The sequence below is a fragment of the Sphingosinicella terrae genome (genome assembly GCF_003347635.1).
GTDB lineage: Bacteria > Pseudomonadota > Alphaproteobacteria > Sphingomonadales > Sphingomonadaceae > Allosphingosinicella > Allosphingosinicella terrae.
The window spans coordinates 111,214-223,665 of the sequence record NZ_QDFY01000001.1 but is presented as its reverse complement, the minus strand read 5'-3'; the positions used below and the strand labels follow the sequence as shown (position 1 = coordinate 223,665).

Annotated in this window: 108 protein-coding genes, 2 tRNA genes and 1 other RNA gene (2 of these 111 cut by a window edge); 33 read left to right on the top strand and 78 right to left on the bottom strand. The window is 68.5% G+C overall.

The window, feature by feature from the left end:
* A protein-coding gene (locus tag DDE10_RS01075) for a S9 family peptidase (protein WP_114950880.1) crosses the window boundary here: on the bottom strand, positions 1-851 show its start. Its footprint begins 1,120 nt before the window's first position; the window shows 851 of its 1,971 coding nt (coding positions 1-851); it begins with the start codon at positions 849-851; its stop codon lies off the left edge, out of view.
* Between the two features lie 154 nt (positions 852-1,005).
* Between DDE10_RS01075 and DDE10_RS01070 the strand changes: the two genes are divergently transcribed.
* Positions 1,006-1,332 (top strand): hypothetical protein, encoded by a 327-nt coding sequence (locus DDE10_RS01070; protein WP_114950879.1) that lies wholly within the window; start codon positions 1,006-1,008, stop codon positions 1,330-1,332.
* A 109-nt stretch (positions 1,333-1,441) separates the two neighbouring features.
* Positions 1,442-2,437, top strand: a complete 996-nt coding sequence (locus DDE10_RS01065) for a DUF1176 domain-containing protein (protein WP_114950878.1) — start codon at positions 1,442-1,444, stop codon at positions 2,435-2,437.
* A gap of 54 nt (positions 2,438-2,491) precedes the next feature.
* On the opposite strand, the gene DDE10_RS01060 is transcribed toward DDE10_RS01065, so the two are convergent.
* Positions 2,492-2,815 (bottom strand): hypothetical protein, encoded by a 324-nt coding sequence (locus DDE10_RS01060; RefSeq protein ID WP_114950877.1) that lies wholly within the window; start codon positions 2,813-2,815, stop codon positions 2,492-2,494.
* 278 nt (positions 2,816-3,093) lie between these two features.
* Positions 3,094-3,309: a hypothetical protein gene (locus tag DDE10_RS23270; protein ID WP_162806152.1), complete on the bottom strand. Its 216-nt coding sequence runs from the start codon at positions 3,307-3,309 to the stop codon at positions 3,094-3,096.
* On the opposite strand from DDE10_RS23270, the gene DDE10_RS01055 reads away from it, so the two are divergent.
* Positions 3,220-3,732 carry a DUF3995 domain-containing protein gene (locus tag DDE10_RS01055; protein ID WP_114950876.1) on the top strand — a complete coding sequence of 171 codons (513 nt, stop codon included), beginning with the start codon at positions 3,220-3,222 and terminating at the stop codon, positions 3,730-3,732. The two genes, DDE10_RS23270 and DDE10_RS01055, sit on opposite strands and share 90 nt — an antisense overlap.
* Positions 3,733-3,914: 182 nt before the next feature.
* Here the strand turns inward: DDE10_RS01055 and DDE10_RS01050 are convergent, their stop codons facing one another.
* The 4 genes from DDE10_RS01050 to DDE10_RS01035 form a co-directional block, all read right to left on the bottom strand.
* Positions 3,915-4,328: a DUF1398 domain-containing protein gene (locus DDE10_RS01050; RefSeq protein ID WP_284734357.1), complete on the bottom strand. Its 414-nt coding sequence runs from the start codon at positions 4,326-4,328 to the stop codon at positions 3,915-3,917.
* Between the two features lie 41 nt (positions 4,329-4,369).
* Positions 4,370-4,828, bottom strand: a complete 459-nt coding sequence (locus DDE10_RS01045; RefSeq protein WP_114950875.1) for a MarR family winged helix-turn-helix transcriptional regulator — start codon at positions 4,826-4,828, stop codon at positions 4,370-4,372.
* A gap of 368 nt (positions 4,829-5,196) precedes the next feature.
* A complete protein-coding gene (locus tag DDE10_RS01040) occupies positions 5,197-5,778 on the bottom strand; it encodes a hypothetical protein (protein WP_162806187.1) in 582 nt (193 codons plus the stop codon).
* Positions 5,779-6,155: 377 nt separating this feature from the next.
* Entirely contained in the window at positions 6,156-9,323 is a 3,168-nt protein-coding gene (locus tag DDE10_RS01035) for a PAS domain S-box protein (protein ID WP_162806186.1), read from the bottom strand.
* A 164-nt stretch (positions 9,324-9,487) separates the two neighbouring features.
* On the opposite strand from DDE10_RS01035, the gene DDE10_RS01030 reads away from it, so the two are divergent.
* From DDE10_RS01030 to DDE10_RS01015, 4 genes are all read left to right on the top strand, one after another.
* The gene (locus DDE10_RS01030; protein ID WP_114950872.1) at positions 9,488-11,503 is read left to right on the top strand and encodes an adenylate/guanylate cyclase domain-containing protein; all 2,016 of its coding nucleotides are present in this window, start codon (positions 9,488-9,490) and stop codon (positions 11,501-11,503) included.
* Between the two features lie 22 nt (positions 11,504-11,525).
* On the top strand, positions 11,526-12,197 hold the full coding sequence (locus DDE10_RS01025) for a hypothetical protein (protein ID WP_114950871.1): 672 nt from the start codon (positions 11,526-11,528) through the stop codon (positions 12,195-12,197).
* Between the two features lie 60 nt (positions 12,198-12,257).
* Positions 12,258-12,968 carry a hypothetical protein gene (locus DDE10_RS01020; protein WP_162806184.1) on the top strand — a complete coding sequence of 237 codons (711 nt, stop codon included), beginning with the start codon at positions 12,258-12,260 and terminating at the stop codon, positions 12,966-12,968.
* 96 nt (positions 12,969-13,064) lie between these two features.
* Positions 13,065-13,775, top strand: coding sequence for a hypothetical protein (locus tag DDE10_RS01015; RefSeq protein ID WP_162806182.1), 711 nt, complete (start codon positions 13,065-13,067; stop codon positions 13,773-13,775).
* Positions 13,776-14,044: 269 nt separating this feature from the next.
* On the opposite strand, the gene DDE10_RS01010 is transcribed toward DDE10_RS01015, so the two are convergent.
* A complete protein-coding gene (locus tag DDE10_RS01010; protein WP_284734356.1) occupies positions 14,045-16,207 on the bottom strand; it encodes a M3 family metallopeptidase in 2,163 nt (720 codons plus the stop codon).
* Between the two features lie 184 nt (positions 16,208-16,391).
* Here DDE10_RS01010 and DDE10_RS01005 point away from each other — a divergent pair, with 184 nt between their 5' ends.
* Positions 16,392-17,078, top strand: a complete 687-nt coding sequence (locus tag DDE10_RS01005) for a cyclic nucleotide-binding domain-containing protein (RefSeq protein ID WP_114950868.1) — start codon at positions 16,392-16,394, stop codon at positions 17,076-17,078.
* A gap of 5 nt (positions 17,079-17,083) precedes the next feature.
* Here DDE10_RS01005 and DDE10_RS01000 read toward each other — a convergent pair whose 3' ends face one another.
* The 5 genes from DDE10_RS01000 to DDE10_RS00980 form a co-directional block, all read right to left on the bottom strand.
* Positions 17,084-17,326 carry a hypothetical protein gene (locus DDE10_RS01000; RefSeq protein WP_114950867.1) on the bottom strand — a complete coding sequence of 81 codons (243 nt, stop codon included), beginning with the start codon at positions 17,324-17,326 and terminating at the stop codon, positions 17,084-17,086.
* Complete coding sequence (locus DDE10_RS00995) at positions 17,326-18,144, bottom strand: hypothetical protein (protein WP_114950866.1); 819 nt, start codon at positions 18,142-18,144, stop codon at positions 17,326-17,328. The genes DDE10_RS01000 and DDE10_RS00995 overlap by 1 nt, the downstream gene beginning before the upstream one ends.
* Complete coding sequence (locus tag DDE10_RS00990; RefSeq protein WP_114950865.1) at positions 18,144-18,521, bottom strand: hypothetical protein; 378 nt, start codon at positions 18,519-18,521, stop codon at positions 18,144-18,146. Before DDE10_RS00990 ends, DDE10_RS00995 begins: the two co-directional genes overlap by 1 nt.
* Positions 18,522-18,646: 125 nt before the next feature.
* A complete protein-coding gene (locus DDE10_RS00985; protein WP_114950864.1) occupies positions 18,647-20,110 on the bottom strand; it encodes an aldehyde dehydrogenase family protein in 1,464 nt (487 codons plus the stop codon).
* 151 nt (positions 20,111-20,261) lie between these two features.
* A complete protein-coding gene (locus DDE10_RS00980; RefSeq protein WP_114950863.1) occupies positions 20,262-21,983 on the bottom strand; it encodes an acetolactate synthase large subunit in 1,722 nt (573 codons plus the stop codon).
* A 151-nt stretch (positions 21,984-22,134) separates the two neighbouring features.
* Here DDE10_RS00980 and DDE10_RS00975 point away from each other — a divergent pair, with 151 nt between their 5' ends.
* The 6 genes from DDE10_RS00975 (at position 22,135) to DDE10_RS00950 (ending at position 33,862) form a co-directional block, all read left to right on the top strand.
* Positions 22,135-22,428: a DUF2934 domain-containing protein gene (locus DDE10_RS00975; protein ID WP_162806180.1), complete on the top strand. Its 294-nt coding sequence runs from the start codon at positions 22,135-22,137 to the stop codon at positions 22,426-22,428.
* A 137-nt stretch (positions 22,429-22,565) separates the two neighbouring features.
* Entirely contained in the window at positions 22,566-24,023 is a 1,458-nt protein-coding gene (locus tag DDE10_RS00970) for a radical SAM/SPASM domain-containing protein (protein ID WP_114950861.1), read from the top strand.
* A gap of 268 nt (positions 24,024-24,291) precedes the next feature.
* Positions 24,292-25,677, top strand: a complete 1,386-nt coding sequence (locus DDE10_RS00965) for a multiheme c-type cytochrome (RefSeq protein ID WP_114950860.1) — start codon at positions 24,292-24,294, stop codon at positions 25,675-25,677.
* Positions 25,674-27,632 carry a heme-binding protein gene (locus tag DDE10_RS00960; protein WP_284734355.1) on the top strand — a complete coding sequence of 653 codons (1,959 nt, stop codon included), beginning with the start codon at positions 25,674-25,676 and terminating at the stop codon, positions 27,630-27,632. Before DDE10_RS00965 ends, DDE10_RS00960 begins: the two co-directional genes overlap by 4 nt.
* Positions 27,629-29,614 (top strand): hypothetical protein, encoded by a 1,986-nt coding sequence (locus tag DDE10_RS00955; protein ID WP_114950859.1) that lies wholly within the window; start codon positions 27,629-27,631, stop codon positions 29,612-29,614. The genes DDE10_RS00960 and DDE10_RS00955 overlap by 4 nt, the downstream gene beginning before the upstream one ends.
* A gap of 9 nt (positions 29,615-29,623) precedes the next feature.
* Entirely contained in the window at positions 29,624-33,862 is a 4,239-nt protein-coding gene (locus DDE10_RS00950) for an LVIVD repeat-containing protein (RefSeq protein ID WP_284734354.1), read from the top strand.
* Between the two features lie 419 nt (positions 33,863-34,281).
* On the opposite strand, the gene DDE10_RS00945 is transcribed toward DDE10_RS00950, so the two are convergent.
* The 5 genes from DDE10_RS00945 to DDE10_RS00925 form a co-directional block, all read right to left on the bottom strand.
* Complete coding sequence (locus DDE10_RS00945; RefSeq protein WP_284734454.1) at positions 34,282-34,563, bottom strand: endonuclease domain-containing protein; 282 nt, start codon at positions 34,561-34,563, stop codon at positions 34,282-34,284.
* 65 nt (positions 34,564-34,628) lie between these two features.
* Entirely contained in the window at positions 34,629-35,483 is an 855-nt protein-coding gene (locus DDE10_RS00940; protein ID WP_114950858.1) for a phosphodiesterase, read from the bottom strand.
* A 168-nt stretch (positions 35,484-35,651) separates the two neighbouring features.
* On the bottom strand, positions 35,652-37,517 hold the full coding sequence (locus tag DDE10_RS00935; RefSeq protein WP_114950857.1) for a cytochrome c3 family protein: 1,866 nt from the start codon (positions 37,515-37,517) through the stop codon (positions 35,652-35,654).
* 13 nt (positions 37,518-37,530) lie between these two features.
* Positions 37,531-38,406 (bottom strand): hypothetical protein, encoded by an 876-nt coding sequence (locus DDE10_RS00930; protein ID WP_114950856.1) that lies wholly within the window; start codon positions 38,404-38,406, stop codon positions 37,531-37,533.
* Positions 38,407-38,456: 50 nt separating this feature from the next.
* Positions 38,457-40,934, bottom strand: a complete 2,478-nt coding sequence (locus DDE10_RS00925) for a cyclic nucleotide-binding domain-containing protein (protein ID WP_114950855.1) — start codon at positions 40,932-40,934, stop codon at positions 38,457-38,459.
* Positions 40,935-41,043: 109 nt separating this feature from the next.
* Between DDE10_RS00925 and DDE10_RS00920 the strand changes: the two genes are divergently transcribed.
* Together DDE10_RS00920 and DDE10_RS00915 are read left to right on the top strand one after the other, a co-directional pair.
* Positions 41,044-41,994, top strand: coding sequence for a tetratricopeptide repeat protein (locus tag DDE10_RS00920; RefSeq protein ID WP_114950854.1), 951 nt, complete (start codon positions 41,044-41,046; stop codon positions 41,992-41,994).
* Positions 41,995-42,028: 34 nt separating this feature from the next.
* Positions 42,029-42,244 carry a PF20097 family protein gene (locus tag DDE10_RS00915; protein ID WP_114950853.1) on the top strand — a complete coding sequence of 72 codons (216 nt, stop codon included), beginning with the start codon at positions 42,029-42,031 and terminating at the stop codon, positions 42,242-42,244.
* Between the two features lie 289 nt (positions 42,245-42,533).
* Here the strand turns inward: DDE10_RS00915 and DDE10_RS00910 are convergent, their stop codons facing one another.
* Positions 42,534-43,202 (bottom strand): OmpA family protein, encoded by a 669-nt coding sequence (locus DDE10_RS00910; protein WP_114950852.1) that lies wholly within the window; start codon positions 43,200-43,202, stop codon positions 42,534-42,536.
* A 278-nt stretch (positions 43,203-43,480) separates the two neighbouring features.
* Here DDE10_RS00910 and tagH point away from each other — a divergent pair, with 278 nt between their 5' ends.
* Positions 43,481-44,650 carry a type VI secretion system-associated FHA domain protein TagH gene (gene tagH, locus DDE10_RS00905; protein WP_114950851.1) on the top strand — a complete coding sequence of 390 codons (1,170 nt, stop codon included), beginning with the start codon at positions 43,481-43,483 and terminating at the stop codon, positions 44,648-44,650.
* 14 nt (positions 44,651-44,664) lie between these two features.
* Complete coding sequence (locus DDE10_RS00900; protein WP_162806178.1) at positions 44,665-45,165, top strand: HEAT repeat domain-containing protein; 501 nt, start codon at positions 44,665-44,667, stop codon at positions 45,163-45,165.
* Positions 45,166-45,189: 24 nt separating this feature from the next.
* Here the strand turns inward: DDE10_RS00900 and DDE10_RS00895 are convergent, their stop codons facing one another.
* The 27 genes from DDE10_RS00895 to DDE10_RS00770 all read right to left on the bottom strand — a co-directional run bounded on the left by DDE10_RS00895 (position 45,190) and on the right by DDE10_RS00770 (position 70,607).
* Positions 45,190-45,900, bottom strand: coding sequence for a hypothetical protein (locus DDE10_RS00895; RefSeq protein WP_162806176.1), 711 nt, complete (start codon positions 45,898-45,900; stop codon positions 45,190-45,192).
* A 97-nt stretch (positions 45,901-45,997) separates the two neighbouring features.
* Positions 45,998-46,705 carry a biotin--[acetyl-CoA-carboxylase] ligase gene (locus DDE10_RS00890; RefSeq protein WP_114950848.1) on the bottom strand — a complete coding sequence of 236 codons (708 nt, stop codon included), beginning with the start codon at positions 46,703-46,705 and terminating at the stop codon, positions 45,998-46,000.
* 6 nt (positions 46,706-46,711) lie between these two features.
* Entirely contained in the window at positions 46,712-48,148 is a 1,437-nt protein-coding gene (gene nuoN / locus DDE10_RS00885; RefSeq protein WP_114950847.1) for an NADH-quinone oxidoreductase subunit NuoN, read from the bottom strand.
* A gap of 124 nt (positions 48,149-48,272) precedes the next feature.
* Positions 48,273-49,841, bottom strand: coding sequence for an NADH-quinone oxidoreductase subunit M (locus tag DDE10_RS00880; RefSeq protein WP_114950846.1), 1,569 nt, complete (start codon positions 49,839-49,841; stop codon positions 48,273-48,275).
* A 2-nt stretch (positions 49,842-49,843) separates the two neighbouring features.
* A complete protein-coding gene (gene nuoL / locus DDE10_RS00875) occupies positions 49,844-51,910 on the bottom strand; it encodes an NADH-quinone oxidoreductase subunit L (RefSeq protein WP_114950845.1) in 2,067 nt (688 codons plus the stop codon).
* A gap of 127 nt (positions 51,911-52,037) precedes the next feature.
* Entirely contained in the window at positions 52,038-52,343 is a 306-nt protein-coding gene (gene nuoK, locus DDE10_RS00870; protein WP_114950844.1) for an NADH-quinone oxidoreductase subunit NuoK, read from the bottom strand.
* The gene (locus DDE10_RS00865) at positions 52,340-52,951 is read right to left on the bottom strand and encodes an NADH-quinone oxidoreductase subunit J (RefSeq protein ID WP_114950843.1); all 612 of its coding nucleotides are present in this window, start codon (positions 52,949-52,951) and stop codon (positions 52,340-52,342) included. Before DDE10_RS00865 ends, nuoK begins: the two co-directional genes overlap by 4 nt.
* Before the next feature lie 147 nt (positions 52,952-53,098).
* Complete coding sequence (gene nuoI / locus DDE10_RS00860; RefSeq protein ID WP_114950842.1) at positions 53,099-53,584, bottom strand: NADH-quinone oxidoreductase subunit NuoI; 486 nt, start codon at positions 53,582-53,584, stop codon at positions 53,099-53,101.
* Positions 53,585-54,095: 511 nt separating this feature from the next.
* Positions 54,096-55,163: an NADH-quinone oxidoreductase subunit NuoH gene (gene nuoH / locus DDE10_RS00855; protein ID WP_114950841.1), complete on the bottom strand. Its 1,068-nt coding sequence runs from the start codon at positions 55,161-55,163 to the stop codon at positions 54,096-54,098.
* Between the two features lie 166 nt (positions 55,164-55,329).
* Entirely contained in the window at positions 55,330-57,375 is a 2,046-nt protein-coding gene (nuoG, locus tag DDE10_RS00850) for an NADH-quinone oxidoreductase subunit NuoG (RefSeq protein ID WP_114950840.1), read from the bottom strand.
* Between the two features lie 126 nt (positions 57,376-57,501).
* Positions 57,502-58,242: a hypothetical protein gene (locus DDE10_RS00845; RefSeq protein WP_114950839.1), complete on the bottom strand. Its 741-nt coding sequence runs from the start codon at positions 58,240-58,242 to the stop codon at positions 57,502-57,504.
* Between the two features lie 37 nt (positions 58,243-58,279).
* On the bottom strand, positions 58,280-58,918 hold the full coding sequence (locus DDE10_RS00840; protein WP_114950838.1) for a hypothetical protein: 639 nt from the start codon (positions 58,916-58,918) through the stop codon (positions 58,280-58,282).
* Between the two features lie 159 nt (positions 58,919-59,077).
* Complete coding sequence (gene nuoF, locus DDE10_RS00835; protein ID WP_114950837.1) at positions 59,078-60,379, bottom strand: NADH-quinone oxidoreductase subunit NuoF; 1,302 nt, start codon at positions 60,377-60,379, stop codon at positions 59,078-59,080.
* Positions 60,380-60,547, bottom strand: coding sequence for a hypothetical protein (locus DDE10_RS23265; RefSeq protein ID WP_162806174.1), 168 nt, complete (start codon positions 60,545-60,547; stop codon positions 60,380-60,382).
* Between the two features lie 25 nt (positions 60,548-60,572).
* A complete protein-coding gene (nuoE, locus tag DDE10_RS00830) occupies positions 60,573-61,238 on the bottom strand; it encodes an NADH-quinone oxidoreductase subunit NuoE (protein ID WP_114950836.1) in 666 nt (221 codons plus the stop codon).
* A 96-nt stretch (positions 61,239-61,334) separates the two neighbouring features.
* The gene (locus DDE10_RS00825) at positions 61,335-62,255 is read right to left on the bottom strand and encodes a hypothetical protein (protein WP_162806172.1); all 921 of its coding nucleotides are present in this window, start codon (positions 62,253-62,255) and stop codon (positions 61,335-61,337) included.
* Positions 62,256-62,296: 41 nt separating this feature from the next.
* A complete protein-coding gene (locus DDE10_RS00820; RefSeq protein ID WP_114950834.1) occupies positions 62,297-62,674 on the bottom strand; it encodes a cupin domain-containing protein in 378 nt (125 codons plus the stop codon).
* A 194-nt stretch (positions 62,675-62,868) separates the two neighbouring features.
* Positions 62,869-64,122, bottom strand: a complete 1,254-nt coding sequence (locus DDE10_RS00815) for an NADH-quinone oxidoreductase subunit D (RefSeq protein WP_114950833.1) — start codon at positions 64,120-64,122, stop codon at positions 62,869-62,871.
* A complete protein-coding gene (locus DDE10_RS00810; RefSeq protein ID WP_114950832.1) occupies positions 64,119-64,781 on the bottom strand; it encodes an NADH-quinone oxidoreductase subunit C in 663 nt (220 codons plus the stop codon). The genes DDE10_RS00815 and DDE10_RS00810 overlap by 4 nt, the downstream gene beginning before the upstream one ends.
* A gap of 15 nt (positions 64,782-64,796) precedes the next feature.
* On the bottom strand, positions 64,797-65,351 hold the full coding sequence (locus tag DDE10_RS00805) for a NuoB/complex I 20 kDa subunit family protein (protein WP_114950831.1): 555 nt from the start codon (positions 65,349-65,351) through the stop codon (positions 64,797-64,799).
* Positions 65,342-65,719, bottom strand: coding sequence for an NADH-quinone oxidoreductase subunit A (gene ndhC, locus DDE10_RS00800; protein WP_114950830.1), 378 nt, complete (start codon positions 65,717-65,719; stop codon positions 65,342-65,344). Before ndhC ends, DDE10_RS00805 begins: the two co-directional genes overlap by 10 nt.
* A 119-nt stretch (positions 65,720-65,838) precedes the next feature.
* Positions 65,839-67,083, bottom strand: coding sequence for a hypothetical protein (locus tag DDE10_RS00795; RefSeq protein ID WP_114950829.1), 1,245 nt, complete (start codon positions 67,081-67,083; stop codon positions 65,839-65,841).
* A gap of 19 nt (positions 67,084-67,102) precedes the next feature.
* Positions 67,103-67,921 (bottom strand): inositol monophosphatase family protein, encoded by an 819-nt coding sequence (locus DDE10_RS00790; RefSeq protein WP_114950828.1) that lies wholly within the window; start codon positions 67,919-67,921, stop codon positions 67,103-67,105.
* A 140-nt stretch (positions 67,922-68,061) separates the two neighbouring features.
* Positions 68,062-68,625: an elongation factor P gene (gene efp / locus DDE10_RS00785; protein ID WP_114950827.1), complete on the bottom strand. Its 564-nt coding sequence runs from the start codon at positions 68,623-68,625 to the stop codon at positions 68,062-68,064.
* A 90-nt stretch (positions 68,626-68,715) separates the two neighbouring features.
* Complete coding sequence (locus DDE10_RS00780; RefSeq protein ID WP_114950826.1) at positions 68,716-69,477, bottom strand: Stf0 family sulfotransferase; 762 nt, start codon at positions 69,475-69,477, stop codon at positions 68,716-68,718.
* Between the two features lie 9 nt (positions 69,478-69,486).
* A complete protein-coding gene (locus DDE10_RS00775) occupies positions 69,487-69,885 on the bottom strand; it encodes a hypothetical protein (RefSeq protein ID WP_114950825.1) in 399 nt (132 codons plus the stop codon).
* An 80-nt stretch (positions 69,886-69,965) separates the two neighbouring features.
* On the bottom strand, positions 69,966-70,607 hold the full coding sequence (locus DDE10_RS00770; RefSeq protein ID WP_114950824.1) for a M23 family metallopeptidase: 642 nt from the start codon (positions 70,605-70,607) through the stop codon (positions 69,966-69,968).
* Positions 70,608-70,651: 44 nt separating this feature from the next.
* Between DDE10_RS00770 and DDE10_RS00765 the strand changes: the two genes are divergently transcribed.
* Positions 70,652-71,386 carry a DUF72 domain-containing protein gene (locus tag DDE10_RS00765; RefSeq protein ID WP_114950823.1) on the top strand — a complete coding sequence of 245 codons (735 nt, stop codon included), beginning with the start codon at positions 70,652-70,654 and terminating at the stop codon, positions 71,384-71,386.
* Positions 71,387-71,438: 52 nt separating this feature from the next.
* On the opposite strand, the gene thiE is transcribed toward DDE10_RS00765, so the two are convergent.
* The 6 genes from thiE to tkt all read right to left on the bottom strand — a co-directional run bounded on the left by thiE (position 71,439) and on the right by tkt (position 78,106).
* Positions 71,439-72,122 (bottom strand): thiamine phosphate synthase, encoded by a 684-nt coding sequence (gene thiE / locus DDE10_RS00760; protein WP_114950822.1) that lies wholly within the window; start codon positions 72,120-72,122, stop codon positions 71,439-71,441.
* Positions 72,119-72,655, bottom strand: a complete 537-nt coding sequence (locus DDE10_RS00755) for a class I SAM-dependent methyltransferase (RefSeq protein WP_114950821.1) — start codon at positions 72,653-72,655, stop codon at positions 72,119-72,121. Before DDE10_RS00755 ends, thiE begins: the two co-directional genes overlap by 4 nt.
* 139 nt (positions 72,656-72,794) lie before the next feature.
* Positions 72,795-73,694, bottom strand: a complete 900-nt coding sequence (locus tag DDE10_RS00750; protein WP_114950820.1) for a fructose bisphosphate aldolase — start codon at positions 73,692-73,694, stop codon at positions 72,795-72,797.
* A gap of 34 nt (positions 73,695-73,728) precedes the next feature.
* Positions 73,729-74,931 (bottom strand): phosphoglycerate kinase, encoded by a 1,203-nt coding sequence (locus tag DDE10_RS00745; RefSeq protein WP_114950819.1) that lies wholly within the window; start codon positions 74,929-74,931, stop codon positions 73,729-73,731.
* Between the two features lie 180 nt (positions 74,932-75,111).
* Positions 75,112-76,122, bottom strand: a complete 1,011-nt coding sequence (gap, locus tag DDE10_RS00740; protein WP_114950818.1) for a type I glyceraldehyde-3-phosphate dehydrogenase — start codon at positions 76,120-76,122, stop codon at positions 75,112-75,114.
* 13 nt (positions 76,123-76,135) lie between these two features.
* Entirely contained in the window at positions 76,136-78,106 is a 1,971-nt protein-coding gene (gene tkt / locus DDE10_RS00735; RefSeq protein ID WP_114950817.1) for a transketolase, read from the bottom strand.
* A gap of 121 nt (positions 78,107-78,227) precedes the next feature.
* Here tkt and DDE10_RS00730 point away from each other — a divergent pair, with 121 nt between their 5' ends.
* The 5 genes from DDE10_RS00730 to DDE10_RS00715 all read left to right on the top strand — a co-directional run bounded on the left by DDE10_RS00730 (position 78,228) and on the right by DDE10_RS00715 (position 79,717).
* The gene (locus DDE10_RS00730; RefSeq protein ID WP_162806170.1) at positions 78,228-78,443 is read left to right on the top strand and encodes a hypothetical protein; all 216 of its coding nucleotides are present in this window, start codon (positions 78,228-78,230) and stop codon (positions 78,441-78,443) included.
* A complete protein-coding gene (locus tag DDE10_RS00725) occupies positions 78,443-78,772 on the top strand; it encodes a cell division protein ZapA (protein WP_114950815.1) in 330 nt (109 codons plus the stop codon). The genes DDE10_RS00730 and DDE10_RS00725 overlap by 1 nt, the downstream gene beginning before the upstream one ends.
* Before the next feature lie 12 nt (positions 78,773-78,784).
* Positions 78,785-78,940, top strand: a non-coding RNA gene (ssrS, locus tag DDE10_RS24025) — 6S RNA.
* On the top strand, positions 78,927-79,514 hold the full coding sequence (locus tag DDE10_RS00720; RefSeq protein WP_114950814.1) for a 5-formyltetrahydrofolate cyclo-ligase: 588 nt from the start codon (positions 78,927-78,929) through the stop codon (positions 79,512-79,514). The genes ssrS and DDE10_RS00720 overlap by 14 nt, the downstream gene beginning before the upstream one ends.
* A complete protein-coding gene (locus DDE10_RS00715) occupies positions 79,505-79,717 on the top strand; it encodes a DUF2842 domain-containing protein (protein ID WP_349356525.1) in 213 nt (70 codons plus the stop codon). The genes DDE10_RS00720 and DDE10_RS00715 overlap by 10 nt, the downstream gene beginning before the upstream one ends.
* A 7-nt stretch (positions 79,718-79,724) precedes the next feature.
* Here the strand turns inward: DDE10_RS00715 and DDE10_RS00710 are convergent, their stop codons facing one another.
* The 16 genes from DDE10_RS00710 to DDE10_RS00630 all read right to left on the bottom strand — a co-directional run bounded on the left by DDE10_RS00710 (position 79,725) and on the right by DDE10_RS00630 (position 92,321).
* Entirely contained in the window at positions 79,725-80,219 is a 495-nt protein-coding gene (locus tag DDE10_RS00710) for a DUF2062 domain-containing protein (RefSeq protein WP_114950813.1), read from the bottom strand.
* A 108-nt stretch (positions 80,220-80,327) separates the two neighbouring features.
* Positions 80,328-80,404, bottom strand: a tRNA-Asp gene (locus DDE10_RS00705).
* Between the two features lie 356 nt (positions 80,405-80,760).
* Positions 80,761-81,939 (bottom strand): AI-2E family transporter, encoded by a 1,179-nt coding sequence (locus tag DDE10_RS00700; RefSeq protein ID WP_432653703.1) that lies wholly within the window; start codon positions 81,937-81,939, stop codon positions 80,761-80,763.
* A gap of 85 nt (positions 81,940-82,024) precedes the next feature.
* A complete protein-coding gene (locus DDE10_RS00695) occupies positions 82,025-82,576 on the bottom strand; it encodes an NADPH-dependent FMN reductase (protein WP_114950812.1) in 552 nt (183 codons plus the stop codon).
* Positions 82,577-82,680: 104 nt separating this feature from the next.
* Positions 82,681-83,271, bottom strand: coding sequence for a hypothetical protein (locus tag DDE10_RS00690; RefSeq protein WP_114950811.1), 591 nt, complete (start codon positions 83,269-83,271; stop codon positions 82,681-82,683).
* A gap of 96 nt (positions 83,272-83,367) precedes the next feature.
* Positions 83,368-84,102 (bottom strand): hypothetical protein, encoded by a 735-nt coding sequence (locus DDE10_RS00685; protein ID WP_114950810.1) that lies wholly within the window; start codon positions 84,100-84,102, stop codon positions 83,368-83,370.
* Positions 84,099-84,329 carry a hypothetical protein gene (locus tag DDE10_RS00680; RefSeq protein WP_114950809.1) on the bottom strand — a complete coding sequence of 77 codons (231 nt, stop codon included), beginning with the start codon at positions 84,327-84,329 and terminating at the stop codon, positions 84,099-84,101. The genes DDE10_RS00685 and DDE10_RS00680 overlap by 4 nt, the downstream gene beginning before the upstream one ends.
* Positions 84,330-84,746: 417 nt before the next feature.
* A complete protein-coding gene (locus tag DDE10_RS00670) occupies positions 84,747-85,127 on the bottom strand; it encodes a VOC family protein (RefSeq protein WP_114950807.1) in 381 nt (126 codons plus the stop codon).
* A gap of 198 nt (positions 85,128-85,325) precedes the next feature.
* Positions 85,326-87,674: a TonB-dependent receptor gene (locus tag DDE10_RS00665; protein ID WP_114950806.1), complete on the bottom strand. Its 2,349-nt coding sequence runs from the start codon at positions 87,672-87,674 to the stop codon at positions 85,326-85,328.
* Between the two features lie 25 nt (positions 87,675-87,699).
* On the bottom strand, positions 87,700-88,203 hold the full coding sequence (locus DDE10_RS00660) for a MarR family winged helix-turn-helix transcriptional regulator (protein ID WP_114950805.1): 504 nt from the start codon (positions 88,201-88,203) through the stop codon (positions 87,700-87,702).
* 101 nt (positions 88,204-88,304) lie between these two features.
* Positions 88,305-88,910: a DNA-3-methyladenine glycosylase I gene (locus tag DDE10_RS00655; protein WP_114950804.1), complete on the bottom strand. Its 606-nt coding sequence runs from the start codon at positions 88,908-88,910 to the stop codon at positions 88,305-88,307.
* A gap of 79 nt (positions 88,911-88,989) precedes the next feature.
* A complete protein-coding gene (locus tag DDE10_RS00650) occupies positions 88,990-89,208 on the bottom strand; it encodes a hypothetical protein (RefSeq protein ID WP_114950803.1) in 219 nt (72 codons plus the stop codon).
* A gap of 45 nt (positions 89,209-89,253) precedes the next feature.
* Positions 89,254-89,667: a VOC family protein gene (locus DDE10_RS00645; protein WP_114950802.1), complete on the bottom strand. Its 414-nt coding sequence runs from the start codon at positions 89,665-89,667 to the stop codon at positions 89,254-89,256.
* Complete coding sequence (locus DDE10_RS00640; RefSeq protein ID WP_284734352.1) at positions 89,664-90,041, bottom strand: helix-turn-helix transcriptional regulator; 378 nt, start codon at positions 90,039-90,041, stop codon at positions 89,664-89,666. Before DDE10_RS00640 ends, DDE10_RS00645 begins: the two co-directional genes overlap by 4 nt.
* Positions 90,042-90,250: 209 nt before the next feature.
* Positions 90,251-91,642 carry a sensor histidine kinase gene (locus DDE10_RS00635; RefSeq protein ID WP_114950801.1) on the bottom strand — a complete coding sequence of 464 codons (1,392 nt, stop codon included), beginning with the start codon at positions 91,640-91,642 and terminating at the stop codon, positions 90,251-90,253.
* Positions 91,643-91,646: 4 nt separating this feature from the next.
* The gene (locus tag DDE10_RS00630) at positions 91,647-92,321 is read right to left on the bottom strand and encodes a response regulator transcription factor (protein ID WP_114951653.1); all 675 of its coding nucleotides are present in this window, start codon (positions 92,319-92,321) and stop codon (positions 91,647-91,649) included.
* 574 nt (positions 92,322-92,895) lie between these two features.
* On the opposite strand from DDE10_RS00630, the gene DDE10_RS00625 reads away from it, so the two are divergent.
* From DDE10_RS00625 to DDE10_RS00615, 3 genes are all read left to right on the top strand, one after another.
* Positions 92,896-93,426 (top strand): dihydrofolate reductase family protein, encoded by a 531-nt coding sequence (locus DDE10_RS00625; protein WP_114950800.1) that lies wholly within the window; start codon positions 92,896-92,898, stop codon positions 93,424-93,426.
* 250 nt (positions 93,427-93,676) lie between these two features.
* The gene (locus tag DDE10_RS00620) at positions 93,677-94,807 is read left to right on the top strand and encodes a Kelch repeat-containing protein (protein ID WP_162806168.1); all 1,131 of its coding nucleotides are present in this window, start codon (positions 93,677-93,679) and stop codon (positions 94,805-94,807) included.
* A gap of 126 nt (positions 94,808-94,933) precedes the next feature.
* Entirely contained in the window at positions 94,934-96,157 is a 1,224-nt protein-coding gene (locus DDE10_RS00615; protein ID WP_114950798.1) for a Gfo/Idh/MocA family protein, read from the top strand.
* Positions 96,158-96,265: 108 nt separating this feature from the next.
* Here the strand turns inward: DDE10_RS00615 and DDE10_RS00610 are convergent.
* The 6 genes from DDE10_RS00610 to DDE10_RS00585 form a co-directional block, all read right to left on the bottom strand.
* Positions 96,266-96,350 (bottom strand) — tRNA-Leu (locus DDE10_RS00610).
* Positions 96,351-96,424: 74 nt separating this feature from the next.
* Positions 96,425-96,970: a DUF805 domain-containing protein gene (locus DDE10_RS00605; protein WP_114950797.1), complete on the bottom strand. Its 546-nt coding sequence runs from the start codon at positions 96,968-96,970 to the stop codon at positions 96,425-96,427.
* 58 nt (positions 96,971-97,028) lie between these two features.
* A complete protein-coding gene (locus DDE10_RS00600; protein WP_114950796.1) occupies positions 97,029-97,433 on the bottom strand; it encodes a DUF805 domain-containing protein in 405 nt (134 codons plus the stop codon).
* Positions 97,434-97,623: 190 nt separating this feature from the next.
* Positions 97,624-98,043 carry a DUF805 domain-containing protein gene (locus DDE10_RS00595; RefSeq protein ID WP_114950795.1) on the bottom strand — a complete coding sequence of 140 codons (420 nt, stop codon included), beginning with the start codon at positions 98,041-98,043 and terminating at the stop codon, positions 97,624-97,626.
* Positions 98,044-98,162: 119 nt separating this feature from the next.
* Complete coding sequence (locus DDE10_RS00590; RefSeq protein ID WP_114950794.1) at positions 98,163-98,927, bottom strand: crotonase/enoyl-CoA hydratase family protein; 765 nt, start codon at positions 98,925-98,927, stop codon at positions 98,163-98,165.
* Complete coding sequence (locus DDE10_RS00585) at positions 98,924-100,456, bottom strand: AMP-binding protein (protein WP_114950793.1); 1,533 nt, start codon at positions 100,454-100,456, stop codon at positions 98,924-98,926. The genes DDE10_RS00590 and DDE10_RS00585 overlap by 4 nt, the downstream gene beginning before the upstream one ends.
* Positions 100,457-100,602: 146 nt before the next feature.
* Here DDE10_RS00585 and DDE10_RS00580 point away from each other — a divergent pair, with 146 nt between their 5' ends.
* From DDE10_RS00580 to DDE10_RS00560, 5 genes are all read left to right on the top strand, one after another.
* The gene (locus DDE10_RS00580; protein ID WP_114950792.1) at positions 100,603-101,274 is read left to right on the top strand and encodes a protein-L-isoaspartate(D-aspartate) O-methyltransferase; all 672 of its coding nucleotides are present in this window, start codon (positions 100,603-100,605) and stop codon (positions 101,272-101,274) included.
* A 115-nt stretch (positions 101,275-101,389) separates the two neighbouring features.
* Positions 101,390-104,407 (top strand): response regulator, encoded by a 3,018-nt coding sequence (locus tag DDE10_RS00575; RefSeq protein WP_114950791.1) that lies wholly within the window; start codon positions 101,390-101,392, stop codon positions 104,405-104,407.
* Positions 104,408-104,426: 19 nt separating this feature from the next.
* Positions 104,427-104,903, top strand: coding sequence for an NUDIX hydrolase (locus DDE10_RS00570; RefSeq protein ID WP_114950790.1), 477 nt, complete (start codon positions 104,427-104,429; stop codon positions 104,901-104,903).
* 56 nt (positions 104,904-104,959) lie between these two features.
* Positions 104,960-107,341, top strand: a complete 2,382-nt coding sequence (locus DDE10_RS00565; RefSeq protein WP_114950789.1) for a bifunctional diguanylate cyclase/phosphodiesterase — start codon at positions 104,960-104,962, stop codon at positions 107,339-107,341.
* A gap of 273 nt (positions 107,342-107,614) precedes the next feature.
* Positions 107,615-108,187 carry a hypothetical protein gene (locus DDE10_RS00560; protein ID WP_114950788.1) on the top strand — a complete coding sequence of 191 codons (573 nt, stop codon included), beginning with the start codon at positions 107,615-107,617 and terminating at the stop codon, positions 108,185-108,187.
* Here the strand turns inward: DDE10_RS00560 and DDE10_RS00555 are convergent.
* The 4 genes from DDE10_RS00555 to DDE10_RS00540 form a co-directional block, all read right to left on the bottom strand.
* Positions 108,184-109,977 (bottom strand): acyl-CoA dehydrogenase C-terminal domain-containing protein, encoded by a 1,794-nt coding sequence (locus DDE10_RS00555; RefSeq protein WP_114950787.1) that lies wholly within the window; start codon positions 109,975-109,977, stop codon positions 108,184-108,186. The genes DDE10_RS00560 and DDE10_RS00555 overlap by 4 nt on opposite strands.
* 16 nt (positions 109,978-109,993) lie before the next feature.
* The gene (locus DDE10_RS00550; protein WP_114950786.1) at positions 109,994-110,425 is read right to left on the bottom strand and encodes a MerR family transcriptional regulator; all 432 of its coding nucleotides are present in this window, start codon (positions 110,423-110,425) and stop codon (positions 109,994-109,996) included.
* 44 nt (positions 110,426-110,469) lie between these two features.
* The gene (locus DDE10_RS00545) at positions 110,470-110,979 is read right to left on the bottom strand and encodes a DUF3592 domain-containing protein (RefSeq protein WP_114950785.1); all 510 of its coding nucleotides are present in this window, start codon (positions 110,977-110,979) and stop codon (positions 110,470-110,472) included.
* Between the two features lie 181 nt (positions 110,980-111,160).
* Complete coding sequence (locus DDE10_RS00540; protein ID WP_114950784.1) at positions 111,161-111,796, bottom strand: hypothetical protein; 636 nt, start codon at positions 111,794-111,796, stop codon at positions 111,161-111,163.
* Between the two features lie 197 nt (positions 111,797-111,993).
* On the opposite strand from DDE10_RS00540, the gene purF reads away from it, so the two are divergent.
* On the top strand, positions 111,994-112,452 hold the start of the coding sequence (gene purF / locus DDE10_RS00535) for an amidophosphoribosyltransferase (protein WP_114951652.1). It continues 996 nt past the right edge of the window; 459 of the gene's 1,455 nt are visible here — the first part of the coding sequence; the start codon lies at positions 111,994-111,996; the stop codon falls past the right edge of the window.

Below are 112,452 nucleotides of genomic sequence, written 5' to 3'. Positions count from 1 at the left end.
CCGCTCGCCACGTCGAGACGGCCGAGCCGCTGGAATTCCGAGCCCTCGTCGGAGGTGACCCAGAGCGTGCCGTCGCGGGCGAAGAGGGCGCCGCCAAAAGCGACGTCGCGATCATGGTCGCCGACCGGGGTCATCGCGCCGGTGGCGAGATCGAGCAGATGCAGGTTCGACTTGGTCACCGAGATATATTCGACGACGATGGCGCGGGCATTGTCCGGCGAGAAATCGAGGATCGCCCAGCCGCCGCCCTCGACCTCAGCCACCCTCCGATCGGTCGAGGGATCGCGCGGATCCATGACGTAGAGGTCGCTGTCGGTGCCGTTGCGGCGGGTCGAGCTGTAGGCGATCAGGCGGCCGTCCTGGCTCCAGGCGGAGAGATTGTTGCGGCTGCGACCGTCGGTGAGCAGATGGAAGCGGCCATCGTCGAGCCGGTAGAGCTGGTAGAATTCGTTGCCGCCGGTGTCGCGGCGGGCGACCAGCACGTCGCCGGCCGGGGACCAGCTGCCCGAGACCGGCTCCTCCTCGAAGCTGATCTGGGTGCGCGCGCCCATCGGCATGGCGACGCGGTGGAGCTGGCTGGTATTGGCGAAGCGGGTGGCGATCAGCATCGAGCGGTCGCGCGGGTGCCAGCCGGCGAAGCCGGCCGTGCGATATTCCATGTAGGGCCGGGTGGCGCGGGCGAGCTCGGCGGGGACCGGCGGAATGCCGTCGGCGACGAGGGCGGCGGGTTTCGGGACGGCGGCGGTCTCGGCGGGCGGCGCGGGCGTCTGGGGCGCCGTCCGGGCGGCGGGCTGGGCGAAAGCGAGAGTGGCGGGAAAGGCGGCGGCAAGGGCGAGATATTTCAGGCGCATAGGTCTGGGGTCTCCTGTCGGGGAGAGGCTAGAACGGCGGTAGCGGGTGCGCAATCGGGAAGGGCATGGCGCCGACGCGGCTGAGGCGGACGCAAGGCGCCTGCCTTGCATCGTTAGCGAAATTCGAAGAAATCGGTCCGATGGATACGAAGCCATGAGGGCGCCAGCGACGGACGCACTGCAAGCGCGGCTTGCAGGCGCGGAACGGGACCTTCGGCAGGCGCTGCAGATCCTCGCCGGACGGGGCGGCCGTCAAGGCGAGGAATGGATGCTGCTGTCGACGCTGGTCGGCGAGGCCGATCTCTTGGCGGCCGAGGCGAAGCGCCGCGATCCCGATTACCGAATGCCGATGCTCGAGGAGGCGGTCGAGGCGCTCTACCAGGAGACGAAGGGGTTCACCGATCCGGAGTTCCTGCGAAGCTCGGGCGCCGCAAGGAGGCACAACAAGCCGCTGTTCGAGATCGGGCGCCAAGGAAGGTAGAGAGACCCCGGGATGGTGACTTGACCGGCCGGTCCGGCATGCCCCAGCCAATCCTCAAGCGATCGCGACGCAAAAAGGCGGCCGACAGCGCGTTGACGGGAGCAGCAGCATGCCGGCCTTCCCACTTCTGGCGCTAGCCGCGACGATCACGGCGGCGGCGCCTGACGAGACGCAGCGGAACTTTGGACACTGGGTGTCCGTGTGCGACAACGGCCTTCGCTTCCAGGTGAGCTCGGCGATGGGCCAGCCGGCGAACATCAATGTCCATCTGCATGTGCGGCGCGAGGCGGGGCCGGAGGCGGCGGTCGAGATCGCCGCCGATACGGACGGCGTCTGGGGACCCGGGCCTCACTCCCTATTGATCGACGGGCAGCTCTTCGCCCTCGTCCAGCGGGAGATCCTCCTGGTCGTCCCCGCGGGATCGGCCATGGCGGCGGCGCGAGCGCTGGCGCAGGCGCGCAGCGTCCAAGTCGTCGCCGGCGGAGAACGCCACCCCATTTCGGCGCAAGGCAGCGCCGCGGCGTTGCGCGACATGGACGCGCGCCAAGGGCGTACGGGAACGGTCACTGCGATCGTCGCGACCGGCACGAGGGCGGCCTCGACCATGCCCGCGCCCCCGCCCCCTCCGGTGCGGACGGAGCGGATCGCGCCGCGCGATGGCCCGGTGATCCGGCCGTCGGCGCGGCGGGTCGCGGAGTGGCGCGGGGCAGAAGACTGCGACCCGAGGCTGGATCCCGCCGACTATCCGACGCAATCGTGGCCGCTCGATGCGCGCCAGGCCGTCATCCTGGTGCCGTGTCACGCCGGCCCTCATTACGGCCATGCCCTCGTCATGGTCGGGAGGCGGGCCGACGGCAGCGACGCGCGTCCCGCCTCGTTCGATGTCGAGCTCTCGATGAGTGAGAGGAGCGGTCCGGCCGTACCGACCGACAATGCCGACCGCAGCGAAACCAGCGGGCGGCTGATCTCCGGGCAGCGGGGGGCGATCGCCTATCCGAGCACTTATGAGGAATGGGTGTGGGACGGGCAGCGGTTCCGGCTGATCGAGCGGATCGGTTCGTATGGCAGCTATTTCCGGGCGCGGGTCAGGCGGCGACGGGACTGAAGCTCTCGGTCCGCGCGCGCCGGACCAGAGGGAGCGGGGCAGAAAGAGGGATGTTCAGCCGAAACGGCTCATCTTCAGGGTAACGAATCCCACGACCAGGATGGTCGTGACCGCGAAGCCGCTGATGGCCGCGACACGATGCCGACCGATCAGCGAATAGACCAGCAGCCCCGCTCCAGCCGCCGCGTAAGCGAGGATGGTCACGAAGGCTATCGCATCCCACGTCTGCTGTTGCGTCGTGCGAGGCTCGTAATGGAGGCCGAGCGCGGCCGCAGCCGGGAGAGCAGCGAGCAGCAGAAGGACGACCAGCATGATGGTGAGCACCCGGCCCGCCACGTCCAGGGCTGCCTTCCTCCAGGCGAGGTCGATCCGCGTCATTGCGCGGAATCGTTAATCGGGCCCGAATAAGAGCGGGTTAACGGCGGTTGGGCATGGACGAGGCGAAGCGCGGTGGAGAGGATGCGGAAGGCGAAAGCATCTCTCGACGGCGTCGCCCCTGCGCAGGAGGATGTGAAGAAATCTCCCAGCTCGTCATACTGGAGCAAGCCAGGATCTCATTCTCCTCAAGCGCCGCGGGCCCAAGGCAGTGAGATCCCGGCTTTCGCCGGGATGACGATGTGGGGGCGAAACGCGAGACGGCGCCGACGCGGCCGGGCTCAGCCGTCAAGCCGCACGTCCATCATCGCCGGATCCATCGGCGCATCGGGGCGGGCCGACACCCGAATGCCATGGCCCGACTGCCCTGGTTTCCACGGAATTGAGTATTGCGTCCCCGAAATGGTATGCGTCGGCCAGTCGTAGGTCGGCTGGACGGCCTGACGAACGCCACCGGCGCCTTGATGGCAGCCGGAACCGAAGGCAAGGAACGGCATGCGGCTGCTCCTCGCTCTCGGCATCATCGCCTTCGCCGCGGCTTTCCATCTGCACTGGGCGGTCGGCGGCCGGCTCGGCCTTTCGGTTTCGCTGCCGCAGCGGCCCGACGGCATCCCGTGATGTCGCATCGCTTGTCCTGGTGGCCTCCGGCCGCGGGGGGCGTCGCGCTGGCCCTGGCATGCCTTGCCTGGCTGCTGCTCGCCCACGCCGGTCATGCACGGCTGCCGTTGGCGGACGCGACGTTATGCCTTGCCTTGCTGTTCGTGGGCGCGGCGTTCGTGTGTCGGACGCTGGTCCCCAATCCCTATGTCGGCTTCCTCAAATCGATCCGGAACACGCGATGGGCCAAATACGACACGTGGCTCTACAGCCCGCTGTTCCTCGTGCTGGGACTGCTTATCGTCGTCCAAGCGCTAAGTTAGGCGGGCGGCGCGCGCGTTTGGGGCGCCGTCGCGGCGGTGGGCTGGGCGAAAGCGAGGGTGGCGGGAAAGTCGGCAGCGAGAGCGCATTATTTCAGGCGCATGGGGCTGAAGACCGGGCTGCAGCCCCGCTGGCGGGGCGCGACCGAATCGTCACCATCGTCGGCGAATTCGGACCGGCGCGTTCACGGCCCGATCGCGGGGAAGTGCTCTACATGGATTTCCCCGGTGCGTCCGAAATAGACCACCCGGCGGCCGGACAAGGAAACGAAGTAGCCGGCGCAGCCGGCGGCGGTCACCACGCGATTGAAGCCGGCATAACTGTAGTCGGGCGGCTGGAGCTGCGCCCAGCGTATCGCCGCGGCGATGGCGGGCTGGTCGAAATCCGCGTCGACCGCTGCGGATCGGTGGGGATTGTCCAGCACCAGGGTCTCGCCGTCGGGGCGATAGTGCGCGCGGGTGTTCGTCCGGTAGTCGACGAGATAGGCCTCGAAGCCCGCCTCGCCCAGCGCCTGCACGCCCTGCGGGAAGCTCAGGCTGTCGTCATAGGCACCGTCCAGGCACGCACGGGCCACTTCCTCCTGTCGCGCGTCGATCATCGCGTCCTCCCTTCCGACAATGCCGGCGGCGCCGGCCTCCGCTAATCGATCGGCGCCGCATCGAGCCCGCGGCCGCCGGCGATCCGGTGCAGCAGCTGCCGCAGCCGATCCCGCTCCTCCGCATCGAGGCCGCCGAAAAAGTCGGCATCGTTGGCATCGGCGAGCGCGGCCAGCGCCGGCACCTTGCGACGCCCCTCCGGCGCCAGAGTAAGGCTGTGGCCGCGTCGATCCCCGGCGCTTGCCGACCTCAGCACCAGGCCCTTGTCGACCAGCCGGTCGGCGAGCTTGCTGATGGCCCCCTTGGTCATCCCCATCGCCTCGGCGAGCTGGGTCGGCGAGGCCGGCGACCGGTCGTAGAGCGAGCGCAGGAACACCCATTCGGCGACGGTGACCCCCTGCGATTCCACTTTGCGAGCGAAGGCGTGGGAGACGGCATTGGAGACGATGCGCAGCCAGTAGCCGAGATGGTCCTCAAGTTCCGAAACCTGCTCCGCGTCCATGTCGCCGCTCCATTTGGTTGACTAGGAAACTAGATCATTCTCGTTTCCTAGTCAACCATCGACGTGGCGCGGCGGAAGCGGCGTCGTATCAGCGCCGACCGCGGTGCGCCGGCGCCCCTTCCGTAGGAGCTTCGCTTCGCCGGGTTGCGCCGCCGCAGGCTCCGCGACCACGCGGTGGTCCGACGCGCGTGGAGAGAGCTCGCGCGCCTGCGTCCAAGCTGACAGACGACCGGCGTCGCCGGAGAGAGAGCCAGGCGGCATGCCGACGATCGCGGGCGCAAAAGCCCGATGCGGAGGCCGGGTCGCCGGCCGATGAGCGGCCCGGCCGACCCGCCTGGGACGGGTCGGACCGGGCTCGACTTAGTCCATCATTGCGCGCTGCGGCCGCGCTCGTAGGTCTGCAGGCAGTTGTCGGTCACGCTGGCCGTGCAGGGCGGATAGCCGTCCTGCGCCGGCTCGCCGGTAGCGGGATCGAGCAGCGGGCCGCCGGCGGCGGTGGCGGCGATGCCGTTATAGCCCGCCGGCACGGTCGCCGCATCGGACATCACCGCGATCCCGCGCGCGTCGCGCTCGGGGTCGGCGTTGCTCGGCTGGACGATCGCGCCGCCGGCCGGGGCGGTGTTGGCGGCGAGCGTGGTCGTGCCGGTCTGGGCGGTGTCGCTCCAGCGCGTCGAGCTCTGAACGGTGGTGTCCTGCGTGGTCGTGCCCTGGGTGGTCATGTCCTGTGTCGTCATGTCCTGGGCGGTGGTGCCCTGAGTGGCCATGTCCTGGGCGCTGGTGCCCTGGATGGTCATGTCGTGGCCGGACATGTCGTGGGTGGCGTCGGTCGCCGGATCGGTGCTCATCCCGGCCTGCGCGGCGACGTCGGGCTGCGCGTCGGTCGGGCCATAGGTCTGGGCGAAGGCTGCGCCGCTCATCAGAAGCGCTATCGCGAATGTCGCTGTCTTCATCATGTCACTCCTCTCGTCTGGCGGATCGAGGGCGCCGGCCGCTCGGGCGCTCCGGCGCGGATCGATCCGCGGGCATGGCAAGAACGGGTGGGACGGCGCCATTCTCCGCCTCGTGCCGGGCCGCCGCCGGAGACGGGCCGAGCCGTGGCGCAGGCGGGCCGTCTCGTGGCATTCTCGAACGAGCGGGAGGAATGAAGGCGGGCCGCGGGATCGGCGGCGCGGCCACAGGGGCGGACAGGAGGAGCCGGACAGGATTACCCCTCCCCCGTCCTTCGGGTCCCCCCGCCAGGCTGCGCCTGGGGAGGAATGGACGCCCCCCGTTTGCACTGCGGCGCGATCGCCCGGTCTCGCGGCGGGAGCGAGGGGGACGCCCCGCTTCAGCGTCTCCGCACGATCGCGCTTCTCAGCACCCGGGTGAGATCCTCGACCGAATAAGGCTTGTGGATGAGATCGAAGCCGTGGCGGGCTTCCTGGGCGAGGATGTGGGAATAGCCGCTGGTCAGGACGACCGGGAGGCCGGGATGGCGGCGGGAGACCTCGCGGGCGAGATCGACGCCGCTCATCCCCGGCATCACCACGTCGGAAAAGACCGCGGCGAAATCGCCCGACGCCTCGTCGAGGCGCTTCAGCGCCTCGACGGCATTGCCGGCCCAGACGGTCTCGTAGCCGAGCTCCGCCAGCAACTGGGTGGAGAAGGCGCCGACCTGCTCATTGTCCTCGACGACGAGAATCCGGCCGCCGGGTTCGGGATCGGGCGCCGCCGCCGGGGCGGCCGCGTCGCGGGCGTCGGGAGCCGGCACCCGCGGCAGATAGAGAGTGAAAGCGGTGCCTTCGCCGAGGCTGCTGGCGACGTCGATCTCGCCGCCCGACTGCTTGGCGAAGCCGTAGACCTGGCTGAGGCCGAGGCCGGTGCCCTTGCCGACTTCCTTGGTGGTGAAGAAGGGCTCGAAGATGTGCTCCAGTCTCTCCGGCGGGATGCCGTGGCCGGTGTCGGCGATGCAGACCGAGACGAAGGCGCCGCTCGCCTCGCCATGGCCGCGGACCCGCGGCAGATGCTCGCTCGGCCGGACCTTGAGGGTCAGAACGCCCTCCCCGTCCATCGCGTCGCGGGCGTTGACCGCCATGTTGACCAAGGCGGTCTCGAACTGGATCGAATCGGCCTCGACGAAGCAGGGCTCGCAGTCGGTGTCGCTGACCAGCTCGATGCGGCCGCCGACGACGGTGCGCAGCATGTCCGAGATCGCCGAGATCTGATCGCCGACGTTGAAGATCTCGGGCTTGAGCGCCTGGCGCCGGGCGAAGGCGAGCAGCTGGCCGGTGAGCTTGGCGGCGCGATCGGCGGTGTCGGAGATCGCCTCGACGTAGCGGCGGCGCTTCTCGGGGCTGAGCTCGTCGCGGCGGAGCAGATCGGCGGAGCCGCGGATCACGGTCAGCAGATTGTTGAAATCATGGGCGACGCCGCCGGTAAGCTGGCCGATCGCCTCCATCTTCTGGCTCTGCCTGAGCGCCTCCTCGGTCTTCAGGCGCGAGGCGACCTCGTCGAGAACGCGCTGCTCGAGCGTCTCGTTCAGCCGGCGGAGCTCCGCCTCGGCCCGCTTGCGCTCGGTGAGGTCGTGCATCGCGCCGACCATGCGATGGGCGTTGCCGCCGTCGCTGCGCAGCACGGCGCCGCGATCGAGGACGTGGGCGTAGGAGCCGTCGGCGCGGCGGAAGCGATATTCCGCGCTCCAGTGATCGCCGGCGCCCTCGGCGGTGGCGTGGATCGCGTCCACCACCCGGTCCCGGTCCTCGGGATGGATATTCGCCTTCCACCAGTCGGCGGAGCCGCCGACCGCGTCCGCCGCATAACCGAAGCGGGTCCGCAGCGCGTCGTTCCAGGCGACCTCGCCGGTCTCCAGGTCCCAGTCCCAGACGACGTCGTTGGTGGCGCGGGCGGCGAGCCGGTAGCGCTCTTCGGTCTCGCGAAGCGCCTCGTCGATGCGCAGGCGCTCGGTCTCGTCACGGGCGATCTTGAAGAAGCCGATATGGCGGCCCTCGCCGCTCCTCAGCGGATGGGTCACGCCGTTGACGAAGACGCGGCTGCCGTCCTTGCGCCGGTGCCAGCGTATGTCGGGCGCGCGGCCCTGCGCGAGCGCGGTAGCGGTTTCCCGGGCCGGTTCGCCCGCCGCCCGGTCCGCCTCGGTGAACAGGAGATCGCCGAGCGCGCCGACGATCTCGGCGCGTTCATAGCCGAAGGCACGCGCCGCGCCGGGCGACCAGCCCGTCACCCGCCGATCGGGATCGAGGGTGATCACGGCATAATCGTCGGCGGCATCGACGACGAGGCGGAAGCGCTCCTCATTCTCGCGAAGCCGGGCCTCCGCCTCGCGCCGTTCGGTGACGTCGAGGACGAACTCGACGACCTCGTCGCCAATCTTGCGAGCGGCGAACAGCCCCCACCAGCGCGAGCCGTCCTTGCGGAAATACTGCTTCTCGTAGGGCGTGGATTCGCCGCGCGTCGTCACCTCCTCGATCGCCTTCAGGGAGACCGGATGGAATTCCTCCGGGGTCAGCTCCGCCCAGCTCATGCCGAGCGCCTCCTCGCGGGTGAAACCGGTCATGCGGAGGAAGGCGGCATTCATGTCGGCAAGGCCGAAGCCCTCGCTCCAGTACATCACCCCGACCGTCTGGATGGCGAGCGTCTCGCGCAGCCGGCTGTCGGCGCGCTTGCGATCGGTGACGTCGTTGCCCTCGACGAAGATCCCGGTCACCCGCCCGTCGGCGTCGGTCACCGGCTGATAGATGAAATCGATGTACCTCTCCTCGGCCCTCTCCTCGGCGGCGTCGCCGGCTCCGCGGTCGAGCAGGAGCCGGACCGCCTCGCCGCGGAAGGGCCGGCCGCTGCGGAAGACCTGGTCGAGGATATGGACGAAGCCCTGGCCCTGGACCTCGGGAAGCGCCTCGCTCACGGTCCTGCCGATGAGGTCGCGGCCGCCGACCAGGCGCCGGTAGGTAGCATTGGCGAGGGCGAAGACGTGGTCCGGGCCGTCGAGGAGCGCGATCAGCCCCGGCGCCTGCTCGAACATCTGCTCGAGCCGCCGGCGCTCGGCGAGGCGGCGGCGGCCGGCCAGCACCGCCTCGGTCGTCTCGACGCAGGCGCAGAAGAAGCCGGCGACGGCGCCATCGTCGCGGCGAACCGGCGTGTAGGAGAAGGCGAAATGCGCCTCCTCCGGATAGCCGCGCCGATTCATGGTGAGGGCGATGTCGTCCATCTGCACCGGCCGGCCCGCATAGGCCTCGGTGACGATCGGCCGCAGATCGTCCCGTATCTCGTGCCAGACCTCGAGGAACGGACGACCGTAGGCGGCGGGATGCTTGGCGGCGAGGATCTGCGCATAGGCGTCATTGTAGAGCAGGATCTGCTCGGGGCCCCAGACCACGAACATCGGCTGCGCCGAGCCTCGCATCACGTCGACCAGGGTCCTCAGCGCCGGCGGCCACGCGTCGCGCGGGCCGAGGCCGGCGACCGAGTCGCGTGGATCCTCGATCAGTCCTTCTGTCGTCATGGTCGAGGAATTTCCGTTCGAATCAGGTCCATGCATGGCCGCTCAACGCGCCATCGGCGCGAGAAGTGGCAATCATGGGGGACGGAAAATTGCGCCACGGCCTCCCCCTTTGCACCCGCGCGGCGATCCCCTAGGCTGGGATCGCGGGTCATGGGGGGGAATGGATGGCGCTCGAGAGCTGGCGCGAAGCGGTGCGGAGCAATTTCAAGCAGGTGGGCCTGGTCCGCCTGCTCGGCACCCTCTTGTTCCTGCTGCTCGGCCTCTATCTGGCGCGCTTCGCCTGGGACGTGCCGCTGGCCAGCGACGCCGAGCGGGCGCTCTACGACCTCCGGTCCGTCAACACCGCGCCGCGGACGACCGAGCCGGACCAGCGGATCGTGCTGGTCACCTACAATGACGACACGCTGGCGATGCTCGGCAAGAGGTCGCCGCTCGACCGGGCGATGCTCGCCGACGCGCTGCGCGCGATCGACGGGATGAACCCGCAATCGATCGGCATCGACATCCTCATCGACCAGGCGCAGGACGAGGACCCACAGCTCGTCGAGACGATGCGCGCGATGCGCACGCCGACCTTCCTCGCCTTCGCCTCGGCCGCCCACAATCCCGAGCAGATCTTGCCGTGGCAGGAAGAGTTCCTGACCGCGTTCATCGCCCAGGGCCGGCCCGGCCCGGTGCGGCCGGCGAGCATCCGGCTCGCCTCGGACGGCGCCGACGGGGTGATCCGGCGCTGGGCCGCTCAACCGCCCGGCCTGCCGCCGCCGCTCGTCCTCGCCATGGCCGGCGGCGCCCGCGGCTTCGCCGACCATCGCGGCGCCATCGCCTTCCGCTATCCGGCGGCCGGCGGGCAGGACGAGGTGCCGGTCTTCACCAACCTGCCGATCGAATTCGTCGCCCAGTTCCCGGACGCGGTGCGCAGCCAGATCGAGGGCCGCCACGTGCTGATCGGCGGCGACATCCAGGACCTGGACGATTTCGAGACGCCGATGACCCGGTTCACCGGCAACTGGACCAAGGGCATCGAGGTCCATGCCAGCCTGCTCGCCCAGGTGCTGGACGGCCGCCGCCCCGCCGCCATCCCGGGCTGGATGCTGTGGATCGCGGCGATCGGCGCGGTCGCCGCCGGCGGCTTGAGCGCGCTGCTCGAATGGCGCGGCTGGAAGCTGGCGCTCGCTTTGATCTTCCAGGCGGGCTTCTTCGGCTACCTCCCCTTCCTGTTCCAGGGGATGGACATCGACACGATCAACCTGCCGGCCTTCGGCTGGGGCGCGGGCTGGCTGTTCGCCTTCGTCGGCGTCGGCACCGCGGCGCGCGCGGTCGGATCGGAGCAGAGGCGCTTCGCCCAGTCGGCGCTCGGCAAATATCTGCCGCCCGACATCGCCAACCAGATCATGCGCGATCCCTCGCAGCTGTCGTTGCACGGCGAGAAGAAGCAGATCTACGCCTTGTTCACCGATCTCGAGGGCTTCACCAAGCTGAGCCACGCGATCACGCCGGAGCAATTGTCGGCCCTGCTCAACCGCTATCTCGACGTGATGAGCGACGTCGTGCTCGAGCATGGCGGCACGATCGACAAGTTCGTCGGCGACGCCGTGGTCGCCTTCTGGGGGGCGCCGATCGCCCGGCCCGACGATGCCGACCGCGCGGTGCGCGCCGCCATCGGCATGTACGAGGCCGGCCAGGAATTCGCGGCCAATGCGGGCGCGGCGATCGGCGCGGACATCCCGCCGATCGGCCGCACCCGGGTCGGCCTCCACCGCGGCGACGCGGTGGTCGGCAATTTCGGCGGCGAGGGGCGGATGCAATATACCGCGCTGGGCGACGGCATGAACTGCGCCGCCCGGCTCGAATCGGCCAACAAGGCGCTCAAGACGACGATCCTGGTGAGCAGCGAGACCAAGCGGGAATCGACGTTCGACCTGTTCCGGCCGATGGGCCGGATCGTGCTGTCCGGCCGCGCCACGCCGGTCGAGGTGTGGGAGCCGGCGCCGCACATGGACGCGGCCCTGCGCGAGCGGCTATGCACATTGTGGCAATCCTACGATGGCGGCGATCGCGAGGCGCTCGTTCATCTCGAGGAAATCGCGAGGGCGCATAAGGACGATGCGGCCCTATCGGAATTCGTCTATAGGATCCGCGAAGCAGGTTCGGGAGGTCACTTTGTCCTCGGTTCGAAATAGATTTTCAATCGGCCGCATCACCTTGGCGGCCATCCTTGCCACCGGCGCGGCCTCCGCCGCCGCCAACGTGCTCGTCGTGCGATCTTCGGGTCCGTCGGCCCAGGCCTATCCGCCGGGCAAGTCGCTGCCCGACAATGCGGCGCTGGCCCTGCGGGCCGGCGACACCCTGGTCGTGCTCGACGGCCGAGGCACCCGCACCTTCCGCGGGCCCGGCAATTTCAATCCCAGCGTCGCCGCCCAGACGAGCGCGCGCACCGTCGTCGCCAATAACGGCCGGCGGGCGCGAATCGGCGCGGTGCGCAGCGCGCCCTACGTCCCCAACAACCGCACCAATATCTGGCATCTCGACGTCGCCCAGAGCGGCAATCTCTGCCTCGCCGAGGCGGGGCCGCCAACCCTGTGGCGCGCCGATGCCGAGCGCAGCGCGACGGTGAGCATCGCCGGGCCCGACGGCGCCGCGCGCCAGCTGTCCTGGCCGGCGGGCGCGGCGACCGCGACCTGGCCGGCGGACCTGCCGATCGCGGAAGGGACCGACTATCGGCTGCAGCTGTCGGATTCGCCGGCGCCGGCAACGGTCCGGTTCAAGCGCCTGCAGTCGCAGCCCGGTGACGTTCCGGCCGTCGCCGCGGCCCTGATCGAGGCCGGGTGCCAGGAGCAGCTCGACCTGCTGGTCGACAGCGTTGCTCAGAATTAGGCACAGCCCGCCTGCCCCGCGCCCTCTCGGCGGGGGAAGGCGAGAATGGGGAGGTCCGACATGCGTCACGCTCGACTGAGGCGGCCGGCGATGCGCGCCGCGCTGGCGGCCTTGCTGGTCACCGCCGCGGCCTCGGCGGCGGCCAACGTGCTCGTCGTCCGGTCGTCGGGCCCGTCCGCGCGGACCTATCCGCCGGGCAAGTCGCTGCCCGACAATGCGGCGATCGCGCTGCAGGGCGGCGACACCCTGGTGGTGCTCGACGCGCGCGGCACCCGCACCTTCCGCGGGCCCGGCCGGTTCAATCCGAGCGTCGCCGCCCAGGCGAGCGCGCGCGGCGCCGTCCAGAACAATGCCCGGCCGCAGATCGGCGCGGTCCGCTCCGCCGCCTTCGTGCCCGGCAACGACGCCAATATCTGGCAGCTCGACGTCGACCAGAGCGGCACCCACTGCCTCGCCGACCAGGCGCCGCCGACCCTGTGGCGGGCCGACGGCAGCAGCGCCGGCGGCGTCACCATCGCCGCCGCCGACGGCACCCGCCGCGAGATCGCCTGGCCGGCCGGAGAGCAGACGCTGGCGTGGCCGGCGGGCCTGCCGGTGACCGAGGGCGCCGAGTACAGCCTGAGCCGGCCGGGAGTCGCGGTGCCGTCGCGGATCAGCTTCCGCCGGATCGACTCGGCGCCGAGCGAGGTGTCGGGCGTGGCCGCGGCGCTGATCGAGGCGGAATGCCAGGCCCAGCTCGACCTGCTCGTCGACAGCCTGGCCCAGAATTAGAGACTATAGAGCGGAGTCCGTCGATACGCGGCTTCGACAAGCTCAGCCGCTACTCGGGATGAGCGGGTTCTTGACCGTGCCAGCAAGGTGGAGGCCATGACGATGGCGAAGGGGGAGTTGGGCCGGTCGCTCGGGCGTGTCGCTATGGCGGCCGCCTTGCTGGCCGCCGCGGCGTCGGCGACGGCAAACGTGCTGGTGGTGCGATCGTCCGGGCCGTCGGCTGCGGCCTATCCGGCCGGAAAGTCGCTTCCCGACAATCGCCGCATCGCGCTGCGCCAGGGCGACAGCGTCACCGTGCTCGATGCGCGCGGCACCCGCATCTTCCGCGGACCCGGCCGGTTCAACCCCAGCGCGCCAGCGCCGATCGCGTCGATCCCGGCCGCGCCTGGCGAGGTGCGGCCCCGGGTGGCGGCGGTGCGGGCAGCGCCGTTCGTGCCCGGAAGCGATGCCAGCATCTGGCAGATCGACGCCGCGCAAAGCGGAACCCACTGCCTGGCCGGCGACGGGGCGCCGAGCCTGTGGCGTGCCGACGCGTCCGCCGCGGCACAGGCGACCCTTGAGGCGCCGGACGGCAGCCGCCGCGAAATCGCCTGGGCGGCGGGCGAGGAAAGCGCCCTGTGGCCGGCCGACCTGCCGGCCGGCGACGGGGCCGATTATGAGCTGCGCCAGCCGGACGTCGCCGTCCCGGCACGCATCCGCCTGCGCCGCATCGCCCCGCCGCCCAGCGACATTCCGGCGATCGCCGCCGCGCTCATCGAGGCAGGGTGCCAGGCCCAGCTCGACCTGCTGGTCGACAGCCTGGGATAGGGTTGCCGCGGGCAGAAGGCCGCTCTGACCGACGCCTTCTGCATCCTCACCCGCCTTTGGAGCGATTTGCAGTCAGACGTTATCGTCTGACGACTCGAAAATCGCGGTAATCCAATAACCTGAAGCCTCCCCCTTGATGGGGGAGGTTTGGAGGGGGTGGCGCTCCCGCTTGCGGCGTGCTGGTGGAGGCACCACCCCACCCAACCCTCCCCATCAAGGGGAGGGCTTGGCAGCCAAAGGGGCCGAGACCTGGAGGGGCTTCCCCTCCCCTACTCCGCCGTGCCGGTGGGAAAGCCGCGCTTGCGCAGGAGGGCGTCGACGTCGGGATCGCGGCCGCGGAACTGGCGATAGGCCTCGGCGCGGTCGGTCTCGTTCCCCGTCGACAGGAGGTAGCGGGCGAAGCGCTCCGCCGTCGCCGGATCCCAGACATTGCCGGCTTCCTCGAACGCGCCCCAGGTGTCGGCGTCCATCGTCTCCGACCACAGGTAGGAATAATAGCCGGCCGAATAGGCATCGGAGGAGAAGAGGTGATTGAAGTGCGGCAGGCGGTGCCGCATCACGATCTCCCGCGGCATGCCGATCCGCTCCAGCGTCTCGCGCTCGAACGCATCGGGATCCTCGACGCCCTCGGGGCGGACGTGCATCGCCATGTCGACCAGCGCCGAGGACAGATATTCGACGGTGGCGAAGCCCTGGTTGAAGGTCGAGGCCGCCTCGATCCGCTCGACCAGAGCCTGCGGCATCGGCTCGTTGGTCCGGTAGTGGCGGGCGAAGCGGTTCAATATCTCCGGCGTCAACAGCCAGTTCTCGTGCACCTGGCTCGGATATTCGACGAAGTCGCGCGGCGTCCCGATCAGGCCGGGATAGTGCACGTCGGACAGGAAATAATGGATGGCGTGGCCGAATTCGTGGAACAGGGTCTCGGCATCGTCGAGGCTGATCAGCACCGGCTCGCCCTCGCCCGGCTTGGCGAAATTGTTGTTGTTCGAGCCCAGGACGATGCGGTCGCCGAGCAGGCCCGAGCGGCTGCGATAGGTGGTCGCCCAGGCGCCGGAGCGCTTGCCGGTGCGGGCGAACATGTCGCCGTAGAACACACCGACGTCGCGGCCCTGGCGATCGGTGACGTGCCAGGTGCGGATGTCCGGATGCCAGACCGGGACCTGGCCACTATTCTCGCGGAACTGGAGGCCGTAGAGCTGGCCGGCCATGTGGAACATGCCCTGGATCATGTTGTCGAGCTGGAAATAAGGCTTGATCTCGTCCTGGGAGAGATCGAACCGCTCCTGCCGGACCTTCTCCATGTAATAGCGATAGTCCCAGGGATCGATGGTCGCGTCCTGGCCGAGCCGGCGCGCCGCCGCCTGCTGCTCGGCGACCTCCTCGCGGACCCGGGCGACGGCGGCGGGCCAGACCCGCATCATCAGTTCCTGGGCGCGATCGGGGGTGCGCGCCATCGTGTCCTGCATCCGCCAATGGGCGTGGCTCGGATAGCCGAGCAGGCGCGCCCGATCGGCGCGGACGCGGACGATGTCGCGGATCGTCTGGTTGGTGTCGTTGGCGTCGCCATTGTCGCCGCGATTGACGAAGGCCCGCCACACCCGCTCGCGCAGGCGCTCGTCGTCGGCGAAGGTCAGCACCGGATCGACCGCCGAGCGGGTGTTGACGATGGCGAACTGGCCGGCCGGGAGGTTGCGCTCGCGCGCCGCCGCGGCGGCGGTCGCCCTGACGTCGGCGGGGACGCCGGCGAGCTCGGCCTCGGTGGCGACGATCCAGGTGCCTTCGTCGGCGAGCACCTTCTCGCTGAATTGCGCAAACAGCCCCGCCAGCTCCTGATTGTAAGCGGAGAGCTGCTGCTTCTGAGCCGCGTCGAGATTGGCGCCGCGGCGGACGAAGCCCTCGTAGAGGCGGGTGACGAGGCGCTGCTGGGTGGCGTCGAGCCCGGAGCGCTCGCGCGCCTCGTAGACGGCGCGGATCCGCTGGAACAGGGCCGGATCGAGATAGATGGCATCGGAGGCGGCGGCGAGGCGCGGGCCCCATTCGCGCTGCAGCGCCTGATAGTCGGGATTGGTCATGTTGCTGGACATGACGCCGAAGACCGCGCCGACCCGGCCGAGCCGAGCGCCGGCGCGCTCGAGCGCCTCGACGGTATTGGCGAAGGTGGCGGGATCGGGATCGGCGGCGATCGCCCGGACCTCGCGCGCCTGCTCGTCGATCGCGAACTGGAAGGCCTCGGGGAAGAGATCGGGGCGGACGCGGTCGAAGGGCGGGACGCCGTCATAGGGGCCGCCCCAGTCGGCGAGCAGCACATTGTCCGGCACGGCGGCCGGGGCGGGCGCCGCGGCGGCGGCGGGAGCGGTTTCGGTCTGGTCGGTCATGGTCGTGCAGGCGCCGAGCGCCAGGGCTGCAACGCCGGCGAGGAGGAAAGGCTTCAAGATCGGTCTCCGGTTTCGGATCGGCGCGCGCGGGCGGCGCCGGATTGGATGCGGCCTGTATAGGAACGGGGCTGAACGCTGTGCAACCGGCGGGGCAGTTTGCCTTTGCTCCCCGCGATTTCGCGGGGAAGGGGGACGATGCGGAGCTTCCCCGCTTCGCCGGAATGCCGCATGATGGGGCGCCATGACGATGACGCCCGAAAGCCTGCTTCTCCATCTCGGCTACGCCCTGCTGGTCGCGGCGGTGCTGGCGGGGCAGCTGTCGACGCTGCGGCTGCTGGTCGCGCTGGCGGCCCTGGCCTGGCTGGTGCGGGCGCTGGCATGGACGGGCGACTATGCCGTCGCGGTCTGGGCCGGGCTGCTGCTCGGCCTGTCGGCCGCGCTCATCGGCCGCAATTTCTACGAGCAGCGCAATGTCCGCTTCAGTCCCGAGGAGAAGAGGATGCTCGACAGCCTCGTCGCCGGGGTGTCGCAGAGCCGCGCCCGCCACCTCATCGACCAGGGCATGTGGCTGACCGGAAAGGCCGGCGACGTCCTCACCCGCGAAGGCGAGCCGGTCGAGCATCTCTATTTCCTCGAGGAGGGCGATGCGCGGGTGATGAGCGGCGGCCGCCAGGTCGGCAGCTGCCATTCCGGCGACCTGATCGGCGAATTGAGCGTGCTCACCGGCGAGACGGCGAGCGCCACCGTCATCCTCGAGGGACCGGCGCGATTCTGGTGCGCGTCGGCGGCGAACCTGCGGCCCTATGTCGACGCCCATGACGACATACGCCGCGCGATCGAGCACGGCTTCGCCGCCGCGCTCAAGGCGAAGCTGCGCGCGAGCAACCGGGCGATCGCGGAATCGGGCGGGGTAAGCGAGGCGAGGTAGAGGCCTCAGGACGATGGCTGCGGCGGCGTCTCCACCTGCGAATCGGTGCCGATGACCAGCCAGCCTTCAGCCTCGCCCGCCGGCCAGCTCAACGCCTCGCCCGAAGGCCCGACGATGAAGCCCGATTTCACCGGACCGAAGACCCGCGCCTGCATACCGCTCTCCACCAGCACGCGCGCATGCGCCCGCGCCTCGTTCATGGTCGCGAAGCTTCGCCCGATGACCTGCTTGGGTGCTCCCGTCGCCATCAATTTCCTCCCGACACCACCTGGTTGACCGCCGCCGGCCATGGATAGTTGAACAACCCCACCGTGGCCCGGCCGGCGTCGGTGGCGAGGTGAGCCAGGCAGAGCTCCCGGCCCTGGCCGCGGCAGACGCCGATCGTCAGCGTCCCGACCGGAGCCGCGGCCGCCTGCTCAATCGCGCCCATACGCTGCGAAAAATCGTCGGCCGTCGTATGGGACCGGATAAAGGCGATCAGCGAATCGCGCGCCGTGAGCGCCTGCTGGGCCACCCCCGTGGCGATCGTCGTGACTTCCGGCGCATTATAGAGGGCGGCGATCCCGGTGGCATTGGGCGTGGCCCCGGTGAGCGCCGCCGCGTTGCCGACCGCGACCAGGGCCGGACCGCCTTCGATCGCCAGCGCCTGGGCCGCCAGCCCCGTCGCGAAGAACTGGGCCAGACCGCCGCCGGCCGTCCCGCCGACCGCATCGGCCTCGAACTGAGCGCCGAAACTGGCGAGCACCGAGTAGGAATCGATGGCGCCGCCATTCTGGCCGACCAGATAGCAGGCCGGAATGGTGCCCGCAGGCGGCGGCTGCGGGACGCCTGCGACGATGCGCGGCTGGATATAGCATGGCGTCGGCGTGCCGTTCTGGTCGTATAGCACGTTCGCGACCAGCGGCATGAACACCGCTTCCTGCCGGCGATAGCCGACGAGGATCGTCGGCGTTCCGGTCGGCGATTGACCGACGTCGATGCCGAAGCTGGTATTGGTTCCGAAAATGAGGGCGTTGCTGTGATGCGGGGTGGTGCACCCCGACATCCACAACCCGGCCAAGGTCATCAACCCGACGGCAGACTTCCTGCAAAATCCACCACGCATAGCTGTCCCCCTTCTATGGCCTGCAAGATACGGGTTGCGTGTTCCGCCTCGACCGAAGAGCGGATGATGATGAGAAGCTGACACTCGTCCGGGCGAACATAGACGAACTGGCCCCTTCGCCATCCCAGGAAGACCGATTCGTCGGCGCCGACCCCCAATGTGCTGACGTCGATGGCACGCAATTCACCATAGGTCCGCGGGATGGTGACGGAAACGGCACCGGCATAGACATGGGACCGGCCAGATGCCGGTTCGGCAAGATCCACCCGAGTACAAGCCGCAAGCCACAAGGACGCGGCGAGCGCGAACACAAGACCGCCGGGAGCCGCGATCGCCATCCCATGAAGCTAGCTCAATCGTGGAGGCGCGCAAGGCGAATCGCGTCTCCGGGCGAGGGCCCCGGAGATGGGCGCGGAGGCGCCGGCCGGAACCTCGTCTCCCCCTCACCGAGGAGGAAGATCACTCATTCGCCCATCTGCTTGGGCGGCGTGGCGGGGCCGCGGCGAATGACGAGATTGCGGATCTCGGTCATGTCCTCCATCGCGAAGCGCACGCCCTCGCGGCCGAGGCCTGAATCCTTGACGCCGCCATAAGGCATGTTGTCGACCCGGTAGGAGGGCACGTCGTTGATGACGATTCCGCCGACGTCGAGCCGGTCCCAGGCGTCGAGCGCCTTGAACAGGTCGCGGGTGAAGATCCCCGCCTGCAGGCCGAACTTGGAATCGTTGACCTCCGCGAGCGCCTCCCCGAAGTCGGTGAAGCGCGACAGGATGGCGACCGGGCCGAACGCCTCCTCGCGATAGAGGCTGCAGCCGCGGTCGACCTCCTCGAGCAGGGTGGCCTCGAGCATCGCCCCGTCCCTCTTGCCGCCGCAGAGCAGCCGGGCGCCGCCGTCGACGGCTTCGCGGATCCAGTTGTCGAGACGGCGCGCCTCGCTCTCGCTGATCATCGGGCCGACGAAAGTGTCGCGGTCCTTGGGATCGCCGACGACGAGCTTGCTCGCGCGGGCACACAGGCGGTCCCTGAGCTCGTCATAGATGTCGGCGTGGATGATGATGCGCTGGACGCCGATGCAGGACTGGCCGGACTGGTAGAAGGCACCGAAGATGATCCGCTCGACCGCGTCGTCGAGATCGGCGTCGGCATCGACGATGACCGCGGCGTTGCCGCCGAGCTCGAGCACGACCTTCTTCTTGCCGGCGCGCGCCTTCAGGTCCCAGCCGACGCCGGGCGAGCCGGTGAAGGAGAGCAGTTTGAGCCGATCGTCGGTGGTGAACAGATCGGCGCCGTCGCGATGGGCGGGGAGGACCGAGAAGGCGCCCTTGGGCAGATCGGTCTCGGCGAGGATCTCGCCGATGATGATCGTGCCCAAAGGCGTGCGGCTCGCCGGCTTGACGACGAACGGGCAGCCGACGGCGAGTGCCGGAGCGATCTTGTGGGCGGCGAGATTGAGCGGGAAGTTGAACGGCGAGATGAAGCTGCACGGGCCGATCGGCACGCGCTTCCACATCCCCTGATAGCCGCGGGCGCGCGGCGAGATGTCGAGCGGCTGGACCTCGCCGGTCATCCGTACCGATTCCTCGGCGGCGATCCGGAAGGTGTCGATCAGCCGGGTGACCTCGCCCTCGCTGTCCTTGATCGGCTTTCCCGCCTCGACGCAGAGCGCGTAAGCGAGCTCGTCGAAGCGTTCCTTGAAGCGGTCGACGCAATGCTGGAGCACGTTCTGGCGCTCGTAGCTCGCCATGCGCGCCATCGGCTCGGCCGCCTCGACCGCGGCGGCGATGCCGGCGTCGATCGTCGCCGCATCGGCCTGCGCCACGCGGAAGGCGACCGCGCCGGTATATTTGTCGGTGACCTCGAGGTCGGCATTGGGCTGCTTCGCCTCGTTGGCGAGGTAGAGCGGGTAGACGTCCTTCAGCTGCACCATGGGTCGCATGAGCCCCTTCTTGAGCGCTCGTCGGATCCTTCGATACGCGGCTTCGACAAGCTCAGCCGCTACTCAGGACGAGCGGAATTCCCAACATTTCCGCTCATGCTGAGTAGGCATTGAGCGAAGTCGAAATGCCGTATCGAAGCACTCAGGCCGGCATCGGCCCTGCCCCGGCCGGCGCCGGCTCCGCCGTCTCGAATTCCAGGCCGACCGGCCCGCCGCTGTCGAGGGCGGCGCTCAGCTCCTTGATGTCCTTGTTGAGGATCCGGTCATTCTCCGAATAGTCGATCGGACAGTCGATCAGGTGGACGCCCGGCGTCTCGAGGCAGGAGCGGAGCAGGTCCGGCAGCGAGGCCGCGCTGTCGACGCGGTGGCCGCGGGCGCCATAGGCCTCGGCATATTTGACGAAGTCGGGATTGCCGTAGGTGAGGCCGAAATCCTCGAAGCCCATATTGGCCTGCTTCCAGCGGATCATGCCATAGGCGTCGTCGCGCAGGATCAAGACGGTGAGGTTGAGGCCGAGGCGGACCGCGGTCTCCATCTCCTGGCTGTTCATCATGAAGCCGCCGTCGCCGCAGATCGCCATCACCTTGCGGTCCGGATAGAGCATCGCCGACGCCATGGCCGACGGGAGGCCGGCGCCCATCGTCGCCAGCGCATTGTCGAGCAGGACGGTGTTGGGCTGGCGCGCCGGATAGTTGCGGGCGAACCAGATCTTGTAGACGCCGTTGTCGAGGCAGATGATGCCGTCGGCGGGCATCGCCTCGCGGATCTTCTTGACCAGGCAGGGCGGGAAGATCGGGAAGCGGATGTCGTCGCCCAGGCCGGCGCTATGCTCGAGCTCGGCGGCGCGGGCGCGCAGCAGCCGGTCGAAATTCCAGGTCGGCTGCGGGACGATGTCCTCCTTGATCTGCCACATCGCGTTGGCGATGTCGCCGGTCACTTCGATCTGCGGGAAGTAGACCGGATCGACCTCGGCGGTCTTGGTGCTGATGTGGATGACCTCGGTGCCGCCGTTGATCATGAAGAAAGGCGGCTTTTCGATCACGTCGTGGCCGACATTGATGATGAGGTCGGCCGCCTCGATCGCCTTGTGGACGAAATCGCCCGCCGACAGCGCGGCGCAGCCGAGGAACAGGGGGTGCATCTCGTCGATGACGCCCTTGCCGAGCTGGGTGGTGATGAACGGGATGCCGGTCTTCTCGATGAAGGCGAGCAGGGTCCGGCTGGTCATCTTGCGGTTGGCGCCGGCGCCGAGGACGAGGACGGGCGCGCGCGCCGCCTCGATCTTCTTCACCGCCGCGCGCACCGCCTTCTCGTCCGCGAGCGGCCGGCGGACGAGGCTGCGCTTCAGCGGCTTCGAGCTCGTCTGCTCGTCGGCAATGTCCTCGGGCAGCTCGAGATGGACGGCGCCGGGCTTCTCCTCCTCGGCGAGGCGGATCGCCTCGCGCACCCGGCTCGGAATGTTGTCCGCCGAGGCGAGCTGGTGGGTATATTTGGTGATCGGGCCCATCATGTCGACGACGTCGAGGATCTGGAAGCGGCCCTGCTTCGACTTCTTGATCGGCTTCTGGCCGGTGATCATCATCATCGGCATGCCGCCCAATTGGGCATAGGCCGCGGCGGTGACGAAATTGGTCGCGCCGGGCCCGAGCGTCGCCAGGCAGACGCCGGTGCGGCCGGTATGGCGGCCATAGGTCGCGGCCATGAAGCCGGCGCCCTGCTCGTGGCGGGTGAGGATCAGCCGGATCTTCGTCGAGCGGGACAGACTGTCGAGGAAATCGAGATTCTCCTCGCCGGGGACGCCGAAAATATATTCGACCCCTTCCTCCTCGAGGCACTGGACGAAAAGGTCTGAGGCTTTGGTCATGTTCGGATGCTCCCCGCTTTATCGTCCTTCGATAGCCCCCCGCGCCGGGCCGGTCGAGGGGCTGGACGACCGAAGCGACCGGCGGCGCGACCAATGCAGCTTATTCGCGCCCGCCGCGTTGACGGCCGGGATCAAGGCGAAGGGAGCGAATATGGCGGACGAGCGCGAGCATCGGATCAGGGAGCGCGCCTATCAGCATTGGGAGAGCGAGCAGCGGCCGCACGGCCGGCACGATGACCACTGGCACCGCGCCCAGAGCGAGATAGACGAGATCGTTCGCAGCCAGGCGGCGCCCGCCGAGGCCGCCGTCGCCGCCGGCGCGGCCGACCTTGCCGAAGCGCCGAAGCCCAAGCGCACGGCGCGGCGCACCAACGGCGCCGGCGGCGGCGAGGTGGCACCGCCCAAGCGCCGGCGGACGACGAAGGCGGCGCCAAAGGAGGGCTGAGCCGAGGGCACCGCCCCTCGGTTCCAGGCCGCAGGATCGCGACCAGCGGCTCAGGCCCGCGCCGGAATATGGCCCGGTTCATCGTTAAGATCGAATTTACCCTGCCTGCCTAATCCTCGGAGGGCATTGACAGGGGAATGCAGGTGAACATCGGGCAAGCAGACTTCGAAGAACCGACGACAGAAATCGAGAGCCAGGACGAGCTCGAATCAGGCGAGGCGATCGACCTGATGCTCAGCATCCTGTCAGACCAGCTCGATCATCCGGAACTTTGGGCGGCGATCCCGCAGTTCGTCGACGGCCTGCCCGACCTCATGTCGGCGCTCGAGGCCCGCCTCGCCGCCGAAAGCAACGAGCGCGACCGAATCTTCATTCTGCTGCTCGTCGCGATGGTCGGCGCCAGCCTCGGCCATGCGCCGCTGATGCTCGAGCAGATCCGTCCCCTGTCGGCACGCTTCAGCCAGTCGCCGCTCGTGCAGGGCGCCATATTCCACCTCGAGAGTCTCTGCGATCCGGACGATCCGAAATATCACCTGGCGGAGCGATTCTGCCCGAATCCCTTCATGCAGTTCGACGTCCTGGAGAATTCCACGCATCTTTGCTGCGCCAGCTATCTCCTGACTTCGGCCGGCAACCTCAAGGAGGCGGATTGGGAGCAGGTCTGGAACAGCGACAGGGCACAACAGATTCGCGAGAGCATTCACGACGGTTCCTATCGCTACTGCAACAAGACCGCCTGCCCCCGCATCCAATCCGGCAACGTCCCGACCCACGCCGAGCAGGCAAGTCAGTCCGACTTCTGGCGCGAAACCATCGAGAACCGGGCGACATCGCTGCCGGTCGGCCCGCAGCGCGTCAACCTCGCCTATGACCGCACGTGCAACCTTTCCTGCCCAAGCTGCCGCGTCGAACGCTATGCGGCGGACGAGGCGACGCGATCTGCGTACGACCAGCTTCAGAAGCGGGCGATCCTCCCCCTCCTCAAGCAGGCGCAGGTCGTCTTCATCACCGGTTCGGGGGATCCGTTCGCCAGCAAGAATTTCCGGCGCCTGATGGAGTCGCTCACCCCCGACGAATATCCGGACCTGCGCTTCCAGGTGATGACGAACGGGATGCTGCTCACCCCGGCGCAATGGGCTCAGTTCCCGACGCTTCACGGCCGGACCAAGATCCTCAAGATCAGCATCGACGCCGCCACCGGACCGACCCACGAACGCCTGAGGCGTGGCGCGCGCTGGCCCGTCATGCTCGAGAACATGGCCTTCGCGGGCCGGCTCGCCGCCGAAGGGCTGATCGAGAATTACGAGCTGGTCTTCACCGTACAGACCGACAATTACCGAGAGATGGGCGATGCGGTCGATCTCGCCCATCGAATGGGCGCCAATTCGGTCTTCTTCGCGCGGCTGACCAACTGGGGCACTTTCGGCGTCGAGGAGTATCGGGAGAAGGCCGTCTTCCTTCCCGAGCATCCCGACCACCAGGATTTTCTCCAGCAGATGCGTGACCCGCGGCTGCGCGATCCGATCGTTCTTCCGGGCGACCTGAAGGCGTTCATCTGGTCCGAGGGCCGCGAGAAAGAGGCGGCCGCGGCCTGACCTTTTGAGGGTCGGGTTCGCGCCTCGACCGTGGTGGCCGAACAAATCGACGAAAATGTCATTTGGCACGACGAAGCGGGTTTCGCCTTCGGGGCGACCGAGACGCTGATAGTCGGCTCGCCGAGAACCCAGCTCTTCCGCGGATCGTTTCGGCCGCCGACAAGGGCTTGCCCGCCGTGCTTTGCAGTTGCAACGGGGCGCGGATTCGGTCCATAGCGGGGGGGGAGTTCTTTGGCCGACCCGTCAGGGCGGGCGGCATGGAGGGCAAATGGGGGGTAGCGGCAAGTATTACGTGTTCGGGGGCGCGATAGCGCTCGCGCTGGTCTGCGTCCTCATGTTCGTGCTGCGGCCGGTCGGCGCGCAGGCGACAGCCCAGGCCGCGACAGGACCCGGCGCGACCTTTCTCGGCGTCGCCAGCTGCGGAGGCACGACGTGCCATGGCCGCAGCGAAGGCGACGGCCCGGTCGTGCGCCAGGACGAGATCATGCTGTGGCAGGATCCGTCGACCGCCGCCGGCGCCCACAGCCGCGCTTATGCGGTGCTTCGCGAGCCGCGCAGCCAGGAGATCGCCCGCCGTCTCGGCATCGGCGAGGCCCATAACGCCCCGATGTGCCTTGGCTGCCACGCCACCCCGGCCGGCGAGCGCGGCCAGCGCTTCCAGATCACCGACGGCGTCGGCTGCGAATCGTGCCACGGCCCGGCGTCGGGCTGGCTGTCGAGCCATTATGCGGTCGGCGGCACCCACGCCAACAACGTCTCGCGCGGGCTGATCCCGCTCGAAGATCCGCGCGCCCGCGCCGGCGTGTGCCTCGACTGCCACTTCGGCAGCGCCGACGAGGGCCAGTTCGTCACCCACCGCATCATGGCGGCGGGCCATCCGCGAATCTCCTTCGAGCTCGACCTGTTCACTACCCTCCAGCAGCACCACCAGGAGGATGAGGATTATGGCGAGCGCAAGGGCAGCGTCGATTCGGTGCGGATGTGGGCGATCGGCCAGGCGATGGCGCTCGAGCGCTCGCTGACCCTCTATGCAAGCTCGCGTCGCGGCACCGAGGGAGCGTGGCCCGAATTCTACTTCTTCGACTGCCACTCCTGCCACCGGCGGATCTCCGACGAGCCCAATTTCCGGCCGACGGCAGTGGCCAATCCCGGCCGTCCGATCCCGGTCGGTATGCCGCCCTACAATGACGAGAACATCATCATGCTCGCGGCCGCGGCGCGGGTGGTGGCGCCGGCCATGGCGCAGCGGTTCGAGCGCGACAGCCGCGCCTTCCACCAGGCGCTCGGCCGCGACCGCCAGGCGGCGGTGAACGCCGCGGCGGCGCTGCGGGAGAGCGCACGGGCGCTGGCCACGGCCTTTGCCGGGGCCGAGATGAGCCGCGCCCAGACCTTCGCGATCATCGACACGATCACCAGCGAGGCGATCAGCCCGCGCTTCACCGACTATGCCGGGAGCGTGCAGGCGGTGATGGCGACCGATACCCTGCTGTCGGCGCTGGTCGACGGCGGACAGGTTTCGGAAGCGGCGGCGAACAATATCCGCGTCGACATCAACAGTGCGTATCGCGCCGTCCGCGATCCCAATGCCTACAGCCCGGGAGATTTCCGGGCGGGGCTCGGCCGGGCCGCCGCGGCGATCCGGAGGCTCAGGTGAAGCGTAGCGTATCGATTATTGCCATTGCCGCTCTTCTCGTCGCTTCCTGCGGAGGCGGCGGTGGCGGCGGCTCCGGCAACCCCGTCCCTCCCCCGCCCGCGCCCCCGCCGCCGCCGGCCCCGCAGGCGCTGTTCCAGACGCCGAGTCCGGAGCGGCTCGAAGTCGCCGACATCCAGCGGATCATCTCGCAGGGCGTCGCCGAGGCGCAGGCGCAGAACCAGCCGTCGGGCTTCGTCGTCATCGACCGCGTAGGCAATGTCCTCGCCGTCTTCGTGATGAACGGCGCCAACCTCACCTTGCGGACGCCGCCCGCGCCGAACGGCCAGAATGCGGACCTCCAGAATCTGAACCTGCCGGCGCCGGCCGCGCTCGCCGGCGGCATCTCGAAGGCGCTCACCTCCTCCTATTTCTCGTCGATGGGCGCGGCCTTCTCGAGCCGAACCGCGAACGACATCGTCCAGGAGACCTTCCCGCCGTCGGTCGGCACGCGCGGACTGGAAAGCGGCCCGCTGTTCAGCGTCCAGTTCAGCCAGCTGCCCTGCTCCGACGTCTCCGCCCGCTTCCCGAACCGCGCCGGCAGCCATCGCGGCCCGCTCGGCGTCGGCGCCGATCCGGGCGCCTTCCCGCTCTACAAGAACGGCGTGGTGGTGGGTTCGGTCGCGGTCGTCGGCGACGGCGTCTACGGCTTCGACACCGAATTCCTGAACAAGGACGGCGACATCGAGGAAGTGATCGCGCTCGCCGCGACCACCGGCTTCGAACCGCGCGCCGAGATCCGCGCCAACCGAATCGCCGTCGACGGCACGTTGCTGCGCTATTCCGACGCGACGCCGGCGGATTTCCGCAGCACGCCCGGCAGCGCGCCGGCCTTCGGGACGATCAACGGCAGCGTCGGCAACCTCGTCTCGGTCAACGGCTATTACGATGCCGGCGGCGGCATCCTTGCCGGCACCCGCTACGGCACCGAGGAATCGGGCGTCCGCCCGGCCGCGGCGAACGAATATGACGTGCCCGAGGTGTGGGTGGTCAGCGACGGCGCCGGCAATAACCGCTATCCGGTCCGGCCCGGCACCGACGGCGCCCAGGCGCTGACCCGGAACGAGGTCCAGGCGCTGCTCGAGGAAGCGTTCAAGGTGCAGCGCGCCGCGCGTGCCCAGCTTCGCTATCCGCTCGACAACCGCGCCCAGAACACGATGGTCGTGGTCGACACCAACGGCGAGATACTCGGGCTGGTGCGCGGGCCGGACGCGCTCGTCGACGCCATCGACGCGGTGCCGCAGAAGGCGCGCACCACCGCCTTCTTCTCGAGCACCATCGCCGCGGCCGACCTGCTCGCCACGCCGACGCCGGGAGTCGCCGGCTATGTCGCGGCGGTCCGCACCTTCCTCGGCGATCCGAGCGCACTGACCGGCGGCACCGCCTTCTCGCTGCGCGCGATCGGCAACATCGCCCGACCCTGGTTCCCGGACGGCGAGCTCGGCCGCCCGCCGGGGCCGCTTTCGGTTCCGATCGAGCGCTTCAACATCTTCTCGACCGGCCTGCAGTCGCGGCTGATCACCGACGACATCCTCACCCATGTCGGCTTCATCTTCGGCGCCAATCCCGACGTGCCGCAAAGCTGCACCCAGGCGCCGGACGTCCGCCCCGGCTTCAACCGGATCAACAACGGCATCACCCTGTTCGCCGGCGGCGTGCCCATCTATCGCGGCAACCAGCTGGTCGGCGCGATCGCCTCGTCGGGCGACGGCAACGACCAGAGCGACATGATCGCCTTCCTCGGCCTGCACAATGCCGGCCTGAGGCTCGGCGGATCGATCGGCAATGCCGATCCGGCGCGCCGCTCCGACCGGATCGAGATCCCGACCGGCAACACCACCACCCGCCTGCGCTACGTGCTCTGCCCGTTCAACCCGTTCGTCGGCACGAACGAACAGAATGTCTGCCAGGGCAAATGACCCTCGCCGGCGCCTTCCTTTCGCTGCTGACCACGGTTGCGCCCGCCGGGCTCGCCGCGCCGCCGGCCGCGGACGCCTCCGGCGAGGCGCCGGTCCAGCTCGCGCTGGCGGCGCAGGAGGAGCCGACGGCCGCCGAAACGCCGGCCACGGAGGTCCAGCCGGAGCCGCCGCGCAACGAGCGCGGCGAGCCGCCGGTTGAGCCGCGCGAGGAGGAACTGATCGACGGGCGCCGCCGCCCGGACATCGAGCGCGAGCTTCCCGACGCCGTCGAGCAGTTCAACCCGGGCGCGATCCGATCGCCCCCGCCCGAGGCCTTCCCGGCCGACCATATCCCGATCCCCGACCGCTGGCGGCTGATCCAGAGCCTCGGCCTCGTCACCGAGCGCTGGTGGGATCCCTACAACCAGAACACGCTGAAGGGCGACCGCCCGCTCTGCATCCCGACGCCCGAGGAGCAGGAGCGCCGCCGCGCCTCCGGTCAGCGCCCGTGCGGCACGCCGCGCTGGCTCGGCCTAGAAGGCGACGACTGGTTCTTCGTCGCCAGCGCCGTGTCGGACACGGTGTTCGAGCCGCGCAGCTTCCCGATCCCGGTCGGCGTCCAGTCGACCCAGAATCCCGACAGCAACGACGTGTTCGGCCGCAACAACAGCATCGTCGCGGCGCAGACCTTCCTGTTCGGCGTCGCCCTGATCAAGGGGTCGACCGCCTACAAGCCGCCCGACGTCGAGTGGCGGGTGACCCTCGCCGCCCAGGCCAATTATGTGGACGTGCCCGAGCGGCGCATCCTCGACGTGCGTCCGTCGGTCGGCAGCAACCGCTTCGACTATGCGCTCGGCGTCCAGGAAGCGTTCGTCGACTATCACCTGACGAACACCTCCTACCGCTACGACTTCTACAGCCTGAGGCTCGGCATCCAGCCGTTCAACCTCGATTTCCGCGGCTTCCTGTTCCAGGACCAGCAGCTCGGATTCCGGCTGTTCGGCAATCGCGACAACAACCGCTTCCAGTTCAACTTCGCCGCGATCTGGCGGCTGGAGAAGGACACCAATTCGGGGCTGAACAACCTGTTCCAGCGCCCGCGCGACGACTGGATCCTGCACGCCAACCTGTATCGGCAGGATTTCCCGATCATCAACATGACCAGCGAGGTCAGCGTCACCTGGAACATCAACCGGGAGGCGGACGAGATCGAGGTCGACGACAACGGCTTCCCGGTGCGGCCGGCGCTGATCGGCGACCTGCAGGCGCGCAACTACGACGCCTGGTATTTCGGCTACAATGCCGACGGCCATATCGGCCGATTGAACCTGTCGGCCTCCTTCTACGGCGTGTTCGGATCCGACCGCGACAACATCTTCACGGGCGAGGAGGCCCGGATCGCCGGCTATTTCGCGGCGGTGGAGCCGTCGGTCGACTTCGACTGGGTCCGGGTGCGCGGCGCCGTCTTGTTCGCCAGCGGCGACGGCGATCCCTATGACGACGTCCAGCGCGGCTTCGACGCGATCTTCGAAAATCCGATCTTCGCCGGCGCCGACACCAGCTACTGGGTGCGCCAGGGCATTCCGTTCATCGGCGGCGGCCGCGCGGTCAACATCAACGGCCGCAACGGTATCCTCGCCGACCTGCGCTCGTCGAAGGAGCAGGGCCAGTCCAACTTCGTCAATCCGGGCACGATGCTGCTCGGCGTCGGCGCCGATTTCGACATCTCGCCGCGGCTGCGTGTGTCCACGAACGTCAACCATCTCTGGTTCCACCAGACCGAGGTGCTCGAGGCGCTGCGCATGCAGGGCACGATCCGCCGCGACATCGGCTGGGACCTGTCGGCGGCGATCATCTACCGGCCCGAGGCGATCCAGAACGTGGTCTTCCGGCTGTCGGGCGCGCTGCTCCAGCCGGGCACCGGTTTCCAGGACCTGTTCGAGAACGAGACTCGCGACGACCGCTATTACTCGATCCTGCTCAACGCCATTCTGACCTACTGAGACCAAGGCATGCGCTTCAATTCCATGGCCAGGAAATTGCTGATCGGCGCGGCGCTCGCGGCGTCTGCGATGGTCGGCGGATCGCAACTGGGCGCGGCCGAGAAGGAAGCGGCGGTGGTCCGCGACTACAGCCTGGTGCGGGCGGCGCCGGCGCCGCGCACGCAGGATTGGGCGGAGGCGGAGGCGAAGAGCGCCGGCTGCCAGTCCTGCCACACCGAGAGCGACGCCCACACCATGCACCGGTCGCCGGCCGTGGTGCTCGGCTGCACCGACTGCCATGGCGGCAACCCGACGGTCCGCGGCGACGCGTCCCTGCCCCACGACAACCCCGCCTACGTCGCCGCACGCGACCAGGCCCATGTTCTGCCGCGCTATCCGGAGGCCTGGCACTGGCCGGTCAGCGCCAATCCGCGGCGCTCCTACACCGTGCTCAATCGCGAGGCGCCGGAATTCGTCCGCTTCATCAACCCGTCCGACTATCGCGCGGTGCGCGATTCCTGCGGCGCCTGCCACATCGAGATCATCGAGGCGGCCGAGCGGTCGATCATGGCGACCGGCGCGATGCTGTGGGGCGGCGGCTCCTACAATAACGGGATTCTGCCGTTCAAGAACTACCTGCTCGGCGAGGCCTATACGCGCGAAGGCGAGCCGGCTCGGATCCAGTCGCCGATCAACGGCCAGATCACCGCCGAGCAGCGCGCCCGCGGCGTCATCGCCGAAATGTACCCGCTGCCCACCTGGCACGTCGTCCCCCCGGGCGACGTCTTCCGCGTGTTCGAGCGCGGCGGCCGCAACATCAACACCCAGTTCGCCGAAGTGGGCCTGCCCAACCCGACCGGATCGATCCAGCGCCTCGAGGAGCCGGGCCGCCCCGACCTCAGGCAGTCGAACCGCGGCCCCGGCACCGGCCTTCGCGTCTCGATCCCGGTGCTCAACATCCACAAGACGCGGCTCAACGACCCGTTCATGTGGTTCATGGGCACCAACGACCAGCCGGGCGACTATCGCCATTCCGGCTGCGCCGGCTGCCACGTCGTCTACGCCAACGACCGCGAGCCGCGCCACAGCCTGACCTATGCCCCGTTCGGCCGCGACGGCCAGACCCAGACGGTCGATCCGACCATCCGCGACCTCACCCAGCGCCTGCCCACCCAGGACGGTCATTCCGCCGAGGAAGGCCATGGCGAGGGCGAAGCGCATGGCGAGGAGCATACGGGCGACGAGGCACATGCCGAGGGCGGCGTCGGCGGCCCCGAGGCGAGCGACGCGCCGGCGGACAGCAATCACGGGACGATGCGCGAGCGCGGCCATCCGCTGCGCCACGTCTTCACCCGGGCGATCCCGACCGCCCAGTGCATGAGCTGCCACATGCACCAGCCCAACGTCTTCGTGAATCCCTATCTCGGCTACACGATGTGGGATTATGAATCCGACGCCGACCTGATGTGGCCGGGGCCGGAGAACCGCCTGCCGACGCGCAATGCCCACGAGGAGAGGCGCTTCCGCAACCAGATCTATCCGAGCCAGGACGAGGTTCATTACGTCCTCGAGCGCAATCCCGAGGCCGCCTCGGTGCGCGGCCTGTGGTCGGACGTCGAGTTCCTGCGCGAGGTCTACGACCGGGTGAACCCGCTCGCCCGCCACACCCAGTTCGCCGACTATCACGGCCACGGCTGGAACTTCCGCGCCATCTTCCGCCGCGACCGCGAGGGCAACCTGCTGGATGCCGAGGGCCAGCAGATTCCGTTCGGCGATCCCGACACCTTCCGCCGCGAAGGCGAAGGCCTGTTCACGCCGGTGGGCACCAATCCCGGCCGCGCCGTCCACATGATGGACATCCATGCCGAGCGCGGCCTGCAATGCGCCGACTGCCACTTCGCGCGCGACGCCCACGGCAGCGGCTTCCTCGTCGGCGAGGTCGCCAACGCGGTCGAGATCGGCTGCAAGGACTGCCACGGCACCGCCCGCGAATATGCGAACCTGCGCACCTCCGGCCCGGCGGCACCGCCCAACGGCACCAATCTCGAGCTCAACCGCAACGAGGACGGACGCCGGCGCTTCGAGTGGATCGAGCGCGACGGCCGCCGGGTGCTGATCCAGCGCTCGATCGTCGACCCGAACCTCGAATGGGAGGTCAGCCAGGTCCGCGACAGCGCCGACGCCAGCCTGCCGCCCTGCGAGGCCAGCGGCGACCAGCCGACGCCCGGACCCTGCTTCAACATGCGCTCGGCGCGCGCCAAGCTGATGTCGCGCTCGGCGGCGGACAGCGGCCGCTATCTCTTCGGCGAAGGCGTGCCCGACAGCGATCTCGCCCATCCGGTCGAGGAGATGGCCTGCTTCACCTGCCACCTGTCGTGGACGACGAGCTGCGCGGGGTGCCACCTGCCGATCGAGGCGAACAACCGCACCACGTCCCACCATTATGGCGGCGAGGAGACGCGCAACTTCGCGACCTACAATCCGCAGGTGGCGCGCGAGGAGATGTTCCAGCTCGGTCGCCACCAGACCACCAAGGGCAATATCATCGCCCCGATCCGGTCGAGCTCGGCGCTCGTCCTGTCCTCGACCAACGTCAATCGCGAGCGCATCTACGTGCAGCAGCCGCCGGTCTCTGCCGCCGGCTTCTCGTCCCAGGCCTTCGCGCCTCACTTCCCGCACACCGTTCGGCGGGTGGAGACCAAGACCTGCACCGACTGTCACGTCAGCGAGGCGAACGACAACAATGCGTGGATGGCGCAGCTGCTGCTGCACGGCACCAACTTCGTCAACTTCGTCGGCCTCAACGCCTGGAGCGGGCTCGAGGGCGGCATCCAGGCGACGCGCGTCACCGAATGGGAAGAGCCGCAGGCGGTGATCGGCTCCTACCTGCACCGCTACGCCTATCCCGATTACTGGCGCCTGCACGTGGAGCGGAACAATCGCGAGCTGGTCGAATGGACCCGCGGCCGCACCTTCGACGAGAATTTCAGCGGCGAGACCCGGGCGCTCGAGGAATTCGCCAACTTCAACCAGTCGACCCGCGGCGCCGTCCGCTGCCTCCAGCATCGCGGCGAGTATCTCTACCTCGCCGAGGGCCGCGGCGGCTTCATGGCTTACGACATTGCCAGCATCGGCAATAAAGGCTTCTCGGACCGCATCCTGACGGCGCCGGTCTCGCCGCTCGGACAGGATACGCGGGTGAGCTCGCGCAATGCGACCTGCATGGCGCTGCCGACCACCCAGCCGATCAGCGTCGACCGCAACAACAGCATGGCCGAGACGCAGCGGCCGCAGCCGGACGGGACGACGATCAGCCTGCTCGACGAGAATCAGGAGCAACGCTTCCACCCGATCTACAATTATGCGGCGGTGACCGATGCCGAGGAAGGACTGTTCCTCGTCAACATCAACACCCTGTCCGACGGTGAGGCCCGCAACAATTTCCTGCGGCGCGAGCGCTTCGCCTCGGGCGAGACCGCCTGGAATCCGGACGGCGTGCTCAACGGCGCCCGCCACATCATCCTGGCCGGCCACTTCGCCTACATCACCACCGATGCCGGCCTGGTCGTCGTCGACCTCGACGACCCGCTCAATCCGCGGGTGACCGCGACCCTGCCGCTGCGTGATGCCCGCGCCTCGGCGATCCAGTTCCGCTATCTGTGGGTGACCGACGCCGAGGGCCTCAAGCTGTTCGACGTCACCGACATGGCGAGTCCCCGCGCGATCCCGGAGGCGACGGTGGCGCTCGAGGATGCCCGCAAGATCTATCTTGCCCGCACCTACGCCTATGTCGCGGCCAAGCGTCAGGGCCTGGCGATCATCGACGTCACCCGGCCGGAGCGGCCGGGCGCCCCGACCTTCGTCACCTTCGACGGGCAGATGAACGACGTCGAGGACGTCGTCGTCGCCTCGACCAACGCCTCGCTCTTCGCCTATGTCGCCGACGGCCGGAACGGCATGAAGGTGCTCCAGCTCACCTCACCCGACAGCCAGCCCAATTATTACGGCTTCTCGCCGCGGCCGGTGCCGGAGCTGATCGCCTGGGTGCGCACGCCTTCGCCGGCTTTGGGCATGTCGAAGGGCCTCGACCGCGACCGCGCGGTCGACGAGACCGGCGGCCAGGTCGCCATCTTCGGCCGCCTCGGCTCGCGTCCGTTCAACCGCCAGGAGATGGAACGCCTGTTCCTCAACAGCCGCCGCCTCCCCTACCAGGTGAACGACACCGGCTCGATGGACGACTGGGTCCCGCTGAGGACCGCGGCGAGGTAGGAACGGCCGGTCAACCCTGCTCCGGTGCACCCCTCGTCCAGAGGGAAAGGGCTGCGGTGAGGGTGGCGACGAGGCCGAACAGAATCTCCGACTCTGAGCACCTCCACCTGCCCTTTCCCCTCCAGGGGGGGCTGCGCTGGCACCGCCGTTCCGCCCGCACAGGCGCGCTCCCTCTCCCGGAGGGAGAGGGTCGGGGTGAGGGGGTGGGGACGCCGGCGGATCATTCTCCGACGCCGAGCACCCCCACCCTACCCTCCCCCTCCAGGGGGAGGGTCTGCGCTGGCACCGCCGGTTCCGCCCGCACAGGCGCGCTCCCTCTCCCGGAGGGAGAGGGTCGGGGTGAGGGGGTGGGGACGCCGGCGGATCGTTCTCCGACGCCGAGCACCCCCACCCTACCCTCCCCTCCAGGGGGAGCGTTGTCAGTCCAGGATGATCCGGAGGTGCTGGCGGATGTCCTCGAGAACCCCGTCCAGATTGTTCATCACGTCGCTGTTCCAGTAGCGGATGACGGTGTAGCCGTGCGCCTCGAGTATCCTCGTGCGCTCGGCGTCCTCCTCGACCTGCGTCGCGTGCTGGCCGCCATCGAGCTCGACGACCAGCCGCGCCGCATGACAGACGAAATCTGCGACGGCGCCGCCGATCACGACTTGCGAGTTGAATCGACGACCGTCCAGTTGCCGGCCACGCAAGCGGGACCACAGCCTGGCCTCGGAATCCGTCTTCCGCTTCCGCAGCGTGCGCGCGACCGACGTCAGACGATTGCGCGTCAGCTCTCCCCTTTTTCCGCGACGAGCATTCGGACCAGCGGCTGGAGCTGGGGGGTGTAGCGGGCGAGGACCTCGTGGTCCTCGGCGGTGTCGAAATGGGTGGTGAGCTGGCGGCCGTCCCACAGGTGGAGGGCATAGCTGGGCGGCTCGGCGATGATCATCGGGCGCTCGTCCGGGGCCTCGGGGTCGATCGGCCGGAGATCGAGCGCGACCTGGGGGGCGGTGGAGGAGCAGACGATCAGGGTGGTTCCGCCCCAGCCGGTGATGATCTGGCGATGGACGTGACCGGCGACCATGGCGACGATGTTGCTCCGGCCGGAGATCACCGTCTCGAGCCGGCGAACCCAGTCGGCATCGGGATTCTCGGTAAGCCAGCCTATGCCGGTGGCGACCGGCGGGTGGTGGAGCGCGATCAAGGTGGGCCGGTCGGGCGCCTCGTCGAGGCGGGCGCGCAGCCAGGCCGCGCGGGTTTCGCAGAAGCCGCCGCCGTGGCGGCCGACCTCGAGCGTGTCGAGCGCGAGGATGCGAAGCGGAAAGTCCTCGACGGCATATTGGATGAAGCCGTCGGCGGTCGGAAGATCCGGAAACAAGGCACGGAACGGGTCACGACTGTCGTGATTGCCCATCAGCGGGAAGACCGGAAACGGCAGGTCGGCGATCGCGTCGCGATAGCGCTGGTAGGATTGGGCGTCGTCGCCGTCATTGACGATATCGCCGGTGACGAGCAGCAGATCGGGCCGCGGCGACAGCAGCCGCAGCGCCTGAAGCGTGGCGTCGAGCCGCTGACGGTTGAACTCGTCCGGATTCTCGGGATCGAAGCCGAGATGGACGTCGGTGATCTGGGCGATCAGCATCGGCTCACCGCCGCGGCCTAGTCCGGCGCATCCGCCCGGTGAGTTCAGACGACAGGCTCAATGTCCCCTCCCAACGGCGGGCGATCGCGCGAATCACCCCCCATCCTCGGATACTCCTTGCCGCCATGCCCCTTGCTGAAAGCCGAACGTGGGCTTTCCGCTTCTTGCCTACCGACCAGCCCCCGAAGGGGCTTCGGCCTGGATCGGAATCACGGTGGTCGTCCAGCGCCGGCCACGCACCTGCTGGCGAAGCAGCTGAGCGGGGACGCCTTCGTCCATGTGATAGTCGTGGCACATGGCGCAGCTCGATTCCACCGGAAGGCTGCTGGTCTCGCCGCCATGGCAGTCGCGGCAGCTGGCGACGTTGGGCAGCAGGAGATCGGCCGAGTCGGACGACGCGTCGGCGCGGTGGCAGCTCAGGCAGGCTTCCGAGCCCTGCTGCTGGCGCTGACCCGGCCGCTGCACGACCATGTGGGCGCGGTGATCGAACCAGCCGTGCAGCATATAGCGGGTGGGGAAGGCCACCGGCCTGATGCCGAAGGCGAGCGACGCGGCGGATGGCGGCGCCGTCACCTGGTGGCAATCGAAGCAGGCGCCGTCCTCGGAGAAGACCTGGCGCACCGCCTGATCCGCCCGCGCCGGCCATTGCGACATGGCCCTGGCCGAGGTGGACGAATTGCGCGCCTGATTGATGTCGCCCGGACGGCTGCGCTCGGCCCCGAGGTCCGCCGGCCGCTGCCGCAGCCCCGCCCGGTAGAAGGCGCGGATGTCGGCGACGACCTGCTGCGGCTCGCCGTGACGAAGCGTGCGCACGGTGCCGTCGATCGATTCGAAGGCGAGGCTGTGACACATGCCGCAATCGCCCTCCATGCTCGGCGGGGCGAAGCGGACGCCATCGGGCGTCGGCACGTGGCAGTCCCGGCATTCGAGCTGCTGGCCGAAGCCGAAGCTCGGCGCCAGCCGGCGGGCCATCTGGGCGACGCCGCCGGTGCGGTCGAGGTGAAGCGCGTGGGGGAATTTAAGGTTGCTCGCCTCGCGCGGGTTACGGTTGAGCGCGATTCGCTGCATGCGCGGCTGCTCGCCGTCCCAGCGGGTCAGCACCGCCGGCTGGAATTCCGGGTGCAGCCGCTCGAAGTCGCTGGCATCGCCAAGGCGCGTGTCGGGCAGGCGTGCGTCGAGATCGGTATGGCAGTCGGCGCAGAATTGCTGCGGCGTCGGCGGGATCTCCTGCGGGCCTTCATGCTCGGTATGGCAGTCGACGCAGCGGCCCGGCTCCTGACCGAAAGCCTCGCCGATATTGATCTGGAGGCGGCGGAAGAAGGGCAGCTCGCCCTGCGCGCGCTGCATCCGCGCCGCGTCGGCATGGTCGTGGATCGCCGTGTGGCAGGCCGTGCACGCCGTATCCTGGACCGATTCGAAGGCGTCGACGTGGCAGGCCGTACAATTGTTCGCCAGCGCGGCATGGCCCTCGGAGAGGCTGCCGCTGAGCCACAGCCGGTCGGCGTGGAACCCCTGGGCGATCTCCGGGCGGCCCCGCTCCTGCGAGTAGAAGGACCATATCGGCCAGGCGAGGAAGGCGCCGAGCACGACGATGACGAGGGTCCAGGCGATCGGCCGCTTGCCCGGCATCACCGCCGACAAGGCGAAGCGGCGGGTGTCGAACCTTTCCTCGGCCTCTTCGGTGTCGATTCGCTCGACGTCGATGGCAACGTCGTCCGAGCCCATTTCCTGCGGCAGCACGCGCAGCTGGAACGGGCCGACCCGGATCGTGCCGCCGATCGTGACGTCGATCTGGCCGAACTGGGTATTGGCGCCGTCGATCTCGACCGTCAGCCCGGCCTCGGCGGAGACGCCGAGGCGGGTCGCCGACACCATCTCGAGCGTGGCATGGTGGAGCGCCACCGCCAGCTCGTTGAGACGGATGTCGCTGTCCGGATCGCGGCCGACCTTGACCAGGTCGTCCTCGACTCTCGAGGTACGGACGATCTGCCGCCCCTCGGCGCTGTAGCTGATGTTCCGGAGAACGAAGGCCATCCCTACTGCCCCCTTACCAGTAGAAGAAGACGCTGATGATGTGCGCGAGCAGCGCCGCGATCAGCACGAAAGTCAGCGGGATGTGGACATACAGCCAGATCTCCAGCAGCGCCCGTCTCTGGACGTAGTTGCGGACCCGCTGCAACGCCGCCTGCTTGCGCTCGAGCAGGGTGACGACCTGCTCCACCGCCTGGGCCTGCTTCCCGCTCGTCTCGGCGAGACGGCCGCGCATGATCTGGAGCGCGCGCCGGTTGCCGCAGCGGGGATAGGAGCCGGTGAGCCGGCGCCAGACGCCGCCGCCGAACGGATCCTCGCCGAGCGAGCCGAGCACCACCTCGCTGTCCGCGTCGCTCAGCGGCTGGGCCGCCGCCTGGATCTGCTTGTCGAGGGTGTTGACGGCATCGATCATCTGCGGCCCGGTCATGTCCGACCGGGCGTCGCTGAGCCCCTGGGGCAGCATCGCATAGACGCTGATGCCGTAGATGCCGGAGACGATCACCAGCATCATCAGCACGTAAGCGAGGGTGTGGACGTTCCAGCCGAACTGGAAGCCGGTGTGGAGCGAGCCGATGACGATGAGGGCGAGGCCGAGATAGACATGGGCCGACGTCCACGCCTTCAGCGACCAGCGGCCGCGGGTGATGGCGCGCTTGCGGATGCCGAGCATCGACAGCCAGACGATGAGGGCGGCGCCGATCGTGCCGAGCGCGTAGCCCAGCCAGCTGCCGCCATTGTGGCGCGGCTGCACGTCGACGATCAGGTACAGGACGATCAGGAAGACCGAGATCGCCAATGCCGTCTTGAACCAGCGAAAGCGCCGGTAGCGGAGGAAGCCCTCATGGGCGACCGCGTCGCCGGCTTCCGCTCTTTCGAACCCCCTGCTTGCCACCCCTGCCAAGCCCCCCTTCACGCTTCATGCTGGCGCCGTAATGGTTTTCCTTAAACGCTTTGTCCCATCCTCGCTACTGTCAGGAATTCTTCCGGCGAAACTCGGATGGCGGCCCCGGTCGGGCAGGCGCGGACGCAGGCCGGACCCCCGTCGATCCCGGAGCACATGTCACATTTTATAGCCTTTTTAGGGGCTTCGCCCTTGGCCTTCTTTTTCGCCCATTTCTCGTCGGCCTCGCCCGGACCCGGTCCGGCGCCGAAGAACAGCCATTTGAGGAGGCCCGGCTTCTTGGGCGGAATCTTGGCCATGCGAATCACCCCATAGGGGCAGTTGCGCTGGCAATTGCCGCAGCCGATGCAGGTCTCGTTGATATAGACCTCGCCGTCCGGGCCGCGGTTGAGCGCGTTGGGCGGACAATCGGCCATGCAGTGCGGATGCTCGCAATGGCGGCAGCTGGTCGGCACGTGGAGGTGGGCGTAGGTGCGCCCCGCCTCGCGGTCGAGCCGCGACAGGCCTTCATGGGCATCGGCGCAGGCGCGTTCGCAATTGTCGCAGCCGATGCACAGTTTCTCGTCGATCAGCAGGACGTCTGTCGCCTCGCCGATGCCGTTCTCGACCAGGAAGCCGGCGACCGAGGAATACATGTCGACGGCGCCGCCGAACCCGTCCTTGCGCGCCTCGATATAGTCGGTGAGCTCCTGCCGGCTCGACATCTCCTGCTTGAACCGGGCGAGCAGATCGGGCTTGCGGATGAGCAGACGCCGGAAGGCGTCGCCGTCGAGCCGAATCACCTCCGACTTGATCGCGGCGCGCACGGTCGCGGTGCGGCGGCCCGCGTCGATCAGCGCCATCTCGCCCACCCACGAGCCTGCGGGCAGATAGGAGAGGAAGACCGGCTTGCCGCCGATATTCTTCTCCACCACCATCGATCCCTGGCGGACGACGAAGATGTCGAAGCCTTCCTCGCCCTCGTTGATGATCGTCTGGCCGGCGCGCACCTCCCGGATCTCGGCGGTCTGCAGTACCTCGGCGAGATCCTCGGACGACACCCCGCCGAACAGCTGGAGCAACTGCCGCTCGGTCGAGATGCGGGTGATCTCGCGCTTGGCGGCGGAGTTGGTCGCCATCAGCTTCAAGGCGGCGCTGCGCGGGATCTCGATGACGATGGCGCCCTCGGCGGTACGGACCGTAGCGCCGCGCTTGCGGCCCGAGATCAGACCGACCTCGCCGACGATCGAGCCCTGGGCGATCGGCACGACCTTGGAGGAATCCTTGGGATCGATCTCGACCAGGACCGATCCGTCGGCTATCGCGAAGAGCGAGGCGCCCGGATCGTTGCGCTCGAAGATGACCTCGCCGGCACGATAGGCCCGCGGCTCGGAATCGAGCATGAACTCGCGCATCTGCAGCATCGACAGCTCGTTGAGGATGGTGACCCGCCGCCGCAGGAAGGCCAGCCATTCGGTGACGCTGCGATGGCCGGGCAGGACGCTGAACCTCTCCTCCAGGATCGGCTCGTCGGCCGGCTTCAGCTCCTTGTTGCCGTTGATGAACTCGATGACGTCATAGCCCTGGTTCATGCAATGCTTGATCAGCGGATAGCCGGCGAGCGCACCGATCACGTAGATGCCGGGAACCGTGGTCTCGAACTCCGGCGACAGCTGCGGATAGGCGTCGCGATCCTCGCTGGTGAACTTGATCCCGCATTCCTCGATGAACTTGCGAGGCGGCGCCGAGCCCATGCGGGCGATGATCCGGTCGCACTTCAACTTCTGCTGGCCGTCGCGAGTCTCGACATAGAGCCAGCCGGGCACGACCTTCGACGGCGTCGTCTCGCACATGACGTTGACGCGGCCATTGGCCTTGGCCTCCATCAGCAGATCGACATTGGCCTGCTTGGCGCGGGCGAATTCCGGGCTGCGGTTGAGGATGGCGACGACATTGCCCTGCTCGGGGTCTGCGGCAAGGCCGAGCGCATTCTCGATGCCGGCGTCGCCCGATCCGATCACGGTGATATGCTCGTCGACATATTCGCCGGGATCGTCGAGCTGATACTGGATGTGGGGCAGATCGCCGCCCTCGCACCGGATCTTGTTCGGATTGCCCTGGGTGCCGATCCCGAGGACGATATATTCGGCCTTCACCTCTTCGCCATTGGTGAGAAGCAGAGTGAAGTCGCCCTTCTGCCCGCTGATCTTCTTCACCTCGGCGTTGAGCCGGACGTTGATCTTCCGTTCCTCGGCCTGCTTGTCCCAGATGCCGAGAATTCCCTCGCGCTTGCCCGCCTCGAAGTCGAAATCCGAGCGCAGCACGAGCTGGCTCGGGGTCGCCATGACGTGCTTGCCCTTCTGATATTTGTAGATCGTGTCGGACAGGTGGTCCGTCTTCTCGAGCAGGACGTGGCTGAGCCCGAGCTGCGCGGCGCGGCCGGCGGCGCTGAGTCCGGCCGGTCCGGATCCGACGATCACGATCTTGAAAGCCGACGCCACGCGCAACCACTCCCCAAAATCCCCCCGACGGGCGCGCATCGCGCGATCCCGTCGCGCGGGCGCACAGGCCGGCCGCCATATCCTAGCAGCTTCCCCATGGGATGCCAGACCTTGACGCCGGCCTAATTGCGGGGATGATCCGCCGCAAATGACTGAAAAACCCACCACCCGGCGGTCGATCCCGTCCGCCTCGCTCGCCCTCGGCGCCGCCGCCTTGCTCGCGGTCGGCGCCGTCGGCATCGCCCTCTTCCGCTCCGGCGAGACCAGCGCGGAGCCGGGCGAGTCGATCAACGCGACGGCCGCGGCCGCGGCCGAGGCCGGTTCGATGGAGGATGTCGTCGCCAGCCTGACCGAGCAGGTCCGGCAGGATCCCGACAATCACCAAGCCTGGTTCCAGCTCGGCCTCGCCCATCGGGCGATGGAGCGATTCGGCGAAGCGGCGCAGGCTTTCCGCCGGGCGACCGAGCTCGCCCCGCGCGACGCGGACTATGCCGCCCATCTCGGCGAAGCGCTGCTGCTCCAGGGCGGGGCCAATCCACCGCCCGAGGCCGAGGAACAGTTCCGGCGCGCGCTCGAGCTCCAGCCCGGCAATCCGCAGGCACGCTACTATCTGGCGACGCTGAAGGACATCAGGGGCGACCATCGCGGCGCGGTCGACGATCTGATCGCGCTGCTCGGCGAGGCTCCGGCGGGCGCGGTGTGGGAGCCGCAGGTGCGCGAGGCGGTGACCCGAATCGCCCAGACCAACAATATCGACATAGAGGGCCGGTTGCCGGCGCCGCGTCCGGCCCAGGCCTCGCCCGCGACCGCCGCCATTCCCGGCCCGACCCGCGAGCAGATGGAAGCGGCGCGCGCGATCCCGCCGAGCCAGCAGGACGCGATGGTCCAGGGCATGGTCGACCGCCTCGCCGCCCGGCTTCGCCAGAATCCCCGCGACGCCGAAGGGTGGATCCGGCTGATGCGCTCGCGAATGGTGCTCAACGATCCGCCGGCCGCGCGCCAGGCGCTCGATTCCGGCCTCGCCGCGTTCCAGGACGACGCCGCAACCCAACAGAGGCTGCGCACATCGGCCCAGGAGCTCGGCATCCCTTCCAGCTAAGACGCTGTTCTGAAACGATTTCTTAGAGACGTCGATGGCCCGCTCGAAGACCTGCCCGAAATGCGGCGGCGCGATGAACGAAGGCTTCGTCGTCGACAAGGGCTACGGCACCGCCGAGGTGGCGCAGTGGGTCGGCGGGCCGCCGCAAAAGAGCTTCTGGATGGGACTGAAGCTCGGCGGCAAGGAGAAGATCGAGATCGTCACCTGGCGCTGCCGCGACTGCGGATTTCTGGAAAGCTACGCCGAGTGATCCAAGGAGATGGTTCGCGCGGAGGCGCGGAGGCGCGGAGAGGCCGAGCGGGCGGCAGAAAGGCGCGTCGGCTCGCTTAGGCCGTCGATCCAGCGCAAGCTCGACAGCTTATTGGGATCGCTCAGAAAAGCGAGATCCTGGCTTCCGCCAGGATGAGGGGGGGGTGACCCCAGCGCCTTCGTGAGGCCACGCGCGTCTTCGCCCTAGCCGCCGGCAGCGCGACGGCCCTCCCCTTCGCCGTCAAGGCGAAGGCCGAAAGAGGAGGGCCCGACGCCGACCTGCCGCCGGGTCAGGAGACCCGGACGGCCTCGACGCGCCGATTGTCGGGATCCGAAGCACGCTTGCCGGGCAGCGGCCGGGCATAGCCGAAGCCGCGAACCTCGAGGCGGTTGGCCTCGATCCCCTGGCTCATCAGATAGTCGGCGACCGCCTGGGCGCGACGCTGCGACAGCGACTCGTTGATGGCGCGGCCGCCCGATGAATCGGTGTGCCCCTCGATGCGGACCCGCACATTGGCGAGCTGCGGACGCTTGAGCGCCTCGGCGAAGGCGCGAACCTGGGCCTCGGCAGCGGCCGACAGGGCCGCCGAGCCGTTGCCGAAAGCGAGCCGCAGGTCGGCGCGGCCGGGCGCCACCTGGACCGGGCGGTTCGCGCGCCGGTTCTGCGCCGAGCTGGTCTGCTGGCGCCGGGTCTGGCGAGTCGGCGTGGTCTGCTTGGGCGCCGGGCGATTGCTGGTCGTCGTCGGCGCCGAGAGCGAGAATCCGCGGGTCGCGGAGATGCGGGGCTCGCCGTCCGCCGTGGCGGGCGATGCGGCCGCTTCCTGACCTTCCTCGCCGCAGTCGCCGGTCAGCGCGCAGACATAGTCGTCGGCGGAAGGCGCGGCGCTTTCCTGCGAGAAAGCGGCATAGGGAACCATCACCATCGAGGTGACGAGCAGCGACAGTCCAAGCTTGCGCATAATGCCTCCTGGGGCTTCAATGGCCGGGGCTATGGGGAATATGGCATTACTACCGTATGAATATCGGAGCGGCAAGACGAGCCGTCGCCGCGACGGATCGCGCGCCCGAAAAGAGCGGCCGCAGACGCTCTACGCGGGCGTCGCCGGGGCGAGTTGTCCCCGCCTGACCTCCCTGCTAGTTTCCGCCGCCGGGGGGCGGTTGCCGCGGAACGATGCCGCCTCCTTGCCGCCGGATTCCCGGTCCGGCCCGCCAGCATAGCCAAGGATGTATCGGCCGCATGAGCTTGACCCTGACCCTTCGCAATCCGGAGGCCGCAGCCGAAGGCGTGACGACGCAGTTCACCCTCGAAGGCGACAGCGCGCTGATCGGCCGCTCCAAGAATTGCGACTGGAACCTCCCGGATCCGGGCAACATCATCTCCTCTCGCCACGCCGAGATCAGGCGCGACGGCGACTCCTACGTGCTGAAGGACATCAGCACCAACGGCACCTTCCTCAACAACGCGGCGGACCGGATGGCCGGCGAGCACAGGCTGGCCGAAGGCGACGTCATCCGTATCGGCCAGTACGAGCTGGTCGCCTCGATGGCGAAAGCCGCGCCGCCTCCGCCTCCCCCGCCTCCGCCTCCGCCTCCGCCACCGCCTCCCCCGCCGCCCGACCCCGAGCGGACCATCATCCAGCCTGCGGGCGAAGCCGCTCCGGCCGGCGCCGAGGCGGACGACAGCCCGCCGGAGAACGTGACGGTGATGTGGGACTCGCTCGCCGACATCAACAAGGTCGACTGGGCGCGCGGCGGCGTCGGCGTGAAGGACGAAGCGCCGGCGGCGCCGGCGGGAGACCCGCAGACCGCAAGCGAGCTGGTCGATGCCTTCATCGCCGCCACGGCCATTGGCGAGCAGGGCGTCGCCAAGTCCCCCGAGGTCGTGAACAAGGCGGGATCGCTGCTCAAGCGCCTGGTCTCGGGCCTGGTCGTCATGGTCGAGGCGCGCGCGCGCGCCAAGGCGCAGATGGGCGCCGAGGCGACGGGACTCGAGCTGGAAGGCAATAATCCGATCAAGTTCGCGCGGTCGCCCGAGCAGGCGCTGGCGCGGCTGCTGAGCCCGCCCGAGCCCGGCTTCATGGAGGCGGACCGGGCGGTCGAGGACGCCTTCCTCGACCTGCAGGCGCACCAGGTGGCGACGCTGCGCGCGATTCCCGGCGCGCTGCGGGCCACGCTCGACCGATTCTCGCCGGGATCGATCCGGCGACGGGCGGAGAGCGCGGGAATCCTCGGCCGGATCCTCCCGGCGCTGCAGGATGCCGCCCTCTGGCGCAATTACGAGCGTGAATATGTGAAGGTGAAGAACGAGTCGGACGAGGCCTTCATGGACGTCTTCTCGAAGGAGTTCCGCAAGGCCTATGAACGCCAGCTGCGCGAAGGCTTCGAGGAGAAGTCGCAGCGGCTATAGGCACGAGCGGTTTTGTGGCGGGCGATGCTTCGGACCGGCGCCGGACGGCCAACAAGCTCGTGGCCCTGCGCAACCGCCCGGTCGAGGCGTGGAAGGTCGAGTCCTTGATCGAATTATCTCGCGACGCGGCGGACGAAGTGCGCGATTGGGCGACCTTCGCTTTGGCAACTCGTGACGACGACTGTGAAGAAGTCAGCGCGGCGCTCCTCGAGCGCGTCAACGACACGGATCTCGACACGCGAAGTGAAGCGCTATGGGGGCTCGCCCGCCGTCAGGATCTCCGAGCTCTTTCGCCTCTGTGCGCAGCCCTCGAGTCCGATCTCGTCGGCGAGCTGCTGATAGAGGCAGCAGGCTTCTTCGCTCGACCCGAACTCGTCCAGTCGCTCGAGGCCCTGCTGCAGGATAGCGACGACGATCTCATCGCCGAGGCTCTCGCAAGATGTCGCAGCGAGGATCGCAGCACGGGTGGGCGATGGGACTATGTTCCCGGCAGGATGACGCGGCCGAGCAGGTGAGTTTCCGAACGCCGGACCGAAAGCTCACGTGCACAGCGCCAGGAAGGCGATCTCCATGACGGTGCCGCCTTCGACGGCGAGCGGGCCTTCGCTGTCGCGGGCATATTCGCGGAACTCGGTGGTGGCGCCGGCGGCGTCCTGGCGACGGTGGCCGAGCGCCTCGATGGTGCGGCCGGTGCAGTCGATCCGGAGCAGGTAGGAAATGCCCGTATCCGCCGGCTGGTCGGGGTTGGTCAAACGGAACCAGGCCCGGCGCGCGGACGGCTCGCGCTCGAGCGTGGCGGCGTCGACCGCGATCGACTGACCGGTCGGCGCCGAGCCCAGATTGAGCCATTCGGCCGGGCGCTCGGCCGGCGTGCCGGGCGGCGGCGGGGGCGAGACCTCCGCCACCGGCGGCGGCGCGCCGATGCCGCAGCCTTCGGTGGCGCGGGCGAGCTCGAGCCGGATCTGCGGGTCGCTCATCGTCGTGGCGACGTGCATGAGGTCGCGCAGCTCGAGCCGATCGGCGCCGAAATAGCTCTGCTGCACGCTGGCGGCGGTACGGGTCAGCCGGCGCAGCTGCAGCGGCGTCAGGGCCGCGGTGAGCCGGGCGCCGACGCACCGCGTCTGCTCCGCGTCGAGGCCGTAGCGTGCGAGCTCGGGGCCGACGATGGCGGTGCGATCGCCGACATAATCGGCGACGTTGCCCGCACATCCGGCGAGCGAGAGCAGGAAGGCCAGCGGCAGAAGACGCATCTTCACTCCGATCGATGGTTGCGCGGACGCTGGTTATCAAGCCGGCCGAGGCTTTGCGAGCCGGAAGCGCCGGGCGCTCGCCCCTCCCTCCCCCCTGTCAGATCAGGAAGACGTCCCCCGCGTGGATCACCCGTACCTCGCCGGTGGGAAGGCGCAGCCGCAAGCCGCCCTGGGCGTCGAGCCCGTCGAACAGGCCATCCCCCTCCGGCGTGGACAGGGCCGTCCCGATCGGATGCGCCGCCTCGAGCCAGCGACGGCAGACCGGGGAGAGGCCCGCGGCCCGCCACCTCCCGAGCCAGCGCGCGAACGAGTCGGCCAGCATCTCGAGGAAGGCGGCGGGATGCGGCGCCGACTCCGTCAGCTCCGCCAGGCTGGTGGAGGGACGGTCGAGCGCGGGGGGCGACGCCGCGAGGTTGACGCCGAACCCGGCGACGACCGCCTCCCCCTCCCGCTCGAGCAGGATGCCGGCAAGCTTGGCCTCCCCCGACAGCAGGTCGTTCGGCCATTTGATCCGGACGACCGGCGCGAGCGGCGAGACGATCTCATGGAGAGCGACTGCCGCCACCAGCGCCAGCGTCGCCGCCGGCGGGTCGTCCGGCCGCACACGCACGAGCGTGCTCGCATAGAGATTGCCGGGCGGGGAGACCCAGATGCGGCTCTGCCGGCCGCGACCGCCGGTCTGTCGCTCCGCCCGCAGCCACAGGCCCTCGGGCGCGCCCGTTCGGGCCAGCGCGGCGACGTCGTCATTGGTCGAGCCGGTCGCGAGGACCGTGCGGATCTCCGGCGCGAAGCCTTCCCCGGACATTCGCCCTCAGAAGAGGGAGCCGGCCGCCACCCGCGTCGCCCGGTCGAGAATGGGAATGGCGAGATAGCCGAGCGGCGAGACGAACAAGGCGGAAGCGAGGATCAGCCCCGTCCCGACAGGCTCGCGCGTGGTCGCATAAGCCGGCGCGGGCGCGTCGAAATAGATCAGCTTGACGATCATGATGTAATAGAAGGCGCTGATCACCGAGGTCGCGATCGCCACCGCCGCCAGCCACGTCAGGTCGGCCGCGACCGCCGCGTTGAACACGACGAACTTGGGCCAGAAGCCGAACAAGGGCGGGATGCCGGCGAGGCTGAACATGAAGATCGCCATCGCCAGCGCCAGGCCGGGCCGGGTACGCGAGAGGCCGGAGAGCGAGGCGATCGTCTCGACCGGCGCGCCGGTCGCGTCACGCATCCGCTGGACGACCAGAAAGGAACCCAGGGTCATCGCGAGATAGACGGTCATGTAGAAGAGGACCGAGGCGACGCCGGCCGGCGTGCCCGCCGCGAGGCCGACCAGCGCGAAGCCGACATTGTTGATCGAGCTGTAGGCGAGCAGCCGCTTGATGTTGCGCTGGCCGATCGCGGCGACTCCGCCGAGGATGGTCGAGGCCAAGGCCATGAAGATCACGATCTGTCGCCAGCTGTCCGTCGCCGTGCCCATCGCCTCGATCGCCACCCGGGCGAGCAGAGCAATGGCCGCGAGCTTCGGCGCCGAGGCGAAGAAGGCGGTGACCGGCGTCGGCGCGCCCTCATAGACGTCGGGGGTCCACATGTGGAACGGCACCGCCGAGATCTTGAAGGCCAAGCCGGCGAAGACGAAGACGAGGCCGAACAGTTCGCCCTGCGACACGCCGTCGGCGGCAAGCGCGGCCGCGATCCCGTCGAACAGGGTCGTGCCGGTGAAGCCGTAGAGCAGCGAGATGCCGTAGAGCAGGATGCCCGAGGCGAGCGAGCCGAGCACGAAATATTTGAGGCCCGCCTCGGCCGAGCGGCTGTCGGTCCGCTGGAAGGAAGCGAGCACGTAGGCGGCGAGGCTCTGCAGCTCGAGGCCGACATAGAGGGTGAGCAGGTCGGTGGCCGAGACCATGATCGACATGCCCAGCACCGAGAACAGGATCAGCACCGGATATTCGGCGCGATAGTCGCCGTCGCGCCCGAACCAGCTCGACGCCATCAGGAGGGCGATCGCGGCGCCGACGAACATCACGATCTTGGTGAAGGCCGCGAAGGAATCGGCAACGAAGAGGCCATGGAAGGCGGATCCGCCGGCATCGGTTACGCCTGGCAGGAAGGCCGCGGCGACGCCGAGAAGGAGCACCGCCAGCCAGGTCAGCACCTTGGCCGAGCGATCGCCGGCCCAGGCGGCGGCCATCAGCAGCGCGAGCGCGCCGAGCGTGATGATCTCTTCGGGAAGGACGAGGAGGAAATCGTTCGCCATCAGTGCGCCGTTCCAGCAGCCGTCATCCTGGCAATGGCCAGGATCTCACTGCCTTTCGGGCAGCAAGGAAGAAAAGGGAGATTCCGGCTTGCGCCGGAATGACGAATGGGGTCGACGAAGGTCATCAATGCCCCTCCCCCGCCGCCGGCGCGCCATGATCCTCCGCCTCGCCATGACCGGCCGCGGCCGCCGCGGGATCGCCCGGCGTGACCTGGGCGTCGCCGGCCGGCGCGGCGCGATCGATCCGGTCGAGCAGGACGGTGACGTCGTCGCGCATCGGCGCGAGGAAGCTTTCCGGGTAGACGCCCATCCACAGGACGGCAGCGGCGATCGGCGCCAGCAAGGCGAGCTCGCGCGCGGACAGGTCCGGCATCGCCGCCGCCTCGGCGGTGCGGGCGGTGCCGAAGGCGATCCGCCAGTAGAGCAGCAGCATGTAGGCGGCGCCGAGGACGATGCCGGTAGTGGCGACGAAGGCGACCCAGCTGTTCGCGGCATAGGCGCCCATCAGGCTGAGGAACTCGCCGACGAAGCCGCTGGTGCCGGGAAGGCCGACCGCGCCCATGGTGAAGACCATGAACAGCAAAGCATAAGCGGGCATGTTGTTGGAAAGCCCGCCATAGCGGTCGATGTCGCGGGTATGGAGCCGATCGTAGACGATTCCGACGCACAGGAAGAGCGCGCCCGAGACGAGCCCGTGGGAGAGCATGACGATGAGGCCGCCCTCGATGCCCTGGCGGTTGAAGGCGAACAGGCCGATCGTGACGAACGCCATGTGGGCGACCGACGAATAAGCGATCAGCTTCTTCATGTCCTGCTGCACCAAAGCGACGAGCGAGGTGTAGACGACGGCGACCATCGACAGGCCGAAGACGATCCAGACGAGCTGGGCCGAGGCCTCCGGGAACATCGGCAGCGAGAAGCGGACGAAGCCGTAGCCGCCCATCTTCAGCAGGACGCCGGCGAGGATGACCGAGCCGGCGGTCGGCGCCTGGACGTGGGCGTCGGGCAGCCAGGTATGGACCGGCCACATCGGCATCTTCACCGCGAAGCTGGCGAAGAAAGCGAGCCACAGCCAGGTCTGCGCCTGGGGCGGGAAATCGGTGACCATGAGCTGCGGGATGAAGGTGGTGCCGGCATGGTTCACCATCCACAGCATCGCGATCAGCATCAGCACCGATCCGAGCAGGGTGTAGAGGAAGAACTTGTAGGCGGCGTAGATCCGGTTCTGGCCGCCCCAGATGCCTATGATCAGGTACATCGGGATGAGGCCGGCCTCGAAGAAGATGTAGAAGAGGAAGATGTCCTGCGCCATGAAGACGCCGAGCATCAGCGTTTCCATGAACAGGAAGGCCGCCATATATTCCTGGACGCGCTCGCCGATCGCCTCCCAGGAGGCGGCGATGCAGATCGGCATCAGGAAGGCGGTGAGCACGATCAGCATCAGGGCGATGCCGTCGATGCCGAGGGCCCAGTCGAACGCCCCGAACAAAGGCGTGCCGGCTCCATTCTCGACGAACTGCCACTGGGCGCCGCCGATATCGAAGGTGAGCCAAAGCCCGATGCTGAGCGCCAGGGTCGCCAGCGTCGTCATGAGCGCCACCCAGCGCGCCGTGCGCGCGCCCGAGAACAGGCAGGCGAGCGCGCCGAGCATCGGCAAAGCGAGGATCGCCGAGAGGATCGGGAAACCGGCCATCGTCATTGCGCCATTGCCCAGGTGGTGGCCGCGGCGACGCCGAGCAGCATCACCAGGGCATAAGTGTAGAGATAGCCGGTCTGCAGGCGGACCGAGGCGCGGGTGCCGGCCGCCACCAGAGCGGCGGCGCCGTTCGGGCCGAAGCGGTCGATGACCTTCTCGTCGCCGCCGCGCCAGAAGATCCGGCCGAGCGCCATCGAGGGACGGACGAAGACGACGTCGTAGAGCTCGTCGAAGAACCACTTGTTGTAGAGGAAGCGGTGGAGCAGCCCGAACTGGCCGACGAAGCGGCCGGGGAGCGAGGGATTGCGGATATAGGCGCTCCAGGCGACGAACAGGCCGAGCAGCATCGCGGCCGCCGGCGACAGCTTCACCCAGAGCGGGACCTCGTGGATGGCGTGCATCAGATGCGCGTCGAAGGCGATGCTGCCGGCCCAGAAATGGGCCCCTTCCTCGACGTCGATGAAGGCGTGATGGAAGACCATGCCGGCGGCGATCGCGCCGATCGAAAGCACCGCCAGCGGCACCAGCATCGTCCACGGGCTCTCGTGCGGGTGGTAGCCGCCGGTGCCGGCCGGCACCTCGTGCGCCGCCGCTTCGTGCAGGCGGGTGTCGTGGCCGGCATCCTCGTCGGCGGGGTGGTCGTGATGGTCGCCGTGGAGCGCATGCTGGATATGCTCGGACTGAGCCCAGCGCGCCTTGCCGAAGAAGGTCAGGAACACCAGCCGCCAGCTGTAGAAGCTGGTCAGCAAGGCCGCGAACACGCCGACGGCGAAGGCGATATGGCCGACCGTCGTTCCGCTGGCGAAGGCGCTCTCGATGATCGCGTCCTTCGAGAAGAAGCCGGCGAAGCCGAAGCTCGGCAGCCCCGCCACCTGGATGATGCCGACGCCGGTGATCGCCAGCGTGCCGACCGTCATCGCCCAGAAGGTGAGCGGGATCTCCTTCCTCAACGCGCCGTAGAAGCGCATGTCCTGCTCGTGGTGCATCGCGTGGATGACCGAGCCGGCGCCGAGGAAGAGCAAGGCCTTGAAGAAGGCGTGGGTGAAGAGGTGGAACATCGCCGCGCCATAGGCGCCGACGCCGGCGGCGAAGAACATGTAGCCCAGCTGCGAGCAGGTCGAATAAGCGATCACCCGCTTGATGTCGTTCTGGACGGTGCCGACGGTGGCCGCGAACAAAGCGGTGGCGGCGCCGACGACGGTGACGACGGTCAGGGCGACCTCGCTCGTCTCGAACATCGGCGAGAGGCGGCAGACCATGAACACGCCGGCGGTGACCATGGTGGCGGCGTGGATGAGCGCGGAGACCGGGGTCGGGCCTTCCATCGCGTCGGGAAGCCAGGTGTGGAGGCCGAGCTGGGCCGACTTGCCGCAGGCGCCGATGAACAGGAGGATGCAGATCAGCGTCATGGTGTCGATCCGGCCGCCGAGGAAGCCGATGGTCGAGCCGGTCATGCCGGGCGCCGCCGCCAGGATGTCGGGGATGCTGACCGTGCCGAAAACGAGGAAGGTGGCGAAGATGCCGAGCGAGAAGCCGAAATCGCCGACGCGGTTGACGATGAACGCCTTCATCGCCGCGGCATTGGCCGAGGGCTTGTGGTACCAGAAGCCGATCAGGAGGTAGGAAGCGAGGCCGACGCCTTCCCAGCCGAAGAACATCTGGATGAGATTGTCGGCGGTCACCAGCATCAGCATCGCGAAGGTGAACAGCGACAGATAGGCGAAGAAGCGGGGCTGGCTGTCGTCCTCCGCCATATAGCCCCAGCTGTAGAGATGGACGAGCGCCGAGACGGTGGTGACGACGACCAGCATCACCGAGGTCAGCGCGTCGACGCGCAATGCCCAGTCGACGCGAAGATCGCCCGAATGGATCCAGTCGAGCACCGGATGGAGGCTGCTCTGCTGGGTGCCGCCGAGAAATTCGAGGAAGACCGGCCAGGACATCGCCATCGACGCGAACAGGGCGCCGGTGGTGACCAGCTTGGCGGCGGTGTTGCCGATCATCCGGTTGCCGAGACCGGCGACGATGGCCGCGAGCAAGGGGAGGAAGACGATGGCCTGGATCACGCGTCTGCCCCCTCGCCCATCACCGTCATCCTGGCGCAAGCCAGGATCTCAGTGCGTTGGGCACGGCTCATGAAGAAAAGGGAGATCCCAGCTTCCGCTGGGATGACGAGGGTGCTGGTCACTGGCGTCACCCCCGCATCTGGTTGATGTCGTCGACCGCGATGGTGCCGCGGTTGCGGAAATAGATGACGAGGATGGCCAGGCCGATCGCCGCTTCCGCGGCGGCGACGGTGAGCACGAACATCGCGAAGACCTGGCCTGTCATGTCGCCGAGGAAGGCGGAGAAGGCGACCAGGTTGATGTTGACGCTCAGAAGGATGAGCTCGATCGCCATCAGGATGATGATGACGTTCTTGCGGTTGAGGAAGATGCCGAGCACGCCGAGCACGAACAGGATCGCGCCGACGGCGAGATAGTGACCCAGACCAATCACAGCTCGACTCCCTGCCCCACCGGCGGCTGCACGTTGCGGATGGCCTCGCCGGGGCGGCGGCGCACCTGGCTCGACACGTTCTGCGGCCGCACGTCGGAGCGGCGGCGGCGGGTGAGGACGATGGCGCCGACCATGGCGACGAGCAGGACGATCCCGGCCGCCTCGAAGATGAACAGATAGCGGGTGTAGAGGAGCTGGCCGAGCGCCTCGATGTTCGACACCTCCGCCGCGGCCTCGGCCGGACGGCGGCCGGTGTCGAGCCCGCCGGCATTCCAGGCGAGCACCGCCAGCACGATCTCGGCGAGGAGGATGCCGGCGAGGCCGAAGCCCAAGGGCCAGTAGCGGGCGATGCCGGCGCGCAGCTCGGCGAAGTCGACGTCGAGCATCATCACGACGAACAGGAACAGGACGGCGACGGCACCGACATAGACGATGACCAAAAGGAAGGCGAGAAACTCGGCGCCGATCAGCAGGAACAGGCCGGCGGCGTTGAAGAAGGCGAGGATCAGCCAGAGCACCGAGTGGACCGGGTTGCGCGAGCCGATCGTCATCACGCCCGAGGCGACGACGAGGATGGCGAACAGGTAGAAGACGAAGACCTGGATCATGCCCGCATGTCTCCCGTCACCCCTGAGAAGCCAGGGGCCCAGGCAGCCGCGGCGCCTGGCTCTAGGTCAGTCCGGATTCCTGCCTTCGCAGGAACGACGATGGTGCGTTGCATGGGCCTTCGGGGCTCTTCGAATCTTGCGGCGCGATTAACGGTAGGGGGCGTCGGCGGCAAGGTTCGCGGCCAGCGCGCGCTCCCAGCGGTCGCCATTCTCGAGCAGCTTGGTCTTGTCGTAGATCAGCTCCTCGCGGGTCTCGGTCGAGAAATCCATGTTGGGTCCCTCGACGATCGCATCGACCGGGCAGGCCTCCTGGCAGAGGCCGCAATAGATGCACTTGGTCATGTCGATGTCGTAGCGGGTCGTGCGCCGGCTGCCGTCCTCGCGCGGCTCGGCTTCGATCGTGATCGCCAGCGCCGGGCAGACCGCCTCGCACAGCTTGCAGGCGATGCAGCGCTCCTCGCCGTTCGGATAGCGGCGCAGCGCATGCTCGCCCCGGAAGCGCGGCGAGATCGGATTCTTCTCATAGGGATAGTTGATCGTCGCCTTGGGCTTGAAGAAATATTTCAAGGTCAGCCAGTGCGCGAGCACGAACTCCCAAAGGGTGAACGATTTGATGTAGTGAGCGACGCTCATATCCCTTCGAACCCTTCATGAAGATTGCACCACCCGGTGGCGAATGGGCCTATCCTTGGCGGTGGCACAACACTTCGAGGCGCCTCCGCAAGCCGAATTACACGCGACGCCTGAGCAAATCCGCGTGGGGATCCGGCATAGAGCCTGAATTCAATCAGATAGCGCGCAGTGTCGGCTTCGTCGACGTCGATGGTAACGAGATATTCCCTGGTCCCGAAACCGATGGTACTCAGACGCGCCGTTCGTGAACCAGCAAACCGGTTATCTGTGTCGCTCGTCAGTTCGATCTGCACAGCAGGTGTGCGGTCATCCCCCCGCACTGGTACCAGTATCTCCCCAAATCGTCCCGCAAGCTTTAGCCCCTCCCCCTCCGCTGTCTGGAGATCGCAATCCCACGAAAGTCCCGAGAGCGGATCGGCACTGACCGGAGGCGGATTTGGGATTGGTGGCCGTGGAGGCAGCGCAATCGCCTGGCCCGCTGCCAGCACTGCCAAGACCAGGACTGGGCCGCTCACCACGGTAGCATCCCGTCGCGTTGGAGCATCAGATATCCCGAGACCAGGAACACCCAGATCAGCGAGATGGGGAGGAAGATCTTCCAGCCGAGGCGCATCAGCTGGTCGTAGCGGAAGCGCGGCACCGTCGCCTTCACCCAGCTGAACACGAAGAAGAAGAAGAAGATCTTGGCGAAGAACCAGATTATGCCGGGGACGTAGTAAAGCGGCGCCCAGTCGACCGGCGGCAGCCAGCCGCCCCAGAAGAGCACGGCGGTCATGCCGCACATCAAGAGCACGTTGCCATATTCGCCGAGCCAGAAGAGCGCGAAGCTCATCGAGCTATATTCGGTCTGGTAGCCGGCGACGAGCTCGCTCTCCGCCTCGGTGAGGTCGAAAGGCGCGCGCGCCGTCTCGGCCATGGCCGAGATGAGGAAGATCACCGCCAGCGGGAACAACAGGGGGTTGAAGCCGAAGCCGTTCAAAAAGCCGAGAACATGGCCCTGCTGGGCGGCGATGATCGCCGACAGGTTGAACGAGCCGGCCCAGAGGATCACCGGGATCAGCACGAAGCCGATCGACACCTCATAGGACACCATCTGAGCGGCGGCCCGCAAGGCGCTGTAGAAAGGATATTTCGAGTTGGAGGCCCAGCCGGCGATGATGATCCCGTAGACCCCCAGCGAGGAGACGGCGAGGAGGTAGAGCAGGCCGACATTGATGTCGGCGAGCACCATCATCGCGCCGCCCGGGCCGGGGCCGAAGGGGATCACCGCCCAGGCGATCAACGCCACGGTGAAGGTGATGATCGGCGCGATGATGAACAGGCCGCGATTGGCCGAGGACGGGATGATGGTCTCCTTGAGGAAGACCTTGAGGCCGTCGGCGAAGCTCTGCAGCAGCCCGAACGGCCCGACCACATTGGGGCCGCGCCGCAGCGCCATCGCCGCCCAGATCTTGCGGTCGGCATAGATGATCATCGCCACCGCCAGCATCAGCGGAAGCGCGATGAGCAGCACCAGGATGAGGTTGGAGACGAACCAGCCGAAGCCGGTGCCGAGCTGGGACTGGAACCAGGCGGTCATGCGACGGCTCCCGGGAAAAGCGCAACGAAGCCCTCCCCCTGGAGGGGGAGGGTTGGGTGGGGGTGCTCTGCGTCGGCGATAAGCCTCGAGCGCCGAACCCCCTCACCCCAGCCCTCTCCCCACCGGGGAGAGGGGTCCGGCGCTGCATGTGCGCTCGCCATCTGCGTCATTCCGCCGCCTCCGCAAAATCGCGGCCGTGGACGATCTCGGCCGAGCAGCGCTGCATCGTCGGCGACGAACGGGCGATCGGGTTGGTCAGGTAGAAGTCGGCGATCGGATAGGTGATTCCGGTTCCCTTCGGGATCGCCCCCGCGTCGAGCGACGGCGGGGACCAGTCGAATGCGACCAGGCCGGGCTGTGCGAAGGCCGGATGATCGCGGAACAGCGCGTCGCGCAGCTGGTGGAAATTGTCGAACGGCAGCGGCTTGCCGAGCACGTCCGACAGGGCGCGAAGGATCGCCCAATCCTCGCGGGCGTCGCCCGGCGGATCGACGGCGCGCTCGGAATATTGCACCCGCCCCTCGAGGTTCACGTAGATGCCGTGCTTCTCGCTATAGGCGGCGCCGGGCAGGACGATATCAGCGCCGGCGGCGCCGCGATCGCCATGATGGCCGACATAGACCTTGAAGCTGCCGGCGAAGCGATCGAGGTCGACCTCGTCGGCGCCAAGCAGGAAGAGGAGCTTGGGCGCCGCTTCGGCGATCGTGCCGATGCCGCCGGGCTGGGCGAAACCGAGCATCAGCCCGCCCATGCGCGAGGCGGCGGTGTGGAGGACGTTGTAGCCGTTCCAGCCCTGTCCCGTGCCCGTCGACGCGGCGTCGCGGACGAGACCGAGCGGGCCGACCAGCGCCAGTGTGGCCGCCTGCGCGCCGGGCACCTTGAGCGCGCCGGCGCCGACGATCACCGCCGGCCGCGCCGCGCCGGCAAAGGCGTCGCGCACCGCTTGCGGCAGATTGCCGAGCAGCGACAGGTCGTCGCCGAGCCGCTCGACCGGATAGGAAAGGTCGACTTCGGGCCCGATCGCGAAGATCCTGGCTCCCGCCTTCACCGCCTTGCGGATGCGGGTGTTGACCAGCGGCGCTTCCCAGCGGGGATTGGTGCCGACCAGCAGGATCGCGTCCGCGGTCTCGACGCCGGCGATACCGGTGTTGAAGTTGACCGCCGCCAGATTGGCGAAGTCATAGTCGAGGCCGGTCTGACGCCCTTCGAGCCGGCCCGAGCCCAAGGAGGCGAGCAGCTTCTTCGCGGCAAACATCGTCTCGACGTCGAGCAGGTCGCCGGCGACGGCCGCGACTTTGCCCTGGGCGCCGCGCGCGACCTCGGCGATGCGGGCGAAGGCCTCGTCCCAGCCCGCCTGCCTGAGCTTGCCGCCCTCGCGCAGCCAGGGCCGGTCGAGCCGGTTGCGCAGCAGCCCGTCGACGCAGTGGCGGGTCTTGTCGTGCGCCCACTCCTCGTTGACGTCCTCGTTGAGGCGCGGCAGCGCCCGCATCACCTCGCGCTGGCGCGCGTCGAGGCGGATGTTGGTGCCGACACCGTCCATGACGTCGATCGCCGGGACCTTGCGCAGCTCCCAGGGGCGCGCCTCGAAGCTGTAGGGCTTGGACAGGAGGGCGCCGACCGGGCAGAGATCGACGACGTTGCCGGAAAGCTCGCTGGTCAGCGCCTGCTCGAGATAGGAGGTGATCTCCATATTCTCGCCGCGATTGATCGCGCCGATCTCCTCGACCCCGGCGACCTGCTGGACGAAGCGGACGCAGCGGGTGCAGTGGATGCAGCGGGTCATCACCGTCTTGACGACGGGACCCATATATTTCTCGGTGACCGCCCGCTTATTCTCGTCATAGCGGTTGTGGCCGCGGCCATAGGCCATGGCCTGGTCCTGGAGATCGCATTCGCCGCCCTGGTCGCAGATCGGACAATCGAGCGGGTGGTTGATGAGCAGGAACTCCATCACGCCCTCGCGCGCCTTCTTGACGGCGGGCGTGGTGGTGAAGATCTCCTGGCCCTCGGTCGCCGGCAGCGCGCAGCTCGCCTGCGGCTTGGGCGGCCCGGGCTTCACCTCGACCAGGCACATGCGGCAATTGCCGGCAATGGCGAGCCGCTCATGGTAGCAGAAGCGCGGTATCTCCTTGCCCGCCATCTCGCAGGCCTGGAGCACGGTCGCGCCCTGCGGCACTTCGATCTCGACGCCGTCGACTTTGACCTTGGGCATGAACACTCCGAAACCGCCGGATGGAGGGGGCGGCGCGCCTGCCGTTAGACGCTAAAGCCGGTCATGGACAAGGCCCTAGGCGGCCCTTGCCGGGTGGAAATCTGCCCTCGGCGGCGACTCGGCGGCTCAATCCGCCGCCGGCGGGGCGGCCCAAGGCGAGGCGGCGCCGTCGCGCTGGACGACGGACCAGCGATAGAGCGATTCCGCGAGCAAAGCGCGGAAGGTCGGCATGTCCGCGTCGATCGCGCCGCCGGGGCCGACGCAGGGACCTAGAACGGGGCCCAAGGACGAGAAGGCCTGGGCCTCGCCGTCGCTGCCGGCCTGGCTCTCGAGGAAGCTTCGCACCGCCTCGGGACGCGCCGCGACCGCGCAGCCGGCGACATTCATCGCCGGCGCGAGCGCCGCCGCCTCGAGCCGGGCGTCGGCGGCCGGCGCGAGCGGCGCCGCCGCCACGGGCGTGGCCGGCGGCGCGGTCGCGGCGAACTGGCCCTCGAACAGGGCCTCGGCCAAGGCGCCGCGCAGGCGCGAGGCGGAGGTCAGCATCGGATCGCGCAGGCGCAGGCAGCGCTGCGCCGCCCGCAACAGCGATGCCGCCTGCTGCCGCTCCGCCGCCGAGAAGGGCGCCGTCGCGAACAAGGCCTGCACGCGATCGGCCTCGCGGGTTATCAGGCAGGCAGCGGCCCGGTCGACGTCGCTCGCCTCCATCGGCCGGAGCACCTCGATCTCCCCCTCGAGCGGGTTGGACGGCGGCTGCGAGGCCGGCGGCGGAGCCGGCGCGGGATCGGCATATTGGCCCGCGGCCGGCGCGGCGGCGGCGAGCGCCAGCCCGGCGAAGCCGGCAAGAGCGATCAGCGTACCCCTTCCCATCCCGCGCCCTCCTTTCGCGGGTTGACGACGGCGCCGGTCAGCGGCGGGCGTTCAGCTCGGCGCTCCAGTAACGGTACATGATGTCGTAGGCGGCCTGGGCGAAGACGCTGCGCGCCTCGGACGGGCGCACCGTGAGTTCGCCCTCGCCCCGGTGGCAGGCGGCCATGAAGGGCTGCAGCGTGGTGAGCGCCGCCGTTTCCTCGGACGATCCCGGCTGGCTGGTCAGCAAGGCGTGGGTATTGCGCGTGTCATTGCGCACGACGCAGTCGCCCCAGCGATAGAGATCGACCGGATAGTCGCCTCCGGCCGAATCCTGGACGGGCAGGTCGAGGTCGACGAGACGCTCCGGCCGCGTCGGCTGCCGGCCGAAGCGCCGGAAGTCGCGGAAGAAGAGCGCCTGGGCGAGCGCCCCGCGCATCATGATCGCGGTCGTCCCCGCCGCCGCATCGACGCAGGTCCGGGCGGGGCTGTCGGCGAGCGGCGAGAGGTCGGCCTCGTCGTCGCCCAGCGGCAGCGTCCTCAGCAGCTGAACGGCCTCGCCGCGGTCCTCGTTGAGGATGCAGCGGGCGGCCTCGTAGACGCGCTGGGTCACCGGCGATCCGTTATTGGCCAAAGCGCCCTGGGGAACGGCCGCGAGCGCGGCGGCGGAAAGTGTCCCGACGAGAAGCTTCTTCATGTCTGCCTCCTCCTTGCCCACCGAGGCGGCGGCGGAGCCCAACGCGCGATGCGCCGGGCCTGTCCGCTCCGCAGCAGCCGCAAGGTAACGCGAAGGAAGCAAGGGAAAAAGAGGAAAGTCGCCGCCCGCCGTTTCCCGGCCGGGCGGCGGGCGCCGCGCCTATTCCGCCGCTTGGAGGATCGGCTCGCCCTCGCCGCGGCGTTCGTTGATGCGGCGCTCGATCTCCGGCCGATAGTGGCGGATCAGGCCCTGGATCGGCCAGGCGGCGGCGTCGCCCAGCGCGCAGATCGTGTGGCCCTCGACCTGCTTGGTGACGTCGTAGAGCGTGTCGATCTCGTGGATCTCGGCATTGCCCTTCACCAGCCGCTCCATCACCCGCCACATCCAGCCGGTACCCTCGCGGCAGGGCGTGCACTGGCCGCAGCTCTCATGCTTGTAGAAATAGGAGATGCGGGCGATCGCCTTCACGATGTCGGTGGACTTGTCCATGACGATGACGGCGGCGGTGCCGAGGCCGGAACCCAATTCCCTCAGCCCGTCGAAATCCATCGGCGCGTCCATGATCTGCTCGGCCGGGACGAGCGGCACCGACGAACCGCCGGGAATGACCGCGAGAAGATTGTCCCAGCCGCCACGTATGCCGCCGGCGTGACGATCGATCAGCTCGCGGAACGGGATCGACATCGCCTCCTCGACGACGCACGGCCGGTTCACGTGACCGGAGATCTGGAAGAGCTTGGTGCCTTCGTTCTTCTCGCGGCCGAAGCCGGCGAACCAGGCGCCACCGCGGCGCAGGATGGTCGGGACAACGGCGATCGATTCGACGTTGTTGACCGTGGTCGGACAGCCGTAGAGGCCGGCGCCGGCCGGGAAAGGCGGCTTCAGCCGCGGCATGCCCTTCTTGCCTTCGAGGCTCTCGAGCATCGCCGTCTCTTCGCCGCAGATATAGGCGCCGGCGCCGCGATGGACGAACAGGTCGAAATCGTAGCCCGACCCGGCGGCATTCTTGCCGAGCAGGCCGGCATCATAGGCTTCCTGGACCGCGGCGAAGAGCGTCTCCGCCTCGCGGATGAACTCGCCGCGTATGTAGATATAGCCGGCGCGGGCGCGCATCGCGTAGCCGGCGAGCAGGGCGCCCTCGATCAGCTTGTGCGGATCGTGGCGGATGATCTCGCGGTCCTTGCACGATCCGGGCTCGGATTCGTCGGCATTGATGACGAGGAAGTTCGGCCGGCCCGGCGTGGGCTCCTTGGGCATGAACGACCATTTCATGCCGGTCGGGAAGCCGGCGCCGCCGCGGCCGCGAAGGCCCGACGCCTTGACCTCGTCGATGATCGCGTCCTGGCCGCGCGCCATCAGCGCCCTGGTATCGTCCCAGTCGCCGCGCGCCTGCGCCGCCTTCAGGTTCCACGGCTGGAACCCGTAGACGTTGGTGAAGATGCGGTCCTTGTCCTCGAGCATCTAGACTTTCCCGAAATATTTCTGCGCCGCGAAGTAGAGGGCGACGACGATGCCGACGATGATCAGCACGGCGGCGAGCTTGAGCGCCAGGCCGAGCAGCTTGAACAAGGCCCACAGGACGATGATCGCGACCAGCAACGTCGCGGCGGCCGAGACGACCGACTTCATGCCTGCGCTCCGGGCCGGCGCGCCATCACCACTGGTTCCGATAATCGTGATTCGCGGTCGCCATTTCCGGCAGGCTGGTCGGGCCGCCCTCGGGGCAGCTGGTCTGGCGGTCGACCTGCGGCCCGGGCTTCGGCGTCTCGCCCCGGGCCAAGGCCTCGAGGATCGCAGTCATGCTGTCGAAAGTGAGGTCCTCGTAATTGTCGTCGTTGATCTGCACCATCGGCGCGTTGGCGCAGGCGCCGAGGCACTCGACCTCGTTAAGGGTGAACAGGCCGTCCGCCGTGCTGTGCCCCTTTTTCAGTCCCTTCGCCGCGCAGGCGGCGAGAACGTCGTCGGAGCCGCGCAGCATGCACGGCGTCGTCCCGCACACCTGGACATGGTAGCGGCCGACCGGGGCCAGGTTGAACATGGTGTAAAAGGTCGCGACCTCGTAGGCGCGGATATAGGGCATGGAGAGGTAACGGGCGACATATTCGATGACCGGGATGGGCAGCCAGCCCTGGGTGTTCGTCTCCGCGCCGACCTGGCGCTGGGCGAGGTCAAGCAACGGAATGACCGCGCTGTGCTGCCGGCCGGGCGGGTAGCGGCCGACCACCACCTTCGCCTGCGCCTCGTTGTCGGCGGTGAAGGCGAAGCCGTCCCAGCGGGCGCGGATCTCGGGGCTAGCGGGAAGACGGGCGGCCTCGGCCATAAGGAAGCTTCCGGTTGAATCGTCGCGTGTTGGCGGCTCCCCTAGCCCCAAGCAGCGGGCGCGACAAGGCGAGGCGGGCGCCCGGCCCATGTCACGCTAGCGGTCGTGATGCTCCCAGCTGAGGATCCGGGTGATCGGCCCGCCCTGAGCAGCGAAGCGGACGGTGAAATGCCGTCTCTGCGCGCCCTGCCGAGAGAAGATGACCTCGCAAAGCGCGAGCGGTCCGTCGGGCCGGCAGGAGAAGTTCTCCAGGGCGAGCTCGCCGCGATTGGTCATGGACAGGTACATGGCGTGCGCGGCCGCCCTGCCCGGCGGCAGCTCGAGTTCCGTGCGCGTGCCATCCGAAACGGCGACTTCCACGCCTTCCCCGAGATATTGCATCGCGGCCTCGAGACGGCCACCATAGAGAGCCCCAATATGGCCTACCACGGCCAAGACGCTAGACGGCAGGGTCTCGGGCGGGGGCAAGGTTGGAGCCGGCGGGCCGGGAGCGGCGGGCGTGATGAACGGCAGCGGAATCGGCACGGTCGCAACGAGTCGAAGCTCCCCAATCTGCGATCCATTCACCCCGACCCGGTAGAGATCATATTCGGACTGACGATCCCTGCCGCCGCAACCAACAGCGAGTAGGGTTTCGCCGAGATCGCGAAAGAGTTCCGCGGTGCTCATCCCCCTCTGGCCAATCATGAACGCGGCCTCGGCTGGATCGATTACCCACGCATAAGCCGGGCAATGGCGGGCATCGAGCGCTCTCCTGAGGCTCTCGGCGGTCAGTGGCAACTCGCGATCCAGCACGAGCCGGGCGTTGGGATGGAACAGGCCCGCAGCGGCGGCGGTGCCCGCTTCCGGCTCCATCGCCAGACGGAGCCGTTCGAGCGGAGCTACGGCCGTCCCCTGCGCGTGAACCGGACCGGCCAACGCCGAAATGCAGGCCAGCAGCCACGGGCGCAACTTGGACATGATCAATGCGAACCCCAAGAACAGGGGCACCATCGGCCGTCGAATCGTCAGCCGCAACCCCTTTGTCTTCTTGCTGAAACCTGCAGGCGGCGGAGTGGTCAGATGCTCTCCAGCGTCGCGCGAGTATGTTCGGACGGGTTGGCGCCGGTATTCGGCTCCCCTTCCCGATCGAGCATGAGGATGTGGCACTCGCCCCTGGCGACCGGCTTGTGCTCGGTGCCCTTGGGCACGACGATCATCTCGCCCGGCGCCAGCTTGCGCAGGCCGTCGCGGAACGCGATGGCGAAATCGCCGGAGAGACAGAGGAAGAGCTCGTCCGTCTCGGCGTGGCTGTGCCAGGTGAACTCTCCCTCGACCTTGGCGACGCGGATCTCGTTGCCGTTGTAGCGGCCGACGATGCGCGGGTTCCATTGATCGGAGAAGGCGGCGAGCTTCTCGGCGAGGTTGACGACGGACGGGCCAACAGATGCAGACATGCACGTTCCTCCGGAAGAAGGTGCGGGCAGCCTATCAAATCCTCCCCTTCGAGGGGAGGGGAACCGCGCGTCGCGCGGTGGAGGGGTGTCAGCGCCGGAGTGAGTCGCGGCGTGCGCCGAGCCGGCGATGACTCAGACACCCCTCCACCAGGCTTCGCCTGGTCCCCCTCCCCTTGCAGGGGAGGATCACGCCTTCAGCGGTCGCATTCCCCGAAGACGATGTCCATCGCGCCGAGGATGGCGGTGACGTCGGCGAGCATGTGGCCCCTGGACATGAAGTCCATCGCCTGGAGATGGCTGAAGGCGGTCGGACGGATCTTGACCCGGTAGGGCTTGTTGGTGCCGTCGCTGACCAGATAGACGCCGAACTCGCCCTTCGGGCTCTCGGTCGCGACATAGACCTCGCCGGCGGGAACGTGAAAGCCTTCGGTGAAGAGCTTGAAGTGATGGATGAGCGCTTCCATCGACTTCTTCATCTCGGCGCGCTTGGGCGGTCCGACCTTGCGGTCGAGCGTCATGACCGGCCCCTCGGGCATGTCCGAGATGCACTGCTTCATGATCCGCGCCGACTGGCGGACCTCCTCGACCCGCACCATGAAGCGGTCGTAGCAGTCACCGCGGGTGCCGACCGGAATCTCGAAGTCCAGCCGGTCATAGACCTCGTAGGGCTGCGACTTGCGCAGGTCCCACGGAATGCCGGCGGCGCGGATCATCGGCCCGGAGAAGCCCCAGGCGAGCGCGTCCTCCTTGGAAACGGTGGCGATGTCGACGTTGCGCTGCTTGAAGATGCGGTTGTCGGCGACGAGACTGACGGCATCCTCGAACAGGCGCGGCAGCCGGTTGTCGAGCCAGTCGGCGATGTCGGCGACCAGCTTGACGGGAATATCCAGGCGCACCCCGCCGGGGCGGAAATAATTGGCGTGCATGCGCGCGCCGGAGGCCCGTTCGTAGAAGTTCATCAGGTCTTCGCGAAGCTCGAAGAACCACAGGTTCGGAGTCATCGCGCCGACGTCCATGACGTGGCTGCCGAGATTGAGCAGGTGGTTGGAGATGCGGGTGAGCTCGGCGAACAGCACGCGCAGATACTGCGCGCGAAGCGGGATCTCGAGCTTCAGCAGCTTCTCGATGGCGAGCACGAAGCTGTGCTCCATCGACATCGGCGAGACGTAATCCAGCCGGTCGAAATAGGGCAGCGCCTGCAGGTAGGTCTTGTACTCGCAGAGCTTCTCGGTGCCGCGGTGAAGCAGGCCGACATGGGGATCGACGCGCTCGATGATCTCGCCGTCGAGCTCGAGCACGAGCCGGAGCACGCCGTGCGCGGCCGGGTGCTGGGGCCCGAAGTTGATCGTGTAATTGGCGATGTCGGACTGGGTGGCGCCGGTGCGCTCGACCTTGGTCTCGGCGTCGGCTGGAGCCTCGGATTCCGGGGCGGGAGCGATCTGGCTCATTTCTTGATCTCGTCGGCCTTGAGCGGCGTCGGCGCGCCGGGCGCTTCGGGCTGGGCCTTCTCGTCACCGGGAAGGATATATTCGGCGCCCTCCCACGGGCTCATGAAGTCGAAGCTGCGGAAATCCTGGGCGAGGCTGACCGGCTCGTAGACGACCCTCTTCTGCTCCTCGGAATAGCGCATCTCGACATAGCCGGTGAGCGGGAAGTCCTTGCGAAAGGGAAAGCCGCGAAAGCCGTAATCGGTGAGGATCCGCCTCAGGTCGGGATTGCCGTCGAAGATCACGCCGTAGAGATCGAACACCTCGCGCTCGAGCCAGCCGGCGACCGGAAAGAGATTGACGACGCTGGGGACCGGCTTTTCCTCGTCGGTGGTGACGCGGATGCGCAAGCGGTGGTTCCGGGTGACCGAGAGCAGGTGATAGACGACGTCGAACCGCTCCGGCCGGGAGGGATAGTCGACGCCGGCAATCTCCATCAGCTGCTGATATTCGAAGCGGTCGCGGAGCGTCCGGATGACCTCCGCGACGCTTTCCCGGGCGACGTCGATCGAGACTTCGCCGACCTCGTCCTTGGCGGAGAGGAAGGCGTCGCCGATCGCGGCCTTGACCTCGTCGACCAGGCCTTCGCGGGCGGGGATGCGGGGGACGTGGTTGTGCATGTCGGCGCGTGCCCCTTACCGCTCGATCGTGCCTTCGCGGCGGATCTTCCGCTGGAGCTGCATGATCCCGTAGAGCAGGGCCTCGGCGGTCGGCGGGCAGCCCGGCACGTAGATGTCGACCGGCACGATCCGGTCGCAGCCGCGAACGACGCTGTAGCTGTAATGATAATAGCCGCCGCCATTGGCGCAGCTGCCCATGGAGATGACGTAGCGCGGCTCCGACATCTGGTCGTAGACACGCCGGAGCGCCGGCGCCATCTTGTTGCACAAGGTGCCGGCGACGATCATCACATCCGACTGGCGCGGGCTAGCGCGGGGCGCGGCGCCGAACCGCTCGAGATCGTAGCGCGGCATGTTGACGTGGATCATCTCGACCGCGCAGCAGGCGAGACCGAAGGTCATCCACCAGAGCGAGCCGGTGCGGGCCCACTGGAACAGGTCCTCGGTGGTGGTGACGAGGAAGCCCTTGTCCTGCACCTCGGAGCTGATCTGGTTGAAGATGTAGGGATCCGGCTGCTGGAGGTCGGCCGGGCGCTCATTCTCGTGGCGCGGATCGAGGATCACTCCCATTCCAGCGCTCCCTTCTTCCAGGCATAAGCGAAGCCGAGGCCGAGCTCGACCAGGAAGATCATCATCGCGAACCAGGCGACCCAGCCGGCATCGAACACCGATACCGCCCAGGGGAAAAGGAAGGCCGCCTCGATGTCGAAGATGATGAACAGGATGGCGACGAGATAGAAGCGGACGTCGAACTGGGCGCGGCTGTCCTCAAAGGCCGGAAAGCCGCATTCATATTCGGCGAGCTTGTCGGGATAGGGCCGGGCGGCGCCGGTCAACTTCGCGACGATCATCGGCAGCACGACGAAGGCGAGCGACAGCCCCAGGGCGACGCCCAGGAACAACAGGATCGGCAGATAATCGGAGGCGACGGACGCCATGGAGAGACTCCGGAACTTCGGTTGCGGCGGCTTCTAGGACAGCGGCCCCGCCATCGCAACCGCCTCGGATGGAGAAGATTTCCGGGTCGCTGGAGTTCCCTCGCGGGCCGCGCGAAGGCTCATTCGGCGGATGATGCGGGAGGCGGCCCGAGCGGCACCGCGCGGATCGCGGTCGCCCGCAGCGGTGCCTCGCCGGTGACGCGGCCGCCGGCGCCGAAACGCTCCCATTGCGCGTCCGAGACATAGAGAAGCCGGTCGCCGTCGATCTGGCCGATGGTCGGCTCGCCCCACTCGCGATGCGCCTGCTCGATCACCTCGAGGGCGGTCGCGCGGGTCCCGCCGGCATCGAGGCGGATTCGGACGATCCGCCGCGGCTCGGTTCCGTTCTGGATAGCGATGAGGTCGCCGCCGTGCAGCATCAGCCCGTCGGTGCCGCTCAGCATCATCGGCGCGTCCGGCACGAGATCCGCGACCGTGCCGCTTTCGGGATCGACGATGGCGATGCCGCGGCCATAATCGGATACGTAGAGCCGCCGCCCGTCGGCAGCGACAGCGATGCCCTGCGGCGAGCGGAGCCGGCCCGGCGGCACCACCGCCTCCATCGTCTCGGCGCCGGGAGCAAGCCGATAGAGTCCTCCGCCGGTCGGATCGCTCGCGAAGACGGTGCCGTCCGGCCCGATGGCGATGTCGCCCGGCCCCGTCCCTTCCGGCGCGGCGACGCGTCGGACGAGGCGGCGGGACTCGAGATCGACCGCCAGCAGGCCGCGAAAGGCACCTTCCGGCGAGGGTGTCTGCTCGACCACACGGGAGGCGACCCAGAGCAATTGCCGAGGCCGATCGACGGCGACGCCGATGAGGCTGCCGGCGCCGAGATCCGGCACCGGCGCCCAGCCCTGCTCGCTTAAGGAGAGCAAATATCGACCGACGACGGCGGAAGCGAACAGGCGGCGGCTGACGGGATCCCAGGCGATGCCTTCGACGAGGCGATGCTCGGCGGGGATATGGCTGAGGACGATGCTCGCCTCGATCGGCCGACGCGCGGCCTGCGCCTGCCCAGCGAAGGCGGCCGCCTCGGTCTCGCCGATGAGGGGAGCCAAAGCGGCGAAAGCGTCGGCGGCGGCAGGTGCATAGCCCATGGCGGCGAGGCGCCGCAGCACCGCGTCTGCGCTGGCGGCGTCACCGGCCTCGCGCGCCGCGCCGAGGAGGCGAAGCTGGAGATAATGGCTGGCGGGGCAGCGGCCCGCCAGTGCCGGGATATCCGCCGGAGTGGCGGCGGCCGGCCCGCCAAAGCAGTCAGCAGGCAGAGGCTCGGCGGCCGGGGCGGCGACAGAGATGAGGAACAGGCCCGTGGCGAGGATGCGCATACCGCTCCTTTCAAGCCCGTCAGCTTCGCAACGCGCCGGCCAGCAATTTGTGAAGCCTGGAATGGATCTGGTTGTTTGCGGCGAGGATCTGGCCCTTGGCGAGCCCGGCGTCGCCGCCGCGGAAATCGGTGACGAAGCCGCCCGCCTCCCGGACCAGGATGAGGCCCGCGGCGAGATCCCAGAATTGGAGATCCTCCTCCCAGAAGCCGTCATAGCGGCCGGCGGCGACCCAGGCGAGGTCGAGCGCGGCCGAGCCGAAGCGGCGGATGCCGGCCACTTCCGGCGACACGGCGCCGAGAATGCGCTGGAAACGCTCGAAATGACCGTGACCCTTATAAGGAATGCCGGTCGCGATCAGCGCCTCGGAGAGATCGCGGCGCGACGAGACGCGCAGGCGCCGGTCGTGCAGCCAGGCGCCCCTGCCCTTCTCCGCCCAGAAGCTCTCGTCGGTGAGCGGCTGGTAGATCAGGCCGTGGCTGATCTCGCCCCAGCCGCCGCCGGGCTTCGGCTCCTGGACGGCAATCGATATGGCGAAATGCGGGATGCCGTGGATGAAGTTGGAGGTCCCGTCGATCGGATCGACCACCCAGCGCGGCTTCGCCGGATTGCCCTCGATCGTGCCGCCTTCCTCGAGGAGCAGGCCCCAATCGGGCCGGGCATGGCGGAGCTCGTCGATCACCGTCTGCTCGGCCCGCTCGTCGGCCATGGAGACGAAGTCGGCCGGGCCCTTGCGGCTGACCTGGAGCTGCTCGACCTCGCCGAAATCGCGCCGCAGCCGCGGCGCCGCCTTGCGGGCGGCGCGGGTCATGACGGTGATCAGGCCGGAATGGGATACCAAGATGAATCTCCAAAGCCCCTCTCTCCTTTAAGGGGAGAGGGAAGAGCCGCGAAGCGGCGAAGGGAGAGGGCGCTCAGGAGCCGACTCGCCGGACTCCTCCTCTCCCCGACCCTCTCCCCTGAATGGGAGAGGGGGCTCACTCAGTCCGCCCTTCTTACGTAGGTCTGCTCGTAAACGTCGACGACGATCCGGGTTCCCGAACTGATGTGCGGCGGCACCATGACGCGCACGCCATTGTCGAGGATGGCCGGCTTGTAGCTGGACGAGGCGGTCTGCCCCTTCACCACCGCGTCGGCCTCGACGATCGTCGCCTCGATCGTGTCGGGCAGCTGCACCGAGATCGGCCGCTCGTTGTAGAGCTCCATGACGACGTCCATGCCGTCCTGGAGGAAGGCGGCGGGATCGCCGATCAGGTCACGGGGAAGCTGGACCTGCTCATAGGTCTCCTTGTCCATGAAGACGAGGTCGTCGCCGTCGGCGTAGAGGAACTGGAAGTCCTTGGTGTCGAGGCGGACGCGCTCGACCGTCTCGGCGGAGCGGAAGCGGACATTGTTCTTGCGGCCGTCGATGAGGTTCTTCATCTCGACCTGCATGTAGGCGCCGCCCTTGCCGGGCTGGGTGTGCTGGATCTTCACCGCCCGCCAGATGCCGCCTTCATATTCGATGATATTGCCGGGACGGATGTCCACGCCGCTGATCTTCATGGCTTGCTCGCTGATGCTGGGGCCCCGGGGCCCAGGGTTTCGGCGGCGCATGTAGCGGGAGCCGCGCTCGCCCGCAAGAAGCGCGCGCCGCTAGCGCCCGCCGCCGACGCGCTCGACCCAGGCCTTCGCGCCCTCGCGCGACTGCCGCTCGATCCGGGGCACCGGCACCTCGGCCGCCGGATCGAGCTTCACGCCGAGATAGTCGGCGACCTGGCGGACGGTCTCCTCCGGCCGCGCGACCGCATCCTCGTAGCAGAGCCGGAGCGGCTCGATCCGCATGTCGGCGAACATGCCGTCCCAGGCAGCCTCCTGAGCGCTCAGCCAGCGGTCGGCCGTCTCCATCGCCTCGGACGAGTAATCGGGCTCGGGCGCTGCTTCGCTTTCCTGCTCCTTGCGCCAGACGCCCGACAAAGTCGCCCGCGCGTAGGAGACGATATGGGCGATGCGGTCGCGGCGGGCGAGATGGACGACCCGCTTCGGCGCCCCGGGCGGAAGCATCGTCGAGAGCACTTCGGCGAGGAGCGGCCGGTTGCCCTCGGCGAGCGCCTCGAGCTGCATCGGAAAGGCCTTGAGCCCGAACACGCCGTTGGGCGAGGTGCGCCGTGCCAGCACCGAGCGCCACAATTGCTGCTGCAGCTCCGGCGAGCCGCTGGCGAAGCCGTAGGGCCCGTTGCGCTCGTAGTTCAGATATTCGAGCGGCGCCCCGAGGCAGCCGCTCCGCCAGAGCAGGTGGCTGACATAGGTGCTGCCGGTGCGCGGGACCGAGGCAAGCAGATAGGGAAGCGGCGGCGGGCCGGAGCGGGCGGGGAAGTCGAACTTGCCCTCATAGCCGGTATCGACGTCGGCGAGCATGCGCGCCCCTCAGCCGCAGCCGTAGCGGCTGAGCAGCACCTCTCGGACCAGACCAGCGAGACCGTCGGGCGGCGGCTCGGCCCGGGCGGCGAGCGCTTCGGCGAGGACCTCGGCGACCTCGGCCGGGGGTGTCTGGTCGGCAAGGCAGCCCTGACGCGACGCCACCTCGCCGGCCTGGCGAAGGCCGGTCTCGGCGAGGCCGAGCAGATACATGCGGCAGCGGTCCCGCAGCGAGCTGGCGAGCAGGCGATAGCCGGCACTGGTGCGAAACTCGGCGGGCTGGTCGGTCTCGCCGCGGCACATGTCGCGCATCTCGTCGAAGCTGAAGAATTCGGCGCTTGCCGGCGCCGCGGGCAGGATCGCCAGCACGGCCACGGCCGCGCCCCATCCGATCGTCCGCCGAAACATAAGCTCCTCCCCGGCTGCTTCCCCTCCTGTCCTAGACGATGCCGCGGCGCACGCAATCTCTGCTTCGCCGGCTGGCGGGTTCAGCGGCTGGCGGCGGAGCCCCCGGCCAGCAGCGGGTAGGGGTTGACCGCGTCGCCGTCGTGCCAGCTCTCGCCGGGCTCCATCCGGTGCACGGCGAAATGAAGGTGGGGACCGGCGGGATCGGCATTGCCGGTGTTGCCGACCGTCCCGATCGGATCGCCGCGTGCGACCCGCTGGCCTTCGCGAAGGCCCGGCGCATAGGCCTGGAGGTGGGCGTAATAATAGACCCAGCGCTGGTCCGGCGAGCGGACATAAGCGGTGATGCCGCCGCCGCCTTCGCTGAAGAAGAGCTTCTCGATCACGCCCTCGGCGGCGGCGACGACCGGGGTCCCGGCCGGGGCCATGATGTCGATCGCGTCGTGCGAGCGGGCGCCGCTGGCGCGCGCCTGGGTGTAGGTGTCCGACAGGGCTCCGGGCCGGATGCCGGCAACGGGGATGGCGAGGCCACCTGGCCCGACCACCAGCTCCCGATCCTCGTCCGGCTCGCTGCTCTCGGTGACGACGTTGCCCGGGGCGGCGCCGCGTTTGTCGACGCCGCCGCCGCGGCCGAGATTATAGGCGGCGACCCAGAACAGGCTGGTGAGAACCGCCGTGACGATGGCGGTGAAGACGACGACAGCACCGAGTCCGAACCTGCGCATGGCGTTCGAAACCTATTTCGCCCCCGCATCGTTCCGCAGGCGCGATGGACAGGATCAGGATCGGCTGCTCGGGCTGGAACTACAAGCATTGGCGGGAGCTCTTCTACCCGAAGGGCCTGCCGGCGCGGCGCTGGTTCGCATTCTATGCCGAGCATTTCGACACGGTCGAGATCAACAACAGCTTCTATCGCCTGCCCACCGGCGAGACCTTCGCCAAGTGGCGCGACCAGGCGCCGCCCGATTTCTGCTATGCGGTGAAGGCGAACCGGTTCCTCACCCAGGCCAAGAAGCTCAAGGATTGCGAGGAGCCCCTCGAACGTATGATGACGCCCTTCCGCCGATTGGGCGACCGGCTCGGCCCGATCCTCTACCAGCTGCCGCCGCGCTTCCGGATCAATCTCGAGCGACTGGAAAGCTTCCTTGAACTGGTGCCAAAGGACGTGACCAACGTCTTCGAGTTCCGGGAGAAAAGTTGGTACAGCGAGGAGACGTTCGCCCTGCTGGACCGCCATGGCGCGTCCTTCTGCGTCCACGACATGCCCGGCTCCGCCACGGAGCGCCGCGCGGTCGGCCCGATCGCCTATGTCCGCTTCCATGGCGGCGAGGGCAAATATTGGGGCCGCTATTCGGACGAGGGCCTGCTCTCCTGGACCGACTGGATCGTCGAGCAGGCCCGTTCCGGGCGGCCGGTCTGGTGCTATTTCAACAACGACCTCGAGGCGCATGCCATCCACGATGCCCAGACGCTGAAGGCGATGGTGGCGCAGGCGGCGCGGTGAGTGCCCCCTCCCTTGCAGGGAGGGGAGCGCGCCGGTTCGCTCACTCGCCAAGTCAGCCGAGTGTCTCCTGGAACGCCTTCACCGCTGCGGCGGACCCCTCGGGATGGTTCCAGACGCTGCCGCATACGGCGAGGAAGTCCGCACCCGCCTTGACCAGCGTCCGCCCGTTGTCCGGATCGATGCCGCCGATCGCGACGCTGGGAAGCTCGAACAAGGTGGCCCACCAGCTCAGGATCGAAGGCTCCGGACGGTGGCGGGTCTCCTTGGTCGAGGTCGGGAAGAAGGCGCCGAAGGCGACATAGTCGGCGCCGGCTTCCCCCGCCTCCATGGCGAGGTGGCGACTGTCGTGGCAGGTGACGCCGATCTGCGCCTGGGGCCCGAGCAGCGCCCGCGCCTCGCGCGGGTCGCCGTCGCTTTGGCCGAGATGGACGCCGTCGGCGCCGATCCGCTTGGCCAGAGCCATGTCGTCATTGACGATGAAGGCGACGTCATGCTCGGCGCAGAGGCGCTGGAGCGGCCCGGCGAGGCGCGCCGCCTGGTGCTGGTCGACCCCCTTCACTCGGAACTGGAAGGCGGCGACCGGCCCGGCCGCGAGCGCCTGGCCCAACCGATCGATGAAATCGCCGCCCACGTCGAGCGGCGAGATCAGATAGAGCTGGCAGGGTCCGCGATCGCCGCGTTCGAATCGCTCGGCAAAACCGGGGTCGAGCGGCACCTCGTCTTCGTCTTCGTTCATGCCCCCGCTTCTGACCCTTCGCGCTCGCCTGTCAAACACAGAAAGCGGTCGGGCATCCGGCCCCTGCCTTCGGCGCGGCGGATCCCGACGAAGCCCGCGGCCTCCATCATCGAACGGACCGCGGGTTCATCGTGCATGCGGAAGCCGAACCGATGGCCCGGCCATTTGCGAAGCTCCTCGGGCGGCTCGAAGCACAGGGCCAGCCGGCCGCCGGGCTTCAGCACCCGCGCCAGCTCGCGCATCGCCGCGGCGGGATCGGGCCAGAAATAGACGTTGTTGACGCTGCAGGCGCGGTCCACCGCGCCGTCGCCGAGCGGCAATGCGTCCACCGATCCGAGGTGGAGTCGCAGCCGCGGCTCGCACCGGAAGCGGCGGCGCGCCCGCGCGACCATCGCCTCGGAAAGGTCGACGCCGACCACCTCGCCGTCGGTGACGCGAAGCAACCGCGCAAGGAGGTCGCCGCCGCCGAAGCCGACCTCGAGGACGACGTCGCCGCGTCCGACCTCCAGCCGGTCGAGCGCGAGCCGGTTCATCGCGGCGCCGATGCGGTCGAGCCAGGGACCGATCAGGAACCGGCCGGCGGCGCCGCTGGGCCGGGCGAACTGCCGCGCCAGCCAGCGCAGCCGCAGGTCGCGCGCGCCTATCGCTCGCCCCGATCCGGCGCCGCCGCGATCAGGCCGGGACCTTCTCGACCGAGGCCCGGTGGATCTCGTCGATCGCCCCTCCGAGCGCGCGGTCGAATTCCTCGTCGCTCATCTGGTGCCTGAGATCCTCGAGCAGGGCGCGAGAGAAGCTGGCGATCATGCCGCGATTCTTCGCCAGCTCGCGACAGGCATCGGGCCGCGAGAAGCCGCCGGACAGGGCGACGACCCGCAGCACGCGGGGATGTTCGACCAGCGGGTCGAACAAACCGGCCTCGGCCGGGATGCTGAGCTTGAGCATGACGCGGTCGTCACCCGGCAGCGCGTCGAGCGCCTTGACCAGCTCGTCGAGCAGGATCCGATCGGCCTCGGCCCGCTCGGGGCTCTTGATGTTGACCTCTGGCTCGATGATCGGCACCAGCCCGGCCGCGAGCACCTGGCGCGCCACCTCGAACTGCTGGGCGACGATCGCGGCGATGCCCTCGCGATTGGCAAGGTTGATCACCGAGCGTTCCTTCGTGCCGAACACACCGAGCGCCTTGGAGCGGGCCAGCAAGGCGTCCAGTTCCGGCATCGGCTTCATCAGCTGGACGCCGTTCGCCTCGGCTTCGAGGCCCTTGTCGATCTTGATGAAGGGAACGACGCCGCGCGCCTTCAGCACCTGGGGGACGGGCCGGCCGTCGATCTCGCCGTCCATCGTCCGCTCGAACAGGATGGCCCCGATCACCTTCCCGCCGGAGAAGGCCGGCGAGGTGATGATCCGCGAGCGCATCTGGTGGATGAGGCCGAACATCTCCTCGTCGCCCGACCAGGCGCCTTCCTCGATCCCGTAGCCCTTGAGCGCCTTGGGCGTGGAGCCGCCGCTCTGGTCCAGGGCGGCGATGAAGCCCTTCCCGCTTTCCATCTGCGCCGTCATCTTCGCGTCGTCCATCGTCCTGTCCTCGTTCGGATTGGGGTGGGAGATATTATCGCTGAAGCGCCGCCACGCCGGGGAGCGCCTTGCCTTCCATCCATTCGAGGAAGGCCCCGCCGGCCGTGGAGACGAAGGTGAAATCGTCCGCGACGCCGGCCTGGTTGAGAGCCGCGACGGTATCGCCGCCACCGGCGACGGAAACCAGCGAGCCTTCCTTGGTGAGGGCGGCGGCGGTGCGAGCGAGGGCGACCGTGGCGGCGTCGAAGGGCGGCGTCTCGAAGGCCCCCAGGGGCCCGTTCCACACCAGGGTGCGGCAGGTCTTGAGCGCATCGGCGAGGGCCTCGACCGCGGCCGGTCCGATATCGAGGATCATCTCGTCCGACGCCACCTCATGGACGTTGCAGGTCCTGACCGACGGCGGGTTCGGCGCGAATTCCTTCGCGACGACGACGTCATAAGGCAGGTGCACGGTGCAGCTCGCCCGATCGGCCGCCTCGAGAATCTCGAGCGCGGTGCCGGCCAGATCGTGCTCGGCCAGGCTCTTGCCGATCGCGACTCCGCGGGCGGCAAGGAAGGTGTTCGCCATGCCGCCACCGATGACGAGATGATCGACCTTGGCGACGAGGTGCCGCAGCACGTCCAGCTTGGTCGACACCTTGGCGCCGCCGACCACGGCGGCCACCGGCCGCTCGGGGCTGCCCAGCGCCTTTTCCAGCGCCTCGAGCTCCGCCTGCATGGCGCGGCCGGCAAAAGCCGGCAGGATGCGCGCGATGCCCTCGGTCGAGGCGTGGGCGCGGTGCGCCGCCGAAAAGGCGTCGTTCACATAGGCGTCGCCAAGCGCGGCCATGGCCGAAGCCAGGACCGGGTCGTTCTTCTCCTCGCCGGCATGGAAGCGCGTATTCTCGAGGATCGCCACGTCGCCCGGCTTCATGTCGCCGACCGCGAGCTGCGCCGCCGGGCCGCTGCAATCCTCGACGAAGCGCACCGGCCGCCCGAGCAGATCGGTATAAGCCGGGACGATCGGCGCCAGCGACATGTCCGGCCGAGGCGTCCCCTTGGGCCGGCCGAAATGGGCGAGCAGCAGGACGATCGCGCCGCGGTCGGCCAGCTCGGTCACGGTCGGCAGGGTGGCGCGCAGGCGGGTGTCGTCGCTCACCGCCCCGTCCTGCATCGGCACGTTGAGGTCGACGCGCACGAGGACGCGCTTGCCGGCGACGTCACCGATATCGTCGAGGGTGCGGAAGGTGGCCGTCATTTCATCCTCGCTGCCCGTACATTCCCCTCCCTGCACGCAGGGAGGGGTTAGGGGTGGGTCGGTCTTCAGGGGCAGCGCGTCTCCGGCGACGCACCCACCCCCATCGAGGCGGTAGGTCCATCCCCCGGAAGGACCCGAGAACCGCCTCGATCCTCCCTGCGTGCAGGGAGGGGAGTGAGATCAGAGCAACGCCGCCATCGCCCGGGCGGTGTCGACCATGCGGTTCGAGAAGCCCCATTCATTGTCGTACCACGAGACGACGCGGACCAGCTTGCCCTCCAGCACCGCCGTCTCGAGGCTGTCGACGGTCGAGCTGGCCGGGTTGTGGTTGAAGTCGATCGAGACCAGGGGCTCGTCGGTATAAGCGAGGATCCCGGCGAGCGGGCCGCTCTCCGACGCCGCCTTGAGCGCCGCGTTCACTTCCTCGACCGAGGTGTCGCGGCCCGGCGTGAAGGTGAGGTCGACGAGGCTGACATTGGGCGTCGGCACGCGGACCGCGGAGCCGTCCAGCTTGCCCTTCAGTTCGGGCAGCACCTCGGCGACGGCGCGGGCGGCGCCGGTCGTGGTCGGGATGATCGACATTCCGGCGGCGCGGGCGCGGCGCTTGTCCTTGTGGATCTGGTCGAGGATCTTCTGATCGTTGGTGTAAGCGTGGATCGTCGTCATCAGGCCGCGCTCGATGCCGACCAGATCGTTCATCACCTTGGCGACCGGCGCCAGGCAGTTGGTCGTGCACGAGGCGTTGGAGACGATCTTGTGCTCGGCGGTGAGCTTGTCGTCGTTGACGCCGTAGACGACGGTGAGGTCGACCCCCTTGCCCGGCGCCGAGATCAGGACTTTCTTCGCGCCGGCAGTGAGATGGGCGCCGGCCTTGTCACGATCGGTGAAGAAGCCCGTGCATTCGAGGGCGATGTCGACGCCGGTATCGCCGTGCGGCAGCTTGGCCGGATCCTTCTCGGCCGTCACCCTGATGCGCTTGCCGTCGATGATCAGGTCGTTGCCGTCGGCGCGGACCTCGCCCGGATAGGCGCCGTGGACCGAGTCGCGCTTGAACAGGAGGGCGTTCGATTCCGCGTCGGCGAGATCGTTGATCGCCACCAGCTCCAGGCCGCTGTCGCCCTTCTCGAGGATCGCGCGCGCCACCAGGCGGCCGATCCGCCCGAAACCGTTGATCGCAACTCTGGTCGCCATGTGCTTGATCTCCCTAGCGGTTGAGCGCCGCGACCACTCGCGGCACGATCGCGTCGGCGATGAAGCCGAAGCGCTTGAACAGATCCTCGGCCGGAGCCGACGCGCCGAACCTGTCGAGGCCGATGGCGACGCCGTCCCGGCCGATATAACGTTCCCAGCCCATCGTGGTCCCGGCCTCGATCGAGACGAGCAGCGGGCCGTCGGGCAGGATGTCGCGGCGATAGGCCTCGTCCTGCGCATCGAACCGGGTCCAGCAGGGCATCGACACGACGTCGGCGCCGATCCCCTGCCCTTCGAGCGCCTCGGCGGTATCGAGCGCGGTCGCGACCTCCGACCCGGTGGCGATCAGGACGACGCGGCGCTCGGCGCGGGCCGAACGTAGGCGATAGGCGCCCCTGGCGCACAGATTGCCCTCGGTCGCCTTGCCGCGCACCTGCGGCAGGTTCTGGCGGCTCAGCGCCAGGAGCGACGGACCGTCCGCCTTGGCGAGCGCCAGCTCCCAGCATTCGGCGGTCTCGACGACGTCGGCGGGGCGATAGACGTCGAGGTTCGGCATCGAGCGCAGGCTCATGACATGCTCGATCGGCTGATGGGTCGGGCCGTCCTCGCCGAGGCCGATCGAATCATGGGTCATCACATAGACGACGCGGACCTGCTGCAGCGCCGACAGCCGGATCGCCGGCCGGCAATAATCGGTGAAGACGAGGAAGGTGCCGCCATAAGGGATGATGCCGCCGTGCAGCGCCATCCCGTTCATCGCCGCGGCCATGCCGAATTCGCGAATGCCGTAATAGAGATAACGGCCGGAATAATCCTCGCGGGTCAGCGGCTTGAGCGCCTTGGTCTTGGTGTTGTTCGAGCCCGTGAGGTCGGCCGAGCCGCCGACCGCCTCGGCGAGGAGGCCGTTTATGGTCTCGAGCGCGAGCTCGGAAGCCTTGCGCGTCGCGACCTTCTGCGGACTGGCGATGAGCCCTGCGACATGATCGCGGAGCGAGAAGCCCTCGGGAAGCTCGCCGGCCATGCGGCGGAGGAACTCGGCCTTGTCGGCATGACCGTCGAGGCGGGCGCGCCAGGCCTCGCGGAGCGGGCGGCCGCGCGCGCCGGCGGTGCGCCAGGCCTGGACGACGTTATCGGGCAGCACGAACGGCTCATGCTCCCACGTCAGGAAGGCGCGCGTCGCCGCGACCTCGTCGGCCCCGAGCGCGGCGCCGTGGGTCGCCGACGTGCCCTGCTTGTTGGGCGCGCCGTAGCCGATGATCGTCCGGCATGCGACGAGCGAGGGCCGGGGATCGGCGATCGCCTCGTCGAGCGCGCGGCGGACGTCGTCGACGTCATGGCCGTCGCAGCGCACGACGTGCCAGCCATAGGCCAGATAGCGCGCGACGACGTCCTCCGAGGTCGACAGGGCGGTCGAACCGTCGATGGTGATCTGATTGTCGTCCCACAGCACGTTGAGCCGGCCGAGATGGAGATGGCCGGCGAGGCCCGCCGCCTCATGGTTGACGCCCTCCATGAGATCGCCATCGCCGGCGATCACCCATGTGCGGTGGTCGACCAGATCATCGCCGAACTGCGCGTTCAGATGGCGCTCGGCGATCGCCATGCCGACGGCCATGGCGACGCCCTGGCCGAGCGGACCGGTGGTCGCCTCGACGCCGTCGAGAAGAAAGTTCTCCGGGTGACCGGCGCAGGGGCTGTTCAGCTGCCGGAAGTCGCGGATGTCCTCGATGGTCGGCCGCGCGTAGCCGGTGAGATGGAGCAGCGAATAAAGCAGCATCGAGCCGTGACCGGCCGAGAGGACGAAACGGTCGCGATCGGGCCAGGCCGGATCGGCGGGATCGTGCTTCAGATATTCGGTCCACAACAGGGTCGCGGCGTCGGCCATCCCCATCGGCATGCCCGGATGGCCGCTATTGGCCGCCTGGACCGCGTCCATCGACAGCGCGCGGATGGCGTTGGCAAGCAGTCTCGTTTCGACGGGCATGCTCTTCCCTTTGAGGAATCCGGACCGGGAGCGGCGGCCTGCCGTCCCTTTATCGGCGACGGCGCTTGCGTCAACCGGGGCAGGCTTGCCGCGCCGGCCTTACGTGCTATTCCTGCAATCGATGGCGGACGAACGTGCCCTGGAGGCCGTGGCAAGGATCGAGCGGGCGATCGACCGGATCGAGGCCGCCGCCGCGCGGCCGGCCCCGCCCCCGCCGCCGATCGACGAGGCTCCCGAATATCGGCGGCTGCGCAGCGCCCACGACCGTTTGCGCGATCGGGTCGCCGGGGCGATTGGCCAGCTCGACCAGGTCATCGCCCAAGGCGAGCCCCGCTAATGGCCCATGTCGATCTCGACATTGCCGGCCGGCGCTACAGCGTCGCCTGCCGCGACGGCGAGGAGGCGCATCTGCGGGGCCTTGCCGCCCTCGTCGATCGCAAGGCCCAGGAAGCGACGGAAGCGCTCGGATCGCTTACCGAGGCGCGGCAGCTGCTGTTCGCTGCCTTGCTCATCGCCGACGAGCTGAAGGAGGTGCGCGCCGGCGCCGGCCTTCCCGACCCGACGCCGCCGCCGCCCGATCCCGCTGTCGCCGAGGCGCTCGAGCGGCTCGCCGGGCGGCTCGAAAATCTTGCCGTCACCCTTGAGCCGGGGGCCGAGCGCGCCTAGATTGAACCTTGACGGGTACTGCCCGGTACGAGCTTTTGAGAACATCCCTGAGGCGATAAGACATCCTAGGGGACTGTCCCTGCCCGGGCCCTGGCCCGACGTACATGGTCCCCACCTGACGTTCTGGCGTCAGAGGATATTCCAGCAAACGGCCATGGCGGTCCCGTCACCCCCCTCCCCCTCGGAGAAATCCGAGCTGCGCGCCGAAGGCCTGCGCCGGCGCCGCGACTTCGCCCGAAGCTTGACGCCCGACCTGCGATCCGACCTCGAGCGCAAGCTGGCGCGGCTCGTGATCCCGCATCTCGTCACCGCCCGGGTCGTTGCGGCCTATCACCCGCTCAAGGACGAGATCAGCCCCTATCCGCTCGTCGACCTCCTCGGCCCCGGTCAGCGCGCCGCATTGCCCTGGTTCGCCGGCCGGGATGCACGGATGATCTGGCGCGAGGCGCCGGCGGTCGAGCCGAGCCCCTGGGGCGTGCTCCAGCCGGCGGCGGCGGCCGAGGCGCTGGTCCCCGACATCGTCATCGTGCCGCTGGTCTTCGCCGACCGGCGCGGCACCCGCATCGGTCACGGCAAGGGCCATTACGACCGCGCGCTGTCGCACCTGCGCGAGGGCGGCGAGGTCTTCACCATCGGAATCGGCTGGGAGAGGCAGATCAGCGACCATCCCCTCCCCGCCGATCCATGGGACCAGCCGCTCGACGCCATCGCCACGCCGAAGGAGTGGATCGCATGCCGGTGAATCCGAGCTGGCGCAGCCTCGCCGGCATGTTCCTGATCGTCGCGCTCATTCTTGGCTGGAGCGTCCTCGTCGTGACCCTCGCCGGCCGCGCCGGCAACTGGCCGTGGCCGCTCGAGCTTCTCTTCTACCTGGTCGCGGGGATCGCCTGGATCCTTCCGCTGAAGCCCGTCATCCGCTGGATGCAGCGCGGCCGAAGCGCCTGAGCCCCCGTCAGGCGGCAGCGCGCCGGCGCGACCAGCGGCGAAGAACCCGGAGCCGCCAGAACAGGCGCACGGCGGCATAGCCGCTCGCCGCGGAGACCAAAGCGAAGAGCAGCAGGCCGACGGCGGTGGGAAGCGAGATGCTGAGCAGCCAGGCGGCGCCGCTCGCCATCCCGGCATCGCCGGTTCCGCCCCCGGTCACCTTCTCGCCCAGCCGGTAGGCCGCGAAGTAGATGGCCGGAAAAGTGAACGGATTGGTGACGAGAGTCGCCGCCGCAGCGACCGCCAGATTGGCGCGCACCGTCAGCGCGAAGAGGGCAGCGAGGATGATCTGTCCGACGGGAAGCAGGAAGGCGCAGAAGAGGCCGAGCGCGATCCCGTTCGAGACGCTCGAGCGGTTGAAATGCCAGAGGGAGGGATGGACCAGCCGGTGCGCCAGCGGACGCAGGAACGACTTCGAGAGCAGGCTGTCCCGCTTGGGCAGACGATCGGAGAACCAGCGCATCGACGACGCATCCTTGCACTTCATCGCCCGGAAAGCCAGCGGCCATGGGGAGCCGCCTCAGGCAGCCCACCTACTCCACTCATCTTAGGAAAAGGTTGCGCCGGAAAATGGCGCGAGTGACGGGGCTCGAACCCGCGACCTCCGGCGTGACAGGCCGGCGCTCTAACCAACTGAGCTACACCCGCGTGGGGCAGGCGGCGAGGTAGGCGAGGCACCTTTGCCTGTCAAGCGAGCCGGATAGGAATTTCTGGCGCGGGATCGGACGGCGGTCGCTGGACGAGATTCCAGCTTTCGTTTCAGCTACTTGGGCAGCCGCTGCGTCCTCTGCCCGTTCGGCTGCGGCTGCCGGCGCCGAATCCTTCGCGCGGAGACGCGGAGCGTTCGTGCCTCGGCCTCCCTCTCGTCATTCCAGCGCAAGCTTGAATCTCCCTTCCTTCCGGAAGGCAGGGACCTCCTGGCCTTCGCCAGGACGACGAAATGGCTCCGATCCTCCGCTCTCCGCGGCTCCGCGCGACTCCCTGCGGAGACCGGGATGACAAGCCTATCCCGGCCCGCGCGGCTCGTCGTGATGGTCGTGGATGAGGGTGCCTTCCTCGAACAGGAAACCGGCGATGTCGGGCTTGCCGGCGGCGTCGAGGACGGTGCGCATGATGATCAGCAATGGCACCGCCAGCAGGGCGCCGGTCGTCCCCCAGACCCACGCCCAGAAGCTCAGCGAAAGCAGGATGAGCAGAGGATTGATGGTGAGCCGCCGCCCGACGACCGAGGGGGTGACGAGATTGGCCTCGATGAGATGGATGACGACGAAGCTCATCGCGGGAAGCAAGGCGTACCAGGGATCCTGGAAGGTCATCAGGCCGCCCAGAGCGAGCAGCAGCGTCGATGCGATCGGGCCGAGATAGGGAATGTAGTTGAGCACCGTGGCGATGCCCCCCCACATCAGGGGCGAGGGCATCTCGATCAGCCAGAGGACCAAGGCGACGACGAGGCCCATGCCGATATTCACGACGGTGATCGTGCCGAGATAGGCGGAGGTGGCGTCGACCACCTGCTGGATCACCCGCGCCGTCGTCATCGCACCGCCGAAGCTGGAGCGCGCGGTGATGGTGCGCTTGCGCATCCGGGTCCAGCCCGAGAGGAAGAAGAAGATCACCAGCACGGCGAAGAACATCTGGATCGCCGCGAACGGCGCCGAGCTGGCGATGATCTGCAGCATCGAATTGGGCGTCTCCACCTGCACGCGCTGCGGCGCGGAGGCGGCGGAACGCCCGAACTCGTTGATGATATTGTCGATGAACCGCTCGAGATTGGCATAGACCTCGAACAAGGGCGCGAGCGTCTCGCGCAGCTGGCCGATACGGTCGGGCACCATGCGCAGCCATTCCGACGCGGGCAGCACGATCGCCGCGACCGCGATATTGGCGACGGCGATGAACAGGACGAGGCAGAGGAAGGCCGCCAGCGAGGAGGGAATGCGGCGGCGCTCCAGCCATTCGAGCAACGGCACGAGCGCGATGGCGATGACCAGAGCGGCCGTGACCGGCATGAAGAATTCCGCCCCTGCCCGCAGCGCGAACGGCAAGGCCAGAGCAAGGCCGATCCCGAACATGAGCGCGAGCGAGGCGAGCAGCCGGTCGCGCCGGAAGTTGGCGCCTTCGACCTCGATCTCGAGCTCCTGAAGGGCGGTCGGCACCTCACCTTCGGATTCGCCTTCACGCATCTGCTTCATCGACGCACCCGCCTCCTCGGACGAAGCATGCCCGAAACCGGGGGGTGGTGAGAAGTGCATGAATTCGCCGCCGGGCTCAGGCGGCGCGGCCATAGGCGCTCGCCTCCCGTCCCGCCTTGAGCGTCCGGGCCCACCAGGCGAGCTGGTCGAGCATGGTCCGCATCGCCTGGGCCGGGCCGAATTGGTCGATCGGCCTGCCATTGCGGCCGAACAGCTCCCAGGCATTGGCGAAGCTCACCGTGTCTCGGATGGTGACGGCATGGAGCTCGGCCAGAACGCTGCGCAGATGCTCGACCGCCCGCAGCCCGCCCGAGACGCCGCCATAGGAGACGAAGGCGACGGGCTTGGCATGCCACTCGCGGCCCGCCGCATCGATCAGCATCTTCAGCGGTCCCGGATAGGAATGATTATATTCGGGGGTGACGACGATCGCTCCGTCGGCGGCATCGAGCCGGCTGCGGAACAGCGCCGCGTCGATCGCGGGCCAGTCGTCGGCCGGGTCGATCGGATCGAGAGCGAACTCGGCACGGCGCTCGACCTCCGACGCCGCCCAGCGCGCGACAATGTCGCAGAACCGGCCTTCGCGGACGCTTCCATAGACGAGGGCGAGACGCAGCATATCGGACATTCGAGGCTCCTTCGCGAAAATGGCGGGAGCCCCGTCGATAATTCCTCAACAAAGGTTGAGGTCAAGCTGAAACTTCTAAAAGCCGGCCGCGGCGCCGGACGAGCTCAGTCGGAGAGCATCCGCAGATTGTCGAGCAAGGTCTCGAGATGGGCGCGGCCGAGGCGGCTCCAGACATTGTAGGTGCAGGTCTGGCCGCCGATTCGGACATAAGCGAGCGAGTTGAGCCCGGACCCGTCCGGATCGTCCGCCGGATAGGGCTGGGCGCCCTCGACGCCATATCCGGCGAAGGCCGGTTCAGGCAGGGCGCCGAGCTCACGAAAATGAGGCCATTGCTCTGCCAGGCGGAGGCGGTGGACGTCCGCGTCCTGCGAATCGGACGGCAGCTGTCCCGGGCCGGCCACGCCGTAAGCGCTGCGCAGGCCCGGTCGATCGAAGGCCACCGCCCAGCCGCCCGAGAAAGTCGCCCGCCGAGGCACGCCGCCGGCTCCACCATCTTCCGCGAGCGCCACCGGCGCGCAGCCTCGGCGGTTCTCGGCGCGCGCCCATTCGGCGCGGACGATCCGCTCGCCGACGAAGGGCCCGACGGTCGCGGTCACACCGGGCGGCCGTGCCGATCCGCCAGGCTCGCCGGGCGGCGCCGCGGCGCCTCCGACCGATGCCGCAAGGGCAAGACCTGTCGTGGCGATCCACTTCATGCTTCGCGATCCTCCGAACGGCCGAAATGCCGGGACACCGGCATGTCATCACACGAGGGGCGGCATCGGGGAAGACGGGACAGGAACGCCCTTCGGTCAGAGCGATCCCAGCGCTGCCGGCGCGTAGAAGAAGACGATGATGAAGACCGCCAGGGCCCCGCCCGCCCGGACGAAATTGCCGACCTGCGCCTCGATGAATCCCGGCGTCATCGAGACGAAGCCGGCGGCGGCCAGCGCGAGCACGATCCGGAACACCGTATATTGGAAGGCGGTCGGCGACGGGATGAACAAGGCGATGACCAGGATGGCGGCGACGAAGACGACGCCGCAGGCGACCGCGATCAGTCTTTCTTGGGATTTGGTCACGGGCAGTTCCTCCAGGAGGGCGGACAACAGGGGCGAGCGTTGCTTGGCGTCGGATCGTCGGCGGGTCTCGACGAGCCGGGCTATTTCGGGCGCGTCCTTCGTTTCCCGGCAGACGTCGGCGAGCGTCCGCATCACCTGCCCGATCTCGGCGGCGGCGTGCGGCAGCCGGAGGAGCGCGCTGCGGCGGCGCGAATCCTCGATCCACAGGCAGGGAAGGTCGGCGAAGCGCAGGCCCGGGAATCGGGCGGCTTCGCCGGCGTCGAGCGCGGCGGCCACGCCCGCGGCATCGCTCGCGTCGATCTCCCGGGCGATCAGGATGACGACGTGAAGGCCGGTGATCGCGTCGATCTCGTCCCGGCAGTCGCGGAAGTAACGCGCGACCTCGGCATCGCTCGCCAGGTATATGGGGAGGGCCTGGACGTAGGTCGAGTCGCCCGCCGGCGCGTCGCCCGCCGGGCGGTTCACGAGCAGGCGTCCAGCGCGCGCTCGACCTCCTCGCGGGTCAGGGGATCGATGCCGTGGAGCCGGGCCGCGACGCAGGCCGGGTCCGGCGCGTCGCCCAGCGCGCCGCCATGAACGACCATGTCGAAACGATCCGGGTCGCCACCGCCGAGGGCGACGCCGACGGCGGTCGCCGGCGGATATCCGTCGAGGATCAGGCTTATCGCCAGCTCACGATTGAAGTTTTGCACCGGATCCCCCCGATCCACCGCTGCCCGGCCCAAGAATTACTCCAGTTCCGGCTCACGGACAATCGCGAACCTCGGGGCCCGCTTCTTTCCCTCTTTTGCGGGATTTCGAACGATTCCAGGACGATCAGCTACGGCTTCACCGGCCTGATCCCGGGCGATCATTTCGCCGTCGTCATCCACCGCGGCAGTTGAAGATATGCGGGCGGCGAGGAACGGCTTCCTGATAGACGTCGTCGCCGATCCGCTCGTAGGCGCCCACCTCGGGAACAGGCCCTCCGCACATATTGCGGGCCGTCGAGGCATGAAAGGCCAGGAAAATGGGGCAATGGCCGATACGGCGGAAGCCTCCTGATCGGAACGCAGCCTGGCCGGCGGCCGCTCTTCGCGCCCGCGGGACGACCAGCTGCGACGCCCGATTCAGCCCGGGCTGAATTGCGACAGCGACAGGTTGTTGCCGTCCGGATCCGTGAACCAGGCGACCTTGTGACCGTCCGGACTGGTCCAGACGCCGAGTTCGCTCTGAACCAGGCGTGGATAATGATTGAAGCGGACGCCTTGTGCCGTGAGCGCCGAGACCTCCCGATCGATGTCGGCGACCTTCCATCCGTGCACGGTATGGCCGGCCGGCGCATGCTCGGGGAGCTTCTGGATGCGCAGCATCAGGCCCCCATCCGAGAAGATCAGGGCAAAGGGCGAATCCTCGATCAGCGCGAGACCCAGCACATCACGATAGAAGGCGAGCGCTTCCGCCGGCTTCGCCGTGGCGATGAAGGCGATCGGCTCCCTGGCGGCGTTCATCGCCTTCTCCCCCTGCCTGCGGCGATCGGACGGAATTCAGGATAGCCCAAGCCGGGCCGTTCCCAAAGCCGGCAGTCGCGCTTGCCGAACGACGATCGGATGGCCGCCCGGGCGAACGGACCGATCCGCGTGCCGCGGGCGCGCTGGACGAGGGCCTGTGGGTGCTCGACGGCTGGCTGACCGCCATATTCCCGGTGCTCAGAAGTCTATCGTCGCGGTCACCCTGAAGTTGCGCGGCCGCGCATAGATGATCTCGGCATAGCCCGAGGCGGTGGTCAGCGACGAGGTGCCGGCGGTCGGATAGAGCTCGTCGGTGAGATTGTAGACGTTGAGCGCGACCCGCCAATTGTCCTGGGCGAGCGTGACGCCGGCATTGAGCACGGTGACGTCGTCCTGCGCGATCTCCGGCGAATTGCCGGCGTCGAAGAACTGGTCGCTGGTATAGCTGACGTCGAGCCGCGGCGTCAGCGACCAGTCGTCGCCGAAGCGGAAGGTGTAGGACGCCCCGAGATGCGCCTGCCATTCCGGGGTGAAGGGCAGCCGGCTGTCGAGGGTGGCGACCGCGGTCGGCGTCACCGGCCCGAAAGGCGGCGGATCGATGATGCTGTCGAATTCGGTGTCGAGCCAGCCCAGACTGGCGTCGAACCTGAGGTCGGTGACCGGGACCCAGTCGAGCTCGAACTCGGCGCCGCGGATCGTCGCGGCGCCGGCATTGAACAGCAAGGGCACGACGCCGAGCCGGTAGGTGAGCTGGATGTCGTCATAGGAGGTGGTGAAGAAGGCGGCGTTGAAGCGCAGCCGGCGGGCCGGATTGGTCTTGAAGCCGAGCTCCCAGGTCTCCGCCTGCTCGGCGCCGAAGCCGATCGGCGCGTTGCCCGGCGGCGACGCATTGTAGCGCTGGTTGAAGCCGCCGCTCTTGAAGCCCTGCGACCAGCTCAGATAGGCCATGAAGGCCGGGCTGAAGCGATATTGCACGCTCGCCGAGCCGGTCCAGGCGGTGAAATTCTGCTCGAACCGATCGGTGCTGAGGAACAGGCAGCCGGTCTGGGTCGGCGGCGGGCCGTTGAACGGACAGAGAGCGGTCGGGATGGCGGGCTCTGGCGCGCTTGCCGGCGCGACGTTGAACAATATCCCCTGCAGCCCCTTGGTCTCGTCGGTGTAGCGGATGCCGGCGGTGAGGCTGAGCGCGTCGGTGACGTCGAAGGTCCATTGGGTGAAGGCCGCCCAGGCCTCGGTGTCGAGCGAGACGCGCTGGGTGTCGTAGGAGGTGCCGGGATTGCCGACCGGCACGATGACCCGGTCGAACGTCTCCTCGTCGAAATAATAGCCGCCGATGACGCCGTGGAAGCGGCCCGCTTCGACCAGCGCCTGCAGCTCCTGGCTGAACTGGTCGCTCTCGCTGGTGTAATTGGTGTGGAGGATCAGCAGGGGCGTGTTGTCGGCATCGCGCGTGCCGGACCATTCGAGATGGCGCGCCGACGTGATCGACTTCAGGGTCAGCGCCGCGCTCGCCTCCCATTCGGCGACGAAGCTCGCCCCGTAATTCTCGAGGCTGCTCGTGGCCGGATAGGTGCCGCCGTTGGTGAACGGCCCCAGCGCCTGCGCGTCATTGCCGCAGCGCGGATCGCGGGTCGGCGTCTGCGGCACGAAGGGCGGCGGAAAGGTCGCTCCCGGGCAGCCGGCGGCGACGCTCTGGGCGGCGACGAACACCGCCCTTTCGTTGATAGCGCGGAAGACGAAGGGCGATCCATTCTCGTCCTCGCGGGCATAATCGGCGCGCAGGATGAAATCGAGCGACGGATCGGGCTGCCAGCGCAAGCCGGCCTGGCCGAAATAGGTATGCTCGTCGCCGAGATCGACGCCGTCGAAGATGCGGGTGACGTAACCGTCGCGGTCGCGGAAGCCGCCGGAGACGCGCGCCGACCATTGCTCGGAGATCGGAACGTCATAGGCCGCGAAGACCTCGACGAGATTGTCGTCGCCGGCGCCGACCTGGAAGCGGCTGCCGGCATTGGTGCCGGGAAGGTTGGTGGTGATGAGCACCGCGCCGCCGATCGTGTTGCGGCCGAACAGGGTGCCTTGCGGCCCGCGCAGCACCTGGATGCTGGCAATGTCGCGAAACTCCATCGCGCCGCCGACCGAGCGACCCATATAGACGTCGTCGATATAGAGGCCGACGCCGGGATCGACCGCGGGCGTCGCGTCGGTCTGACCGATGCCGCGAATGAAGACCTGGGCGGCGCTGTTGTTGCCGGTGAGGGTGCCGTGGGTCGCGAACTGGAGATTGGGCGCAACCTGGTCGAGATCGGTGGTCGAGACGAGTTGCTGGCGTTCGAGCGACTCGCCGGTCAGGACGGTGACGGCGACCGGTGCATCCTGGAGACTCTCCTCGCGCCGCCGGGCGGTGACGATGACTTCCTGGTCGTCGTCCCGAGACTCGGCGGTCTCGGGAGCGTCGGCGGACTGGGCCATGACCGGCGCACACCAGATCGCGCCGACCGGCAGCACGCAAGACAGCTTGAGCAGGACGTTGAGCTTCGTCTTCATCTTTTCCTCCCTCTCCCTCGCAGCGTCATCCCGGCTGGCGGGTGCGCAGTTTCTCGACGTGACAGATCCCCTTCTCGAGCAGCCGGACCAGGGTCGCGCGTTCGTCGTCGCTGAACACCCCGAAGATCCGCTCCTCGTTGATCGCGCTCTGCGCCAGCGCCTCTGCCAGCGCCTCGCGTCCGGTGTCGGTCAGCATCAGCGCATTGGTCCGGGCATTGGCGCCGGCCCGGCGCTCGACGAAGCCGGCGCGTTCGAGCTGCTCGACCATGGTCATCGCGCTCGTCCGCGACAGGCCGGTGAACTGCGCCAGCTCCGACTGGCTGCAGCCGGGATGCGCCTTGATGTGCAGGAGGGCGGTCATCCGGCTGGGGGAGGTCAGGCCGAGCGTGCCCAGGCGCGGCGTCAGATCGGCATAGATGGCGAGCTGAAGCATGGTGACGCGCAGGCCGACCCGTTCCGGCGCCTCGCGCAGCACCGCGACCGGCGGCATCTGCCGGATGTTGGACAGGCTCTCCGTTCGGGTGGTCATTGATTGTCAACCCCCCTGACAATTATGAGAGACTACTATTCCGTGGCGAGGCGCGCAAGAGGCGGCGGAGCTCCCGCCGTCGTTCGGCCGGGCCTGTCCGTTCAGGTCGGTTTGACGAAGGCGGCGCGGGCCTGCTCGGCCTCCGGGCGGATCACGCAATCGGCGTCATGGTCGTCGACCAGCCCCATCGCCTGCATGAAGGCATAGACGGTGGTCGGCCCGACGAATCGCCAGCCTCTCTTCTTCAGGTCCTTCGACAGAGCGATTGATTCGGGCGAGGTGGAGCGGGTCTGCGGCGTCTCAAGCGCCGACTGATCAGGCTCGAAGCGCCACAGATAAGCGGCAAGCGAGCCTTCGCTGTGGATCAGCTCGAGCGCCCGAGCGGCATTGTTGATCGCCGCCTCGATCTTGCCGCGGTGGCGGACGATGCCGGGATCGGCCAGCAGGCGCTCGACGTCCTTGCGGTCGAACCGGTCGACCGCCGCGGGATCGAAGCCGCAAAAGGCACGACGGAAATTCTCGCGCTTGGCGAGGATGGTCCGCCAGCTCAGCCCGGACTGGAAGCCCTCCAGGCAGATCTTCTCGAACAGGCGGCGGTCGTCGGCCATCGGAAAGCCCCATTCGCGGTCGTGATAATCGAGGAATTCCGGCGCCGCCGCGCTCCAGCGGCAGCGCGGCCGCCCATCGGGTCCCGGGATCGTCGCCATCGTCTTCCTCCGCCGTGCCGTGCGGTCGAACCTGCCCGCGACGGCGGCACGAGGAAAGCCTTGAAGCGGACTCAGGCCATCAGGACGTCGCCCGCGCCGCCCGCCGACGCGCAAAATAGGGGCGGAAGAACATGTAAAGGCCGCTGATCATCAGCGGCGCCAACGGCGCCAGCGGCGAATAGACCAGCCAAGGGGGCGGCTCGCCCTGCGACATCGCCGCGAAATTGGCGACGACGGTCAGCGTGAAGACCATGCCGAGCCAGCGGTGGCTCGTACGGATCAGCTCGTGCAAAGTCATAGCGGCCTCCCTCGAAGATCAACCAGGTCGGGATGGGGCACATGATCAGCCCTGGGCGCGGGCCTGGATCATCTTCCAGCCATTGCCGGAGGGATCGCGGAAGCTGGCGTCGGCCGACCCATAGCGCTCGATCGGCTCCTGCGTGAACTCGACGCCGCGGCCGCGCATCGCCTCGAAGGCGGCGCGGATATCGTCGACGACCAGCACCAGCGGCGGCATCGCTCCCTTGGCGACCGCCTCTTCGAGCCGCTGCGCCGTCGCTTCGTCGACCATCGGCGCCTGCGGCCGGAACAGGCCGAGCTGGAAATCGGGCTGATCGGGATGCTGGACCGTCAGCCATCGATAATCGCCATTGCGCGCGTCGGTATGGACTCGAAAACCGAGCTTGCCGACGTAGAAATCGACGGCCTCGTCCTGATTTCGAACGTAGAGACCGGCTACCTGGACACCCTGGGTCATGGGACCTCCCTTTCTGATGGCCCGCCCCTATCGTCGGCTTGCAACCGCCGCTTCTCCGAAACTGCTATTCTGAGATCGGGCCGATGCGCGGCGCTGACGAAGCAATGCGGCACGCGCTCGAGATCGTGCCGGATCGCCTGCAGTCGCTGGCGCAGGTCGCCGGGGCTTTCGCCGGTAATGTCGCGGAACGTGCGGCCGAAGGTGCCCAGGCTGCTCCAGCCGGTCTGGAAGGCGATGTCGGTGATCGCCAGGTCGGTGTCGCGCAGCAGCGCCGTCGCGCGCTCGACGCGGCGGGTAAGCAGGTAGCGATGGGGAGGAATGCCGAAGGCCTGCCGGAACGAACGCGCGAAATGCGCCTCCGAAACGCCGCTCACCCGCGCGAGCCTGCGGACGGGCCAAGCCTCGTGGGAGGCGGCATCCATCCTGTCTCGGGCACGCAGCAGCCGGCGGAGCAGCCGCGGATCCAATGCCGGGACGGAGTTTGCGCTGGAGGGCGGCGCGCTGCGGGTCATCGTTTCCGGATCGAGGCTGGAGGGGCGTCGATGATGGCCGCCCGCCTTGCGCTTCGCAACGGCAAGCGACTCTAGCCGGTCGGCGCCTGTCCGGCCCGCCCCGCTGTCGGCTTGGTCCAACCGAGGCGCCAGCGCACCACCAGGCCAGGTTTCCCATTCGTGAAGTCCAGGGGCGAGGCGTGGAGCCGGGCCACGGCCCGCACCAGCGCCAGCCCGAGCCCGAAACCGGCGATGCCTGCCGCTTCGGGCGCCCGGAAGAAGCGCTCGCCGAGCCTGCCGAGAAGATCGGGCGGGATGCCCGGGCCAGTGTCCGTCAGCGTCACCACGACCGCATCGGCCTCGCGCCTTGCGTCGAGCGAGACCGCGCCCCCTTCGGGCGTGAACTTGATCGCATTGTCGATAAGGTTGCTGACCGCCTGGAACAGCAGGTCGCGGTCGCCGGAGACGGTGAGATCGTCCGTGACTTTCGTCTCCAGCGCGATCCCGCGATCCTCGGCGAGCGGCGCGTGATAGTCGGCGGCGTCGACGAGCAGCGCGCCGAGATCGACCGGCGCGAGCTCGACCGCGTGCCGCTGCGCCTCGATCCGGGCGATCCGAAGGACGGCGTCGAACATCCGCGCGAGCCGATCGGATTCGGCGAGGGCGCGCTCGCGAAGCTCGGCGGCGCGGTGCGGCGAGGCCGATCGAAGCTCGGCGAGGTCGGCCTGGAGCCGCGACAGCGGCGTGCGCAGCTCGTGGGCGACGCTGTCGGAGACCCGGCGCACCGATTCCATCGATGCCTCGATGCGGTCGAGCATCGCGTTCAGCGTCGCGCCGAGCCGATCGAAATCGTCCCTCGGCCCGCGCACCGGAACGCGGCCGGTAAGGTCTCCGTCCATCACCCGGCGCGCGGCGTTGCCGAGCGTATCGAGGCGGCGCCCGATAGCCCGGCTCATCAGCGCCGCGCCGACGAAGACGAGGACGAGCAAGGCCGGCAGCAGCCAGACCGCGGCGCCGCGCACGGCCTCCTCGATCTCGTCCAGATCCTCGATGTCGCGGCCGACCAGGAGGCGCGCACCGCCCGGCAAAGGCCGATCGAGGACCAGCGCCTCGTGATCGTCCTCGTCGCCGTCGCGATAGACGTCCGCCTCGATGCGCAGCCAGCGCGCCCCGGACGGCGCCGGCCAGCTCGGCAGGTTGGCGGCGATCACCCGCCCGTCGTTCGCGATCAGGGCGTGATAGGCGACGCGCGGCGCCATCGCGGCCGCCCGCCGCTCGAGCGCCGCGGCGAGCGCCCCCTCGCCCCCGACGCGGTAGAGCCTTTCTAGGCGGGCCGCCTCGCCTTCCAACCCGGCCTGAACCTCGTTGGTGGGATGGCGGATGCTCACCCAGTAATAGAGGCCCAGCAGGATCGCGACCGACAGGGTGAACAGGGCCGCGTAGAGCAGGGCGAGGCGGAAGGAGAAGCTGCCGAGGAGGCGCATCGGGCTAGCGGTCCCGCATCCGGTAGCCGGCGCCCCGCACCGTCTCGATCAGCGGCTCGGCGCCGGCGGGCTCGAGCTTCTGACGAAGCCGGCTGAGATGCTGGTCGATGACGTTGGTCTGGGGATCGAAATGATAGTCCCATACATGCTCGAGCAGCATCGAGCGGGTCACGACCCGGCCGGCATGACTGGCGAGGTAGGTGAGGATGCGGAACTCCCGGTCGGTGACGTCGATCCGCCGGCCAGCGCGGGTGACCGTCCGGGCGATGGCGTCCAGCGCGAAGTCGCCGATCTCGATGCGCGCGGAAGTCTCGGCCGCAGGCTGGCGCCGGCCGAGCACCTCGACCCTGGCGACGAGCTCGGACAGGGCGAAGGGCTTGGGCAGATAGTCATCGCCGCCGGCGCGCAAGCCGCGGACGCGCTCGTCGGTGTCGCCGAGCGCGCTGAGGATCAGGACCGGCGTGGCATCGCCGGTCGCCCGAAGGGCCTGCAACAGCTTGAGCCCGTCCAGGCCGGGCAGCATGCGATCGAGGATGATCAGGTCGAAGCGATCGGAAGTGGCACGGACGAGGCCGGCCCTGCCATCGGCGATCGGCTCGACGAGATGGCCTTCCTCGCGCAGCGCCTTCGCCACGAAGGCGGAGACGCGCGCATCGTCCTCGATCAGCAGGATCCGCATCGGCCGAGCTTGGCAGCACGACGCCGCGGCGGGAAGCGGCGCCGCCAACATTGCGAAAATCAAATCTTGCGGCAATCCGGGGCCAAGCAAGCCATTCTATGCTCGCCCGATGATTTCCCTTCATCGATCCCGCGGCGAGGCGCGCGAATGCGGCTGTCTCGCCGCGACGGTCCGGCTGCTGATCTGGGCGAGCCGCAACGGCGCGGCCGAGCGAGCGGCCCTCCCCGCCCCTCGAACCGTGCGGCCGGCTCGATGCAGCTGATTTGCGGTCTGTTCGGCCACTGGCCGGAGCCCGGCAGGCGCCGGCGGCACGGTCGCGATCAGCACGGCCGCTGCGTGCTCTGCCAGCGCGGCGTGGTGCGTCGTGATCAGGACTGGATTCTTGCCGACGAGCCGGATTCGGCGCCGCGCGGACCGGGCGTTCCCTGATCCGGCCGCGTCGCCGGCGTTCCTCGGACCGGCTTGGCAGCGCCGTGCCGCCTTCGAGAGACCGCTTGCGAAGCACAAGCGGTCGAGCTAATTCCAACCGATTGCAGCCTGCAAGCGGCAGGGCGAAGCGAGGAAGGAGCGTGCCATGGCCAAGCTCGTGTTCGGTATGAACCAGTCGCTGGACGGCTATGTCGACCATATGGCGTTCGGGCCGTCCCCCACGCTCTTCCGCCACTTCATCGAGCAGGCGCAGGGACTGGAGGGCAGCCTCTACGGGCGCCGGATGTACGAGATCATGCGCTACTGGGACGACGAGCATCCCGAATGGGATGCCGACCAGAAGGCCTTCGCCGTAGCGTGGCGCAGACAGCCCAAATGGGTCGTCTCGCACTCGTCCGAACCGGTCGGGCCCAACGCTTCGCTCGTCGAGGGCGATCTCGAATCGGCCGTCCGCAAGCTGAAGGCCGAGCGCGGCGGCGAAATCGAGGTGGCCGGGCCCGATCTGGCGCACAGCCTCACCGAATTCGGGCTCATCGACGAATATCAGATCTACCTGCACCCGGTCGTGCTCGGCCAGGGCAAGCCCTATTTCGCCGGGCCACGGCCGCGGCTCCGCCTCAAGGCGGCCGACCGGATGGACGACGACGTGATCCGGCTGACCTACGTTCCCGCCTGACGAGACGCTAACCCAGCCGCTCAGCGAAAAGGCGGTCGGGTGAAGGCGATGGGCCGCGCCGGATCGCCGCCATCAGGCTCTCGGTCATGGCGGGCTGGAGGGCCGTCTTGCCGTCGGCCGGGGCGCGGATCGCGCGGGCGAGGTCCTCGAGCGAAACACATGGGTCCGGCCGTCGGGCTCGGGGACTTTCAGCCTATGGTCAGCCGTGCCCGGGTGCGGCAGCATTGCGGCCTCATTCGGGAGAGGTGTCATGGCCAGGACGAGGAAGTCGACATTCGCAGCATGGGCCGCCGCGGCAGCACCCGCTCTGGCCGCCGCGACGCTGGCGCAGGCGCAGCCGGCACAGTCCCCGCCCGCGGCGGCGGCGCCGGCGCCTCGGCCGGCTACCCCGGTCGAGGAGAATGTGCTGGTCGAGACCTGGAACGAGCGGGTGAGCGCCGGCGCTCCGGTCGGCGCCTATCCGGAGTTCGACGGCTGGAGCCTGGGTCTCGCCATGCCCCTCGCCCGCTCGGAGCATGCGATCGCCGAGCTGGACGGCAAGATCTGGGTGCTCGGCGGCTATCCGCCCGGCCGGCTCCCGTCCAACCTCGTCCAGATCTACGATCCGGTGGCGAGCCGCTGGACGCTCGGGCCGCGCCTTCCCCAGCCGATCCACCACATGATGGCCAAGGCGGTGGGCGGCCGGCTCTTCGCGATCGGCGGCGAGATTGACGGCGCCAGCACCGGGCGGCCGGAGATCTTCGTCAATCACGTCTGGATGCACGATCCGGCGATCGGCGGCTGGGTCCAGCGGGCGCCGATGCCGACGCCGAGGAGCGGCGGCGGCGCGGCGGTGGTCGACGGCAAGATCTACGTCGCCGGCGGCCGCCCGCCCGGCGGCTCGGCCTTCGAGGTCTACGATCCGGCGACCGACCGCTGGGAAAGGCTCCCGGACCTGCCGACCCAACGCAACCACCTCGCCATGGCCGCGGTCGATGGGCGGATCATCGTCGCCGGCGGGCGCACCGGCCCGGGCGCCATGGCCGAGCGGGTCGACACGGTCGAGATCTATGATCCCGCCACCCGCCGCTGGAGCCGCGGCGCGCCGCTGCCGGCACCGCGCGGCGGCATCACCGCCGCCGTTCATGCCGGCTGCCTGTTCGTCTTCGGCGGCGAGGGCGAGCGCACCCACGTGCTCGGACTGACGCCGACCACTTACGCCTACGATCCGCGCGCCGACCGCTGGACGCGGCTGCCGGACCTGCCGATCGCCGTCCACGGCCTCAAGGGCAGTGCCGTGATCGACGGCCGCATCTTCCTCCCCGGCGGCGGCATCACGCTCGGCGGCAATTCCGGCACCAACGCCATGCAGGTCTATCGGCCGACGTTGCGCTGCGCGTGACGGCGCGGTCCGTTCAACCTGCGGCTCCAGACGCGCGGCGGTGCATCGGCTACAGTGGGTGCCGACCAGGGAGCGCGCGATTCGATGGCGCGCAAGCGACGCCGGCACGACCGGACAGGAGGCGGGATGATCGACGGAGTGACGCGGCGAGGCTTTCTCGGGGCCGGCGGAGGAATGGCGGCCCTGTCGCTGGCGACGGCGGCCAGTCCGGCCGCCGCCTGGCTTCAGGACAGCGGCGCGCCGCGGGCGATCGGACAGCCGATGCCGCGGGGTGCCGAGCTTCCCGCGACTCCGCCGCGGCCCCGGCGCCCGGACAGCGTCGGCTTCGCCATCGTCGGGCTCGGCGGCTATGCGCTCAACCAGATGATGCCGCGCTTCGCCGAGGCCCAGCGCGCCCATGTCGCCGCGATCGTTTCCGGAAATCCCGACAAGCTTCGGCGCGTCGGCGATGCCTACGGCGTTCCGGCGGACGCGCGCTATTCCTACGAGACCTTCGCGCGCATCGCTTCGGACGACCGGGTCGATGCGATCTATATCGTCCTGCCGAGCGCGTTGCATGCGGACTGGACCGAGCGCGCCTTCGAAGCCGGCAAGCATGTCCTGTGCGAGAAGCCGATGGCGCTCTCCAGCGCCGAATGCGAGCGGATGATCGCGGCGAGCCGCCGCGCGGACCGCAAGCTCATGATCGCCTATCGATCGCATTTCGAGCCGCACAATGTTCAAGCCATGGAGCTGATGGCGCAAGGCGCCGTCGGCGACATCCGGCTGGTGCGGACCGAGCAATCCTATCGCATGGGCCCGACGAGCCCGAGCGAGAACTGGCGCGTAAACCGGGCGCTGGCCGGCGGCGGCCCGCTCGAGGACCTCGGCATTTACGGTCTCCAGGCCGCCCTCTATCTGACGCGTGAGATGCCGGAGAGCATCAGCGCGGCCACCTTCCGGCCGGCGAACGACCCGCGCTTCGCGGAGATCTTCGCCCATGTCTCCTCGCAATGGCGGTTTCCTTCGGGCGCGGTGGCGCAGCTGGCGACATCCTACGATTCCGCCGGCGCCAATTTCGTCCAGGTCCAGGGCACCACCGGCGCGCTGTTCATGGACCCGGCGACCAACTATTCCGGGCAGCGTATGTGGCTGCAGGCCGGCGGCCGCCGCGAATTCAACCCGGGAGACCCCGGCGTCCAGTTCGCGGGCCAGCTCGACCATTTCACCGATGCCATTCGCGACGGCACCGCGATCAGGACTCCCGGCGAGATGGGGCTGCGCGACCTGCGCCTGATCGAGGCGATCTATGCCTCGGCGGAGCAGGGCCGAACGGTTCGGCTGAACCCCGACGGCACGATGAGGGCCTGAGGCGACGCCCCGAGGCAATCGGAGCGGCCGCGTCAGGCGCAGCCGATGCATCGGGCGGCGGCCAGGGCAGGAACGCCGGGCGACCGGCCGTTCGGCGGATCCGAGACCTGGTGCCCCCGGTCGGACTCGAACCGACACTCCTTGCGGAACTCGATTTTGAGTCGAGCGCGTCTACCAATTCCGCCACGGGGGCCCGCGCGGGCCGGCACTCTCTAATCGGCGTCCGCCGCGCGGGCAACAAGCGTGTGCGTGGCGCCCGGGCCGGGCTCAGGCGAAGACGTGGCTGGCGTCGCGCTGCTTGGGATCGCTGCCATAATCGTTGGGCCCGGGCGTGCCGTCGATGAACATGAAGACGAGAAGCACCAGGCTTCCGACGATCGACAGGATGCTGAGCAGGCCGCCGAGCATGCCGAGCACTGCCGATCCCTCGGCAGCGCCGGCGCCGCCGGCAAGGCTCGCCGCAGCCATGACGGTGAGCGCGAGCGCGAGCAGATAGGGCCCCCAGAACAGCATGATCCACCAGCCGCTGCGATTGGTGTCGTGCAGCCGCCGCACCGTCACCGCGAGATTGGGGATGAAGAAGGCCAGGCTGCAAAGGCCCCAGAGGCCGTAGAAGATGAGCGCGGCGCCGCCCGCCGCGACCATTCCGGTCGCGTCCTGGCTGAGCATGGCCGCGCCGCCGATCGCCACCACCAGGATCGCGAAGACCAGGCCGAGCAGGAACTGGAACAGCACCCACATCCAGAATTCCATCCGGCGCGAGCGGCCCGAAAAGTCCGCATAGCGCTTCAGCGGCATGAACATATGTTCCATCAATCCTCCCCTCGGCGATGCGGCCGCCGGGGCCGGCGTGCGGCCCCGGCGGAAGCGTTCAGGCGAACACCCGGCTGGTGTCGCCCTTGGGATCCGGGCCGTAGCGGTTCGGTCCGCGAGTCCCTTCCATGCACATGAAAACGAGCACGACAAGGCTGCCGAGCGGGATCAGGTTCAGCAGCACCATCCAGCCGGACTTGTCCTGGTCGTGGAAGCGGCGGGCCTGAACGGCCAGCGCCGGCACGAACATGGCGAACGCGAACAACAGCAGCAGGATCATCGAGACGCCGAATCCGGCGCCGACCTGGCCGGACGTCGATGTGCTCAGCATCCCTCCGAGCATGAAGGTGTAGAGCACGACATAGACGATCGTCAGGAACAGGGCGAACATCCAATATTCCTTGCGGCGCGAGCGTCCGGAAAAGTCGGCGTACCGCCTCAACGGCATGAACATATATTCCATGATCTTTCCCCTCTTGGTCGGAGCCCCCCGGGACTCCGCGGGCTCCCAGTCCGGCCGATGCGCAAGCGAGCCAACCCGACTGCGACCGAGGCGGCACGGGGCGCGACAAGGACGCCGCGAGTCGAAAGAGGCGAACAAGAGTGGCGCGGCCCGGCGCCCGGAGGGTCATCCGGACGCCGGACCGGAAGGCTCAGGCGAAGACCTTCTGGGCGTCCTCGCCCTTCGGATCGGGGCCATATTCGTTGGGCCCCTGGGTGCCGGGCTGCACATAGAGATAGAGGAGGTAGAGGTTCACGAGCGGGACGAAGGCGAGCAGCACGAACCATCCGCTCTTGCCGATGTCGTGGAGCCGGCGGATCGATACCGCGAGGCCGGGGATGAAGACCGCCAGGGCGAAGATCATCGTCAGCCATCCGCCCGACATGTTGAAGCCGGCGGAGCCGCCTTCGGCATAGCTGTCGGCGGTGCCGCCGAGGCCGAGCGCGGCATCGACATACATGAGCACGAAATAAGCAACGAGGACGAACAGGACCCAGAGCCAATATTCCTTCCGGCGCGACCGACCGGAAAATTCGGCGTAACGCTTCAGCGGTGCGAACATATATTCCATGGCGCATCCCCCTTCGTTGCCGCAGGCTTGCGGAAAGTGGAGGATCGGTCATTTCGAGCACGTAATCAAGCACGAGTAGCGCCCCTACTGACGGTCTGCCCGCGACGCCGCCGCGGCCGTCAGAGGTCGTCGAACCGGCCCGCGCGCCCTCGCCCACCGGCGAAGCGGGCGGCGCCGTCGCGGGCGCCCTGACTGAGCGGCGCCTCGCCGCCGCGCGCTTCCGCGCGCAGCGCTTCGCCCAGCGTCAGTCCCCATTGCGCGTGGGCCGAATTGCGATCGGCGCGCAGGCAGACCTGCGGGAAACCGGATATCTCATGCGCGAGCCGCTCGGCCTCGGTGCGAGCCTGCCCCGCCGCCGCCAGCCGGTCGGCAAGACCGATCGACAGCGCCTCCTCCGCCGCAACCGCGCGCCCGGTCAGGATCATGTCGAGCGCCCGCCCCTGGCCGACGATCCGCGGCAGCCGGACGGTGCCGCCGTCGATCAGCGGCACGCCCCAGCGCCGGCAGAATACGCCGAACACCGCGCTGGCCGAGGCCACCCTCAGATCGCACCACAAAGCGAGCTCGAGCCCGCCCGCAACGGCATAGCCCTCGACCGCCGCGATCACCGGCTTGAAGAGCAGGCGACGGGTCGGACCCATCGGCCCCTCGCCTTCCGGATCGTGGCCGCCTCCCCCTCCGGCGAACGCCTTGAGATCGTAGCCGGCGCAGAAATGGCCGCCGGCGCCGGTCAGCACCGCGACCTCGGCGCCTTCGTCCGCCTCGAAGGCATCGAACGCCTCGCGCAATTCCACCGCCGTCGCCGGGTCGACGGCGTTGCGCCGGTCCGGGCGGTCGAGGATGACGGTCGTCACCGGACCTCGCCGCTCGATACGGACGCTCAAATCCGTCGCTCCCGGCCTTCCCAATAAGGCTCGCGCAGCGCGCGGCGCAGCGGCTTGCCGACCGCGCTCAGCGGGATGGACGGCACGAAGTGCACCGACTTGGGCGTCTTATAGGCCGCCAGCCGCTCCCGGGCGAAGGCGATCAACGCAGCCTCGTCGCCCTCCCCCGGATCGTGGAGCACGGCGAAAGCCGTGACGGCTTCGCCCCAGGTCTCGTCCGGCAAGCCGACGACCGCGACCTGGGCCACGGCCGGATGGGCGACCAGCGCATCCTCTACTTCGCGCGGATAGACGTTGTAGCCGCCTGTCACGATCATGTCGGAGGTCCGGTCGATCAGGGTCAGGAATCCTTCCTCGTCGAAGCGGCCGATGTCGCGGGTGCGAAGCCAGCCGCCGGGGAGGAAGGCGGGGATCGCCGGATCGGCATAGCCCTTCATCGTGAAGGGCGCGCGCACGACGATCTCGCCAGGCTCGCCGGCGGCGACCTCCACGCCCGTCTCGTCGACCAGCCGCACCTCGCATTCCACGCTCGGCCTCCCGCAGGAAAGCAGCCGCTCCGGCGTCGCGCCGACATGCTCCTCCTTGCTCATCCGGCAGATGGCGAGCGGCGCTTCGGTCTGCCCGTAATATTGGACGAAGACCGGACCCCAGATGTCGAGGCCGCGCTCGAGCACCGGCCGCGGCATGGGCGAGGCGCCGTACAGGATCGTCTCGACCGAGGCGAAGTCGGCGCGATCGACGTCGGGCAGCTGGAACAGCATCTGCAGCATGGTCGGCACGAGATTGAGCGCGGTGGGGCGCCAGCGCTCGATCGCCTCGACATAGGAGGCTGGGCTGAAGCCGGGCAGGATCGCCGCCGCACCGCCGCCCAGCCAGTAGGGCAGGACGAAGGTGCCGCTGGCATGGATCATCGAGGCCGCGTGAAGCATGACGTCGCCCGCCTTCGGCGCGACGAGGTTGGTGAGGACGTTGTGCACCACCGCCGAATAGCTGGCATGGCTGTGCCGCGCCGCCTTGAGACCGCCGGTGGTGCCGGAGGTGAACAGCGACAGGATGATGTCGTCGGGATCGTGGGGCAGCCGGGGATCGCAGTCGGAGGCGTCGGCGGCGAGCGCCAGCAGATCGGGTCCGATCTCGCCGTCGCCGAGGCCATAGACGGCGAGATCCGGCAGCTCGGCCGCGATGGCCGCCGCCCTCTCCTTCTGGGTGGCGCCGTAGACCAGCATCCGCCCGCCCGTCGCCTCCAGCATCGCGACATGCTCCGCGAGCGAGAGCCGGCCGTTCAACGGCGTGCGGACCAGCCCCGCCTTCGAGCAGGCGAAATCGCAGGGCACCGAATGGAGGCCGTTGTCGAGCAGCAGCGCGACCGGACTGCCCTTGACGAGGCCCAGCCCGGCGATGAACAGGTTGGCAATCCGGTTGGACAGGCGCTCGACCTCGCGAAAGGTCAGCCGCTGGTCTCCGAACAGGATCGCGACGCGATCGCCATGGCGCATCGCGCCGCGGCGGATGAGCTCGGTGACGAGCATTGACCTCTCCTTCGCGAAGGAGTGTGGATCGGCCCGGCCGCTGTGGCAAGCGCAGGCACCGCCCGGCGAGCGCCGAAACCGGGCGAGATAGGACCTCGACCTCGCCACCCCAGCGACTATGGAGGCAAAGCGAAAGGAGCGGCCGGATGAAGCCGATGACCGAAGAGCATCTCGCGATCCTGCGCCGGCACATGGTCGAGGTCATCGAGCTGCATTTCGACCTCGCCGAGGAGGAGATCGGCCGCGACACACTCGGCCCCGCGCTCCGCCGCGCGTTGATGGAGACGCCCCGGCACCTGTTCGTGCCGGCCCAGCTGATGGCGGCCGCCTATCAGGACACGCCGCTGCCGATCGGCTTCGACAAGACCCTGTCGCAGCCCTTCATCGGCGCGCTGATGCTGGAGCTGCTCGAGATCGAATCGGGTCAGAGGGTATTGGAGGTCGGCACGGGCCTCGGCTGGCAGGCGGCGATAATGTCCGAACTCGGAGCGACCCTGTACAGCGTCGAGATCGTCGAGGAATTCGCCCAGGCGGCGCGCCTGCGCCTCGCCGCGATCGATCATGACGTCGAGATCCGCGTCGGCGACGGCTCGCGAGGATGGAGCGATCACGCTCCCTTCGACCGGATACTGGTCACGGCCGCAGCTTCCGAGCCGCCGCCCGCTTTGGTCGAGCAGCTGGCGCCGAACGGCCGGATGGTGATCCCGATCGGCAGCAAGGAAGTCCAGCAGTTGAGCGTGGTCGAGAAGACGGCTGACGGACGGACCGGTACGCGGGCGGTGCTGCCGGTGCGCTTCACCCAGCTCGAGCTGGCATGAAGTCGCTGCATCAGGGCGGAGACGATTCACCGGCCGGGTCATTCCGGGGCCCTCACGGCGAAACTATCCGCGGCGGTCGCCGTTCTACGCATTCGGGGAATCTCCAGGACGACGCATGAGCCGTGCCGCCAGCGCCCATGGGCAGCAATCCATCACCGCCGACGAGTGGCGCCAGATCGTCAACAGTGCGGTCGACACCGCGATCATCACCATCGACCGCGAAGGTCGCGTCACCAGCTGGAGCGAGGGCGCGCGGCGAATCCTCGGCTGGAACGAGGAGGAAATGCTCGGGCAGACGCTGGAGCGGCTTTTTCAGCGGGACGAGGGAGCGAAGGCGCTCACGAAGGAGATGAGCGACGCGCTCACGCTCGGCCGCGGCGGCGGCGATGAGGGTTGGCGGATCCGCAAGGACGGCAGCCGCCTGTGGGCGACCGGCGAGATGAGCCCGATCCAAGCGCCCGACGGCGAAGCGATCGGCTTCACGAAGATCGTCCGCGACCGTTCACGGCAGCGCCATGCGGAGGAAGTGGCGGCCGAGGAGCGGCGCGCCCTCGAGATCCTCAATCGGGCCACGTCCGCGCTCGCCGCCCACAGCGATCTGCACGAACTCGTCCAGATCGTCACCGATGCGGGCGTGGAGCTGACCGGCGCCGAGTTCGGCGCCTTCTTCTACAATGTCCTCGACCAGTCGGGCGAGTGCTACATGCTCTACACCCTCTCGGGCGCACCGATCGAGGCTTTCTCCCGCTATCCGATGCCGCGCAATACCGATGTCTTCGCGCCCACCTTCAACGGCGACGGCATCATCCGGTCGGAGGACATCACCCGGGATCCACGCTACGGCCAGAATCCGCCTTATCACGGCATGCCCGAAGGCCATCTGCCGGTTCGGTCCTATCTGGCCGTGCCGGTGATGTCGCGAACGGGCGAGGTCATTGGCGGCCTGTTCTTCGGCCATGGCCAGCCCGGCCGGTTCACGGAGGCTTCGGAGCGCGGCCTGCTCGGTCTCGCCGGCGAAGCTGCGGTCGCGATCGACAATGTGCGCCTGTTCGACGCGGTCCAGCATGAGCTGTCGCAGCGCCGCGCCGCGGAGGCGGATCTGGCGACGAGCGAGGATCGGCTGCGCCTCGCCACCGAAGCCGCCGACATCGGCACCTGGGATCTCGATCCGCAGACCGGGGCGCTGAACTGGGACGCCCGCTGCAAGGCCCTGTTCGGCCTGTCTGCGGATGCGCAGGTCAGCTACGAAGGCGCGTTCCTGGCCGGGCTCCATCCCGACGACCGGGACAGGGCGCAGGCCGCCGTGGAGGCCGCCCTCGCTCCCGGCGGAAGCGGCACCTACGATATCGAGTACCGGACGATCGGCCTCGAGGACGGCGAGGAACGATGGGTCGCCGCCACCGGGCGCACGGTGTTCGAGGACGGACGGGCAGTGCGGTTCATCGGCACCGTCGTGGACATGACGGCGCGCAAGGCCGTCGAGGCGCAACTTCGCGAGCTCAACGAAAACCTCGAGGAGCGCGTCGCGCGCGAGGTGACGCGCCGGACCGAGGCGGAGGAGGCCCTGCGCCAGGCCCAGAAGATGGAGGCGGTCGGACAGCTGACGGGCGGCATCGCGCACGACTTCAACAATCTGCTCACCGTCGTCACGGGCAATATCGGCATGGCCCACCGCGCACTCGAGCTGGCCGGCGTCCAGGACGCGCGGGCTCGGCGATCGCTCGACAATGCGATGAAGGGCGCCGAGCGCGCCGCTGCCCTGACACAGCGCCTGCTTGCTTTCTCGCGCCGCCAGCCGCTGGCGCCCAGGCCGCTCGATCTCGACAAGCTGGTGGCGGGCATGTCCGACCTGGTCCAGCGCTCGCTCGGAGAGCTGATCCGTCTCGAGATCGTCACCTCGCCCGGGCTGTGGCGGGTCGAGGCCGATCCCAACCAGCTCGAAAGTGCCATCCTCAACCTGGCGCTCAACGCCCGCGACGCGATGCCGCAGGGCGGCCGGCTGACGATCGAGACCGCCAATGCACGGCTCGACGAAAGCTATTCCGCCAATCATGCCGAGGTGCCGCCCGGCCAATATGCGATGATCGCCGTGACCGACACGGGCGGGGGCATGACCAAGGAGGTGGTCGAGCGCGCCTTCGAACCCTTCTTCACGACCAAGGAGGTCGGCAAGGGAACAGGGCTCGGCCTCTCCATGATCTACGGCTTCGTCAAGCAGTCCGGCGGGCATGTGAAGATCTATTCGGAGGTCGGCCAGGGGACGACAATCAAGATCTATCTGCCGCGCCTGCTGCGCGAGTCCCACGACGAGGAGGATGAGGCCCGCCTCACCGCAGGCTTCGAGTCCAGCCCCCGGCAGGAGACCGTCCTCGTCGTCGAGGATGACGACGACGTCCGCGCCTATACCGTCGATTGCCTGCGCGAGCTCGGCTATCGGGTCCTCGAGGCGCATGACGGGCCCTCGGCGCTGCGTCTGCTCGAACGACAGGAGGATCCGGTCGACCTCCTCTTTACCGACGTGATCATGCCCGGGATGAGCGGCCGCGAGCTTGCCGACGCGGCGCGTGACCATCAGCCCGACCTGCGCGTGCTCTACACGTCGGGCTACACGCGCAACGCGATCGTCCATGCCGGCCGGCTCGATTCCGGCGTGGAGATGATCATGAAGCCCTTCACCTATGAGGCGCTGGCGCAGAAGGTGCGCGACATGCTCGACGCCGGCAGGACGAGCCGGGTGCTGATCGTCGAGACGGAGCCGACCGTCCGCTCGCTCGCGGCGGAGGCGCTCGACACGGTCGGCTACCGCGCCGACGAGGCGGCGACGGCGGCGGAAGCGCTCGGCAAAGTACGGGCGGCTCCCGGCGGATATGACGCCGTCATCGTCGACGACGAATTGGCCGACCAGCCCGGCGAGGACGTGGCACGCGAGCTGCGGGCGTTGCGGATCGACATGCCGATCATCATCACCTCCCGAGCCCGGGCGGACGCGCTGGCCGGGCAGTTCCGGTCCGACCGCTGCATGCGCGTGATCGCGCGGCCCTATCGCACGGGACTGCTCCACGAAGCCTTGCGGACTCTCGGCCTCGAGTGCGGAACGGCAGCCGCGCCGACCGAACCGCCTTCCGCGGATTGACCGGGGCGGGCGGCCGATCGTGGCCCAGCTCAGCGCCGGGATAGCGATGTGGCGCCGGCGCGGCGCCGCGGTCGAAGTTCTCCTCGCCCATTTCGGCGGCCCGCAATGGCAGCGCAGGGACGAGGGCGCCTGGGCGATCCCGAAGGGGCTGGTCGAGGAAGGCGAGGACCTCGAGACGTGCGCCCGGCGCGAGTTTGCGGAGGAGCTCGGCGTCGCCGCCGCCGGCTCGCTCGTCCCGCTCGGCCGCATCCGCCAGAAGGGCGGCAAGTGGGTCGAGCCGTTCGCGCTGGAGGGCGATCTCGACGCCGAACGGATCGTCAGCAACCGCTATACGGTCGAATGGCCGCCGCGCAGCGGCCGGTTCGCCTCCTATCCCGAAGTCGACCGCGCCGCCTGGTTCGGCCTCGCCGAGGCACGCCGGAAGATACTGCCGAGCCAGATGCCGATCCTCGACGCGCTGCAGCGCCTCGTCACGACCGGAATGCCGAACGGCTGATTTACCTGATCTTCACCGGCTTTTCGTAGCAGGAGCGCTGCTGCGCCCGGGGGACCATGCTTCGCGTCTACACCTGCATCACCCAGGAACATGATCTGTCCCTGGTCGTCGTGGCCGGCATCATCTGCCTGCTTGCGGCGCTTTCCGCCTTCGCCACCCTCGAGCGGGGCCGCGCCGGCGGCGAGCATCGTTGGGCCTGGATCGCCGCGACCGCCTTCGTCTCCGGCATCGGCATATGGGCGACCCATTTCCTGGCCATGCTGGCCTATCAGCCGGACCTCCCGATCCGGTACGATCTCGCACGCACCATCCTTTCGATCGCCGCCGCCATCCTGATCACCGGCGCCGGCTGGGCTCTCGTCTGCCTCGAGCGCCGGGCCTTCGTCCTCCTGGGCGGCCTCGTTGTCGGCGCCGGTATCGCCACGATGCACTATATCGGCATGTCCGCGGTCGACGTCGGCGGTTTCATCCGGTGGGACAGCACCTTGGTCGCCGCGTCGGTCCTGATCGGCCTGGTGCTGAGCCCCGTCGCCATTGCCGCCGATCGGCGGCAGGCAGGCCGCTTCCCTTGGACGGCAGCCCTGCTCTTCACCCTGGCCATTTGCGGGCTCCACTTCACCGGCATGGCGGCCGCCGTCCTCTACCCAGCGGCGGGAACGACCCTTCCGGACGCGGCGATCGGCAGCGAAACGCTCAAGGTGATCGTCATCGCGGTCGCTCTCGTCATCCTGTTCATCACCTTCGCGACCATCCTGTTCGACCGAAAGCTCGCTCGCCGCGACAAGGAAGAAGCGGTCCGGATCCGCGCCTTCGCCGACGCCGCGGTCGAGGGGCTGGTGATCGTCGACGGTGTCGAGGTGATCGACGCCAATCGCAGCTTCCTGCGGCTCGCCGGATTCGACGATCGCGCCGCGCTGCCCGGGCATCTGCCTGCGCTCCTGCCGGAATTCGACGCGCCCGATCCGTCGAGGACGAGCGAGGGGAAGGCGAGGGAAAGCCAGCTGGTGAGCGCAGACGGCTCGACGCGCGAGATCGAGGTGCTGGTCCGCCCGCTCAGCTGGAAGGGCCGGGAGCTGCAGGTGCTCGCGGTCCGCGACATCAGCGAACGAAAGGAAGCCGAGGCACGGATCGCGCATCTCGCTTTCCACGATGTCCTGACGGGCCTGCCCAACCGGGCGGTCTTCCTGGAGAAACTCGCCGGCACGACGGCCGGCGCCGCGAGCGATTCCGATCCCGTCGCGATCCTTTGTCTCGATCTGGACGGCTTCAAGGCGATCAACGACCTTCTGGGCCATTCGGCAGGCGACGAGCTGCTCGTCGGCGTTGCGTGGCGGCTGCGCACGGCGGTCGGCGAGGACGGCCTCGTCGCCCGCCTCGGCGGGGACGAGTTCGCCGTCCTCCAACGCGGCGGTCCCCAGCCGGCCGCGGCCGGGCTGCTCGCCGAACGCATCATCACCGCGCTCGAGGCGCCGTTCGACATCGGCGGTCGGCCGGCACGGATAAGCGCCAGTATCGGCATCGCCCTCTTCCCCGCCGACGCCGACGCCCCGGGCAGCCTGATCAAGAATGCCGATCTCGCTCTCTATCGCGCCAAGGCGGAAGGGCGTGGCCTCACCCGCTTCTACGAGGCGGCGATGGACGAAGCCCTGAGGCAGCGCCGCCAGCTGGAGAGCGACCTCCGCTCGGCGATCGAGCAGGGCGAGCTCCATGTCCACTACCAGCCGCTCGCCGACCTTGCCAGCGGATCGATCGTCGGCTTCGAGGCGCTGCTGCGCTGGAACCATCCCCAGCTCGGTCCGATCAGCCCCGAGGTCTTCGTCCGTCTCGCCGAGGAAGGCGGCATGATCGACCGGCTCGGCGAGTGGGTGCTGCGCCAGGCCTGCTCCGAGGCGGCTGGCTGGAATCCGCCGCTCAAGCTTTCGGTCAACCTCTCGCCGCTGCAATTCCTCTTCGACGACCTGGTCGGCTCGATCGAGCGGGTGCTCGCCGAGACCGGCCTCGATCCGGCGCGGCTCGATCTCGAGGTGACGGAAGGCCTGCTCATCAAGGACGCGGCGGCCGCGCTCGCCATCCTCCAGCGGCTTAAGGCGCTCGGCGTCCAGATCTCGATGGACGATTTCGGCACCGGCTATTCGTCGCTGAGCTATTTCCGGATGTTCCCGTTCGACAAGGTCAAGATCGACCGCAGCTTCGTCCAGGAGATGACCGCCAATCCCCAGGCGCGCGCGATCATCCGCTCGGTCATCGGCCTCGGCCGCGGCCTCGGCATGCCTGTGGTGGCGGAAGGCGTCGAGACGCCGGAGCAGCTCGAGGCGCTGCGCGCCGAAGGCTGCGACCAGGTGCAGGGCTATCTGATCAGCCGCCCCAACCCGATCGGCTATTTCGAGGGGGTGGTGCTGAAGCGTCCCGGAGAAGAGACACAGCGCCGGCGGGCGTGAGCGGCTCTGACGGATAATACCCCATCCACGAAGGTGGCGGCGGTCGGCGTCGCGAAACCCGTCGGTTACTCATCGGATACCCCCTTCGACTTCGCTCGGAAGGAATGCGTGCCTGATAGGCGGGCCTTCCGCAGTCGACGCTCGGGCCATCGGACCTTCGCTCCGGCCCAGCGGCCATTTGTCGATCCTGGCCGGTGCTTCGCCGTCCCGACCTCGCTTTGGACGTCACCGACGCTATCCTGGCGGGCCCGTCTTACTTTCCCGCGCCCGCTCATGATCCGCCGCCTGCTCCTCGCCAGCCTCCTGCCGCTGCTCATCGCCGCGGCGCCTCCGGTGACCGTGATTCCCGCCTCTCCCCGGCTCGCCGAGGCGGCGGCCGAATATCGGCAGCTGTGGGAAAGCGACGGCATGCGGATCGTCGCTGCGCTGGAGGCGGCGAGCGGCCTCGTTTTTCCGACCGAGCGGATCGAGCTGATCGTCACCGATGGGCCGCCGATGACCGCCTATGACGGCCGCACCATCAGGCTGCGCGCCGACTATTCGCCCGCCTACAAGCGGGCGACGCTTGTCCACGAGCTCGGCCACCGCCTCGCCTTGACCCTCGGACGCGCGACCGGCCTGGACGACCATCGCCTGCTCTATTTGTTCCTCCATGACGCCTGGACCGAGCTTTACGGCCGGGACTTCGCCGACCGCATGGTCCGGATCGAGCGGCGCATCCCCGGCCCCGGCGACTATGACGCCGCCTGGAGCTGGGCGCTGGCGATGACGCGGGAGGAAAGGCAGGCGCGGCTGCGGGCGCTGGTGGAAACCACGGCCCATGAGTCGCGGGGAAAGGACCGCTAGAAAGCCTCGGCCGGCAGCGCCATCAGCGCCTCGGACCCCGCTTCGAGCTTGCGCCGCTCGGCGCCCGCCTCGGGGAGGATGCGCTGGGCGTAGAAGCGCGCCGTGACGAGCTTGGCCTCGTGGAAGGAACGGTCCTCGGCGCCGTTGGCGAGGGCCTCGCCGCTCGCCTTGGCCATGCGCAGCCACATCAGGCCGAGCGTCACCAGGCCCATCAGGTTCATGTAGCTGTAGCTCGCCGCCCCGGCATTGTCGGGATTGGCCATGCCGTTCTGCATCAGCCACATGGTCGCGCTTTGCAGATCGCCGACCGCCTTCTCCAGCGCCCCGGCGAGCTCGGCGCTGGCCTCGACCTGCTTCGCCGCCGCTATCTCGTCGGCGAGCAGGCTGAAATAATTGCGGATCGCGCGGCCGCCGTTCTGGCCGAGCTTGCGCCCGACCAGGTCGAGCGCCTGGATGCCGTTGGCGCCCTCGTAGATCATGTTGATCCGGGCATCGCGGACGAACTGCTCCATCCCCCATTCGCGGATATAGCCGTGGCCGCCGTAGATCTGCTGGGCGTTGGTGGCGACCTCATAGCCCTTGTCGGTGAGATAGCCCTTGATCACCGGGGTCAGCAGCGAGATCAGGTCGTTCGCCGCCTCCCTTTCCTCCTCGGTCTGGCTGCGGCGGGCGAGGTCGACCTGGAGCGCGCCCCACAGGATGAGCGCCCGCGCCGCCTCGTTATAGGCCTTGGCCTCCATCAGCATGCGGCGGATGTCGGGGTGGACGATGATCGGATCGGCCTTCGCCTCGGGATCCTTGGCGCCGGTGAGCGAGCGCCCCTGGCGGCGGTCCTTGGCGTAGGCGACGGCATTCTGGCGGGCGACCTCGCCCTGGGCGAGACCCTGCAGACCGACACCGAGGCGCGCGGCGTTCATCATGATGAACATCGCCTGCAGCCCCTTCTCCGGCTCGCCGACGAGATAGCCGGTGGCGCCGTCATAGTTGAGCAGGCAGGTCGAGTTGCCATGGATGCCCATCTTCTCCTCGATCGAGCCGCAGACGACGCCATTGCGCGCGCCGAGAGAGCCGTCGTCCTCGACCAGGAATTTGGGCACGATGAACAGCGAGATGCCCTTGACGTTGTCCGGCGCGCCGGTGCGCTTGGCGAGGACCAGGTGGATGATGTTCTCGGTGAGGTCGTGCTCCCCCGAGGAGATGAAGATCTTCGTCCCGGTGATGCGGTAGGTCCCGTCGGGCTGCTCCTCGGCCTTGGTGCGCAAGAGCCCGAGATCGGTCCCGCAATGGGGCTCGGTGAGGTTCATCGTGCCGCCCCACTCGCCGGACACCATCTTGGGCAGGAACTTCTGCTTCTGCTCGTCCGAGCCCTTCACCAGGATGGAGGCGATCGCGCCCTGGGTGAGTCCGTGATACATTTCGAACGCCTGGTTGGCGGAGACGAGATATTCGGTGAGCGCGACGGCAAGCACGCTCGGCAAGCCCTGCCCGCCATATTCGGGGGGCGCCGACAGGGTGGTCCAACCGCCCTCCCGGAACTGGTCATAGGCCGCCTTGAAGCCCGGAGGCGTGGTGACCGAGCCGTCCTCGTGGCGGACGCAGCCGTGCCGGTCGCCGACCGCGTTGAGCGGCTGGAGCACCTGCTCCGCAAACTTCGCCCCCTCGGTGAGGATCGCCTCCACCATGTCGGGCGTCGCATTTTCGAAGCCCGGCAGGTTGGTGTAGCGTTCCAGCCCAAGCAGATGATCGAAGATGTAGCGCGTCTCCTGGACGGGGGCGGTATAGCTCGGCATGTCTCGTTCCTCGGGGCTATTCGGCGGCGGCTTCAGTCGCTTCGGCAACCTCGACCATCGCGATGAAGCGCTCGAGCTCGTCGATGGTCGCGTCGATGTCGAGCTTCTGCTTCTTCAGGAGGTCGACCCGGCCGCGGCATTTCTCGAGCGTCACCTTGCGCTGCAGGTGACGGCCGTCGCCGCGGTCGTAGAGGTCGATCATCTCGCGTATCTCGGCGAGGCTGAATCCGACGCGCTTGCCGCGCAGGATCCACGCCAGCCGCGCGCGATCGCGCCAGCTGTAGATGCGGGAAAGCCCATGGCGCTCGGGCGAGATCAGCCCCTCATCCTCGTAGAAGCGCAGCGCGCGGGCGGTGACCCCGAACTCGTCGCACAATTGGGTGATCGAATAGGTGCGGCCTATCCGGTCCGACTGGCGGTAATCGGAATGAAGCGCGGAGTCCGGCATGTCCGAGGAGGTAATTTACGTTGACGTTAGCGTCAACTCTTCCCTCATCCGCCGAGGCCGCGGCGGCGGCGCAGCACGAAGAGCCCGAAAGCGCCGAAGACCAGGCCGATGAAGCCGAACATCCCCGCCGTGCCGTAGACCGCGGCGGGATTGGTCTTGAGATCCTCCCGAACCCGCGAGATTGCCGGATCGCCGGGAAGATAGACGACCTGGAACAGGCGCTCGGGGCCGAGCCGCGGCACCCGGATCACCTCGTCTTCGAAGACCGGCTCCCGACCCGATCGGGTCGCGGACATCGACGTCCGATAGGTCACGCCGCCGACGTCGTAGGCAATGTGAATGGTGTCGGATTCACACGATCTCTGGCCGGAGCAGGAACCATATTCGCGATAGAGGAACCGACCTTCGGCCAGCCGCCCTTCCGCGATCACCTGCTCGGTCTCGCGATCGTAGCGGGCGCCGAGCCAGAGAATGAGCAGGGCCACGGCGATCGCGAAGGCGGCGCCCGACAGAATTATTCCACGGGTCCCGAGACGGAAATGACGACGGCGCACGATCGACCCTCCCCCGGGAGCAAAGGTGGCACGACCGGCCGATGACGGTCAATGCCGGGCTCGCCGGCCGCAGATCCTCGTCCAATTTGCGGATCCTGTACGCCTCGGGGGGGCACGAAGCGGATGCGGTCCCTAAGACGCGCCCGGTCGGGTACGGGCATGGGCATCCAAGGTGCGGACCCTAGTAGAACTCGCCTGGCGGACACGGTTCCGGAGATGCCGCCCTTCGCCCGTCGAACGAGCAGGTCCGGATCCGCCCGGCAAGGGCCGCGAACGCCGCCCTGTCCCGATCGAGACGCTGACGCGTCGTCACCAGGGTGAGGATGGCTTCGGTCGGCGATTCCATGTCGGCATCCGAGACGTACCAGGCGTGAACGCTGAGCTCGACCCGGGCCTTGTCTTCGCGCCGGCAGAGCAATCGCCGCTGGCCGAGGAAGAGGGCCGCCTCCGGGCCGGAGCAGCGCGTCTGCACCGGATCGTCCCAAGCCACGTAGCCGTAATAGAGGCGGATATGGGGAGGCACGACGGGTGCCGAGCGCCGGCTGCTGGACGAATAACCTGCGCCGCCGCATGTCGCGGGCGGCGCCAGGAACAAGGTCGTGCCATGGTCGGAGCCGATCCAGCCGATCGGCAACGGGCAATGATAGACACCCGGAGGCGACGGGAATGTCAGTCCGTAATTGACCGACACGAAAGTCGGCGGCGCCGGCCGGGCCATCGCCTCGTAGGACGCGCCGAGCCGGCCGGTCTGAACCCCGGCCAGGACGAAAAGGGCAGGTCCGACCAGGCCTGCGATAGCCCCTCTGACATCGGCCATCCCGGCTCCACGGCCTCCTGTCGCGGCAGCGCCCACCAGCAGTCGCAAGGCCGGGCGCGCGATCCTCCCGAGAGACGCAGTATAGGGCCGGCGGACCACCGCGCTCAACCGCGAGGTTGCAGATTCTTTACGCCGCGGGGGCGACAAACCGGGAGCGGTCCCTATATAGGCGCCACGCGTTCAGTACGGGCATGGGCATGCTGACCACCAATCCTTTCGACGACGACAAGCTGCGCGAGGAGTGCGGCGTCTTCGGCATCTGGGCCGCCGACACCGCCGCCGCGATCGCCGCCCTGGGCCTTCATGCGCTGCAGCATCGCGGCCAGGAAGCGGCCGGAATCACCAGCTTCGACGGCAGGGCCTTTCACAGCCACCGCGCGATGGGGCATGTGGCGGGCAATTTCGACAAGGACCAGGTGATCCGGGCCCTCGCCGGCCGCTCCGCGATCGGTCATGTCCGCTATTCGACCACCGGCGAAACCGCTCTGCGCAACGTCCAGCCCTTGTTCGCCGAGCTTGCCAGCGGCGGCTTCGCGGTCGCCCATAACGGCAACATCTCGAACGCGATGCGGCTGCGGCGCGACCTCAACCGCCGCGGCTCGATCTTCCAGTCGACCTCGGACACCGAGGTGATCATCCACCTCGTCGCCACCTCG

Bases quoted from the DNA above. Each gene is read 5' to 3' on its own strand.
- DDE10_RS01070 (WP_114950879.1), top strand. From the start codon at position 1,006: ATGAGGGCGCCAGCGACGGACGCACTGCAAGCGCGGCTTGCAGGCGCG.
- DDE10_RS01065 (WP_114950878.1), top strand. From the start codon at position 1,442: ATGCCGGCCTTCCCACTTCTGGCGCTAGCCGCGACGATCACGGCGGCG.
- DDE10_RS01060 (WP_114950877.1), bottom strand. From the start codon at position 2,815: ATGACGCGGATCGACCTCGCCTGGAGGAAGGCAGCCCTGGACGTGGCG.
- DDE10_RS01055 (WP_114950876.1), top strand. From the start codon at position 3,220: ATGCGTCGGCCAGTCGTAGGTCGGCTGGACGGCCTGACGAACGCCACC.
- DDE10_RS23270 (WP_162806152.1), bottom strand. From the start codon at position 3,309: ATGCCGTTCCTTGCCTTCGGTTCCGGCTGCCATCAAGGCGCCGGTGGC.
- DDE10_RS01050 (WP_284734357.1), bottom strand. From the start codon at position 4,328: ATGATCGACGCGCGACAGGAGGAAGTGGCCCGTGCGTGCCTGGACGGT.
- DDE10_RS01045 (WP_114950875.1), bottom strand. From the start codon at position 4,828: ATGGACGCGGAGCAGGTTTCGGAACTTGAGGACCATCTCGGCTACTGG.
- DDE10_RS01040 (WP_162806187.1), bottom strand. From the start codon at position 5,778: ATGAAGACAGCGACATTCGCGATAGCGCTTCTGATGAGCGGCGCAGCC.
- DDE10_RS01035 (WP_162806186.1), bottom strand. From the start codon at position 9,323: ATGACGACAGAAGGACTGATCGAGGATCCACGCGACTCGGTCGCCGGC.
- DDE10_RS01030 (WP_114950872.1), top strand. From the start codon at position 9,488: ATGGCGCTCGAGAGCTGGCGCGAAGCGGTGCGGAGCAATTTCAAGCAG.
- DDE10_RS01020 (WP_162806184.1), top strand. From the start codon at position 12,258: ATGCGTCACGCTCGACTGAGGCGGCCGGCGATGCGCGCCGCGCTGGCG.
- DDE10_RS01015 (WP_162806182.1), top strand. From the start codon at position 13,065: ATGACGATGGCGAAGGGGGAGTTGGGCCGGTCGCTCGGGCGTGTCGCT.
- DDE10_RS01005 (WP_114950868.1), top strand. From the start codon at position 16,392: ATGACGATGACGCCCGAAAGCCTGCTTCTCCATCTCGGCTACGCCCTG.
- DDE10_RS01000 (WP_114950867.1), bottom strand. From the start codon at position 17,326: ATGGCGACGGGAGCACCCAAGCAGGTCATCGGGCGAAGCTTCGCGACC.
- DDE10_RS00995 (WP_114950866.1), bottom strand. From the start codon at position 18,144: ATGACCTTGGCCGGGTTGTGGATGTCGGGGTGCACCACCCCGCATCAC.
- DDE10_RS00990 (WP_114950865.1), bottom strand. From the start codon at position 18,521: ATGGCGATCGCGGCTCCCGGCGGTCTTGTGTTCGCGCTCGCCGCGTCC.
- DDE10_RS00985 (WP_114950864.1), bottom strand. From the start codon at position 20,110: ATGGTGCAGCTGAAGGACGTCTACCCGCTCTACCTCGCCAACGAGGCG.
- DDE10_RS00980 (WP_114950863.1), bottom strand. From the start codon at position 21,983: ATGACCAAAGCCTCAGACCTTTTCGTCCAGTGCCTCGAGGAGGAAGGG.
- DDE10_RS00975 (WP_162806180.1), top strand. From the start codon at position 22,135: ATGGCGGACGAGCGCGAGCATCGGATCAGGGAGCGCGCCTATCAGCAT.
- DDE10_RS00970 (WP_114950861.1), top strand. From the start codon at position 22,566: ATGCAGGTGAACATCGGGCAAGCAGACTTCGAAGAACCGACGACAGAA.
- DDE10_RS00965 (WP_114950860.1), top strand. From the start codon at position 24,292: ATGGGGGGTAGCGGCAAGTATTACGTGTTCGGGGGCGCGATAGCGCTC.
- DDE10_RS00955 (WP_114950859.1), top strand. From the start codon at position 27,629: ATGACCCTCGCCGGCGCCTTCCTTTCGCTGCTGACCACGGTTGCGCCC.
- DDE10_RS00950 (WP_284734354.1), top strand. From the start codon at position 29,624: ATGCGCTTCAATTCCATGGCCAGGAAATTGCTGATCGGCGCGGCGCTC.
- DDE10_RS00940 (WP_114950858.1), bottom strand. From the start codon at position 35,483: ATGCTGATCGCCCAGATCACCGACGTCCATCTCGGCTTCGATCCCGAG.
- DDE10_RS00935 (WP_114950857.1), bottom strand. From the start codon at position 37,517: ATGGCCTTCGTTCTCCGGAACATCAGCTACAGCGCCGAGGGGCGGCAG.
- DDE10_RS00925 (WP_114950855.1), bottom strand. From the start codon at position 40,934: ATGCGCGCCCGTCGGGGGGATTTTGGGGAGTGGTTGCGCGTGGCGTCG.
- DDE10_RS00920 (WP_114950854.1), top strand. From the start codon at position 41,044: ATGACTGAAAAACCCACCACCCGGCGGTCGATCCCGTCCGCCTCGCTC.
- DDE10_RS00915 (WP_114950853.1), top strand. From the start codon at position 42,029: ATGGCCCGCTCGAAGACCTGCCCGAAATGCGGCGGCGCGATGAACGAA.
- DDE10_RS00910 (WP_114950852.1), bottom strand. From the start codon at position 43,202: ATGCGCAAGCTTGGACTGTCGCTGCTCGTCACCTCGATGGTGATGGTT.
- tagH (WP_114950851.1), top strand. From the start codon at position 43,481: ATGAGCTTGACCCTGACCCTTCGCAATCCGGAGGCCGCAGCCGAAGGC.
- DDE10_RS00895 (WP_162806176.1), bottom strand. From the start codon at position 45,900: ATGCGTCTTCTGCCGCTGGCCTTCCTGCTCTCGCTCGCCGGATGTGCG.
- DDE10_RS00890 (WP_114950848.1), bottom strand. From the start codon at position 46,705: ATGTCCGGGGAAGGCTTCGCGCCGGAGATCCGCACGGTCCTCGCGACC.
- nuoN (WP_114950847.1), bottom strand. From the start codon at position 48,148: ATGGCGAACGATTTCCTCCTCGTCCTTCCCGAAGAGATCATCACGCTC.
- DDE10_RS00880 (WP_114950846.1), bottom strand. From the start codon at position 49,841: ATGGCCGGTTTCCCGATCCTCTCGGCGATCCTCGCTTTGCCGATGCTC.
- DDE10_RS00865 (WP_114950843.1), bottom strand. From the start codon at position 52,951: ATGATCCAGGTCTTCGTCTTCTACCTGTTCGCCATCCTCGTCGTCGCC.
- nuoI (WP_114950842.1), bottom strand. From the start codon at position 53,584: ATGAGCGTCGCTCACTACATCAAATCGTTCACCCTTTGGGAGTTCGTG.
- nuoH (WP_114950841.1), bottom strand. From the start codon at position 55,163: ATGACCGCCTGGTTCCAGTCCCAGCTCGGCACCGGCTTCGGCTGGTTC.
- nuoG (WP_114950840.1), bottom strand. From the start codon at position 57,375: ATGCCCAAGGTCAAAGTCGACGGCGTCGAGATCGAAGTGCCGCAGGGC.
- DDE10_RS00845 (WP_114950839.1), bottom strand. From the start codon at position 58,242: ATGGGAAGGGGTACGCTGATCGCTCTTGCCGGCTTCGCCGGGCTGGCG.
- DDE10_RS00840 (WP_114950838.1), bottom strand. From the start codon at position 58,918: ATGAAGAAGCTTCTCGTCGGGACACTTTCCGCCGCCGCGCTCGCGGCC.
- nuoF (WP_114950837.1), bottom strand. From the start codon at position 60,379: ATGCTCGAGGACAAGGACCGCATCTTCACCAACGTCTACGGGTTCCAG.
- DDE10_RS23265 (WP_162806174.1), bottom strand. From the start codon at position 60,547: ATGAAGTCGGTCGTCTCGGCCGCCGCGACGTTGCTGGTCGCGATCATC.
- nuoE (WP_114950836.1), bottom strand. From the start codon at position 61,238: ATGGCCGAGGCCGCCCGTCTTCCCGCTAGCCCCGAGATCCGCGCCCGC.
- DDE10_RS00820 (WP_114950834.1), bottom strand. From the start codon at position 62,674: ATGTCTGCATCTGTTGGCCCGTCCGTCGTCAACCTCGCCGAGAAGCTC.
- DDE10_RS00815 (WP_114950833.1), bottom strand. From the start codon at position 64,122: ATGAGCCAGATCGCTCCCGCCCCGGAATCCGAGGCTCCAGCCGACGCC.
- DDE10_RS00810 (WP_114950832.1), bottom strand. From the start codon at position 64,781: ATGCACAACCACGTCCCCCGCATCCCCGCCCGCGAAGGCCTGGTCGAC.
- DDE10_RS00805 (WP_114950831.1), bottom strand. From the start codon at position 65,351: ATGGGAGTGATCCTCGATCCGCGCCACGAGAATGAGCGCCCGGCCGAC.
- ndhC (WP_114950830.1), bottom strand. From the start codon at position 65,719: ATGGCGTCCGTCGCCTCCGATTATCTGCCGATCCTGTTGTTCCTGGGC.
- DDE10_RS00795 (WP_114950829.1), bottom strand. From the start codon at position 67,083: ATGCGCATCCTCGCCACGGGCCTGTTCCTCATCTCTGTCGCCGCCCCG.
- efp (WP_114950827.1), bottom strand. From the start codon at position 68,625: ATGAAGATCAGCGGCGTGGACATCCGTCCCGGCAATATCATCGAATAT.
- DDE10_RS00780 (WP_114950826.1), bottom strand. From the start codon at position 69,477: ATGCTCGCCGACGTCGATACCGGCTATGAGGGCAAGTTCGACTTCCCC.
- DDE10_RS00775 (WP_114950825.1), bottom strand. From the start codon at position 69,885: ATGTTTCGGCGGACGATCGGATGGGGCGCGGCCGTGGCCGTGCTGGCG.
- DDE10_RS00770 (WP_114950824.1), bottom strand. From the start codon at position 70,607: ATGCGCAGGTTCGGACTCGGTGCTGTCGTCGTCTTCACCGCCATCGTC.
- DDE10_RS00765 (WP_114950823.1), top strand. From the start codon at position 70,652: ATGGACAGGATCAGGATCGGCTGCTCGGGCTGGAACTACAAGCATTGG.
- thiE (WP_114950822.1), bottom strand. From the start codon at position 72,122: ATGAACGAAGACGAAGACGAGGTGCCGCTCGACCCCGGTTTTGCCGAG.
- DDE10_RS00755 (WP_114950821.1), bottom strand. From the start codon at position 72,655: ATGAACCGGCTCGCGCTCGACCGGCTGGAGGTCGGACGCGGCGACGTC.
- DDE10_RS00750 (WP_114950820.1), bottom strand. From the start codon at position 73,694: ATGGACGACGCGAAGATGACGGCGCAGATGGAAAGCGGGAAGGGCTTC.
- DDE10_RS00745 (WP_114950819.1), bottom strand. From the start codon at position 74,931: ATGACGGCCACCTTCCGCACCCTCGACGATATCGGTGACGTCGCCGGC.
- gap (WP_114950818.1), bottom strand. From the start codon at position 76,122: ATGGCGACCAGAGTTGCGATCAACGGTTTCGGGCGGATCGGCCGCCTG.
- tkt (WP_114950817.1), bottom strand. From the start codon at position 78,106: ATGCCCGTCGAAACGAGACTGCTTGCCAACGCCATCCGCGCGCTGTCG.
- DDE10_RS00730 (WP_162806170.1), top strand. From the start codon at position 78,228: ATGGCGGACGAACGTGCCCTGGAGGCCGTGGCAAGGATCGAGCGGGCG.
- DDE10_RS00725 (WP_114950815.1), top strand. From the start codon at position 78,443: ATGGCCCATGTCGATCTCGACATTGCCGGCCGGCGCTACAGCGTCGCC.
- DDE10_RS00720 (WP_114950814.1), top strand. From the start codon at position 78,927: ATGGCGGTCCCGTCACCCCCCTCCCCCTCGGAGAAATCCGAGCTGCGC.
- DDE10_RS00715 (WP_349356525.1), top strand. From the start codon at position 79,505: ATGCCGGTGAATCCGAGCTGGCGCAGCCTCGCCGGCATGTTCCTGATC.
- DDE10_RS00710 (WP_114950813.1), bottom strand. From the start codon at position 80,219: ATGCGCTGGTTCTCCGATCGTCTGCCCAAGCGGGACAGCCTGCTCTCG.
- DDE10_RS00700 (WP_432653703.1), bottom strand. From the start codon at position 81,939: ATGCGTGAAGGCGAATCCGAAGGTGAGGTGCCGACCGCCCTTCAGGAG.
- DDE10_RS00695 (WP_114950812.1), bottom strand. From the start codon at position 82,576: ATGTCCGATATGCTGCGTCTCGCCCTCGTCTATGGAAGCGTCCGCGAA.
- DDE10_RS00690 (WP_114950811.1), bottom strand. From the start codon at position 83,271: ATGAAGTGGATCGCCACGACAGGTCTTGCCCTTGCGGCATCGGTCGGA.
- DDE10_RS00670 (WP_114950807.1), bottom strand. From the start codon at position 85,127: ATGAACGCCGCCAGGGAGCCGATCGCCTTCATCGCCACGGCGAAGCCG.
- DDE10_RS00665 (WP_114950806.1), bottom strand. From the start codon at position 87,674: ATGAAGACGAAGCTCAACGTCCTGCTCAAGCTGTCTTGCGTGCTGCCG.
- DDE10_RS00660 (WP_114950805.1), bottom strand. From the start codon at position 88,203: ATGACCACCCGAACGGAGAGCCTGTCCAACATCCGGCAGATGCCGCCG.
- DDE10_RS00655 (WP_114950804.1), bottom strand. From the start codon at position 88,910: ATGGCGACGATCCCGGGACCCGATGGGCGGCCGCGCTGCCGCTGGAGC.
- DDE10_RS00650 (WP_114950803.1), bottom strand. From the start codon at position 89,208: ATGACTTTGCACGAGCTGATCCGTACGAGCCACCGCTGGCTCGGCATG.
- DDE10_RS00645 (WP_114950802.1), bottom strand. From the start codon at position 89,667: ATGACCCAGGGTGTCCAGGTAGCCGGTCTCTACGTTCGAAATCAGGAC.
- DDE10_RS00635 (WP_114950801.1), bottom strand. From the start codon at position 91,642: ATGCGCCTCCTCGGCAGCTTCTCCTTCCGCCTCGCCCTGCTCTACGCG.
- DDE10_RS00630 (WP_114951653.1), bottom strand. From the start codon at position 92,321: ATGCGGATCCTGCTGATCGAGGACGATGCGCGCGTCTCCGCCTTCGTG.
- DDE10_RS00625 (WP_114950800.1), top strand. From the start codon at position 92,896: ATGGCCAAGCTCGTGTTCGGTATGAACCAGTCGCTGGACGGCTATGTC.
- DDE10_RS00620 (WP_162806168.1), top strand. From the start codon at position 93,677: ATGGCCAGGACGAGGAAGTCGACATTCGCAGCATGGGCCGCCGCGGCA.
- DDE10_RS00615 (WP_114950798.1), top strand. From the start codon at position 94,934: ATGATCGACGGAGTGACGCGGCGAGGCTTTCTCGGGGCCGGCGGAGGA.
- DDE10_RS00605 (WP_114950797.1), bottom strand. From the start codon at position 96,970: ATGGAACATATGTTCATGCCGCTGAAGCGCTATGCGGACTTTTCGGGC.
- DDE10_RS00600 (WP_114950796.1), bottom strand. From the start codon at position 97,433: ATGGAATATATGTTCATGCCGTTGAGGCGGTACGCCGACTTTTCCGGA.
- DDE10_RS00595 (WP_114950795.1), bottom strand. From the start codon at position 98,043: ATGGAATATATGTTCGCACCGCTGAAGCGTTACGCCGAATTTTCCGGT.
- DDE10_RS00585 (WP_114950793.1), bottom strand. From the start codon at position 100,456: ATGCTCGTCACCGAGCTCATCCGCCGCGGCGCGATGCGCCATGGCGAT.
- DDE10_RS00580 (WP_114950792.1), top strand. From the start codon at position 100,603: ATGAAGCCGATGACCGAAGAGCATCTCGCGATCCTGCGCCGGCACATG.
- DDE10_RS00575 (WP_114950791.1), top strand. From the start codon at position 101,390: ATGAGCCGTGCCGCCAGCGCCCATGGGCAGCAATCCATCACCGCCGAC.
- DDE10_RS00565 (WP_114950789.1), top strand. From the start codon at position 104,960: ATGCTTCGCGTCTACACCTGCATCACCCAGGAACATGATCTGTCCCTG.
- DDE10_RS00560 (WP_114950788.1), top strand. From the start codon at position 107,615: ATGATCCGCCGCCTGCTCCTCGCCAGCCTCCTGCCGCTGCTCATCGCC.
- DDE10_RS00555 (WP_114950787.1), bottom strand. From the start codon at position 109,977: ATGCCGAGCTATACCGCCCCCGTCCAGGAGACGCGCTACATCTTCGAT.
- DDE10_RS00550 (WP_114950786.1), bottom strand. From the start codon at position 110,425: ATGCCGGACTCCGCGCTTCATTCCGATTACCGCCAGTCGGACCGGATA.
- DDE10_RS00540 (WP_114950784.1), bottom strand. From the start codon at position 111,796: ATGGCCGATGTCAGAGGGGCTATCGCAGGCCTGGTCGGACCTGCCCTT.